Here is a 97,995-nt window from a genome sequence, read left to right as displayed (position 1 = left end):
CAACAGCAACAGCAACAGCAACAGCAACAGCAACAGCAACAGCAACAGCAACAGCAACAGCAACAGCAACAGCAACAGCAACAGCAACAGCAACAGCAACAGCAACAGTTCGATAGTGCACCAGAACCACAGCAAATGCTTGAGCAGGTGGTAAATGAACAGCCACCAGTAGAAGAGTCGCCTCAGCCAAGCTTTGAGCAAAACTTTAATAACGAAGCCGAAGCAATCGCGAAAATTTTAGCGCGTCGCAATGTGTCGGGCTCGGGTTCACTTATTCAACCGGACGGTAGCGAAACGTCAATAAAAAAGACTGAGCCCCAGCAAAGGGGCGAAAACTTTGCAAAACCAAAGCAAAGCCCACTTGAAAAATACCGCGGAGAAACTCAGCATGTGGCACCTGAGTTAATTGAACAATTAGCGCCAGAGCCAAAGCAAGAGGAAGCTCCTGCCCCAGAGCCGCAAGTTATTGAAGGCTTTGAAAGCCCAATTTCACAAGAGCGTTTTGCTCATCAGCAAGATGACTGGGCAAATAAAATTGAAACCATGGGACTTGGTGGTCGCGTGCGTCAATTTGCTCTGCACAGTATTTATCAGCAAAATGGGGCAGAAGTGAGCTTACTGGTTGACAGTGAACAGCGACACCTCGACTCACCTATGCTGCGTGAACAGTTGCAACAAGCACTGTCAAATTTACTAAATACGCACGTTGAATTAATTATTAATTTTAACGATGTGGTAGAACAAACACCGTTTAAAATTCAGCAAAAGATTGATGCATTTCGTCATCAACAAGCGGTGCACACCATTAAAAACGACCCAATTATCACTCAGCTCATGACACACTTTGACGCAGAGCTAGATGAAGGTACAATAAAGGCATTATAATTCTGTTGGTAGCCTAGCTGCCATGCATTAAAAGAGAGAAAATTATGTTTAAAGGCGGAATGGGTAACATGATGAAGCAAGCGCAGCAAATGCAAGAGCGCATGCAAAAAGCCCAAGAAGAAATTAAAAATATGGAAGTAGTTGGCGAAGCAGGCGCAGGCCTTGTGAAAGTAACTATGCTAGGTAGCCACAATGTTCGTCGCATCGACATTGATGAGTCATTAATGGAAGATGACAAAGAAATGATCGAAGATCTAGTTGCAGCAGCAATCAACGATGCAGTTCGCCGCGTTGAAGAAGGCTCAGCTGAGAAAATGGCTTCTGTGACTGGCGGTATGCAAATGCCTCCAGGCTTCAAAATGCCGTTTTAGTTGTAACTGATTAAAATATATAGATTTTTCTAATGGCTTGTCTAATTTAGACAAATATTAGACAAATTAAGAAGAAAGCTCAGGTTTTTAGGCCTGAGCTTTTTACTTCTATTAGGTTAAAACGCTTACTCGTCGTCTAAGAACTTATTCGAATCGTTAACAAATATAGTTAACATGTCATGCTCATGAGATGCTATTTGAGTTTCTGTCCATTCAGCAGCGGTACTCATTAACTTAATCATTTCATACAACTTTAGTGTATCAATGCTTTTATCAGCAATTGCTGCTTTAAAATGGTCACGCTTAGCGGTTGGTTGTAAGTTACTTAATTTTGAATTTTTGCTGTGACTGATCAAACACAAATTACCAAACCTATGTAAGTCTGTATCGGCTAGTACTCTATGCCCATCAAGTGGGTGTTGAGGATAAAAGTGTTCAACAGAGCTTCGGAAGGTAAATTCAAACTGCGTAATGACATCGTCTTTTCTGTTTTGAATACCATCACACCACAGTAAATAATCGAGATAGTTAAACACTAAGTTATTTTCAATCGCGCCATAGTGCAGCCTCACCATAGTTTGCTGATTGTTTAGGTCTAACACTGAATAATGAGAGTTTTGGTAAATCATTTGGTAATAATCAGAAGGCGATTCGCTTAAAAAGCGTCCATATACAAATTGGCGAGCTAAGTTTTCGAGTTTTTGTAAATACAGGCGAGGAGTCACTCCATCCATATTGAATAAGTGGAACAACGCACCATTTAGCCAGTGCTTATAAACCAATGTAGGTGTGGAAACATGCAAAGCACTTAACAACATTAAAAGTTGGCGGTTTATCCCTTCAAAGCCATCTTCATCATCCTGTTCTTTGCTGTCATCGAAAGTATTAATGTAGCTCTGGCTTTTAGCGTTATAAAAATGTAGCTTCTTCAAGCTCCACTTATCTTTTCCATCACTAAATTCACGTTTAATGATGTACTGGTCGAAAAGGTATTTGCACTTAAGTAATGCAAATACAAAGTCTTTTACAGCACTAATTTTGTCACTGCTGTTGCCTTTTAAATAGGCATCAAATTGTTCTAGCAAACGCTTATCGTCTAATGCGATATCCTGCTTTGTTAACACTCTCAATACATGTAGTAAGAAGTTAGAAAAATTAATCACGCTATTAAAGCGCTCTGGTGTTAGCGTGATATCTGCGCTAGAAGAGGACTGAGGTGGCTTTGCTAATATCTCATTGAGCGTCAGCGATATGGTTTGAGTGCATTCGTTCTTTTGAGTGGTTGCCTCGCCAATACTAGCAGCTAAATCAGCGTAGCACTTTGGTGTAAATTGCCCCCAGTCGTCTTTACCAAAAATAAGGTGCCTTTCTTCTGGGCTAAAACCATATTGAACGTAACGCTCCATATTCGCTGTTGCGTCCCATACTTTATCGAGTAGCTGTATACTCTGTTCGCGATCATCGGGGTCAGTAATTTCATTTAATACCGACATTAGTCTTGCTTTGACTACTTCGTGCTTCTCTAGCTGCTCACCACGATTATTCATTACCTCAAAATAATGATTTAAGTCAGTATCCTTAGGTACTGATACACGCGCTATTTCTACTTTTTTGAACAAGTATTCGCAGAAACCTTCTAGCTTATCACCTAGAGCCAATAAACCTTTTATAAGTAACGAGAATCCATTCACCACATCTAGGTTATAGTCGTCAGTTTTTAAGTGTTCTAATGCAACACCTTGGATAAGGCTGGCAAAGGTGTCAGATGATTTTTGTCGGCTTTCAAAATTAAGGTTGGGTGCATTGTACCAGCCCATATCAACCGTCGAGTTGTTTGCAGCAGATAAGCGTTTAAGAGCAAAAGCTAATAACGTGAGCGTGGTAAAACGTTGCTGCCCATCAATCACTTCAAAGCTGCCATCTTTACGCTCAAAAACTACTAGTGTGCCAATATAGTAAGTTTGATTAGATTTGCTGTGCTGATAGTCCAATACGTCCTGAATTAACTGGTTGATTTCACCTTCCCCCCACGCATAGTTACGTTGGTACATAGGAACTAAATAACGGCTTGTATCACAAAGCAATTCTTTAACGCTAAAGCTGGTGATTGCTTTACTTGCAGCTCCATCATTGTATTGCAGGTACGGTGTTTGTGTATTACTCATAGTACTTCATGTCCTCAAACAGCTTTGTGATCTCACTCAGCCTGGTTCCCTTGCAATCAGACGCTTTCAATGTGCCTAATGGCCAATTTAAAACATCACTAGGTTGCACTGCTTGTTTTATACGCTCAAATACATTGTGTGTAAGAGCGTGTTTATCCATGCGCTCTATACCCACGACTTGCATTTGTAGTCTGCAGCTATATGCCCAAATAAATAGCTTCTCTATCGCTTGCGAAAGCTGATGTGCGCCAAACTTATCAAGATAAAAAATCACTGCACAATCAAATAGCGTACGTACATACCCATCTCCTGTCCGAGTGCGGGATGGATAAGTGTTTAATGTATGCAGAATCTCACTGGCTAATGGCTCTAGCTCGTGATCCAAAATGCGAATACTCTGACTTTTTACTTCACCACCCTTGGCCTTTTGTTTGCCTCCTCGCTCATCGCTGACAATCTCATTGATCTTATGTTGATAATGGCTGGTCATTTCAAAAAAACGTCTCCCATTTATGATCATCTGATCTAAATGGAAAGGAAAACGCATAAGTTGGTGATCAATATGGCGCTGATACTGCCCGTTATAGTCATCAACAAAATGGTGCGCAATACGAAGTGGCTCTACATAGGGGTAAAGTCCAACTTGATCAAGATTCACGCCTTTAAATAAACCTACTTTTGATTTATTAAAATATTTTGCCGACTTACCTTGTGCCCAGTTGCGAATACGGAACAAGTAATTGGCAAATAGTCGTGCTAATTGTTCGCTTTCTAAGCTTTCCCAATGTCTTACCGAGTCAGCTTTAAGTTGACTTTCACTTTGTGAAAACTCACGTAAATGAAACGCTTTTAATAAATCATGGGGGTCTAAATCTCGGCCTCTGGCATTCTGCGAATCAAAAAACTGAAATGCTTCTGACACATCATCGAGCACAAAAGTAACGACCTCACAGCGGTTTAATAAAAAATCAATATCGGCTTCAGTAAACTCACTGCGAGCAACAGCACGCTTTGCCGCCATATAGTTTTGGTGCAAATTACGATGCGAGATATCACTATTAAAGGTTTGTCGCGCTAGAAATGCATTGATAGGCTCTATAAGTGAGCAGAGTGTATCTTTTACATCTTGCCGCTTTAAGCCATCCAAGCGCTCTTCTAATAAAGCTCTTACTAAAAGCACTAAGGTTAGTGTCCGCTGTTGTCCATCAACGATATCAAGTGCTATTTTGTCTCTATCTACGTGCTTATGAAATACCACTGATCCCAAGCGGTATGCTGATTTCTCTCGATATACCTTTAAATCACTTAGCAAATCAGCCAAGTTTGTTTGAGACCATTTATAAGGGCGCTGATAGGCTGGAATAGTGAGGTTAGGTAAAGACACTAGCTTCTTTACTTCTATAATTTGTTTATCAATACTGTCCATAGCCTAGATTTCCGAACTCAATAAGAGTGCAATAATTTAACATGAAGCATCAAAATTAACTCACTCCTTTAATAAATTAATTTCAACGATAGAAAAACTGATGCCAGTTTTTTTAAGACTCAAAGTCGAGCTCCAGGTAAATGTTAATTACTACCTGCGAGAGAGCCAGGATTTACATACCAACGGCACCCCTTAAGCTTTAATTTTTCTCGCTCTAGGGCTCTGTAGAGAGCGCGTTCGACTCGCTTTGTATCATCGACACCTAATATACCAGCGACATCTTCTGTTGTAGGTGGATATCCATCAACACAACGCAGACTATCTACCGTACCAACAATGAGTTTGTCAGTTAATCTAATTGGGAGCATGCGTTAGATAATTCCTTTGTAAAGATTTGGGGAGTTTGCTTAAGAAACTCCCGCTTCGTTATTATTGATTAGTACTGTTGGCCTAAACTCTTGGCTAGGTTTTCCATGAAATCAGGTTCGTCTTCTTGGAGCCATTTACCATAAATTTTGGCTATCATATTGGTATCAGCGTGACCCATTTGTTTAGCTAGCCAAGTTGCCGGCACACGTTTCATAAGCATACGGCTCGCATAAGTATGCCTTAGCTGGTAGGCGGGGCGGTGTTCTAGTTCCGCTTCAATTAGCCATTTTTCCCATTGTTTGGGAACCGTAGTGAGTTCAGGTCGTTTATAAGGTTCGTTATCTCTACTCAAGAAAACTCTGCGGCGCTGGACCGTAACTGACTTTTGATTGTTACCAAAAATCACTTCATTTCTTTGGGGTAGGTTATAACTTTTTTCTTTTTGCTTAATCAGAACCTCCAATGCTGCCGGCAACAATTCAACCGTTCGAACACCAGCTTCGGTTTTAACTAGTTTCATATTTCCTTTTCTAGTTAGATTGTAACGAACATAAATCCTTCGATTTTCGAGATCAACATCCTCCCATGCTAATGCTTTTAATTCTCCATGACGTAATCCTGTCCACGCCAAAAAAGTGACCATATCCTTAACTTGTGGAACATGTATTACGTCTAGCAGTCGAGAAAGTTCTTTTTGGCTAAATGGATTGATATTGCTCACTTGCTTTAAAAGCTTAATGGTGTCTTTAGCAAGTTTCTTGAGTTCTTTAGCTGGATTGAACTTGATGTAACGACGCTCATTAGCAAACTCTAGCACTTGATTAATCGCTTTCGTGTATTCTGTGACAGTTGATGCTGCACACCCTGAAAAGAAAATAGGATGAGCTTTGTTGTAGCTTCGTTCCAACTTACTTAATTGTGTTGCCGTGAATGATTTTATTGCCTGCTTGCCGTAATCATTTTTTAGCTCTTCGTAAAACGCATTACGTCTTGACTCAATAAGTTCTTCTTTTGTTCCTTTAACAGTCGCTTGACGCACTAGATTTAATTGCTCAGTAGTTATTTGGGCAACATCTTTTGTGCCTAACTCGTAATGCAATGCCCAGCTAAGTGCGGATGCCAATTTATCTCTTTTGGAGTCCGATAGGTAGTTGGTATGTGCGTTTGTATATTCGGTGAAGCACTGCTCAATTCCAATTCCTGATTTTAAATGTGCCGTATCCATAGGGAAATGCTTTTGCCAGAACGCGTCAGAGTCGTTTTTATAGGTGCCATTAGCAATATCGATCTTTATGTTTCCTAGTGTCTGCTCTGCTAGTTTTATGTTGTCCAAGGTTACTGGATAGCCTAACGACTTCTTTTGGGCTGTAGTTCTATCTGGTACTTTAAACTGGAGGTATAGAGTTTTCCCGATACGGAATACTCCTTTGGCAGCTTTTAGAGCTGCCTCTTGCTCTTTAGTAGGTTTGAACGTATTTTTACTTTTCTGAGCCATTACGCATATTTCCTGTAGTTTCCAAGGTGAATTTGTATCTCGTGGCCTTTTGCTTCTTGACGCCACACAACGCCTTCTGGCATCGGCTTTTTGGGATTTTTAATTCTTTGTCTCAGTGCAGAAACAGTCTTACCTGGTATGTGCTCTGAGGCTTCAGCTAGGGACATCCAACCGTTATGCGTTAATTTACGAAGTTCAGTCTCCAAGGTGATGATCTTTTGCTCTAGCCAACGAACTTGCTCAGCAAGTGTCATTGCGCTTTCCAATGCATCGGTCAGTGGTTGCAGATTGCTCATTGGGAACGCTCCTAAAGTTTTTGGTCGTGCATTTATGCTCGTTGACGATAAGGTTTTGTCAAAAATGTTGTTAGTATTGACTTCAGATTTGGACTTCAACTTCATACTCCTGTTGTCACTCTTTTCTAACCAAGCTCCTTCGTCGCGACGAGACAAAAAGTACATGAGTTAGATAGTCGAGTGAGACGATTCTTGGTTCGAAGTTATTAAAGCGAACATGAAGCTGAACCTCTAGGAGTTCCTGTTTGTACTTACTTATTTGCGAATTTGACTAAGTAATTCGGCTAAATGCGTCATGCAGTCTATTAGTTTTGTTACCGATAATTTTTTAGCGTTTAGTCAAACAAGAAAGAGAAAGATCTTTCTTTTTCTCTTAAATCTTTTTCTTTTAAGGAAAATTTGAGCTCTGATTTATCTTATTTTTTTGCAAATTACGGTTACAAATCTAGTGAGGTTCGGCAACAAATCCTATGCGATTTGAGGTGTTTCGAGATACAAATCTAATAGATTCGGCAACAAATTCTATGCGATCACCCTATTAGAAAAGTAATTTGTTGCCGAACAACAAAAATAGTCGATTAGATTTGTAACCCAACAGAACTAATAGATTCGAGTTACAGATCTAATAGATTCCCGCCGTGATCGACTATATGTTGTGCTGATTGGCGGTTAATTGAGCTTGCTTTGCTCGCTTTTTACCATATTAGATTTGTAGCCGTGCTAGTAAGAGGGGAGAGTCGATTAGGAGGCAGTGGCGGTAAAATTACACCACTGGTCACACCTGCACCACACAAAAAAATCCTCGATTGCAGCATACAAAAGGTTGGTATTCAATTAATGTAACCAATGTTTTTTTACTTTATCTTGGTTGAGTCAGATATTTAAAAACCAATCGTGTTGAACCGTTACCTTCTCCACCAGCTCAGTTTTGATCCCTAGGGAGAGTTCTTTAAGCTTGTCTGCAAGTTGGTCACCGTCAACGAGATCAATCGGTGCTGCGCCATCTCTGTTAGCCTCTTCAATGGCCGCTTTCGTGAAACTTCCCGTGGTAATAAACATACCTCGGTCGGCACGCCCGACAGTCGCGCCACGAAAATCTCTGATCTCCGGAGCTCCAACCGACCCTTTGTATTTTTTGCATTGGAAAGCGATATGAAAACTCATTAACCCGTTAATACGAGCAATACCTTTGCCGTCGATCCCGCCATCACCTGTGCGACCGGTAACTTCAACGTGAATAAAGCCTGATTCTCTCAGTAGTCGTTGTGTGAGACGCTCAAACGCGTCGGGGCTCATCTCCTCAATCAGTATATGGTGAAGCTTCTCTCTCCATGCCAACGTCTCTTCTGGTGAATCAGAGACGCTACTCGCAGGATCTGATGGATCCACTGTTTCTTGATTCTCTTTTTTATCAAGCGAGCGAACAAAATTGACAATCTCTCGGCTATCAATGTTGGGAGAACGCTTGGTTTTATCTGTTAGTGCCCAAACACCTCTAGACGAGTTCTCCAAGTAACCCGCTTTTTTGAGGTACGTTATTGCCCATGCTAGGCGATAACCAACTTCTGTCTGACTACTCTTTTCTGGGTTATGTAACACCGCCAGAGTATTCTCGTCGAACTTTTCGAGCTCGACGACTTCCTCGTAAATTTCGTCGATGCTACCTGACTCTCCTAAATTTGCTAAGGCTTGAATCAGTGGCTGCATGAGTTGGTCATATGTGATCATCATTATCTTCCCATCGCTTGGACATAGCTTCATAGAAACCAGAAGGTCCATCTTCTTTTATAAACCCAGTGGAGCTTGGCCTGAATAGCGTTTGTAATATGAGTTGTCGCTCGTCATCTTTTGGTCCACTACCTTCACGAAGTAAAGCTAAATAAGTTTGAATCATTGTTACTCTTTCATCAGCGTCAGTGCGCAAATGGAGGTTAGATATGAAAATTTTGCCAGACAAACGCGTTAACCATACACCAAAAGAAGATATCGCAAGCATGACACCGAGCTTCCATAATGGAACCTGTGTAACCGTTTCTTTTAATAGCCCGAATGCAGCCCAAACGAATCCGCCACCTGTCAAAGCTGCAAAAATGCCGTAGCACCAGCTAACCACCACATCACTTTTTGGTGGTGAATACGTTTATCGCTCCAATACTGAACCGAAGACTGCAGCGCCAATTTCTCATCGTAGGTATTTTCAATATCTGCAAGCTTGTCTTGTATTTCTTTAAGAGTGTTATTGAACTCGGTTACTTGTTTATTTTTGGTGTTATTAACGTCTTCTACCAATGAATCAAACTGGTTTTTAAGGCTTGTTATTTCCTGAATATATTGGTCGTTGCTTTCTCTCAACTCTTTATGTTGTTTACCAAACCTGACTGCCCAGCCATGTTTAGCCGATTCTAGAGCCTTTTGATGAGCTTCAACGGTTTCTTGAGAGCCCTGTTTATATTGCATTGCCCAATAGGCACCTTGAAAAGCTGCAGGAGTTGTAAAGTTAACATTATTGCTGTTTAAAAAAGCTAGTGCGTATGCGGCAATCTGTGAGCCTTTACTATCTTTCAAATTGAACACGAACTGTGCTTCTGGAGATTGAGTTAATCTAAAGCCTTGTGAGTTAGCCGTATTCGTTTGGTTTTTAAGAGTGTTCGCTAAATTGATTAGGTGACTTTCATTATTTTGATGGTGTTGTGATTGTTGGACAAACTGCTCCAATTGGCCAAACAAACCATTAAAAGGGCTCCAAATTTGACCAAGATTTCCGTCCTGCCTGCTGGCTTGTTCTAGCCAAGCCCATTCAGCTTTTTCTTGCTGCCAGAATTCTCGAACTTCATCTAATGTCAGAAACTCCACTTCGGTTCCTGAAAAGTCTAAGGTGATAAGTGCTTTAATGTTGAACTTTCGCTCATTTTGTATCACTCCATCCCGATGTCATCAACTCACTAAAGTCTCTTCTAGATAAAACCTCTGAGCAATCCCGCCAATCTTTATCTGATGGTTCCATAGTGGATGTGTAACGCAAATCGAATCCATTTGCAGTCTTCTGCGCGTCTATATATTCATCCATCTTTTCACCCATGGTTTCAATATCTTCAATCCATTCGTCTTTGATGGTGTCAGGTAGTGAGCCAAATAGGTTATACCGGTCTTGCATGCGCTCTGATAGCTTGTCGTAGACTTTTTCGTCCACCGTTTGCTCATTTACCAAATTCAGCATATCGACCTTTTCACGCACTTGTCCAAAGCGTTTAATTCGACCAATTCGTTGTTCTAGTCGAGTTGGGTTCCACGGTAGGTCAATATTCATTAAAGTACCGAGTGTTTGAAGATTTAAGCCCTCACAAGCTGCATCTGTTGCAATCATTATTTCTAGTTGATGTTCGGCAACCATCCGCTTAAGTGTTTCTCGTTCAATATTTACGCTGTCGCCTTTTTGGTATAGGCGGCTACGCCCGGCGCCCGCGTACAAACCGACAGCTTGATCGGGATAACGTGCTGCTAAAGAGTCTGCAACCCACTTGGCCGTATCATAATACTGACTGAATATGATTACGCCGTGTTTAAGCCATTGCTCTTTTTCTAAGTAGTGCAACACTGCCTGGAGTTTTGGGTCTTCCTCGATACGTTCCAGGCGAGCAATCATTCTTTCAAGTACTGCAATTTCATCAGGGCTTTCTGCTTTTAGCTCGATATTTTGCTCGTCACTTTCTTCTTGAATTGTTCTACCTTCAAGCAACATTCTTGCAGTGTTTAGGCCTGCTGCGATACTTGAACAAATCCTTTGTTCCATGAGATTTTTCATAAAGCCACTGCCTTTGCCACTCTGGGATAAAGCTTTGCCAAAGTTTCTAGCCTCGGCATAAGCCTGTCTAAAATCCTCACTGGTTCTTAGTGCTTTCCCTTCAAACAGACTATTAAATTTATGCTCTTCTTTAGCCAGATTTCGGTCAGGGTGAACGTCAACGCCAATTCTCGGTAGTAGGTTAGCGTCTTCTAACGTGACTCGTTTTCGAAGAACAATATGGCGTATAAATGGATTTTCCCGCTGAAAGAAACTTGCGCCAGCAATGTCACGATCTAATTCATCTTCAAGGTAATCTCTGGAGTCTTCGGATAAATCAGTGAGTAGGTTTTTAACGTCCCACTTCCTATCATTTATGAGTTCGAGATCTTCTCTGATAGACCGAAACAACTTTCTTGAATGCTGCTCGTTTGTTGAGTCTACCATGGGCAATGGCGAACGCAGTAGCTCCCATGCAAAGCTAGATTCCTTAACAAGCTGTTCGCCCGATAATATTGGCAACACCTCTTTGGGACGATGCCATTTGGCGAGATCATTACCTAAAACGAAGTTCCCGATACCTTGATGAAGGATGCCCATTAGGTCCCATAAATCTTCTGGTCTTGTTTGAATGGGGGTGGCAGTTCCCAATAAAACATGGTCTGAACGGGCAGCGACTTCGCGCATGAAGGCGAGCAAGTTATTGTGAGAGCCAGCCTCTTTACCAAAGCCTTGTCTGCTTCTTGCCTTATGCGCCTCATCTAATATGGTGAGTCCAAAACGTAAACCAAGAAGGTAGTCTTTCTCTAGTGACTCCTGCATCATTAAGCCAGTAGATACAATTCCTATTCTAAGCGGGCAATTGGCAATAAACGATTGCCCAACAGGAGAAATAATTCTTCCGTCTGGATCTAACCAAGCCTTCTTTTGAGTTTGCCATCTTGCGCAAGGAATACCGAGCTTGTCTATCATTTCTGTTTGCCATTGCTCACAAAGGGTGGCCGGTGCAAAAATGATAACGGGCTTTCTCTTTTTATTTTCCTTGTCACTAAGCAAGCACAGACTCAGTGCCGCTGTACCCATCGATAAGGTTTTGCCTAAACCGACTTCATCTGCAATCAGTAGACGAACGATACCATGATTGTGGTAGTGGCGAACGCATTCACTTACAAAGCCTTGCTGCCAAGGCTGAAGAGAAAAGCCCTGGCGATATAGAGGTGATTCAATAAGAGCCGCTGGTGCCAGATCTTCATCATCGTCTATCTCGTCAAAAACTATTTCACGACGATATCCTCGACGTTTTACCTCCCGAATGACAGCGTCTGGTAGTTGACGAGCAGCGTTCCACAGATATTCAAATTCTTCTTCAATCCATGCAACGCCTTCTGGAGAGTCATCTTCCCATAAAATCTCATAGTGGCGTTGCCAGCCGCTACTGGTTTCATTCATTGAGCCCATGAACCCCAGTTTACGACCATCAGCGCACTCAATCACACCAGCCTTGCCGTGGAGAAAACCACAAATGCTATCAGGTGCAACGCGAATAACTTGGCCATGCTTTGCTAAGAAACTATCAAGCCTGCGGTAGCGGTCACGGTTGAGCAGTGCTTCTGTTTCGATATCTTGCTCGTTCCAGCGCCCAATCATTTTTGATTCACGCAGTTTTGCAACCTTAAGATCGTCTGGGTGTATGTCGACGTTACAGACGATTTTTACTTCCGGGATGGCTTCAATCAGTTCATTTGCTACCTCAAACAAGGAGCTAGTGAAGTAGCCTGCGATACGTTTATAGCTACGAGCACCTTTTAAATGCTCGAGCAAAAAACTACTGTCCAGTTTATGAGTGCGAGATGAAAATCGTCTTATAGTCATTGTTTCGTTACTCCCTTAATTCAACCTTTGATCTTCAGCCTAGTTACCTAGCGCTCTCATATTTTTCAAACGTGCTCCAAGTATTTCAGCCACATCTCGAGCTTCTTTTTCTGGTGCTTTGTTTTCGATGAACAACAGCATGTCAATTAATAGAGTTCGAATTTCCATAAAGTCCGGCAAATCAGCTTGTAACTGACTAATGACAGACTGCGGCTCTGCCTCTGCCAGTAATTGTTGCAGACTAATAATTAGATGGCCTAGCCAAGTTGAGCCAATCTCGTTGCTTTCGGTTAAGTCACGCGAGACGAACTCAGTAATACGTTTTAGTTGGGCTTTGTTTGCAGCCATGCTACCCATAACTCTTGAGTAGTCTTCAACACGGAAGGCCTTGGCGAAATTTTGGTAATTATCGAGTTTGGCTGCGCCAGTGGTTTCAATATCCATCATACGCAGATAAAAGCGTTGGATACCACTTAGTTTCTGCCAGGTATTCGTACTTAAACCATCGGGAACTAACAGACCATTGGCAGCTTCGGCAGCTTGTTGAACGATCTCATCTACAACAGTAACTTCACCTTTACTGCGAGGACGCAGGGCAAACGTTGTGACATCTTCTCCGCTAATGTGAGTGTATGATGTGAGAACTTTAAGTGCTGCAGCGTAACCCGCCATTTGCAAGTCAGAGTCATTAAACACTGGCTCGCCCATCTTATCTTTCACCTCGTCATTAAGGTGCATCATGGTTTCGATTTGTTTTTTTACTTCAGCACGTACAGCAGGCATTAGACGCTGCTTAAAGCCGGCTCTTTCTCCTGGCGGACGTTTACGCAACATCAGGATAACTGTGCCCTGAACATAGCCACCTTTTTTAAGTTCAGAGGTTGTTTCAGTCGCGATATACCACGCACCGACAACTTGTAATCCAGCAGCCCAGAATATACCAATCATATCGGACCATACACCAGTATCTTGGTGGGTAAACATTACGCATTGCATACCGTTATCAGGCATATTCGTGGCCATGGCTGAGTATGCCTCAGCCATATTCTTTCGGAATTCATCGCCGATACCCTTGATAGCAAGTGCTCTTCTAGAGTCCCAAGTCCACTCATTAAAAGGTGAGGGCGGATTTTTACGCAGCCATGCTATGAAGAACTCAGTGATTTCGTGATAATTTACTGCGTCAGCGTATGGCGGATCCGTTATCCAAAGATCACATTCTTGTTGAGGTTGATTGGCTGTTGCAGAAACTATTGATTTATGAATATCTGCATGGATAGGGCTTTCTGCCACCTTGAAGGAACTTGAGCCATACCCAGCCCAAGAGCGAGTTGCATAATTGTAAAAAGTGTTTAAAGCTTGATTGGAAAAAACTCCTTTAGGTCCCCCTAGACCGCCACCCTGTGATATAGCCCAACGGCAAAGCCTAGAATTGAAATCTGCCATTTTCGCGATGTTTATCATCCCTAAGTGTGGCTCCTGAGATCTTAACCACTCAGATTTTGCTATTACTTTTAGTAAAAGTTGTCGGGCGTTGTAAAGGTGGTGCCAATGTGTCCATCCGCGAGTGCGTATAGGTTCATCTGTTTTTTCGCCGGGGTCTATTTCCATGTCTGGAATCAGACCTTCTAACTGCCATTGCTCAAGATTTTCACGAACAATGTTCTCAACTTTTTTCTCCCGCTCAATATCTTCGACTGTGACTCCCTTAAAATAAGTAATTTGTCTAGACTCTTCGAGGGAGTCTGCAGTAATCCACTGAATGGCGTATAAACGCTCTTGAAAAATGTCTTCAGGAAGTGGCGCAAAATCTGTTTTACTCCATTTACGAAGCTGATTAGAGGTCTTGCCAGATTCTGTACGAAAGTCACCACGAAGGGTTTTGATAGGTGTCCTGTAGGTTTTTTCCGCTAATGAATAAACCATATCCCCATTTTGGACTGTTCCGTTTTCTGCCGCTTTTAACTCGCTATTTGAAACTCCGCTTTCTACTTGAATATCAAAGCACTTTTTTTCAGGGTTTGGAACAAGCTTTGCGATCGCCTTTAATTTAGGTGAAATGACCCAGCTTGGAGAAAGTGGAACTATCCAGCCAGTCTCTGGACATTTAGTTTCGACGCAATACAAGAAAGCCTTGGCTCTATTGCCTGACGAATCATGTTCAATTTTGAGATCTGTAATCCTCTTATCTATTGAATCGCTTACTTGAATTTGTAGTTGCTCAATTCTTTTTCTTTCGCTACTCGGGGCTCCGATTAAGTTGAAGCCTCCCCATGTTAGCATACAGGCAATTGGGTTTAGATCCGAAGCATAGGAGTCACATCCAGATCTTGCGGCCTCAAATGGAATTGAGCCGCCGCCACTAAACGTATCTCCGACTCTTGGACGGTGGTTGTAGCGCAGAAGACCTAGCTGCTCGATAAGATCTTGTATAGAAGTAGTTTTAATGCCGTAGCTTTTTAGGTGAGCATTTACCCTTGGCCAGATATGTGAATTTAGCCAATCCTGATTTACTTCCTCAGGTCTTTTACACAAGCAAGCTTTTTCTTCATAACCTTCTATCATCTCAAGATATTGACGGTATATTATTAGCTTTTCATCTTCTTCAAGGTCGCGCCTCCATCGCAGTTTCAAACCGAGCGTATTACTATCAATAGGAAATTCTAGGTTATTGATGTTATTAAATTCGGCGTCTGTATTTTTTACGTTATGGCTGAAGTAATCCCATGGATTACGGAGTTTCAGTTTGGCTGCAAAATCAACAGGCTTGATGACATTCTGCTTTAAAGCTCGCTTTGCTAGGCTTTCTATATCGAATCCCATTAGCATTTCGAATACTTCAAGGTCGCTCTCAGTGTCTTCGGTTTGAGGTAATAGGCATCCTAAAATTATAGATCTCACCAAAATCAGTGGTTTCCTGCCTTTCCAGTATGATCCAAGTCCAGTGAGCGTTTGTGCAGCAACAGCTTTTCGTTCAGCTTGAGCTTCATACGATATTTTTTGAGCGGGATATGCGGCTTCAATTAATGCTGGTGCATCTTTCAGCGCAAAAGGTGTTAGTTCTGCCATTTGTGTTTTATCTCCATACAGACCGATAGTATGTCCCTTTCAATCTGTAAAATTTCTTATAATGTTCTCTGGTTATTTTTTGCCATATCCAAGTTCTTTAAGGCTGCGCCCTTTCATGTCACGCCATGCATCCATACCACTCCTTGGGTTACCAGCGATCACACATGCAGCCGCACTTGGGCTTTTAAAGGTGTATTCCTGAGTAAAAGAGTACACTTCACCGTCTTCAATCAATATTCCGCTTTTGACAAGTTCCTGTCGCAACTCTTTTATAGCCGGGCGCAATGACTTAGCCTGCTGAATATTCGCAGTAGAGCCTTTGCTGACAAGAAATTCCGGTTTATGCATATCACCTACAGGGGTTCCAGCAGCTTTGGCTTGTTTTACTTCGAATAAAAACAGTGCATCTGATGGCGGCTGACTCTCGTTGGTTTCGGTTGTGCGGGAATGAATTGTTTGAACATTCAACTCTTTTGAGTCAATGGGCGGTGTCGAAGGTGCATCAAAGTTGTTCTCATTGCTGCGGTCTATGTTAGTTGATTTAGAGCTGCCCTCTTGCGTGTTTGGCTTGTCCCACGAGTCTTTTTCTTGGTTTACTTTGGGTTCTGGCAAACTGGTTTGTACAATGTCACCTAACGCGTGCTTTAAGGCGATACGCCAACCTACATCTTTGTCATCTTTGGTTCCTGTACTAACAGCAGTCATTCCGAACAACCACCAGCGCTCTTCAGGTCTTAATGCTAACCAATTTCGAATAGCGACAGGCACATTGTCAGTTTCCATACTTTCAATTGCCCAAGCTAAAACACATAGCTCTTTACCCAATAATCGGTCGACTAGGTTTTCTCCAACTTGCCATGTACTCGTTTTTAATCCGTGACTCTTTAATCGAACATTAAAAGCGCGTTGTACTTCTGCGCGAATAGCTGTCCACAACGGTCGATCTATAACGACTCTGTCGATCACCGATAACTCTTCATTTTGAGCTTGCATACCTAGGTATTCTTGAATTTCGACCTTACCTGTATTTGCTTTCGGTATAAGCACTTTAAAGTGATGAGGGTCGCTGGACGCGGGCACACCAAAGCCCAGCGTCTTATACTTTACTGCTGTAGCGTTAGATTTCGGTGTGGTAGTTGCCATTAAAATTTCCTCTTGAGCATCAAAATTAGTACCTATTTTCATAGAAATTATTCATCTTGGGATATATCTCCAGGCTTCAACTCTATGCCGACTATCTTTGCAAACTCTTTTGCTTCGAATCCACTCTCGAAATCCACGCCATCCTTAATGGCTAATGTGACTTGTGCGTCGGCTTCTTGCAGCACGTCACGTAAGCTATTCACTGTTTTTTCAATCATGGCTGCGGTTAGCTGTCGTTCACCAAAACGAATTCCTACAGTATTCTCACCTTCTCCAATCTCAATGCGCACGCCTTTAAATCGGGTAGAAGCTTGATCCCTAAAGCGATTAATTACACCAAATACTTTGTCTGTACTATCAAGAGGTACGCGTTTTGTACTATTCAAGCGAGCCGGTTTTGTATCGTTAATCTGGACTGTTTTGTCGCCACTGTGTGGGATTTGAAAGTCCGCTTGTTTGCTAGCCTCTCCTGACTTAGCATGAACTAAAAGGCGTGCTGCATCGGAGTCAATTTCAAATGGTCCATCGTACGTTATACCATCCTTTGGATTGGAACCATCAAGCGTATACCACATTTCCGCTTTTGGCGTGCATTGAAGAGTGACTTTTCTCTTATCTGCTAAAGACTCGACTTGATGTCTAATTTTTAAATCCGCTACCCAACGAGTAACTGTGCCTGTCTCATATTTACCACTAGGATCTCGAACTGAGAAATACAGCGTACCTTCAGTCGTAGTGAAGCTCTCTAAATCTTCAACTTGCGGATCTTCTTCTGTTACATCAGGTTTAGTCGAGTAATAAATTATTGGGCTTTCGCCTGCATTTCTGGGGGTTAGGCTAACAATCGACTCACCCGTTTCAGGGTGTGTACTAACTAGCGAGACATTGACACTGGTTTTTTCTTTGGGAAATGGTCCTTTTTCTATATAGCCATCTTCACCTAAGCGCCAACGGCCTTGCTTAAGAGCCTCAGCTTTTAATGTATCTATACCGCTATTACCGGGCATCCAAGGCCAACCAGGATTGCATTTTGAACGGCTGACTACATCCTTCCATGGTGTGCGGCGGTTGCTCTCACCTGATGGCCAGAGATCCGCTTCAGCCATAGCGAAGTATTGACCAAAATCATCTTTTAAATCGGCCGCTAATTTATAGTTGGCTCGTGGGCTTGCCATCAGCTTTTCAATTTGCGCTTCGGCTGACTGGTCGCCTTCGCCGACGTTCAGGCCGTTATCGATAGTTACCTTGAGTAATCGTTCAGAGCCATCCATCTCGTCTTCACCAGGAAACAAAATGGTGTTGTAAGCGGCAGATAATGCTTTGGTAAAACGTTGTTCAGAATCCTCTAAACGGTCTCTGGCGTCTTCATATAATGTGTCTCCATCTTTTAAGCGTTCGTAGATTTTTTCAATGGCGTATAGTTCGCGGAGCCGATCCTCTACATCATTGGCTAATATGCTATCTTGTCCGGTCAGTACCAATAAATTGTTCTTTTCTTGCTGGAACTCGAAGAAATTTATGAGTTCGCTTGGCGGAACTTTACCGTCTGGTTTTATGACAATGAGTACGCGTGGGCCGCCTAATTTTAGCTCATCTATACGCGGCAGGATCTGAACATCTTGGTAGACATTTCGAGTGTTGGGCTGAAGTATACCTTTTAAACGATTTATCAGAGACTGATCAATCTTTGGTTGCGGAATTTCCTTAGCGTTTCTTTCAATTTGGCGTGAAAGGTTTTCCGTTTCTTTAATGAAGAAGCGCTGGTCTTCGCGATGCAAATACCAAGCATGCTCACGTAACTTTTGTATTGCGTCGAGAAATTCATCGGCTTTTCTGTTTGGTGCCGCTAAAAACTCTATGATTTCGCTTTCAGAGAGGCCAATGCGACCACCGACGGCTCGCGACAGTGACGATGCCAATAAAAGTGTCATGAGTTGAGTTGCAGCATCGTTACTTTGCTCGGCGTCAATGGTTTCAGCGATGGCATCGCCTTTATCTGCGATGTCGCGAGTAACAGCGGGAACAAGTTTTGGAGAGATTCGTTCGATTTCATCTTTTACTTGTTCATCATTTAAATCGAGGTGTTGCGTACCTATCAAAAACACATCGTCAGATTCGCGTTGGTCGACACTTTTAAGTAGTCTTGCGGTGAATTGCATCAAACCACGAGTCTGGCGGAAACCTTCGTTTTCCTTAAACAGCGCAACCAAATGTTTAAACGACGGATGGAATGGGTATGTCTCTCTAACTTGTTCAGCAATTTGTTCTATGCTTGAAGCAATGATGTAGCCACCATCTTCGGCTTTCTTAATTTGCTGTGCATATTCCTCAGCTATATCATTGATGGTTTGTTCATCTGGTAATTCATCAACTAGGCGCTTTTTTAGAATTTCGTAAATTTCGTTACCTGCAAGTTGAACCGGAGTTATAGTCATCGACTGGCGTCTGGTCTCTTGTTGAAGATTAGAAATTGAGTCTGCCAGCGCTTTGGTTTGTGCTTTGTAACTACCGGATAGGTTAGCAATAACGATACAACAGTTTGGAAGCTCTAACGCTGCACTCATTAACGCACTTAAGCTGTACACAACCATATTTGCTAAAGTGCCTGAGCCGTATACTTGGGTACTAGCATTATCTAGGTAAGGAGGAAGCTCATCTATCATGATCAGCGTAGGGGTGTCTCCTATAATGTCTTTCCACTTTTGTTGGTCGACTGACTTTGGTCCGTTAATCCAGTGCTCTTTTATTTCTTCGGCAGCACCGAGCTGAGTAGCAATTTCGCCCCAAATGTAGTTGTCTGGATTGTTTCTACCGTTAAATGCCGCGATTTTTGCATTGCCAAAGTCCAGGCGACTATTTAAATCTGTTGGTAAAACCTCAGGTCTCAAATGAGCGTGTTTTGCGAGCAAACCCAGAGCGATCATCATGTGTGTTTTACCGCCACCCATAGCTTGAGTGAGTTCGAACACTGCTTGGTCTGATTTTCCAGAAAGCCTTAACATGCCCTCACGAAATAATTGTTCCATACCATGAGTAACAAAGTTTCTAGAAAAGAATTCATGACCATCTCCCTCACCACTAATGAGTTCAGCAAGGTTTTCAATACCCGCACTCATCCTGTAATCTTTAATAATCGGATTAAAACGGCAAGCTTGTTTAACAGTTTTGATCATTTCTATAACTCCCTATGATGATCTTTTATTTGGTTCTGTGATTTCAATACCCTGATCTTCGCAGTGCCTTTTTATTAGCACTTCGATTAAGTTAGCCACAGATCTTTGCTCTTGCTCAGCAGCTTTCTTTAGAGCGACCTTTAAAGCTGGCTCCAATCTTATAGTCAGGGTTGCAGTTTTATTGCCTATCATCATTGAACCTTTTATTAATGCAATTGTACTGCAAATTACATTACATTGATATCAGTCGGAATGGAATTCTTATTTTTGAATTAGGTGGGCCTGTTATTCAATTCAAATGTTCGGCGACGAACATTTTGTAGCTGCATCGATATCAGCGATAACTCGTAGACATTCGCGTAAAAAAATAAATTAGCTCTAGCTGAGTAACTTGGACAGGAAGTGTTGTAGATGAGAATGATTCGGCGAGCACTCGCAGAAAATGTTTTATGCGTCGCTCTAGAGGCGACTGTGTTGGTGATGCCGGGAGTGCTCTACTTGAACTAGTTCCTGCGATATCATTGCAGGGTGATGTGTTTGAGATTAAGTGTTTCTTATCGCAGGAAGTATGTTTTTCTGCGAGGAATAATACGCAGTATTAGCTTAATGGTTTATCGGTTGTAATAGGCTAAATTAACTTGTCTTTTGAAGCTTTGGGTCAGGACTGGCGAGGTACATTTTCTCTGATATATAAATAAGGGGAAATGATTATGTCACATTACAATAAAACACAACGAACACTCTTCGGAGCACTTGTTTTAACTGGTGCAGTTAAAGCCGACGAACTTGAAGTCTTCGGGCTAACAGAAAAACAGGCCAACTGGTATGCCTATTGTGTTTCGTATTTACTTAAAACGAGAAAAGATGAGGCAAAACTTAGTGGTAAAAAACTAGAGATATCGCTGGAAGGGTATCAGCTAGTTGGTGAGTTAGGTGAAGACCCAAAGGACGTAAACTTACTTTGAGTTTTGATGATCGTAAAATAATTGGGTTTCCCTAATGAGAGAGCAGCAAACTAAGTTTGCTGCTTTTTTATTGTGAATTTAGTGAAGTAGCCCCGCATTCTGCTTTTCATAGGCTTTAGCTATTGCCATATGCCAACAGTCTACTAATTCCGTCACTCGTTGCATAACGTCTTTGTCTTTGCGCTGTTCGCAAAATCGATGAATAGGGTGCTCATTAAGAAGGTAGTGAGCAGCTCGCATTACTGGCTCCATTGTTGTTCTTGCATCAAGCTTTTCAAGGGTAGCTCTTGCAATGCGCTCAACTTCTTCATTGATAATATTAATGGCTGTTTCCGCTTCAAATACCAGAGCATCATAGTTGGCCACGTTATGCTCTTTCATTTGTTCTACACAGTTGTCAATCAGAGCATACGCAAAAAGAGCTTGCACTCCTGAATCGACAATATTGAGTTTTGTCATAAGCACTTTGAAATCATCAGTCGTCATTATGTCGTCCTGCACATTTTGAGTGAGGGCTTGTTGGTGGACTTCGATAGTCGAGGGTAAGTAGCTTTGTTTAAATTGCATGATAGTTTTTCCTTTTAAATTAAAGTCAAATCATCGTTACTTAAGCTTTTAGCTTGTCAAAAAAAAGGGCATTTTCTAGGATAAAATATAAAACCTAACGTCTAGGTTTTTGGTCAATTTAGGTAAAGATGTGCAAGAAAGTACAAAACCCATAGGATGGAGTACAAATGTACTCGATTGTTATTTGGCTGGTGATTCATAGAATAATCACCAGTTTTTAAAGCTATTAATAAACTTGGATTGTGAGGGAAGCATACTCTGCTATTTTTTGACGTCAGTCGCTTAGTTGGTACGATATGGCAAACTGATTGAATTTTGAGTAGGAAATATGACTGATAAAGCGAAGCAAGCTAGGGAAAAGCGGATAATCCGCCTGAGAAAAAAGTATGGTGATACACTTAAACATGTCTCAGATAACTGTAGGCAACAGGCTATTGCTTGGAGCAAAGAGAAAGTACCTCGCGCAGTCTAACCTTTTTAACATCTTTGTAAGTTCCCAAGGTTTGCCAAATGCTATGAGCTTTAGTTGTTCATAAATCGTGCTTTTAAGTCTACAGTTTTGACATGTTTAAGTGTTATTTTTGACAACTAGGCGGTGTTATGAAAAAGACTGAAGCAATCAAAAAACTTTTGGATTATGACAAGCGTGGTCGCTACGTCTTTACCAATTCAGATTTGGCCAAAATTTTCCATCAAGATAATGCACGAACATTGCGAGCAGGAATCAAGCGCTTAGTTGATGACGAGTTTCTCACGCGCATAATTAATGGTGTGTATGTATATAGTTTAGCACAGTCAAAAGGCAGTGATACTTTGGAGCATATTGCAAAAACGATCCGTCGCGGAGAATACAATTACGTTAGCCTGGAATCTGCATTGGCTGAATTTGGTGCAATTTCGCAAACTCCGATTGATCGCTTAACAATTATGACAACAGGGCGATCAGCAGAATACAAAACACCATTTGGCACTATTGAGTTTACTCATACCAAACGATCGCCAATAGATATCCTAGAAAATACACTGCAAGTAGGGCGAACACTTCGTTTAGCAACCAAAGAAGCAGCATTGAGAGACCTGAAGCGTGTTTGCCGCAATACTCATTTAGTGAACGGGGACGCACTTTAAGAGAATGAATAGCAAAGCCACCTCCCAACACTATTTGATCAAAGCTGGTTTAATTGATAGCTATAAGTTTTTTGCACCTATTTACTCTCTTCCAACAATCAATATTGGCGTTACCCTATAAAATTGCTACTATAGTATCAATAATAGGTTTTAATTTGTTTTTTTTGCTACTATTGTAGCTGTTTGAGGTGCCATGTTAGAGCTTCATACTCCCTATGATTTACAGTTAGAGTTGAGTCAATTCATTCGTAAGATGCGAAAGCAAAAAAAATTAAGTGTGAAAGCTTTGGTCGACAAGTCTGGTGTGCCAGATAGTACTATCCGAAAGTTTGAAGCAACTGGCGAAATATCCCTAAGGCAGTTTCTCATGCTCTATGCGGCTGTTAGCCAACTCAAAAAGATCAAGGTGCTCATGGAATCAGAAGAATCACCGAATAGCATCGACGAGGTATTAAAATCACATGCTAAATCATAAACTTGTTGTAAAACGACGCTTGTCTGATGGTAGCTCCGTGAGCGTTGGAGAGTTGGCTGAGAATGCTCAAGGGATCTTTTTTCAATATCACGATACCTATCTTGAACGATTCAATGCGTCTATAGCACCTTACACCGTTGAATTTAATAATAGTCTTCAGAAAGCACCACTAACTCCGCACAAAAAGTTACATGGTGTGTTCGCTGATAGCTTGCCTGATGGTTGGGGTTTGTATTTGATGGATCGTATTTTTCGTAAGAATGATATTAATCCCCAAATGATTTCTCAGTTGGAGCGATTGTCATACATTGGCGATAATTGCTTAGGTGCTCTCTACTATGAGCCTGAACTAAATTTGACAGAGGATGAATCTCCTCAAAGCTACACGATACAGGTGCTGGGGCAGCAAGCGGTAGAAGAATTTGAAGGTGCAGAAACTGAATTTATAGAGCACTTGATGAATGCTGGTGGCTCTGGTGGTGCAAGACCTAAAATCAACGCAACAGTGCTTGCCAATGGAACCTACACCACAAAAAGAGCTGCACCAGGTAAACAATGTATTATTAAGCTAACTTCAGATAAGTTCGATTTGAAGCATGAGGAAAGTTTGGTTGAGTTTTGCTGCATGGAATTGGCTAATACTTGTGGTATTGATACCCCCAAATTTGAATTATTCGATGCCGGTAATGGCCGTCACTGGCTAAAGCAAGAACGATTCGATTGTGTAGGCGAGAGCGGTCGATTGCACATGGTATCAGCAAGTGGTTTGTTGGATGCTTCATTTAGGGAACCTTCACTCGACTATGTTGATTTGGTGAAAGCGACTCAAGTTATGTGTGGCGCTAGCGAAGCTCAAAAGCTCATTAAGCGTGCGCTATTTAATTACTTCATTAGTAACCAAGACGATCACGCAAAGAACTTTGCATTCTTATGTTCGGACGATGATAAGTGGTCTCTTTCACCATTTTATGACGTGATCTATTCTCCGTCTCCATACGGACAGCACATGACCTCGTTTGGTGGTAACGGTAAAGTACCTTCAAAGAAAAGCTTGGATGTCATGGCAAGACATGCCGGTATCAAGCTGAAGGCCGTAAATGATATGGCTGACGAGATAATTGAGTCGCTATCCCATGCTCAGGAAGTTTTCTCTAACGTTGGGGTATCGAAGTCGACAACAAATGAAATATTAAAGGTGTTTACTCTGCGAAGAGAGCAATTTAATTTTTAAGCATCAAACGACACAGTTTAACTGGACTTTACACCTTAGGTTATACATTATATTAGCTATAATTATTTACAACACTTGATACGCTGTAAGTCAATAAATACAAGACTGTAGCTTACATTGTCTTACTAAATTTAGGTTAGACAAATATTGGACAAATCGAGAGTTATTATGAGTATTTATCAGTTATGGGTAAAATCAAGAAGCCAGTAAAAATACGGCCTTAGAAGATTTCATAACATATCATAATACTCGTTTCACTTGGCTTCAAAATGCCGTTCTAATTTAGAAAGCATTTTATGTTTTGAAAAATAGCGCCTTTTGGCGCTATTTTTATGTGTATTAGAATTTAAAATTACTTTTGATACAGAGTAACTACCACAGCGCCACCTAGGCCTACATTATGCTGTAACGCAAGCCTTGCACCTTCAACTTGTCTTTTTCCTGCTTGGCCTCGTAAATGCCAGCTTAATTCAACACATTGCGCTATGCCTGTTGCACCAATAGGGTGACCTTTTGACATCAATCCACCGGATGGTCCAATCACAAACTTACCTCCGTAAGTATTGTCGCCGTCTGAAATCAGCTTTATTGCTTCGCCTTCTTCACATAGCCCAAGCGCTTCATAATTAATTACTTCATTGGTGGTAAAGCAATCATGTAATTCAATTACATCAACATCTTGAGGTGAAACACCCGCTAGGTTAAAGGCTTTATTGGCAGCGCGTTTAGTCATATCAGCGCCAACCGAAAGAATAGGATCTTGCCATGACTCTTCAGTGTCGGTTGCCATGGCTTGGCCAATAATTTTCACCCCATGTTTAATATTATGCTTTTTAGCGAAAGCATCACTACACAGAATAGCAGCTGCAGCCCCACAGGTAGGCGGGCACACCATAGTGCGCGTCATGTAATCATCAAAAATAATTTTGTCGTTAAGCACACTTTCTACGCTAAGTGGTGTTGAAAACAATGAATAAGGGTTATGTATGGCATGACTTCGTGATTTTACGGCCACTTTTGCATAAAGCTCGCTAGTGACATTATATTTTTCCATATAATGCTTACCCGCTGCACCAAATGCACGAAGAGCAATAGGTGCTTTTGCAATACCAAATTTATCATACACCGCATTAGCTCTATCAAATGGGTTTTCCCTGTCAGACCAATGTGAACCCAGCGCGCCAGGTTGCATTTCCTCAAAGCCAAAAGCCACAACACACTCAACCTCACCAGACAATATAGCTTGCCTTGCAGCATAGAGCGCTGTTGAACCACTTGAGCAATTATTATTAACATTAATGATAGGAATACCGGTTTGCGCAACGTCATAAAACGCATGTTGCCCACAGGTGCTATCGCCATAAATATAAGCTGCATAGCCTTGTTCGATGCGGCTTACATTAACGCCTGCGTCAGTAAGTGCTAATCTAATAGCGTTTGCAGCCATTACGCGATAAGGCTCTTGTTGGCCAGGTTTACAAAACTGTGTCATACCGACGCCAGCTACGATTACATTCTTCATTTTCAGCCTATTGTTTTTATTATCTGAATTTCACTTTTACATTAAATACCAAGTATTAAGTGATTTAAAGATTAACCAAATACCTTACTTTTTAACACTTTGTTTGTGTTATGGAACGTATAAACCGTAAAAATAACGCTAAAAAGCACTTCTTTAGTAGTTCGGAATTTTAACTACGAAAGCCTTTATATTATTTAAGCCAAACTGCAGATGATATGTTTTGGCACATTCCTTGACATATTATTAGATAGTTTATTAAAACGTTCAAAGGATGCATTAATATGGTGCAAACACTCTCTACCAAGTTCCTGACTAAATTTTTAGAAAAACATGCGCTTTCTCAGGAAGTTAAAAAAACAATAAAAACTTGGTACGCGCCAATCGCAGAACAAATCGCACTGCACCAAAATAGAACAAAACAGCCATTGGTGATTGGTATAAATGGCTGCCAAGGGTCGGGTAAAAGCACACTAACGGATTTTTTAAACCAATATCTACGCATGTACTTTGGTTTAAATGTGGTGTCGATTTCGCTCGATGATTATTACTTATCTGCATCTGAGCGCGAAGAACTTGCCAAAAATATTCACCCATTACTTGGTACACGCGGTGTACCGGGTACCCACAAAATTGATCAGCTGGATCACGACTTAGCAGCGCTTACGCGTAAAACGTTAAAGCGCCCTTTGTTTATTCGCCGTTTTAATAAAGCCACAGACAATCCGTTTCCATCAGATAAATGGACCAAAGTTACATCAGCGCCCGATGTGATTATTCTAGAGGGGTGGTGCGTAGGGCTTAACGCAGAGCCACAAGATGTTCTAACCACCCCCATAAATGCGCTTGAAGCAATAGAGGACCAAAATGGTACATGGCGTGAATACGTAAATAACCAGCTGAAGGGTGCTTACCAAAATGTGTTCGAGCGAGTTGACCGTTGGATTATGCTAAAAGCACCTAGTTTTGATGTAGTAGCACAGTGGCGCAAAGAGCAAGAAGCCAAGCTGCGCTTGCAACAAGATAAACTAACAGCCAATAAAATAATGAGCGAACAACAAATAGAGCGCTTTGTACTGTTTTTTGAAAGGCTCACCCGAGTTGGTTTAGTTGATTTTAGCCAAACCACCGATATCACCTTACACCTAAATGAAACACGCAAAATTGTTAACGTAACAGGGCGTTTGAAACAGTTATGCTTTCCTGAAAAACTCGCGGTATTTACCGATCTGGACGGCACCTTATTAGATCATTACAGCTACGAGTTTCAGCCTGCAAAAGTGAGTGTATTTTTATGCTACGAACTGGGCTTTCCCATTATTCCGTGTACCAGTAAAACCTTTAAAGAAATTATCGCTATTCGCACACAGTTAGGACTAGGTACTCCGTTTATTGTGGAAAATGGCGCTGCCGTATTTTTACCCAAAAAGTGGTTGAAAGAATATTTAATTGATCCCGTTGGCTTAATTGAATTCGGTGAGTTTTACATAAAAGAGTTTGGCCAGCCGCGCAGCTTTTGGTTAAACCAACTAAAACAATACGCCAATGATTTTGCCCATCTATACAAAGGCTTTGCGCAAATGACTAATAGCGAATTGGCAGAGCTTACAGGCCTAAGTGAAAAAGACGCTGAAAAAGCCAAATTACGTCACTACTCAGAGCCGCTGCATTGGTTAGGTGACGCCTGTCAAAAAAAGGCATTTATAAAACGTATGCGTGAAAATGGTGCAACCATTATTGAAGGTGGGCGCTTTTTGCATGTGTGTGGCGACGAAAGTAAAGGCGTTGCATTGAATTGGTTGTTTAACCTAATCAAGCACGAATTGCCCGGAGATTGGCTGAGTGTGGCACTAGGCGATAGCGAAAACGACAGCGCCATGTTAGAGCAAGCCGATATTGCAGTACAAATCAAATCAATGACTCATCCGTTTATTACACTTGAGCGTTCAAAAGGCGTTATGCGCTCAACTATGCCTGGGCCAACTGGCTGGCACGAAGTGATGATGCAACTAATCAGTGAGCTTGATAACCATCATATTGAGCGTATCAAATCGATTATTAACCACCCTCTAAAGGAGAAACACTATGGCTGATTTTTACCAAAACGGCATTGTAACCACTCTACATAACTTAACTAATCGAGGTGTGGAAGAGTTAGAAAACGAGCTTATTGAGTTTTCTAAAACACGGCCAATGGGCTTAATTTTACCGTCGCTGTACAGCGAACTTGAAGGCGAAGCGCTGCCAAAAATTGTTGAGCATATCAGCGAGGTGCCGTACTTATCGCAAGTGATTATTGGCCTAGACAGAGCCACCGAAGATGAGTTTTGTAAAGCCATTGAGTTTTTTAAATATTTAGGGCAACCGCATCAAATTTTATGGAATGATGGCCCACGATTAAAACAGCTCGACGCTGAATTACAAGCACTTGGTGTGGCACCCACCGAAATGGGTAAAGGCCGCAACGTGTGGTATTGCATGGGGTATGCGCTTGCTACCAAAGAGGCCGAATCTATCGCACTGCACGATTGCGATATTTTAACCTACGATCGCAGCCTACTTGCTCGCTTAATTTACCCTGTGGCGCACCCACAATTTAACTACGAGTTTTGCAAAGGGTATTACGCCCGATATTCCGATGGCAAACTTAATGGTCGCGTAGCGCGTTTGCTTGTTACGCCACTATTAAAAGCGCTTAAACGCGTGATAGGTCATAACGACTACCTAGATTATATGGATAGCTACCGTTATTCGCTATCGGGTGAGTTTTCATTTAGACAAGATGTGCTTAACGATATTCGTATTCCTAGCGACTGGGGGTTAGAGATTGGCGTACTGTCAGAAATGCAGCGAAACTACGCATCAAACCGTTTGTGCCAAGTGGATATTGCCAACGTGTACGACCACAAGCATCAAGACTTATCGCTACACAATAGCGAAGGTGGCTTATCTAAAATGTCGATAGACATAACCAAAGCATTTTTTCGAAAGCTTGCTACTCAAGGCTACACCCTTAACACCGAAACCATGCGCACCATAAAAGCTACTTATTACCGCATCGCGCTCGACTACATTGAAACCTATAAAAACGATGCGATTATTAATGGCCTAAAAGTGGATATTCACACTGAAGAAAAATCAGTAGAAATGTTTGCTAAAAACATTATGGCGGCAGGGCAGTCGTTTTTAGAAAAACCCATGGAAACTCCGTTTATTCCATCGTGGAACCGCGTAATTAGCGCCATGCCCGATGTGCTTTCGCGCTTAGAAGTGGCGGTAGAAGAAGATTACCTTGAATTTTCAGCAAAACTGCGCAAAAAGGTAAGCTGATGACCTACCCATTAAAAGAAAAACTGCTTAAGCAACTGCAAGTGATTTATGAAGGGGTCGCAATAAAAGATTCAGTTGATGCCATTGCCGATAAGCTTTTAGCCCAAATGGCGTTAAGTGATGATGCGCAAGGGCCGACGCCTTTTTTAAACCGCTGGAATGAATCGGATATTGTGATGATCACCTATGGTGACAGCATAGTATGCGACAGTGAAAAGCCGCTGGTAACTTTAAAACAATTTATTGATACACATTTAAGTAATGAGCTAAGCGGCGTACATATTTTGCCGTTTTTCCCGTACAGCTCAGACGATGGTTTTTCAGTGCTTGATTATTCCAGCGTGAATGAGTCACTGGGTGATTGGCAAGACATTAGCGCCATAAGCAAAAGCTACAAGTTAATGGCCGATTTAGTAATTAACCACTGCTCAGCGCGCTCCATTTGGTTTGAAAACTTTATAAAAGGCGAGGGCACAGGCCACAATTACTTTTTTACTGCATCGCCAAGCGACCCGCTTGATAAAGTGGTTAGGCCGCGTACATCGCCCTTGTTAAAACCAGTAACCACCAAACAAGGCGAGCAGTTTGTGTGGTGTACCTTTAGTCATGATCAAGTAGATTTAGACTTTTCAAACCCAGAGGTGCTTATTGCCTTTGTGGGTATTATTAAGCAATACCTAGATGCAGGCGTGTTGATATTTCGTTTAGATGCCATCGCCTTTTTATGGAAAGAAATGGGCACAAGTTGCATTAACTTGCCGCAAACGCATGAGGTAGTAAGGCTATTACGCACGCTGATTGAATGCGCCAATGAAAACGCCATAATAATTACCGAAACCAACATACCGAATATTCAAAACCTGGCGTATTTTGGTAATGCCAACGAAGCCCATGCCATTTATAACTTTTCGCTGCCGCCGCTACTAATTTACAGCTTAATTTCAGGCGATTGCCAAGCGCTAAAACACTGGTTAATGCGCATGCCTCCGGCGCAAAATGGCACCTGTTATTTTAACTTTATTGCATCGCATGATGGCATTGGCTTAAGGCCTGCAGAAGGATTACTGAGCGAAAGCGAAATTGCAACCATGGTTAACACCATACAAAACTTTGGTGGGCTAATTTCGTGGCGAACTGGGGAAGATGGCAGCCAAAAACCTTACGAAATGAACATTGCCTTGTATGATGCGCTTAAAGGCACAATCGATGGGCCCGATAAGCATCAGTACCAGCGCTTTATTTGCGCCCATAGCATTATGATGAGTCTAGAAGGCATTCCCGGTATTTATATCCATAGTTTGCTTGGCACCGAAAACGACTATGAAAAATACAATAACACCCATCACAACCGTGCGATTAACCGCCATCGCTGGCAAAGCGAATTGTTAAATGAGCAACTTGCCAATCCGTACAGCCATCACAGCAAAGTATTAAGCGGCCTAAAAACCCTGCTAGCAATAAGAAAACAGCAAAATGCTTTTCACCCCAATGCCACCCAATTTGTGTTGCAATTGGGCCCAGAACTGTTTGGCGTGTGGCGACAATGTATGAATCGCAGTCAAAGTATCTTTTGTATTGCTAATATTACTAATAAGCCAGTCTCGCTTCGTTTAAACGAGCTTAATTTAATTGAAACAGAACACTGGTACGACTTACTCACAGATCTGCAAATTAACGATTTAAACAGCGAGTTTACGCTGTTGCCATATCAAACAATTTGGCTAACCAATATACGTAAGGGAGTATAATAATGAAAAAAGTAACCAAAGCGGTGATCCCCGTTGCAGGCCTTGGCACACGCATGCTGCCAGCAACCAAAGCCATCCCAAAAGAAATGCTTACACTGGTAGATAAACCACTTATTCAATATGTGGTAGAAGAAGCGGCTGCCGCTGGCATTAAGGAAATTGTGTTAGTTACTCATGCCAGTAAAAACTCTATCGAAAACCACTTTGATACCAGTTTTGAGCTAGAAGCGCAGCTAGAGTCGCGTGTTAAGCGCTCGCTCTTACAAGAAGTTAAAAGCATTAACCCCAAAGGCATTACCATGATTTCAGTGCGCCAAGCTGAGGCAAAAGGGCTAGGACATGCCATTTTATGTGCGCGTTCGGTAATTGGCGAAGAGCCATTTGCGGTCATTTTGCCCGATGTCATTATTGATAAATACCACTCAGACTTAGGCGTAGAAAACCTCGCAAAAATGGTAAGCAACTACAACGAAACAGGTGTTAACCAAATAATGGTAAACCCAGTAGATATGGCACAGGTGCAAAGCTATGGCGTGGTTGATTTAGACAACCAAACTCTGTGTGCGGGCGAAACTGCAAAAATTATCGGCATGGTAGAAAAACCACCACGCGAAGAAGCGCCTTCAAACCTTGCCATTACGGGCCGTTATGTACTTTCTGAGAGCATTTGGCCAATTTTAGCCAAAACCCCACCGGGTGCAGGCGATGAAATTCAGCTAACCGATGCGCTTTATACGCTATTAGACCAAACAGGGTTAGAGGCGTACCAGCTGGTGGGTAAAACCCACGATTGCGGCAATAAACTGGGCTTTATTAAAGCTAACATAGAATACGCTATTCAACGTGCTGAGTTTAAAGGCGAGCTGAGCAATTATATTGAAACCATATTGGCGGAGAACAAACACTAAACAAAAACTTAGCCTAAAAGCCTCAGCAAAGAGGCTTTTACTACCTCACTTCCTTTCATACGAGTAGTACCGCTCTCCATATATCTACTTTTATATTCTTGGTAATAACACGTAATACCTAAATTCCAATCAATCCTGATCATTTGGGAGATAGTAATAAATTAGCGAAAACGCGTTTCCATAATGAAAACATACAATTAAATTAAAGAGTTACTTAAATAAAAACTTGTTTTTCATCAAGGGTTTTTGTTACATTTTTGACTATTGTAACCATGGAGCGGTAAGCATTTGAGCCCATCAATGACAGACGTCAATTCTCAATACTACAACACACATGCAACTGAATATTTCCTATCAACCGTAGATGTTGATATGCAGCCTGTTTATGACAAATTTCTAAGTAAAGTAATCACTCATGGGCATATTCTAGATGCTGGCTGCGGTAGTGGTCGCGATAGCAAAGTATTTAAATCATTGGGCTTCCAAGTGACCGCAATGGATGCGAGTGAAAAGTTGGCATTACTCGCTACAGAACATACTGGCATTCCAGTGCTGCATAAAACGTTTCAAGAAATTGATGAAGTAGATTGTTATGACGCAATTTGGTGTTGTGCGAGTTTATTACATGTTCCTTTTGACGAATTAAACAGCGTATTTTCACGTTTGGCAGTTGCGCTTAAATCAAGCGGTGTGTTGTATATCTCGTTCAAATATGGCGAACCATCAATTGTACAAAGAGAAGAAAATGGCAGACGATTCACCGACCTTAACGAAACAATATTAAGCAAAATAGTAAAAGACATTCCTAGCCTGACAATTTCATCAATCTGGAACAGCAAAGACAGGCGCTCAACGACACAAAGTACCACTTGGTTGAATGCATTAATAATCAAAGGTGCAGTGTGAATAGTCCTACTGCAAATACTACTAACTACCAGACGTCAAACCTGCAATTACAGTTAGGCTTTATTAACTACATACAACGCCTTCTTGTTGAGGGCGACTTTAGTGCAACATACAAGTATGCGTTATTACACGCATTAGCGGATTGTGCAGTTGAATATCCGCTAGACGATGAACGAGCGAGCCTTTGTATCAAGTTTGATAGCTTAGTTGATAAGTTTATAGAACTGTATTGGCACCATGCCACGCCCTTTGCAGGCACAACTGGAACGAATGATTTATTGCTGCAAAACGCGGGTAAGCAATCTAAGGTGATCAGCGAACTAAACTATTGCCAATCTAAAAATATTCGTACGCTAAATGCATTAAAACAAAGTCAATATTGGCACTCTATACAAAAAGCCACGCTGCAAACTTTAAAAGAGGGCCCTTTATGGCGGTTACAAAAACTATCGAAAGTGGATGAATGCTTTTTATATCCGCATGTGAAAGGCAAAACGTTTATTACACTCAACCCTGGAATTGCGCATTGCTTTAGGCGTTTTTATGATTTAGTGGTTCATCTTGCCAGAAATGCATGGTTGTTAAAAATTCAAAGTATAAAGCAAAATCAACATATTATTGGTGCGCAAAGCCAGTTGTATGATTTTTTATTTGGTTGTGATCGCCAAAATTTAGCCAAGGCTGTGCCAGTTCTTTTTGAAATACAAAAGGGCAACTGTTTTTACTGTAATAAGCCACTTGGTAATAGCAAACAAGTTGACCATTTTATACCTTTTGCCCGCTATGCGCACGATCTAGGACACAACTTTGTGTTAGCCCATGGAAAATGTAATAACGCAAAGCGTGATTTACTTGCCGCACCAAAGTTTAAAGATGAGTGGATTAATCAAAACCTCGTGATTCATGAAAAAGAGATTACCAAAGCATTAGAGAGTTACTTTTATTGTGATGCAGCGAAGTCTCTTGCTGTTTCTGATTGGGTTTATGATACGGTTGCCAGTAGTAAGGGACATTTTTGGCATGGACTGATGCCGGCAATAAATAGTGCTCGAACTGATTATCGATAACAGTTACAACAAAATAATGAAAAATGGATTTTACAGTGATATTACGAATTTTATGCTTGCTTTTATTAGTTACTAATTTATCCGTATTTGCTGCAGTACAGTACAGCGACGGAACGTGTATTTTATTACAAAATCAAGTTAAAGAGTTTAGCTTTAATAAGCAATCTCAGCGTTACAAAACGGCAAAACGCTCTGTTGACAGACACTGTATTAACCCCGTCAAATCATCTAAGGGTGATCAAACAAGTAGCACCAAAAGTTCCGAAAAGGTTACGCCAATTTATACAACTAAAAAGTTACACTCTCAAAACTTGACGGAGCCATCAAATCAAGCCGTTGTAACGAAACCACATCAAGCTAAAACATCAGTTCCCGCCAACACTATGCAGAGCTTAGTGCTTAAGATAGGTGTGTGGGTGTTAGTCATTATGTTTGTTTTAGCTTTTCTCAAAGCAATCATTGTACTATTTGCCAAACGCGCTGCTAAATCACTACTTAAAAAAGTAACAGGTCGTATTGAACCCGTTGTAAGTAACCTGCCTGTAAGAAAAGCTGAAGACATTAACCCTAAAACTACTGCAAACGTTTCAGATAAATCTTGCTCTGTACTAAAAAATACCATAGCCGAAATTGTTGCTAATGATGCAGGCAACTCAAGTGGCCAGCAAGGAGAGGTTGTTGTAAATAATTTAATTAAAAAGGTTATTAACAACAAAGTGTTATCTGCGGCGAGTAATGTGAGTCATTATACAAGTGTGCTGCTAACGAACGATAATGATGAGCTTACTGAAATTGATCATTTAATTGTTTCACCAGTTGGCGTGTTTGTAATTGAGAGCAAAAATTACAGTGGTTATATATTCGGTAGTCAGCACCAAGCGAAATGGACGCAGACTTTAACAGGGCGTAAAACCCAATTTATGAACCCGCTTAGGCAAAATTATAAACATTGCTTAGCAGTCAGCCGATTACTTGGCGTTGTTGATGGCGTTGAATCCTTAGTGCTGTTTCATGATAAAGCGAGTTTTAAAACAAAATTTCCACCGAATGTACGTTATGTTAGTGAGCTGGAAGCATTTTTATCTGGCTTTACCCATGTTAAATTTACCGATAGCCAGCTTGAAGAATTTAACACACGACTCGCTAAAGTGATTTCGGTTACGACACGTGAAGATTTTAAGCAGCACATTAGCGAAGTAAAGGCAAAGCAATGCGATATTTAGAAATTTGCACTGCAACATCTTAGTCAATTCGTTTTACCTAACCCATATCTCGAGTAACTATTTCATTTTGTGTAGTTGAAAATTAAGCAGCTGACTTTCAAAAATAGTAAAAATCTCACCTTTTAAAATACTTAACTTGCATAGAATGCATCATTTTTGTGCAATTTGTCCCTACTTTTATTACAGGTATTAGTCAAAACGTTTACTTAATTGTGAAAATTCGTAAATGCGCTAGAACATAAAGGCATAGCTTAAATTAGTTTGGTTATAAGCAAGCAGTAGCGGCTCTTGAGGGGGTATAACTTAAGTTTACTTATATTTTACAAATGTACCTAATAGGGGTTCCTAATGATTGTGTCCTAGTTTATTTTTCCTAGTAATAAGGTGTTTGTTTTTATTTAACCTGTTGTTTTAATTTGTTTAATCTTGTTTTTGTTTTCTCGGAGTAGTGTTATTGCTCCAATTTCACTAATTGTTAATCATGTGTTAGTCATAAATAGTCGAAAGACGTTAGCTAAATTCCATTAGGGGGAAGTATGAGTAACAAATTAGTAGGCAAGCGTTTATTTAAAATGAGCGTGTTGTCGTTAGCTGTAACTGGGTGGGCAGCCCATGCAGCAGTGGACTGTACAAACATTGCCGAATGGCAATCAGGTGTGGCTTACACCGGCGGGCAGCAAGTGCAAAAAGCCAATATTGCTTATGAGGCGAAGTGGTGGACACAAGCCGATCCGGTAACCCATTCAGGGCAATATCAAGAGTGGAAAAACTTAGGTGCGTGTAGTGACGGTCAAGTAAACGAATCACCTATCGCAGAGGTTTTATCACCTATGAGCGGTAGTTCTTTTACCGAAGGTGACAGCGTTGTCATTGAGGCGCAAGCATCAGATTCTGACGGCACCGTTGTGAAACTAGAGGTACTGGTTGATGGTTTGGCGATTGCAACATTAAGCTCTGCGCCATATTCAACAACTTGGCTTGCAGTGACAGGGCAGCATCAAATTTCGGTACGCGCTACCGATGATAAAGGTGCTGAAACAACATCCCCTGCAAATAGTGTTACTGTGGCTGAAGTAGTGCCAGATAATTATGCACCAACGGCAAGCCTTACTAGTAATGCGAGTTCAAATACCTTGAACTTAAATGACAGCGTTGTCTTAAATTTGAGCGGTAGCGATCAAGATGGCACAGTAACAAGTCTTGAATTGTTTCAAGATGGCGCGTCTATAGCGCAAATTTCTGGAGCAACAGGCAGTTTTAATTTTACCGCAACAAGCGCAGGTAATACGCAATTTAGTCTTGTTGCAACCGACGATAAAGGCGCAACATCTGATGCGCAAACATTGGGTTTCCGTATTGTTGATGGCACTACACAACCGGGTGACCGCGATGCCTGTAAGCCGGAAGGTTTGTACCAAACACCGGGTGTAAATACGCCGTATTGTACTATTTACGATGCCGATGGTCGTGAAGATATGGGTGCCGATCACCCACGTCGTGTCATTGGTTATTTCACCAGTTGGCGCAACGGTGCCAATGGCCAACCGTCTTACCTAGTAGATGATATTCCTTGGGATAAAATCACCCATATTAACTACGCGTTTGCCCATGTTGATGCCAATAACAAGGTTTCAATTGGCGATCCAAGTGCGGCGGGTAACCCTGCTACCAATATGGAATGGCCAGGTGTAGCAGGTGCTGAAATGGACCCAACACTGCCGTACAAAGGTCATTTCAACTTACTGAATAAATATAAAAAACTCCATCCAGACGTTAAAACACTGATCTCTGTAGGTGGTTGGGCAGAAACGGGTGGTTACTTTGACGCAAACGGTAACCGTGTTGCAAGCGGTGGTTTCTACACTATGACAACCAATGCTGATGGCTCAGTAAACACTGCGGGCATTAATGCGTTTGCAAAAAGTGCGGTTGAGTTTATTGAAACGTACGGTTTCGATGGGGTTGATATTGATTACGAATACCCATCATCAATGAATGATTCGGGTCACCCTGATGATTTCCCAATTTCAAATGCACGCCGAGCAGGGCTAAATGCCTCTTACCAAGTGTTAATGAAAACCCTACGTGAAGAGCTTGATAAAGCGGGTGAATTAGCTGGTAAACACTACATGCTTACCATCGCATCGCCATCATCAGGTTACTTATTACGCGGTATGGAAACCTTCCAAACAACTAAGTACCTAGATTACGTAAACATTATGTCTTACGACTTGCACGGTGCTTGGAACGATCACGTTGGTCACAACGCAGCGCTTTACGATACAGGGCTAGACTCAGAGCTTGCGCAGTGGAATGTGTATGGCACCAAAGAGTTTGAAGGCGTTGGCTATTTAAATACCGACTGGGCAGTGACGTATTTCCGCGGTGGTTTAAGTGCAGGCCGCATTAACATTGGTGTGCCTTACTATACCCGTGGCTTTAAAGATGTATCGGGTGGCGAAAACGGTTTGTGGGGGCGTGCTGCGTTACCTAACCAAGCTGATTGTGCCAAAGGTACTGGTGTAGGTGAGAAAAACAAATGTGGTAACGGCGCAGTTGGTATCGACAACATGTGGCATGACCTTGACGAAAACGGTAATGAAATGCCAGCAGGTAGTAACCCATTATGGCATGTTAAAAACCTACAAAACGGCATTTTACCAAGTTACCTTGCAGCTTACGGCTTAGATCCAGCTAATGATCCAACTGATAAGCTAGTGGGCACTTACACTCGTCATTATGATTCTGTGGCAGTAGCGCCTTGGCTTTGGAATGCTGATAAAAACGTGTTCTTGTCGATTGAAGATGAAGAATCAATGGGCACTAAGCTTGATTACGTAATCAACAAAGGCCTTGGCGGTATTATGTTCTGGGAGCTGGCAGGCGACTTTGACTACGACAGCGCGAAGAAAGAGTACTTTATGGGTTCTACTATGACCTCGCTTGCTTACAATAAGTTTGCACAAGCGGGTTCTAAGTACGACATCAACAAAGGTGAAAAAACACACCAAGTACCAGCAGAAGCTGTAGACGTAAGCTTTGAAGTGAAAGACTTCCCAATTGGTGACGACAACTACCCAATTGCGCCAACCTTTAGCTTTACTAACAACTCAAACATTGATTTGAGCGGTGCAAAAGTATCGTTTGATGTACCAGTGGCTACGTCAGCAATTTTCAAATCAAACTGGAATGCGCAAGAAAAACTCGGCATGGCAGTTGACGTAAATCGTTCAAACGCAGCGGGTAACAACATTGGTGGCTTTGAAAACGAGTTCCACCGTTTCTCAATTACCTTTGTTAACGAGTGGGGCGGCGCTGCTAAGTCGTTCGCGCCGGGCGAAACCATTAATGCGCAAGTAATGTATTACATGCCAATTACTGGCCCAGTAAACCTTGTATTTGAAAAAGACGGTAAGCAATACGCCGCTAAATTTGAATACCCACATCTACCAGATGCAACAGCCGGTAACGGTGGTGGCAATGATGGCGGCGGCAACACCGACACATGTGAAGGTGTTGCAGTAGCTGATATTCCAGTTTATCCAAACTTTCCACAAACAGATTGGGCAGGCAACCCGTCACACGCTGCAGGCGGTGACTTAATGGTTGATGGCGCATCTACTGCGGTTTACAAAGCGAAGTGGTGGACATCAACTGAGCCTGGCACATCTGCCGATTGGGATAGTGTGTGTACTTTATAACGCAACCTATGTGAGGCCGTGCGCCTCACTGTTTGGAGAAGATTATGAATACCAAATTTAACATCAGTGTGCTCTCTGGTTCAGTGCTATTAGCATGTATTGCAGTGCCGTTTAATGCCAGCGCACATGGTTACATGGATAGTCCTAAATCACGACAAGCATTTTGCCAAGCGCAAGGCGGGTATTGGTGGCCAGAAGACGGCAGCAATATTCCAAACTTGGCATGTCGCGCCGCATTTTTAGAATCGGGCCATGTGCAGTTTATTCAAGAACATGAGTTTGCAGTTAATACGCCCGATTACTTAAATCAAGCTGCGGTTGAAGCAAATGTGCCCGACGGTACTTTGTGCGCTGCGGGTAGTCACGAAAAGCGCGGTATGAATTTACCGTCAGCGCATTGGCAAAAAACTGTGGTTACGCCAAACGCTAATGGTGAAATTCAAGTGCGTTATCGCGCAACCACACCGCACAACCCAAGCTTTTGGCAGTTTTATTTAACCAAGCCGGGTTTTAACCCTGCAACCGATACACTGACTTGGAAAAATATTGAGCTTATTCAAAGCCACGACAATATTGAGTTTGTAAAAGACCTAGATGGTAAGCGTTACTATGAAATGAGCGTAGCCATTCCTGCAGAGCGCGCCGGTGAAGCGGTGCTTTATAGCCGCTGGCAGCGCGTTGATGTGGTGGGTGAAGGCTTTTATAACTGTAGCGATATTATTATTGAGCGCGACACAGTCACACCGGTTGACTGGTTCCCGCTCGGTTATTTTGTACGTCAAGGTCAAAACGCAAATGCTGGCGACACAGTTCAAGTGCGTTTGTTTGACGCAACGGGTCTTGAAGTGGTTAATCAGTTGTTCGCGGTAAACGCTAGTAATCAAGCAACTTGGCAAAGTGAACTTGCAGCTAAGCTTAATTTAGATTACGCATCTGAATTGCAAATTGGTGTTAAAAACGCCAGTGGCGATATCGTGTTTGACGAGGCTAATTTGGCGTCAAATCAGGTATATGCAACTTCTAGTGATCACAGTTTTGCGCTGTCGGTGATTGCTGCATCAGAAAATACCGCACCGAATGTTAACCCTGTGGCAGATGTGGTAATGGATGAAGGTTCACAAACATTGGTGCACGTGCATGCTTTCGATGATGAAAACGACCCGCTTAGTTACCAATTCACTGTGCCTAATGAGTTCACCTACAGTGTAGACGGACCAAACCTTACTCTTAATGCACCTGAGGTTTCAGCGAACGCTAACTTCACGATTCAGGTGTCAGTATCTGATGGCAAGTTAAGCACACCAACAAGCTTTACGGTAACGGTTAACGATACCGCAACGAACCCTGATGTACCTGCGTGGAATGCCAGCAAAGCTTACAACGCCGGCGATAAAGTTAGCTACTTAGGTACGGTTTATAAAGCCAAATGGTGGGTGCAAGGCGAAAAACCAAATAGCAGCGATGCGTGGCAATCGCTTTCACAGTCAACTGACGATGCGTGGTTAAGCTCAAAAGCGTATTCGGCGGGCGATATTGTTAGCCATAACTCGCAAAAATACCAAGCACGCTGGTGGACCAAAGGAGAAGAGCCTGGTACTGCCTCAGTGTGGCAAACCCTTTAATTTAATCGGCTAAAGCGAGCAATAAGTTTGCTTTAGCTACTTTAGTTACCCCTTGCCGCAACGGCGGCTTGGTTTGCGACGTTGCGGGTTTTTAAAATTTAAAGAGAAACATTATGATTAAAAAATTATCTCTAGCAGTGGCAGTTGCACTTTGCTCTGGGCATGTAATTGCAGCGCCTTCTGCACCTAGCTTAAGTTGGGAAGACCAAAAATATTCATTTGTTGATGTAAATATTGACGGTCAAGGTTCGTATAAGTCATTAGTTACACGTAAAGATGTGGTTGATATTGCTATCAAATGGAATGCGTGGAGCGGTGAAGGTGGCGATAGCTACAAAGTAAAATTTGACGGTGTAGTAGTAAACGAAGGTACGCTTGCTGCTGGCACTAAGTCGGGCACAATTACCTTTCCATACACGCAATCGGGCCGTCATCAGTTAACGGTTGAGCTTTGCCAAGGCACAGTATGTGCGGCAAGTGCGCCAAAACCAATTGTAATCGCTGATACAGACGGTGGTCACCTTGATCCATTACCAATGAATGTAGATCCAAATAACGGTAACTACGGCACCTCGCCAGACACCGTTGTAGGTGCTTATTTTGTTGAGTGGGGCATTTATGGCCGTGACTTTGATGTAACAAAAGTGCCGGGCCAAAACTTAACGCATATCTTGTACGGTTTTATTCCAATTTGTGGCGCGAACGAGTCATTGAAAGAAATTGAAAACGGTAACAGCTGGCGCGCATTACAAAAAGCGTGTGGCGACTCACAAGATTATGAAGTAGTGATTCACGACCCGTGGGCAGCGATTCAAAAGTCACTGCCGGGCGTAGATGCAAAAGACCCAATTCGTGGTACTTACTCGCAGTTAATGGCGCTTAAGCAGCGTTACCCTGATTTAAAAATCTTACCATCGGTAGGTGGTTGGACACTGTCAGACCCATTCCATGGCTTTACTGAAAAAGCGAATCGCGATGTATTTGTGGCGTCGATGAAAGACTTCTTAAAAACTTGGAAATTCTACGATGGTGTCGATATTGACTGGGAATTCCCAGGTGGCGGCGGTCCAAATCCAAATCTTGGTGACCCAGCAAAAGACGGTCAAGCTTATATTGATCTAATGCGTGAACTACGCGCTATGCTAGATGAATTAGAAGCGGAAATTGGTAAACCGTACCAACTTACCTCTGCTATTGGCATGGGTTATGACAAAATTGAAGACGTAAACTATCCGCAAGCAGCGCAATATATGGATTACATCTTCGCCATGACCTATGACTTCTACGGCGGTTGGAACAATGTTACCGGTCACCAAACAGCGCTTTACTGTGGTAGCCATATGAGCACAGATGAGTGTAATGGTACTGGTCTTGATGATAAAGGCGAGCCGCGTAAAGGCCCTGCGTACACCACAAATAACGGTATTCAATTGTTGCTACAACAAGGTTTAGATCCGGCGAAAATTGTATTAGGTACGGCGATGTATGGTCGTGGTTGGGAAGGTGTATACCCTGCAAATACAACAGACGGCGTAAACCCAATGACAGCACCGGGTAACGGTAAACTTACCGGCACTACTGCGCAAGGTGTGTGGGAAGCAGGCGTAATTGATTACAAAGGCATTAAAGCCCATATGATTGGCGCGGCAGAAACTGGTATTAACGGTTTTGAGGTTGGCTATGATGAAGTGGCTGAAGGTGCCTATGTTTGGAATAAATCAAACGGCAAATTAATCACATACGATAGCCCGCGCTCAGTAAAAGCGAAGGGTCAGTATGTTCGCAACTTAGGCCTTGCCGGTCTATTTGCATGGGAAATTGATGCAGACAACGGCGATATTTTAAATGCAATGCACGAAGGCCTAGGCGTTGTAGGTGGTAACACTAAACCTGTGGTATCAGTACCGGGTGTAACTACGGTTAAATCAGGTGAAAGTGTTGTACTTTCAGCAACTGCCAGTGATCGCGATAACGACCCATTAACATACAGCTGGACAGGCGATGCAGCGTTAACGCTTTCAGGTGTAACCACAGATACGGTATCAATTACTGCGCCAACGGTAACGCAAGATACTGATTACACAGTAACCGTTGCTGTATCAGACGGCACAGACACTGTAACTAAATCGGCGATTATTCGCGTGGTATCAGATTCGGTAGTGATTAACGAACCGCCAGTAGTATCACCAATTGCTAATGTTAGTGTGGAAGAAGGTAAATCAGCTTCTGTCAGCGTAACTGCATCAGATGCTGATGGCGATACACTAAGCTATAGCTGGAATGTACCTGCGGGCTTAACACTTTCTGGCAGCGGCGCAAGTGTGACGCTTACAGCAGGCGAAGTTGCAGCAGATACAAACTTGAGCGTATCAGTAACGGTATCAGACGGTACTGATGCTGTAACAGAAAGCTTCACAGTAACAGTAACTAATGTAGATGGCGGTGGCAGCACAACGTGGAATGCCGATGCAATTTACACAGGTGGCGATACTGTGCTTTACAATGGTGTTGAGTACAAAGCGAAGTGGTGGACACAAGGCGACCGTCCAGATCTTGGCGGCCCGTGGGAAGAAGTTATTCCAAACGATGGCCAAGTTCGCGCATGGCGTGCTGACCTTGTTTACAACACAGGTGACAAGGTGACCCACAATAACAACACTTACACAGCAAAATGGTGGACTAAAGGCGAAGAGCCGGGCGTTGCCGATGTGTGGGCGAAATAAGTTTTCATTCTAGTTCAAAAGGCAGCTTCCGCTGCCTTTTTTTGTACTTGTACTTTGCTGTATTGGTAATAGTGCAGCTCTTTGTGCAATCGCAATGCCCAATCAATATAAAAGAGCAGGGGTTACCTTTTCTGAATAAAAGTTAATTGTTCATGAAAATCTCGTCAAAAATCAACAGGTCTTAATATTTAACGTCTATTATTGTGTTAATAACTAAAAGTCTTTTGAAAGTGACATGACCCCAAAAATATCGTTATTTGTAATCTGGCTTGCAATGACATTATTTGCATTTACTGCGAGTAATGCGTTGGCTAATGGGCAATCGTCGTCGCTGATCAACGAGTATGCGATTAAAAAACTGGGCACTGAAGATGGTTTTGTTTCTTCCGAAATTTATTCAATTGTTCAAGATAATCAAGGGTTTTTATGGTTTGGTACCGCTGAAAATGGGGTGATGCGATTTGATGGTCGCAAGGTTGTATTGTTTGAATTTAATAAAATGAATGAAAACGGCTTATCACATAATGACGCGGGCAATTTAATGCTTGATAACGACGGCAGGATTTGGATTGGCACGTGGGGCGGCGGCGCTAATCTTTACGACCCTAAAATTGGACGATTTGAAAACTTCCTACACAGTGCATCGCAAGAAAGCTCGGTATCTTCTAATCGCATTCAATCATTATTACATGACCAAACGGGCATTATTTGGCTTGGCAGCTACGATGGTGGACTAAATAAATATCTTGGCAATGGTCAATTTGAACACATTACAAAAACCGGTGACTCAGAGCCAAGCTTATCTCACAACCGTATTTGGGATATTGCAGACAAAGACGATAATTTTCTGTGGGTAGCGACCAGCTATGGCTTAAATCTATTTAACAAAAACACTCGGCAGTTTAAGCACTTCTTTCCAAACCCAAATAATAAAACCCCAACTGGGGCCAACGAAATTAGAAGTATGTTAATTACCAAAAGCGGAACATTTTATGTCGCCACGCAACAAGGTCCGTTTTTGTTTGAGCCAAATAGCGGTAGCTTCACCGCTATTTTAAATGTAGATCAGCAAGCACTTGGTCAAGTAAATTCGATGATTGAAGACCAAGACGGATTTGTTTGGTTTGTTACAGCAACGGGCATTTATCGCTATGCCAACGACATTGAGCAAATTGAACGGCTAGATTTAGGTTACAACAATGGTTTTCGCATTATTTTTGAGGATTCTTTTGGTGTTATTTGGATCACAAATGAAGTGCACGGCATTTTTAAACTGACACCACAGCGTAAATTTAAATCGATTAATAGCTCGCAACTAAGTGCGCCAAATGGCATAACAGTTGATGAAAACGGCGATGTGCTTATTGCTGCTTCCTCTTCCGCCTTGTTTAAATGGCAAGTACGGGCGAAAAGCTTAGAACCTATTTCGGGCCCGCTTTTCACTAAAGAAAACGGTTTGGCGAATAGTGGCGCTGTAGAAAAACCCATTATATTAAAACAAGGCACCAATTTACTTTGGGTTGCACAAGATCAAGGGCTTGCTAAATACAATTTGGCAACTGGGCAAATTGAAATCATCCGCTACCCTAAAACCGCTGAAAATTACCAAGAATTTAGAGAGTTACGGGCGTTAGCGCTCGATGAACAAGGCAACTTATGGATTGGTACATACAAAAATGGTGTATACGTATACAACACAACGCATAAAACCTTTACACATTTAGACGAAAACAACGGCTTATCGCACCCTGAAGTGCTAAAAATAATGCGCGATAACGACAACAACATGTGGGTTGGCACCGGCAATGGCGTAAACCTGTGGTTGGCTGATAAACAGCGTTTTCGCGTTTACAAAATGGATGAAGCCGATGAGCAAACCTTATTGGGTAGTATCGTACAAGATATTTACCAAGCCAAAAATGGTGCGATTTGGATAGCAACGCAAAAAGGTCTCAACTTATATCAACCCAATAGCCAAACCTTTAAGCATTACAGCGTGTTAAATGGCCTCGCTACATCGTTAATTCGCGCTGTGGTAGATGATCAAAACGGCAACTTATGGCTCACCACTAACAAGGGTATTTCTACCTTAAACCCAAGTACCGATGAAGTTGTTAACTATGATGGCAGTGAAGGGATTTTAGGCGCAAATTATTACGCAAATAGTTTAGTTGTGGCTGCCAACAACACCTTATTTACGAGTAGCCAACGTGGGGTTGAATACTTTAATACTGATCTTGAAGAAAACGAAGTTAAATCACCTAATGTGGTACTGACTGGGTTTAGCAAAATGGGCGAGCAGAAAAAGCTCGATAAACCGTATGCTTATGTGAAAGAAATCGACCTGTCGTATCAAGATTACTTTATTTCATTTGAGTTTTCGGTGTTAGATTTTACTGCGCCTAGCAAAAATCAGTATGCCTATCGCCTTGAGGGGTACGATAACAACTGGATAGAGTTAGGTAACAATAATATTGCGTCATTTACTAATCTGGATGGCGGCAGCTACACCTTGCAAGTTAAAGCAACTAACAGTGCAGGCAAATGGAGTAATGAACTGCTTTCAATCGATTTAAATGTGGCGCCTTCGCCTTTTAAAAGCTGGTGGGCTTATACGCTTTACACTTTATTTGCCGGGGCATTGATTTTTTTAATGATATATCTGCGCACTCGCTTACAACAAAGCGAGATAACTCGACAAAAGCAATTTGTAGTGGCATTAGAAGAGCAAGTTGCTGAAAAAACGGCGTCGCTTGAGCAACAAGCCAAAGAACTCAAACTTGCCTTACAAAAAGCAGAAACCGCAACTAAGTTAAAGTCTGAATTTTTAGCCAATATGAGTCATGAAATCCGCACACCAATGAATGGCGTGATTGGTATGCTGCAACTGTTAAAAGACAGCAGGCTTTCGGATGAACAAGCACACCGCGTGAGCATTGCCAGTTCAAGTGCAAAGTCGTTACTGACGCTGATTAACGATATTCTGGATTTTTCAAAAATAGAAGCAGATCGCATTGAACTTGAATACATTGATTTTGATCTACGTAACTTACTTGAAAAACTCGCAGAATCTGTGGCCCTTGATGCACAGTTAAAAGATGTTGAGGTTATTTTAGATATCAATGCCATTTCGGTCAGTCATGTGAATTCCGATCCTGGGCGAATTCGTCAAATACTCACCAATATTTTAAGTAATGCTGTTAAGTTTACCGAGTCGGGTCAAATTGTGATCCGTGCAGAGCTTTGTGACTCTGAAAAAATAGGGTTCAGCCAGTTAAACTGCGAAATTCAAGATACCGGCATCGGCATTGCCAAAGATAAAGTAACCTCGCTATTTGATGCATTTAGTCAAGGTGATGCATCGACCACACGAAAATACGGCGGCACTGGGCTTGGCCTAAGTATTACACGAAAACTGTGTAATCTACTGCAAGGGGATGTAACGGTTACCAGCAAATTAGGCGAGGGCAGTTGTTTTAATGTCACCTGTTTAGTGAAAAACATCGCGCAGCCAACAAAGGTAAACGATGGCCCACTATTTGCGTTTTTAACGATGTTGATTGCTGACGCTAATGACACTAATTGCCAAGTGATAAAACAGCTTTTAGAGGGCGAGTCAGCAAACGCAATCGTTGCCAATTCTGCTGAGCAGGTAATGGCACATTTAAGTAGTGATTTAGCAACTATCGACTTGGTATTAATGGATGCAAAGTTGTATGAAAATGACTTATTACAACAGCAATTAACGCGCTTAACGCAAACTAATAAAACACAGCTAGTTATAATGGCGCCAATTAATAAACAATTCGATAATGATACGTGTGAAGCGGGTAATATTAGCGCGATTTTAGCAAAACCCGTAACACCAAAAGGCCTGATTAAAGTAATTAAAAGTACGTTGCAAAAATCATCTGAACACACTGATGATGCAAGTGAGCAGCCGACTAGTTTAAATGATACAGACACCACAATTTTTAATGACGTACATGTATTGTTAGTTGAAGATAATCCAGTAAATCAGATGGTCGCGTTGAGTGTTTTGAAAAACTTAGGAGTCACTGCCGATGTTGCCTCAAACGGTCACGATGCGTTAGCAGCACTTAAAGCGATGGATAAACCAAGCGACTATGCGGCAATTATTATGGACTGCCAAATGCCAGAAATGGACGGTTATGAGACCACATCTAAGATTAAATCGGGCGAGGCAGGGAAAAGTGCAGCAAACATTCCCATAATTGCGATGACTGCTAATGCAATGCAAGGTGATGAGCAGAAATGTTTGGCAGCTGGTATGGATGACTACATGACAAAACCGATTGAGAAGGAAACGGTATATCGTAAGTTAAAGCACTGGGTTGGTATAACAAAATTAATATAAAGTAGGGTGTATTCTGAACAATAATCACTTTTTGATATGCCACAATAGCAATGTATCAGATGTTTAATTAGGCTCGTTTGCCGTGAATCTTATTAGCATATTTGGTTCGGGCTAAGAAGCAGATGGATACATACGTTTAAGCACTTTCATCTGCTTAAATCAACCACAGATTCTAATTAGTTACGTTTATTGCGAACTTATTTTTAGCAAATTAGCAGACCCTTAAGCTCATTCAGTTAAGGGATGCGAAGCGTAAATTTACGATGGCTTTATACATTAAAAAATCGTATGAAGTCGTTTTTAAAAATCTAGTTCTACACTTAATAAAAAAGGCCGCATGTGCGGCCTTTTGTTGTCTTCAGAGAGTTTTCTAAGGTCTGTATTGTGCGTCTACGGTTACGCCAGAGTATGCTCTGTATCCATATGCGCCAATGTGCCATGTACCTGCACCTGGGTTGTTAATAGTACAGGTTTCTGTGTTGCCATCGTTCCATGAACGACAGTCGTATGATGACGTGCTTGGCTGGCTACCGTTGCGAATATAAAGATCTGCATCACCTGTACCACCTGAAAGCGTTACTGTGAACGTTGACATACCTGCTGGTACGTCAATTGTGTAACGGCTCCAAGCGCCACGACTTGCTGATACGTTATCAACTGAACCGCCGCCACCATTCGTGCCTCCTGTTGTTGATGATGTGATATTGCCTGTTAGTGACGCACCAGAGAAGGCTTCGTATGCATTTAGCATTACGTGATAAGTACCTGCTGTTGGGTTATCAATAGAACAAGTTTCACCGTTACCTGAGTTCCATGAACGGCACTCATAGCTTGAGGTCGTTGGCTTGCTGCCAGCACGCACATAAAGGTCTGCATCACCCGAGCCACCTGCTAACGTGAAAGTTACGTTAGTTGCGCCAGATGGTACTTCCATGGTGAAGAACGACTGTGCGTTTTTAGCGCCAGAAAGACCAGTTTTAGCAACCTTATCTTCTAACACGTTATCGCCTGTTGGTGGTGTAGTAGTGTCGCCAGACGCCGCATTTACAGCAGCAAGTGCATCAACAATACCGGTACCACAGTTGTTACATGTAGCAGGGAATGAACGCGTTGTTGATTTTAGGATTTGTTCAATTTCATCAGGTGTAGCAGATGGTTTTGCTTGTTTGATTAACGCAGCAACACCGGCAACATGTGGCGCTGCCATTGATGTACCTTGCGAGTATGCATAACTGTCGCTACCTGGGCCTGTTGAACCTGAGTTGTAAGTTGAAAGAACGCCTTCAGGATCGTTTGCAAAGCTCTGTGCGCCACCTGGTGCTGCAACATCAATATTTGCACCATAGTTTGAATAGTATGCACGGCCACCGTTACGGCCAACTGAAGCGACGTTTACAACGCCTGAACAGTTACCTGGGTTGTAGTTTGCAGAGTTATCGTTATCGTTACCTGCTGCAATTACAACTACTGCGCCATTTGCACGGGCAGTGTTAATTGCTGCTTGTGTGGTCGCGCTACACGCACCTGAACCACCTAAGCTCATATTAATAACAGATGCAGGGTTAGCATTCGCTGTGGTGCCAGAAACTGAGCCACCAGATGCCCAAATAATACCGTCAGCGATATCTGACGTTAAACCACCACATTTACCAAGTACACGCACTGGCACAACTTTCGCGTCGTATGCTACACCTGCAACACCTTCGCCGTTATTCGCCACTGCTGCAACCGTACCTGCTACGTGAGTACCGTGCCAGCTTGAACTTTGATCTGAGCGTGGTACTGGTTGACCTGAGCTATCTGTACCACATTCACCCGTTGTAGTTGCATCACCTGGATCGCGTGCATCGTTATCACGACCGCCGCCATCGTTTGCTACGAAAGTATTTGAAATCATATCGTAACCAGGTAATAGGTTTGCATTTAAATCTGCGTGTGGACGGTAACCTGTATCAAGTACCGCAACAGTTACGCCAGCACCTGTTGCTTTATCCCATGCGCTCGGTAAGTTAAGGCCACCGTTTGCTTCATAGTAGTGCCACTGATCTGAATATTGCGGATCATTAGGCGTAGCAAATGGTTGTAACATTTGGTCGATTTCAATGTATTCAATATCACCAGATGCAATCATGTCTTGCATATATTGCTGTGTTTCTTGTGCAGATAGCTTGCCGTCTACTTTAACTACGTGAAGGCCTTGCATAGCCATAGGTCGTACGTAGCGAGATTGCTTTTTAAGCTTCGATTTGAAGTTTGATACAAACGATTGTGCTGAAGCGCGCGGTGCAAAAGATTGCGTATCTGCAGTATGTGCAAATTCTGCAGCGGTTTGCGTTTTGTATTTAATAATGAATTGTGTCGAAAGCTGAGCTTGACCCACTAATTTAGCTTGTACTTCAGCAAGTTGTGAAGGTTCGCTTAATGTATTTGCGTTAGCGCTGATTGCGAGCGGTACTAGCGTGGCTAATAAGCTCTTTTTTAATAATTTATTATTATTCATAGTATTCCCTAGAATTATTGTGATGTTGCCATTTTGGACCCAAATGAGGATCTATTGTTAATTTAATGTGAAACAAAAACTAATAAATTACTAAAAAGCTATAAGTTAATAGTAAATGGTTATAAGCAAGGTGATTGCTTGTCTGCCACCTGGGTTAGCTATGTAAATGGATGTTAATAGCTATATTTCAATAGCTTAGAATTTTCATGACAGGACATTTGTCTGGTTTTTATGAAATTAATACAAAACCATGAGATCAAAAGTGTGATTTAGATTTGTTAATTTTTGCCCTAAATGCAATAGTAGTTGAATTTTACGAAAATAGTCGTAGTTATAGTGGGTGATAACCAAACCAATCTGGTTTGATTGCTTGGCGCTTGCCTGAATAGCTTAATTTGATATAAAAACCATCAATTAAGTTCACAGATAATAAATCATCCACCGCCATTAAACGGTCTTTATGTGGTTTCGATAAATTGTTCGGCACACGCGAAAGCGCGATTTGTTTTGCTTGTTCGGGTGATTGCGCCACGATTAATTCAAAACTGTGTTGCTCCATAATGTGATCAGGGTAATACGCACCTAAATTAACAAAAAACAGGGTGTGTTGACTTGGCTCTGGGTGCTCTGAGAGCGAAATTTCAAAGCCGTCAATGTGTTTTATTTCACAGTAACTGTCCATATGCACCTTGGCTTTATCGCCACACCATTGCTGTTTCAGCGCATTAAACGTTTGCTCTATGGTTTCACCTACGACAAAACGAATATCATGCATTTCGATATTGCAGCCGCTTACTTTACCGCCTAAACACACCATAAATAGTCGTTTCACAGTTGACCCTTTTGTTAGTTTTTAAAGGTTTTAGTCACGCATAAAGGATACGCGTTTAATTAAACCGTCTTCAATTTGGTAGCTCGCAATCACCACGACATCGGTATCAATAATATTTGGGTCTTGTGATGCGCTACAGGCACGCTCTTTATCGACCAGAAAATTGTCATTTACAATACGGTTTAACGATGTAGCATTTAAATACACTAGCGACGCAAACTTAGCACCATACCGTTTGATTAATTCGTCTTTGCCCTGATACTGCAATCCGCCAGGAAATGCATGAATTTCTACGTCATCGTGGTAGGTTGCAGCAAACGCATCAATATCGCGGTTATTGTAGGCATCAAGTTGCTTATCAACGATGGCAATGGTTTGTTGTTCTATCTCTGAATAGGTCATTGTAAATTGCTTGTATTAGCTCAAAGAGCGCGATTGTAGTAAAGTTTTACCTTTCGCAACATGATTTTGCGATAAACTTGTAGTTGCCAGCCTATTATTATTTTTCAGTGAGCCCAAATGAATCAAACACAGTTACAGCAAGCGCTAAAACACCATTTTAACTTTGATGTTTTTCGTGAAGGACAAGGACAAACCATTTCGCAGCTTTTAGCAGGCCATTCAAGCCTTGCTGTATTTCCTACCGGCTCAGGTAAGTCTTTGTGTTACCAACTTACCGCGCTGTTGTTACCGCATTTAACCTTAGTGGTGTCACCCTTGCTCGCACTGATGAAAGATCAGGTGGATTTTCTTAATAGCAAAGGCATTGCAGCCGCGAGTTTAGATTCGAGCCTTGATAAAGATAGTTACTTTGATGTGGTTAATCGTGTAAGGCAAGGCGAAATAAAAATTCTTATGGTGTCGGTAGAGCGCTTTAAAAACGAACGGTTTAGGCAGTTTATTAACTCGGTTGCGATTTCTATGCTGGTGGTTGATGAAGCCCACTGTATTTCGGAATGGGGTCACAACTTTAGGCCTGATTATCTAAAATTGCCGCAGTACCGTGAAGAGCTGAATATTCCGCTGGTATTACTGTTAACGGCGACCGCAACAAAAAAAGTTAAACAGGATATGGCGGCTAAATTTCAAATCCAGCAACAGCATATAGTGCAAACGGGTTTTTATCGTCATAATCTCGATTTATCGGTGATCCCAGCGGTTGCGGGGCAAAAAACACAGCAACTAGTTGATGTTGTAAAGTCACAACAGGGTTGTGGCATTGTGTATGTGACGTTGCAGCAAACTGCAGAATCTGTCGCAACCATACTTGCTGATCAGGGAATTAATGCAGTCGCGTATCATGCTGGTCTTGGCGCTGAGCAACGTCAAATGATTCAAAATCAATTTATGCAAAGCGACAATCAAGTGGTTGTTGCAACCATCGCCTTTGGCATGGGTATTGATAAAAGCGATATTCGCTTTGTGGTGCATTATGATTTACCGAAATCAATCGAAAACTATTCGCAAGAAATTGGCCGAGCGGGGCGTGATGGCAACCCATCTAATTGCTTTGTATTGGGTAATCTCGATGATGTAACTACGCTTGAAAACTTTGTCTACGGTGATACGCCTGAAGCAACGAGTTTGCAGCGGTTTTTTAACGACATACGCGAGCAAAGCCAAGATAATTTATGGCAGTGCCAAATTTATTCACTGTCACAGACAACAAACATTCGCCAGTTAACGTTAAAAACGGTACTCGTACAATGTGAGCTGTTAGGTTTATTAACCGGCAAGTACAGTTATTTTGCTGAGTATCGCTATTTTTTCAAATCGGATAAAGCAAGCGTCTTAGCTAAATTTAATCCCGAGCGACAAGCATTTTTAAACCAGTTATTTGATGCAACTGACTTTAAGAAAAAGTGGGGCAGTATCGATGTTAGTGAGTTTGCCATGCAATCTGGGCTTGACCGTTCGCGAGTATTGTCGGCACTTGAGTATTTACACGAGCAGGGCGATATTGAGCTTGAAAGCAAACAGCTTGTAGATGTTTATGCCGTTAATTCTAGCTTATTAGATAATAATGAGCTGCTTAGTCAGCTAACAGATTATTTTGCGAGTAATGAAAAAAGCGAAGTGGCGCGTATCAACACCATGTTGCGCTATTTTCAGCTAGACACGTGTTTAAGTTACAATTTGGCGCGCTATTTTGATGATCAAGGTGCGCCACAGCAGTGTGGTCATTGCAGTGTGTGCCGTGGGCAAGTTGCTAAGTTGCAATATATTGATACGCAAAAACAGCTCATAGAAAATCAAATCAATGGTTATTTAACACCATTAGATATTGCATTAAATGGGCAAGGGTTTGAATTAAGCGATACGCTAGCCGCGCGATTTTTAACAGGCTTAACACAACCTGTGTTCACAAAAGTAAAAGCGTCAAAAATGGCAGGGTATGCGGTATACGATACCGTGCCATTTGAATTGGTGAAGAGCGCAGTAGCGCGAAACCGCTAGCCTATTTTTTCAATGTATTCTAGCGCCGTCATTTGGTGGTAAGTGACATCGCTGTGTAATACATGAGCCGGATTGGGGTCAACTATCTCAATTGGAATAGCATTTTGACGTGCCACTTCGAGCGCCATTTGTGTAATGTTGACACTAAACGATGTGCCGATGAATACCATTTTATCGGCGTTATACATGCGGTTTTGCGCCTCAGTGATTTGGTACAAATCGGTATAAAATTCATCAAACAGTAAAACATAAGGTTTTAGTGACACATTGAGCTCTGGCCCGTGTTTTGAAATCTTAAAAATATCGAGCAATGATGTTTTAAGGTTTTGCTCGTCAACGTCCTGCCATGGCGCGTTAAAACGTTCAACAACCGGCCCTTGTTCATGATAAAGCGTAACGTGATCAATACGGCCATGAATTGAAATGTAATGTTGATTGCCCGCTTTGCCATCAAGGCCATCTATATTTTGTGTAATGAGGTTTTTGTCGGCTAGCCAATAGTGTGCCTTGTTGGGGCCGTGGTTGCGGTAAGTTACAAAACGCGTGTAATACCAAGCCAAAAACTCCGCCGGATTATGTTGATACATGGCACGGGTTGCCATCTCTTGTGGCGTGTAATTATTGCTGCCAATGGTCCAAAAACCGTCTTCGCCACGAAAGGTCGGTATACCACTGGCACTACTTACACCTGCTCCAGTGATATATAAAGTATTAGTCATATCGCAATGCACTTCTTTTTTTGCTTTTAAGTAGTTTATCGCCAAATTGAAATAAACCAAGACCAGTGACAATAATCACCGCGCCAATAATTAGTGAGGGTGACAGAGGTTCATTGTTTAACAGTGTACCCAATGCAATGGCAAACCCTGGTGTAATCAGTGTGATCAAGGCAACCGTGCTGGCTTCTAACTTTTGTAACACATGAAAATACGCCAAAAAGCCAAGTAGCGAACCAAATACACCTAAATATAAAATTGAGGCGATGGCTCGATGACTCCAACCGCTCGGCGCAAAGGTACCATCCACCAGTAACCAAGTGATAAAAAATAGAGGCGTTGCAATAATGAGTGCGCCAAAGGTGGTTGCCATTGGATGAATAGCCAGCTTTACGGTTTTAACCATCACACCGCTTAAGCTAAAGAAACACACCGCAGCGAGTACACACAAAAGACCCACATCAAACACCGAACCGCCAGCGAGTTGATCTTTACACACTAGCGCTAAACCGCACACCGAGAGCATTAAGGCAATCACTTTTACTTTGCTAAATTTGGCTTCATTTAAAATACGCTGTGCTAGCAAGCCCGATAAAATTGGTGCAAGGCCAAAAACCAGTGAAATAACGCCAGAAGGCACGGACTGCGCTGCAAAGTAACTGAGCATCATGCCGCCATAAATGCCAAGCGCTGAATAGGCGTATAACTTTATCGCTCTGCCATGCCAAGGTAAGCGAATATTCGCAATCGCCATTACAAATGCGCCAAGCACTAGGGCGATTAACATGCGCAAAAATACCGACATGGTTGGCGGAATAGAATCACTGCTCCATACAATGCCAAGCGGCGTGGTTGACCAAATTAGCACGACAAAAAAATACGATACCTTAACAGGCATAATAGCGTTCCTAAATTTGGCAGATAAAAGAAGTGAGAGGGAGTGACTAACCGCTTTTACCTGCGGTTAAATCATTTAACCGCGTTAAGTACGACGTAGCAGGGCATTGACCGTGTTGGCCTGCCATGTATTCCATACTAGATGCGAGTTAAAGAGTGTCATTTATTTTCAATGTAAGTATTCGTTTAAGAAGTTATAGATTCGTTTGGAATGGGAATGAAGTCAAGCAGAAAAAAGGGTAATTAAATTACCCTTCATAAAACAAATGTAACAAGCTATGTTAGCGTGAAACGAAAACTTAGTTAATTGGCGCTAATAACGTTGGGTTGGTTACTAACTGACGCACGCCATGCGCGTGATCTTCTTTAAAAACGTTCGCTTCACACCATTTACCAATAGTATTGATGTTTAGCTTTGCACACTGTGGACGTACATTCCATGTAACTTGAAGTGGTGAACATGATTTTTCGCTAAAGCTTGGGCCTGTAGTTGAACCTAAAAACTCAACTGGCGCACCCGTGTTATTTGGAATATGTTTAGCTTGGTGATAACCGTTTACGACATTGCCGTCGTAGCTTAAGTCGTTAAAATCCAGTGCATCGTCATCATTTACTAAGGTAAATACTTGAGTTTCTACGCGTAGGTCTGGATTTGCACATTTTTCACTTAAGCATGAACCTAAACCTTTACCCGGTTTAACATCACATGAGGTGTGTACCCAATGCACTTCAATGGTGTCCCCCGGTTTTAAGCCTTTACAAATTTTACCTTTTGGCGCTTTTAATTCAGCGGCACTAAGTGACTCAGAGATATTACATTGGTAACCGCCATATTTACCGTCACCTGCAAATAAAGAAAAATCTTTCGCTTTGTGTTCGGCATTTTTATGGAAGTGGATATTACATAAGTTAAGCTGTTCTTTGGCCGGTGCTTTGCTGAAAACTACTTTATTCTCGCCAACTAGGTTATCAATATCGCGCGGTGTTTGCGGGCCAAAGCCCTCACAGGTATCGGCAAGTGTTGTCGTGGCAAAGCTCAATGCGATGGCTGAAAAAAGTGCTTTTTTTATCATTATGGTTTCCCTTAAAAAGTTGTCTCGGCATACGCAACGCACTTATACCGCTGCAAAAGCATTGGCTTTTGGCAAATAGGCGGCGGTGGCAACGTATGGTTCTTTTTCAGGGGAGCGCGAGTGTAGCACGGCGTTTATGGCTTTTTCTGAATTTAATGATTTTTTTAATTGTTTTTTATTTAACATTATCGCAACAATAAAAGCTTGATAAGAGGTTGCTTATTGACTTATGGAAGCTTATAATCCTCACCATATTTTTAGTCGTGCACTGCGTGACTAACTAAGTAGTCATTGGCGCGGGATGGAGCAGCCTGGTAGCTCGTCGGGCTCATAACCCGAAGGTCGTCGGTTCAAATCCGGCTCCCGCAACCAACTACCTGTTACTTTTGTAACTTGCGCGCATTACTTAATGCGCGTTTTGCGTTTAGGCAAAGAGTATTTGCCTAATTTGGTTTTCGACCCGCACCAAGCTTGGCCAACGGCCACACAGATTAGTTTTTGATGTGACGCCCCGCTTGGTTCGGGGCGTTGTTGTATCTGAAACGCTAGAAGTTGGGGCATATGCCCTTTTTTTGTTTGTACGGAGAGATGTTGTGACTAAACTCGAACAAGATTTAATAGCGATGTTTGAGCCTACCATTGAAGATATGGGCTTTGAATTATTGGGCTTAGAGTTGGCGCAAGCGGGCCGCAATTCGACGCTGCGCGTGTATATCGATCATGAAAACGGCGTAAATGTAGATAACTGTGCCGATGTCAGCAGGCAAATTAGCGCTATCTTAGACGTTGAAGATCCGATAACGAATGAATTTAACTTGGAAGTATCTTCGCCAGGCATTGACAGACCATTATTTAAACCAGAACACTTTGTTAAAGCCACAGGTGAAGAAGTGCGTTTACGCACTAAGCTTCCACAAGACGGTCGCCGCAATTTTAAAGGCGACTTAACCCAGGTTAATGGCGATATGATTACGCTTAACATCGACGGTACGGATTGTATGATCATGCTATCGAATGTTGAAAAAGCGAACATCATCGCTAAGTTTTAATCGTGCGAAAGGAATAGGGCAAGCGAGGCAAGAAGATGGCAAAAGAAATACTTTTGGTGGCAGAAGCTGTTTCGAATGAAAAAGCAGTACCACGAGATAAAATTTTTGAAGCACTAGAGTTCGCACTAGCGACAGCGACAAAGAAAAAGCACGAAGGTGATATTGACGTACGTGTAAGTATCGACCAAAAAACAGGTGAATACGATACGTTCCGTCGTTGGATGGTGGTAGAGCCACAAGAAGACGGTAGTTTAGAGCATCCTTTCCGCGAGATTACGTTTGAAGCTGCGCAGGTTGATGAACCTGAAATCCAGCTTGGCGATTTTGTTGAAGAACAAATTGAATCAGTTAAGTTTGACCGTATTACAACACAAACTGCGAAGCAAGTAATCGTGCAGAAAGTACGTGAAGCTGAGCGCGCATTGGTTGTTGAAGCGTACAAAGATCAAGAAGGTGAGATGATCACCGGTGTTGTTAAAAAAGCAACGCGTGACGCAATCGTACTTGATTTAGGTAACAATGCAGAAGCGGTTATTTACCGTGATGATATGTTACCACGTGAAAACCACCGTCCGGGCGACCGTGTACGTGGTTTACTTTATGCAGTTAAGCCAGAAGCGCGCGGCGCACAATTATTTGTAACGCGTTCTAAGCCTGACATGCTAATTGAACTTTTCCGCATCGAAGTGCCAGAAATTGGCGAAGAGATGATTGAAATTAAATCTGCAGCGCGTGATCCAGGATCACGTGCCAAGATTGCGGTTAAGTCAAACGACAAGCGTATTGATCCAGTAGGTGCGTGTGTAGGTATGCGTGGTGCACGTGTACAAGCCGTATCAACTGAGCTATCAAACGAACGTATTGATATCGTGCTTTATGATGATAACCCAGCGCAATACGTAATTAACGCAATGGCACCTGCCGAGGTAGCGTCGATTGTTGTTGATGAAGATTCGCGTTCAATGGATATCGCAGTAGAAGCCGATAATCTAGCGCAAGCGATTGGCCGTAATGGTCAAAACGTACGTTTAGCAAGTCAATTAACTGGCTGGGAACTAAACGTAATGACAGTGGAAGATATGCAGAAGAAGAATGAAGAAGAGTCAGATAAGCTGGTTTCTTTATTCACTGAAGGTCTGGATATCGACGACGATTTTGCAGAGTTCTTAATTCAAGAAGGCTTCTCTTCACTTGAAGAAGTAGCTTATGTACCTGTAGCTGAATTCCTTGAAATTCAAGGCTTAGATGAAGCAACAGTAGAAGAGCTTCGCGAGCGCGCAAAGGCTGCGTTAACTACGCAAGCACTTAAAACAGAAGAGTCTCTAGAGGGCGCAGAGCCTGCAGCAGACTTATTAGGCCTAGAAGGTCTAGATCGTCACCTCGCATTCGTAATGGCGAGCAAAGGTGTAGTTACCCTTGAAGATCTTGCAGAGCAAGGTGTGGACGAACTTGTAGACATTACTGAACTAAGCGAAGAACAAGCGGGTGAGCTAATCATGGCTGCACGTAATATTTGCTGGTTTGGCGACGAATAATTATTGACGGAGGTAAAGTAAATAATGGCAGAAGTAAGTATTGATAAACTCGCCAGCGACATAGGTACAACTGTTGATAAACTAGTGCAACAGTTCAAAGACGCTGGAATTGAGAAATCTCCGTCAGATCAAGTTACTGAAGATGAAAAAGCGCAGTTACTTGATCATTTAAGCCGCGCACATGGTGGTGAAGGTACAAGTGCACCAACGCGCATGACGTTACAGCGTAAGAGCAAAAGCACATTAAGTGTGCCAAGTGGCTCAGGCAAAGCAAAGTCAGTGCAAGTAGAAGTACGTAAAAAGCGCACTTATGTTAAGAAAAGTGCACTAGAAGAGCAGGCGGCTGAGCAAGCAGCAGAGCAGGCACGTATCGAAGCTGAGCAACAAGCACAGCAAGAAGCAGAGTTAAAAGCAAAGCAAGAGGCTGAATTGAAAGCGAAGCAAGAAGCAGAACGCAAAGCAAAAGAAGAAGCTGAACGTAAAGCAAAAGCAAATGCTGAGCCAAAAGCAAAGGCACCTGAAGCACCTAAGATGACCGCTGAAGAAAAAGCGGAAGAAGAACGTCTTCAACGCGAAGCTGAAGAAGCGGCTAAGCGTAAAGTTGAAGAAGAAGCAAAGCGTGCTGAAGAAGAAGCGAAGCGTTTAGCTGAAGAAAACGAAGCGCGTTGGAAAGCGGAAGAAGAAGAGCGTAAACGTCGTGAAGAAACGGCGGATTACCACAGCACTTCATCTGAAGCAGCGCGTCTTGCTGAAGACGAGTCTGACATGAAAGAAGAACAGTCAGCCCGTCGTTCAGGCAAGAAGAAAAAGAAAAAAGAAGATGCACCTGCACCACGCGGTAAAGGTAAAGCAGGTAAAAAGGGCAAGCTTAAAGCGCCTCAGTCACTGCAACACGGTTTCCAAAAACCAACTCAAGAAGTAACGCGTGACGTTCGCATCAGCGAAACAATCACAGTAGCTGAACTTGCTTCTCGTATGGCGGTTAAAGGTACTGAAGTTATCAAGACCATGATGAAAATGGGCGAAATGGTAACAATTAACCAAGTACTAGACCAAGAAACAGCATCACTTGTTGCTGAAGAAATGGGTCACAAAGTTGTATTGGTTAAAGAAAACGAGCTGGAAGAGAAAGTACTTTCAGATCGTGGTGCAGACGGTGAGCAAGCGCCACGTGCACCAGTTGTTACTGTTATGGGTCACGTTGACCATGGTAAAACATCAACACTTGACTACATCCGTTCTAAGAACGTAGTAGACGGTGAAGCCGGTGGTATTACGCAGCACATTGGTGCATACCACGTTGAAACAGACAACGGCATGATCACTTTCCTAGATACTCCGGGTCACGCAGCGTTTACCTCAATGCGTGCACGTGGTGCGAAAGCAACGGATATCGTAGTACTTGTAGTTGCAGCAGACGATGGCGTAATGCCACAAACAATCGAAGCAGTACAGCACGCGAAAGCAGCTGAAGTACCACTGATTGTTGCAGTGAACAAAATCGATAAAGAAGGCGCAGATCCAGATCGCGTTAAGAACGAGCTTTCACAGCACGACGTAATCCCTGAAGATTGGGGTGGTGACGTACAGTTTGTTCATATCTCTGCGAAAGTAGGTACTGGTGTTGATGATTTATTAGAAGCAATTCTAATGCAGTCAGAGCTACTTGAACTAACAGCTGTTCATGAAGGCATGGCATCTGGTGTGGTTATCGAATCACGTCTAGATAAAGGTCGCGGTCCTGTTGCTTCTGTACTTGTTCAATCAGGTACGCTTAAGCAAGGCGATATCGTACTGTGTGGTCTAGAGTACGGCCGTGTTCGTGCGATGCGCGACGAAGATGGTAAAGAAATTAAAGAAGCGGGCCCGTCAATCCCTGTTGAGATTCTAGGTCTTTCAGGTGTGCCTGCGGCTGGTGATGAAGCAACAGTTGTTAAAGACGAGCGTAAAGCACGTGAAGTTGCACTTTATCGTCAAGGTAAATTCCGTGATGTGAAACTTGCACGTCAGCAGAAAGCGAAGCTTGAGAACATGTTCTCTAACATGACCGAAGGTGATGTGTCTGAAGTGAACGTAGTACTTAAAGCAGACGTACAAGGTTCAGTAGAAGCAATCTCTGATGCACTTGTTAAGCTTTCTACAGATGAAGTTAAAGTTAAGATTGTTGGTACTGGTGTTGGCGGTATCACTGAAACTGATGCAACACTTGCAGCAGCGTCAAATGCAATCGTTGTTGGCTTTAACGTGCGTGCCGACGTATCAGCACGTAAAGTAATCGATAGCGAAAACCTAGACTTACGTTACTACAGCGTAATCTACGACCTTATCGATGAAGTTAAGCAAGCAATGTCAGGTATGCTTGCACCAGAATTCAAGCAAGAGATCATTGGTCTTGCAGAAGTACGTGACGTGTTTAAGTCACCGAAAATTGGTGCAATCGCTGGTTGTATGGTTACTGAAGGTCTTGTTAAGCGCAATAACCCAATTCGTGTTCTACGTGATAACGTTGTTATCTACGAAGGTGAACTTGAATCACTACGCCGCTTTAAAGACGACGTTCAAGAAGTTCGTAACGGTATGGAATGTGGTATCGGTGTTAAGAACTACAACGACGTTAAAGTTGGTGACCAAATCGAAGTATTTGAAGTTGTTGAAGTTCAGCGTAGCCTGTAACTTTCACTTCAATAATTAGATAATTCTTTGGGGGCTTTATGCCCCCTTTATGCTATTTTCTCAAATAGTATTTAAGAGGAATAAGAAAAGTTTATGAGAGAATTTTCTCGTACAGATAGAGTGGGTCAACAGATCCAAAAAGAAGTGGCACTTATTTTACAACGTGAAATTAAAGATCCACGTCTTGGTATGATCACTGTGAGCGCAGTAGAAGTATCACGTGATTTATCGTACGCCAAAGTGTTTGTTACAACGCTTAATGATCACGACGAAGAAAAGTCAAAACTGATCATGAAAATTTTAGGCGAAGCACAGGGCTTTGTACGTTCATTACTTGGTAAACGTATTCGCGCACGTATTGTGCCTGAAATTAAGTTCGTAATGGATACTTCATTATTAGAAGGTATGCGCATTTCGAATTTAGTTGATCAAGTAATTCGCGACGACAACGAAAAGCGTGGCGATGAGCCACAAGAAGGTCAAGAAGACTAATGGGGCGTAGGCAAAAAGGTCGTGCAATTGACGGCATTTTACTGTTAAACAAACCAACTGGCATCTCATCAAGTAAAGCACTGCAAATTGCTAAGGGCATTTACTTTGCGCAAAAAGCAGGACATACCGGTGCACTTGATCCACTGGCAACAGGCATGTTGCCAATTTGTTTTGGTGAAGCGACCAAGTTTTCGCAGTTTTTGTTAGATACTGATAAAACCTATGTGGTGCGTGCTAAGTTGGGCGAACGCACTGACACCTCAGATTCAGATGGCGAAATTGTTGAAACTAAGCCAGTTAATATCACTAAGCAGCAGTTAGTTGATGCAGTGAAATCATTTGAAGGCGAATCGGACCAATACCCATCGATGTACTCGGCGCTGAAATATGAAGGCAAACCTTTATATTACTATGCAAGACAAGGCATCGAAGTGCCACGTAAGTGCCGTAAAATCAATGTGTTTAGTTTAACCCTAGACGAAGTTGATTTTGACAATAACGAAATTCAAATGACCGCGCATGTGAGTAAAGGCACTTACATTCGCACTATTGTTGACGATTTAGGTGAAAAGCTAGGCTGTGGCGCACACGTTATTATGCTGCATCGCAGTGCAGTGGGTCATTATCCGGCTGAACAAATGATGACGCTTGACGAATTACAAGCGATTCTTGATGACGCAAAAGCAAACGACATCACACCGAGCGAAAAGCTTGATCCATTATTATTGCCAATGGATACCGCATTATATGGTATGACAGAAGTGTTGGTAACCGATGGGCAGGCGAAAGCGTTTAGTCATGGTCAGGCGGCAACTATGCCAAACCTACCCGACGGTGAGTTTAAAGTTATCCGTCAAAGCGATAACCGCTTTATGGGCATTGGTGAGCGCAATAGTGACGGCCAACTTAAATCTAAGCGTGGATTATCTAACGCTTAGCAATAAAGTATTTACTGCTACTTGTAGTAATTTTAAATGCTGGTAGAATACGCCAGCTTAAACGCTTTGGCTGAATTAGTGATCGGCTAAAGTAAATTCAATTAACTCACTAAATTTTGGAGTCTAACAATGCTAAGCATTCAAGAAAAAGCTGAAATCGTTGCTAAATTTGCACGTGCTGAAGGCGATACTGGTTCACCAGAAGTACAAGTTGCACTTTTAACTTTCGATATCAACAAGCTTCAAGGTCACTTCGCTGATCACAAGCACGATTTCCACTCACGTCGTGGTCTTCTTCGCAAAGTAAGTCAACGTCGTAACCTTCTTGACTACCTAAAGCGTAAAGACGTTGAGCGTTATTCAGCGCTAATCAAAGAGCTTGGCCTACGTCGCTAATCACTTTGATGCCAAAAAAGCAGCCTCGGCTGCTTTTTTTGTGTCTGAAATTCGCGTTTATACGTTTTAAAATAAAGCTTCATTCAAAGAAGTAAGAGTAGTGCTTGTAAGTCAACGTACTTTCATAAACCCGCTTCTTGACACCCTAAAGCGTAAAGACGCCCGGCGTTATTCAGCGCTAATCAAAGAGCTTGGCCTACGTCGCTAATCACTTTGATGCCAAAAAAAGCAGCTTCGGCTGCTTTTTTTGTGTCTGAAATTTAACAATATATAAGATTAACACCTTGCCATTTGGCATAAAAAAACATGACATAGGCTGCTTTTTTACGCTGCGACACTACCATCTTTCGCGCTATGCAGTATACTAGCGCACAAGTGAAATGCTTGGTGCTAAACAACGCTAAATCATTCACTTAATAAACTGATGCCAATTGTAGTAGTTAATCGATTTTGCTCGCTTAATTTATCGTCAAATACGATTAACTACTGTAATTGGTGTTATTCAAATAGCTATACAAAATAAAGGATTTTTTAATGCAACCAATTATTAAAAAATTTCAGTTTGGTCAACATGAAGTGACTTTAGAGACGGGCGCAGTTGCTCGTCAAGCAGATGCAGCAGTTATCGCGAGCATCGGTGATACAGCAGTACTTGTATCAGTAGTAGGTAAGCGCGAAGCGGCACCTGGTCAAGATTTCTTCCCACTCACAGTTAACTACCAAGAGCGTATGTACGCTGCTGGTCGTATCCCAGGTGGTTTCCTTAAGCGTGAAGGTCGTCCAAGCGATGGCGAAACACTTACAGCACGTCTAATCGACCGTCCAATCCGTCCACTTTTCCCAGACGGTTTCGTAAACGAAGTACAAGTAATTGCAACAGTTGTTTCAATTGACCCAGAAATCAAGCCTGACATCGTAACGTTAATCGGTACTTCTGCGGCACTTGCTATTTCTGGTATTCCATTTAATGGTCCACTTGGTGCAGCGCGCGTTGGTTATATCAATGACCAGTATGTACTTAACCCATCAGCAACTGAGCTAGTTGAAAGTAAACTAGACCTAGTTGTTGCAGGTACTGAAAACGCAGTACTTATGGTTGAATCAGAAGCTGAAGTGCTTTCTGAAGACGTGATGCTTGGTGCGGTTGTATACGGCCACGAGCAATCACAAGCAGCGATTAAAGCAATCAATGAATTCCAAGCTGAAGCGGGTAAGCCAGCATGGGATTGGACTGCTCCAGAGAAGAACGTAACACTTGCTGACAAGATTGCAGCGATTGCAGAAGAGAAAGTAGGCGCAGCTTACTTAATCACTGACAAAGTAGCACGTAAAGAAGCCATTTCTGCTGCAAAAGCTGAAGTTGTTGAAAAACTAACAGCAGAACTAGCAGAAGACGAATCACTAGACGAGCAAGAAGTAGGTAAATTATTCGGTTCTCTAGAGAAGAAAATCGTACGTGGCCGCATCATTGCTGGCGAAAAGCGTATCGACGGTCGTGAACCAGACATGGTTCGTGCACTAGACGTAATGACGGGTGTACTTCCACGTACTCACGGTTCAGCTATCTTCACTCGTGGTGAAACGCAAGCACTTGTAACTGCAACACTTGGTACAGAACGTGATGCTCAGATGATCGACGACCTAACAGGTACTAAGACTGATCGTTTCATGCTTCACTATAACTTCCCTCCATACTGTGTTGGTGAAACTGGTTTTGTAGGTTCACCTAAGCGTCGTGAAATCGGTCACGGTAACCTAGCGAAGCGTGGTATTGCTGCAGTAATGCCAAGCCTTGAAGAGTTCCCGTACTCAGTTCGTGTGGTTTCAGAAATCACTGAATCAAATGGTTCTTCTTCAATGGCATCAGTGTGTGGTACTTCACTTGCGCTTATGAATGCAGGTGTACCAACTAAAGCGTCTGTTGCTGGTATAGCAATGGGTCTAGTGAAAGAAGGCGACGACTTCGTTGTTCTTTCTGACATCTTAGGTGATGAAGATCACTTAGGTGATATGGACTTTAAAGTAGCAGGTTCATCAGAAGGTGTAACTGCACTTCAAATGGATATCAAGATTGAAGGTATCAACAAAGAAATCATGCAAATCGCGCTTAACCAAGCAAAAGCGGCTCGTATGCACATTCTTTCAGTAATGGACCAAGCAATCGACAAGCCAAGCGAAGAGCTTTCTGAGTTTGCACCGCGTATCTATGTTGTTAACATTCCACCTAAGAAAATTGCTGATGTTATCGGTAAAGGTGGCGCAACAATCCGTGCACTTACTGAAGAAACGGGTACAACAATCGAAATCGAAGATGACGGTACAGTTAAAATTGCTGCAACTAACGGCGAAAGCGCACGCGCTGCAATCGCACGTGTTGAGCAATTAACTGCTGAATTAGAAGTAGGTACTATCTACTCTGGTAAAGTTGTTCGTATCGTAGACTTCGGTGCATTTGTTAACGTACTACCAGGTAAAGATGGCCTAGTCCACATTTCACAAATCAGTGAAGAGCGTGTAAACAACGTAGCTGATCACCTAAAAGTAGGCGACGAAGTACAAGTTAAAGTACTTGAAGTTGACCGCCAAGGCCGTGTACGTCTAAGCATCAAAGAAGCGCTTAAGAAAGACGACGCACCAGCTGAAGCAAACGCTGAAGAAAAAGCATCAGAAGAATAAGTCGACTAAATAAGACTTAGCGATAAAAAAGGGGCTGAATAGCCCCTTTTTTTATGCTCTAATAGCAGAGCAGTTAATTTTAAGGATAGATTTTAGTGAATAAATTGAAACGGCTTCTTGCAACTTTAGCGATAGGCGCGAGCCTAGTCGGCTGTCAGGCGACAAATGATGTTGAACAGGGCGACCACCCGGTTGTTAATGTGCCTTTTGCGGGTCCATTACAACACGACTTCCGTAAAGAGTTGGAAATTGCACGTATTAATCAAGCGCTAAATAGTCCTGAAATTACCACCGAGCAACGTGCCGCACTACACCATAAACGCGGTGCACTATACGATAGCGTTGGTTTATCAACACTCGCTCGCCTTGATTTTAACTATGCGTTAAAGCTAAAGCCTGATTTTGCTGAAGTGTATAATTTTACTGGAATTTACTACACCTTAGCGATGCAGTATGAACAAGCCTATGAAAGCTTTGATGCGGTAATCGAGCTATTACCAGAACATCAGTATGCTTATTTAAACCGTGGTATTGCACTTTATTACGGATCGCGTCCTGATTTAGCAGAGCGCGACTTAAAAAAATTCTTAAATGCTGACGATAGCGATTCATATCGTGCTGTATGGGTTTATTTAGCAACGCGAGAAGTAGATGCAACGCGCGCGCTAACCGAGTTACAGCAACATGCTGAAAAACTCGATAAATCACGTTGGTCGTATCAGCTTGTACAATACTTTTTAGGTGAGCTAAGCGAGCGCGATTTATTACTTAATGTGCAAAAAGACTTAACCAGCCACCGTGAGTACTTAGAGCGTTTATGTGAAGCGTATTTCTACCTGGCAAAAGATGCCGTAGCTGATAATAAGCCGCTTAAAGCAGAAGATTATTTTAATTTGGCAATGGCAACTAACGTGTATGAATTTGTTGAATATAAATATGCTCGCTTAGAGCTACGTTTACTATACAGTGACGAGCAAACACCTGACGAAATACAGTGAAGTGGTTAACTGTCCTCTTTTTAAGTAGCTTTCTTACTTCAAGTTACTGTTATAACGAAAAACGCCTGTTACAGGCGTTTTCTGCTTTTCCAAACCTGTATTATGCAACTTTGGCAGAGCGCGCAATATTGCCAAATGTGCAAACTTATCACCATTCAATCGCCCATTTACGTGTCTATGCCAATAATCAAAACGCCGATGCGATGGCGCTGCTTGCCAATGAGTTTTCAAATAACCAACATTTGTACCAATCCACGTTAATCAGCGCGGCAAAGCAGGGCTCACTGATTGCAAGAGAACAGTTAGCTGCCCATTATGAAGAAGCAAAGCAGTGGCAAGCGCTGCATGATTTCCCTTGGCCGCTAACACACAAACAACAGACTCGCGTTGCAATGGCACTTGGTTTACCGCTTGCGGCAACAGCGCATCAATTAGTGCCGATTTATAAAAACGAGCAATGCACGCAAAAGATAATGCTAGCGGTAACTGATTTTAAGGCTTACAACCAGGTCACTCAGCTAAAGCAGCGTTTTGAAAAAGCGTTTTCGCTGCCCGTGTGTTTAAGTCAGCCTGTTTACTTTGATCGTTCTAAATTACGATGTAGTGGTGCAGCCGGAAGGCGCATACGCTGCGAAATACTTGATAAAAAAGCGTTTTCACAGCTTTCGCACGATAAAATCGCATTTTTTAGCGAAATGGGTATTGCTAACGCGTCGGGTAATTATGTTTTTATGCGTTCTCAACAATCAGAGCGTGTATTACTGCATGAACTAATGCACTTGTACGGTTTTATTGATGAGTATCCACTTAAAAAACAACTGGCAAAGCGACTGTGCAATGTGACAAAACCAACTCGCATCGCTAAAAACTTAATTGTTGTGCCAAAGAAAAAAGAAGTTACCCGCACGCTGAAGGTTGACGGGCACACTTGGTATTTGACCAACACCTGTAATCAGGCAGAGGGGCGGGCGTACAAGCCGGTTAAATCAACCTCAAATCTAGAGCTGCTTGATCTGCCACTACCCAATTTATATGAAACTTGGCTAAAACAGGCTATGAGCGAATTTAACAGCTTGTAGTTAAAAGATTTACATCCTTTTTCAATAGTCTTTATTTAGTATTTACACTATATTTATTAAAACTGCGAAATGGCTTGTTTTGTGTTCAATTACATACGCTTAATCTAGACATGACAGGCGTTTTTAACGTATAAATATAAAAATGTATGCATAGCGCAATCACGCGCGGCTACGCAACTTACTTGCTAGCATAACTCACGCTTTAACCTTGTTGTAAAAATAGGGAAAAGCCAAAGGATAAAACTATGTCATTAATGTGGATACCTGTGTTATCCCTATTAGGCAGCTTATTTGCAGCGACGACGAATAAACTTTCGCGTACCTACGCTGCATTATCAATTGCAATATTTCCGGTTGTAGCGCTTGCCATTGTTCTTTATCACACATCAGCTGTGCTTGATGGCAATGTGCTAAGAGAAAGTGTGCAATGGATCCCGCTGCTTGGAATTAATCTCAGTTTTCGACTTGATGGATTAGCGCTTCTTTTCTGCCTAATGATTTTAGGCATAGGTTTGCTAATTATTTTGTATGCGCGCTACTACCTCAGTAGTAAAGACAATATGGCGCGTTTCTATACTTTTTTAATGCTGTTTATGACAGCAATGCTTGGCATTGTGTTGTCTAACAACGTCATTCAAATGTGGGTGTTCTGGGAGCTTACCAGTATTAGCTCATTTTTATTAATCAGCTATTGGTGGCATACATCCGAAGCACGTCAAGGCGCGCGCATGGCACTTACCATTACCGGCGGCGGTGGTTTAGCCTTGCTTGCAGGTCTGATTTTAGTCGGTAACATTGTTGGCAGTTACAATCTTGATGATATTTTAAATAACGGCCACATAATTAAAGAACACGCGCTTTATCCTGTTACATTAATTTTGATTCTTCTAGGCGCCTTTACCAAGTCGGCTCAGTTCCCATTCCACTTTTGGTTGCCACATGCGATGGCCGCACCGACTCCGGTAAGTGCGTATTTACACTCGGCGACTATGGTAAAAGCAGGTATCTTTTTACTTGCGCGTTTTTATCCAGCGCTATCAGGTACTGAGCTGTGGTTTGCTATTGTCACTTTGACCGGTCTGGCAACCTTAATTGTCGGTGCTTACGTTGCGTTATTTAAACATGACTTAAAAGGTTTATTGGCGTATTCAACGATTTCGCACTTAGGTTTAATTACCTTATTACTCGGTTTAGATACTGAAATGGCAGCAGTTGCTGCGATTTTTCATATTATTAACCACGCGACATTTAAAGCGTCACTGTTTATGGCAACCGGTATTATTGACCATGAAACCGGCTCTCGCGATATGCGTAAGCTTAATGGCTTATGGAAGTATTTACCGTATACCGCAACGCTTGCTATGGTTGCAGCCGCTTCAATGGCAGGTGTGCCGCTGCTAAATGGTTTCTTATCAAAAGAGATGTTCTTTGCTGAAACCTTACATCAGCACGTGCTTGGCTCAATGTCTTGGCTTATTCCGGTACTCGCAACCCTAGCAGGTGCGTTCTCGGTGGCGTATTCAATGCGCTTTATTCACGATGTATTCTTTAACGGTGAGCCAGTTGGTATCAGCAAAGAAATTCATGAACCGCCACGCTATATGCGCGTGCCGGTAGAAGTACTTGTGGCACTGTGTATTATCGTTGGTATGTTCCCGAATTTTGTTGTTGATTCGCTTCTGGCGAGTGCATCGCTAGCGGTGATTGGCGATGGTAGTTTGCCACAATACAGCTTAGCAATTTGGCATGGTTTGAATTTACCACTGCTTATGAGTTTTCTTGCCGTAACCATTGGTTTATTAATTTACTGGCAGCGCAAGTATTTATTCCAATTTAACGCGTCATTACCCGATGTGGACCCTAAATCAGCGTTTTTAAATGCGTTAGATAGCATTGCGACAGTGTCTGAAAAGATAATGTACCGCATGGAAACAGGTTCACTACAGCGTTACATTGCTTGGTTGTTGGTGACTGTTTTGGTGTTTGCAGGTATTCCACTGTTTGATATGTTGGAACTGGCAGGTGACCAAACGCCGCAACCAATCGATCCGCATAATGTGATTGGCGCAGGCTTACTTATTGTTGGTGCAGTTGCGACTGTAATTTGCCACCGTTCACGTATGACATCGTTATTAATGATTTCGATTGTAGGTTTAATGGTATCGGTAGCGTTTACACGTTTTTCTGCGCCTGATTTAGCACTGACGCAGTTAACAGTAGAAGTAGTGACAATTGTACTGCTGATGTTGGCACTGTTTTTCTTGCCACATCGCACACCAAAAGAGTCAACGTCGCTGCGTCTTGTTCGTGATGTGGGTATTGCATCGGCGGTAGGTGTGATTATTGGTTCTATCTGTTATGCAATTATGACTCGTCCGCTTAATTCAATTTCACAGTTCTTCGTTGAAAACGCGAAAACTGGTGGCGGTGGTACTAACGTTGTAAACGTGATTCTGGTTGATTTCCGTGGTTTTGATACCTTAGGCGAAATTACCGTATTAGGTATTGCGGCGTTGGGTATCTACAAATTGTTACTTAACTTACCGCTCTTTATGCCAGCAAGTGATGGTGAAGGGCGTCCGTGGGCTATTGAACGTTACCCAATGCTACTTGCCAGTATTTCTCAAGCATTATTGCCATTAGCACTTATGGTAAGTGTGTATATTTTCTTGCGCGGTCATAACTTACCAGGTGGTGGTTTTATCGCTGGCTTGATTACCGCGATAGCCATGATTTTACAATACATTGCACGTGGTTCAGATTGGATCTATGAGCGACTGGATATTAATTACCGTAAGATTATTGCATTCGGTATTGCGATTGCTTTTGTAACGGGTATCGGTAGCTGGTTCTTCGACAGACCATTCCTGACGTCTTGGTTCGAATACTTTGATATTCCGTTTATCGGTAAAATTGAACTAGCAAGTGCGATTGCATTTGATTTAGGTGTTTATTTAACGGTAGTGGGTGCAACCTTAATGATTCTAGCAAGCCTAGGTAAACTCACATTAGCTAGCCAACCGAAGGAGGCAAAATAATGGAAGTACTCTATGCAACATGCGTTGGGGTGTTATTTGCCTGCGGTGTATTTTTAATTTTACGTGGCAGAACCTTTCCAGTGGTGTTAGGGCTTACTATGATGTCGTACGGGGTTAACCTGTTTCTTTTTGCATCAGGTCGAATTCACAGTAACAAGGCTGCAGTATTAGGTGAATCAGCACAATATGCTGATCCTCTGCCACAAGCGCTGGTACTAACGGCCATTGTAATTGGCTTTGCGATGACGGCATTTGTGGTGATTCTTGCCATACGTGCACGCGCAGATTTAGGGCATGACCATGTACATGCGCGTTTCCCGAAGATTAAAGGCAAGGAGTAGTATACGTGCCACATTTTGTATCTTTGCCCGTTTTAGTGCCGATGTTGGCTGGTATTTTATTATTACTACCACCATCGGGGAAAAACTTACAAGCGCGACGCATTGTTTCAAGCATCATGGCATTGCTTACTCTTGTAGTAAGCGGCTATATGCTAAACAATGCGCTGTCTGGTGAAATATTTGTTTATGCTATCGGTAATTGGCAGGCACCTTTTGGCATTGTATTAGTAGCCGACGTAATGTCATCACTGTTAGTGACACTGACATCTTTTCTTGCGCTGATTTGTGTACTTTATTCACTGTGTGGTGATGATGAAGCCGGTAGCTTCTTCCACCCACTATTACATTTCTTATTGTTAGGTGTGAACGGTGCATTTTTAACGGGCGACTTATTTAACCTCTTTGTATTCTTTGAAGTCTTACTGATTTCATCGTATGCATTATTGATGCACAGCTCTGATAAACACAAAACGCAATCTGCGTTGCATTACGTGGTTTTAAACTTGGTAGGCTCAAGTGTGTTCTTGGTTGCACTCGGTATTTTATACGGCGTGTTAGGTACCTTAAATATTGCAGACATGGCGGCAAAAGCGGCGCAGTTATCGGGCGATGACCGAGCACTATTAAATATCGGTGGCATGCTGTTACTTATCGTGTTTGCACTTAAAGCAGCAGTGATCCCATTGCAATTTTGGCTGCCGGCAACTTATGCATCGGCACTGCCAGTGGTTGCCGCGTTATTTGCGATTATGACCAAAGTTGGTATTTACGCGATTATTCGTGTTTACCCAACAATTTTTGTTGACCCAAATGATACAAGCACCCATATCGCACAAGTGTGGTTATGGCCTGCAGCAATTATCACATTAGTTATCGGTATGTTGGGCGTACTTGCCAGTAAAGATCTTCGTATGATTGTGGCAAATCTTGTTATTGTATCGATAGGGACGTTAATCGCTGCTGTGGCATTTAATACGCCAGGCGCAATTGCGGCAGCGCTGTATTATTTAGTGCATTCAACATTGGTGACAGCGGGCTTATTTTTACTAGCAGATGTGATTGGTAAACAGCGAGGCAAAGTAGGTGTACGTCTTGTGCCAGCCAAACCAATTGGGCAACCTATTTTATTGGGTACCAGCTTTATTGTGTTTGTGCTTGCTGTGGTTGGTATGCCTCCGTTCTCAGGGTTTATTGGTAAAGTTTGGTTATTACAAGAAGCCCTCAACGTTGATAAAGCAGCTTGGTTCTGGGCAGTTTATTTGGTTGTATCTTTACTTGTATTGGTAACGCTTACACGCGCAGGTTCGCAGCTGTTTTGGCGTCATAACGGGCAAGAGCCGTCAGAGACAAAGGCAACGAGTTGTCAGTTAGTGGGCGTAATCAGCTTGCTGCTTTGTTCGCCACTATTAAGTATTTTCGCAGGACCGATCAGCGAAATTACCACGCTTGCCGCAACACAAGTATTTGATACCCTTGGCTTGCAACAAGCTGTATTAGGAGGCAAGTAAGATGCGTTTTGAAGCTCGCTTTAGTCTTTTTCCAACACCATTTCGAAGCATTTTATTGTTTTTCGTCTGGTTACTGCTAAATAACAGCTATTCGCTCGGGCATATCGTGTTAGGAGCTATTCTAGCTACAGTGATCCCACTTGCAACGCTACGCTTTCGTGAGCCTCAGCCGCTGATTATGCGAAAGTGGCTTGCGTTTAAGCACTTTTTATTGGTGTTATACGATATTGTTACCGCCAATGTGCAAGTAGCGTTTCTGATTTTAGGGCCAATTAAAAAATTGCGTCCGGCGTTTGTAAAAGTACCGCTTGATTTAACTCATGAAATGCCAATCACCATACTAGCGAGCACAGTTTCCTTAACACCGGGTACTGTGAGTGCAGAGGTGTATCCGTTTCCTGAGTCGTTAGACGAGGGCGAAGAAGTGACGCAGCGTTATTTGCTTATTCATGTTCTTGACTTAGATGACGAAGCAGAACTAATTGCGACGATTAAAAGCCGTTATGAAGCACCGCTTAAGGAGATTTTTCAATGTTAAGCACCGTTATACTAATTGTATCGGCAATGATTGGCGTATCACTGTTACTTAATTTATGGCGCCTAATTCTCGGACCATCTGTGCCAGATCGCATCTTAGCGCTTGATACCATGTATATAAACAGTATTGCGCTTATTGTATTGTACGGAATTAAAGTGGCGTCAGAGCTTTATTTTGAAGCAGCATTGTTGATTGCCATGCTCGGGTTTGTCAGTACGGTGGCAATTTGTAAGTTTCTTTTACGCGGCGATATTATAGAGTAATTATTATGGCAGAGATTATTGTTTCACTACTGTTGTTGTTAGGCGGCGTGTTTATTCTAATCGGTTCAATTGGTATGAACCGTATGCCGGACTTCTTTATGCGTTTACATGGTCCAACTAAGGCAACTACGTTAGGCATGGCGGGTGTGCTGATTGCTTCTATTGTTTATTTTAGTGCAATCGTTAATGAGCCAAGCGCGAAAGAAATTTTGATATCGATCTTTTTACTGATCACGGCACCAATCAGTGGCTATATGCTAATTAAAACGGCAATTCATCACAAATTAAAAGCTCACAAAGGCACTAAAGGTGTAGAAAACATCGAAGAAGATTAGCGGGTTATGCTCTTTGTTGTCACTTTTTGGTTTAGCCAACTAGGCCTGCAAAGCGACGCCGCGATCAAAACGGTTTGGATATGAACAGAATTTAAACCATAAAGGTCAACACGCTCGAACACCTTTGCATAAAAGGCATTAAAAAAGACGCAATATGCGTCTTTTTTATTGGGCAGATTAAACGTGAATAACCCACGTTTTAATTGTTTGAGTTTCAGCAGCAGGTTATTCGCAGTGTAACGCTTATTTTATGCTGCTAAAAATCACTAAGTTTGCCTAAATTAAACAAACTCAATTTATGCATCTGGGTTGCATAAATATCTAAGTTCTAAAATGCTACTTAAATGATTAAGGGGGAAAACTATAATTTGGTTGGCAGTTTTTCCTCTCGGAGTAAATAATAACCAAGTTGTTTGCCTTTTAAAAACGATGATTTATAATGCGTTCAGATAAAAAAAACTAATGAATACGTCATCAGGTTGTCATGTCGAGAAGATTGCCCCCGCTAAACTCACTCAAAGCGTTTGAAGCAGCCGCCCGTAATTTAAGCTTTACCAAAGCAGCAGACGAGCTGTTTGTTACACAAGCCGCTGTTAGTCATCAAATTAAAACCTTAGAAGAACACTTAGGCTTAAAACTATTTTTAAGGCGAAATCGTTCACTGTTACTAACAGAAGAAGGGCAGGCGTATTTTCTCGATATTAAAGAAATATTCACCCAATTGGTTGATGCAACAGAAAAGTTATTAGCACGCGGTGCAAAAGGTTCGGTAGCAGTAAGTTTAACCCCGAGTTTTGCAATTCAATGGTTGGTACCACGCTTGCAAGCGTTTAACGAGTTGCATCCGGAGATTGATATTCGTATTAAAGCGCAAGATTTAGACGAAAACTCGTTAACTGATGATGTTGATGTGGCGATTTATTATGGTCGCGGTCATTGGAGTGGCGTACAAAGTCACAAACTTCATACCGAATACTTAGTGCCCTTATGCAGTCCGTTATTGTTAAACGGGCCCAAGCCGCTGGCAGAGCCAAACGACTTACAGCACCATACATTGCTGCATGATATGACACGTAAACCTTGGAAAAGTTGGTTCAAAACGTTGGGCGTTGCTAATTCGCGGGTAAATCAGGGGCCTATTTTTAGTCACTCTTCAATGGTATTGCAAGCCGCGGTGCATGGGCAAGGTATAGCACTGGTAAACAGTGTTTTAGCCAAGCCAGAAATCGATTCTGGGCGATTAATAGTGCCATTTAGCCATCACTTAGAAAGTAAAAATGCCTTTTATTTAGTGCTGAGAGAATCGCAGTCTGAATTAGGTAAAATCGTGGCATTTAAAGAGTGGATGCTCAGCATGGTAGAAAAAGAACAGATTGAGGCAGGTTTTAATGATTAATTGGGTAAATGCAGATAAACCCATTGCGCAATTGATTTTGGCGCACGGTGCTGGTGCAGGCATGGATTCAGAGTTTATGGTCACCATGGCCAACAATTTAGCGAAATTAGGCGTCACAGTTGGCTTATTTGATTTTGAGTATATGCAGCAAGCCAAATTAGAGGGCAAAAAACGCCCGCCTCAACGAGCACCAAAACTATTAGCCTATTTTGAAAGCATACTTTCAGAGGTTGATGCTAACTTACCTTTATTTATTGGCGGTAAATCAATGGGCGGACGAATGGCATCAATGTTGGCGTGTGAACAAAGCGTCAAGGGCGTTGTTGCTTTTGGTTACCCATTTCATCCACCTGGCAAGCCAGAAAAGCTTCGAATCGAACATTTTCCTGATCTCAACGCGCCACTTGCAATAATTCAAGGTGAGCGTGATACCTTTGGTAAAAAAGATGAGGTAGAAAGTTATCCAGTATGCGATAATGTGCACACTTTTTGGATCCCTGATGGGGATCATTCATTAGTACCACGAAAAGCGAGTGGTTTAACCCAACTGCAAAATTGGCAAACAGCAGCCGAAATTGCATCTCAGTTTATCGCAAAACAACTATGAACAGGTTTAGCTTAGCAGCAGGTGGCATTTTTTGTGCCCTCGCCGTGATGTTAGGTGCGTTTGCAGCACATGGATTAAAATCAATAATCAGCCCAGCAATGATAGCGGTGTTTCAAACCGGTGTTGATTATCAGTTTATTCACGGTTTAGCGTTAATCTTGTTTGGATTACTGGGAAACAGCGGGTACAAATTAAAGTGGGCCAGTATTTTTGCCATTGTAGGCATTGTGTTTTTTAGTGGCAGTCTATACTTGTTGGCAACAACGGGTATAAAGATTTTTGGCCCAATAACGCCACTTGGTGGCGTGTGTTTTATTGTGAGTTGGTTACTGTTTACCGTTTCGGTTATTAACCATAAACCAGCTCAAGTTAAGTAAGTGAGAAAAATGTCTGCGATTGTAATTTATTGTCGTCCGGGTTTTGAAAACGATTGTGCCGCCGAAATAAGCCACCATGCAGCACTGCGTGAAATTGGTGGATTTGTAAAAGCAAAAGATAACAGCGGTTATATCACCTTTAACTGCTACGACCCGTTAGAAGCCGAAGTCGTTGTGCGTAAGTTGCCATTTAAAGAAATGGTTTTTGCACGTCAATGGTTTGTTGGGCAACTGGTTGATAAAATGCCGATTGAAGACCGCGTTTCAGCTATTAGCGAGGCGGTTAGCGAGTTTCCATTGTGTGGTGAGCTACGGGTAGAAACACCAGACACCAATGACGGAAAAGAGCTGCAAAAGTTTTGTAAAAAGCTATCCGTTCCACTACGTAAATCGTTAGTGGCGCAAGAAACCTTACTTGCTAATGAAGTGAAAAACCGTCCTGTTTTACACGTAATGTTTTTATCAAATAGCGCTGCATACGTTGGTTTTTCTTACAGCTACAACAATTCTCCATTTTATATGGGTATTCCGCGTCTGCGTATGCCAAAAGATGCGCCAAGCCGCTCGACGCTGAAACTTGATGAAGCGTTTCATGTTTTTGTACCAAAAGACGAGCATGAGTCACGTTTGCAACCGGGTATGCGTGGTGTTGATTTAGGTGCGTGCCCAGGTGGATGGACGTATCAGTTAGTGCGCCGTGGCATGATGGTACAAGCAATTGATAACGGCCCTATGGCTGATTCATTAATGGAAACAGGCCAAGTTAAACATAAGCGTGAAGATGGCTTTAAATTCCGTCCGGACAAACGCAATATTGATTGGCTAGTATGCGATATGGTTGAAAAACCAATTAAGGTCGCTAATTTAATGATTGATTGGGCGGTAAACGGCTTTGTAAAAGAGCAAATTTTTAACTTAAAGCTGCCTATGAAAAAACGTTTTGACGCGGTTTATCAGTGTTTAAACTTAATTCATGAAGAATTGACTAAGTACAACATCAAGTATGAACTGCAAGCAAAGCAGCTGTACCATGACCGTGAAGAAATCACAGTACATATTCAAATCTTAAAAGTACCGCAAAACGTTTATAGTTAATCGCTATGGGTACTTAAATCAAAAAAGGCTGCAATTGCAGCCTTTTTAGTGAGCGCTATATGCTAAGCGCGGTAATTGATGCGATAGTTTTCAACAAACAAACGCGTTGCACCACATACGGCTACCGGCATTACAATTAAGTTAACGATTGGCACCATACTAAAAATTAATACAGCACTGCCAAAACCGTAACTTAAGCCCTGTTTTTGCTTTAAGTGCTGACGCGCTTCAGCAAACGGGATTTTGTGATTATCAAACGGGTAATCAATGTATTGTACGGCAAACATCCACGCGCTAAATAAAAACCACATCACTTGACCAAACACCGGAATAAACAACAGTAAAATTAAAAATAACAAAGCTTTTGGTAAGTAGTACATCAGTTTTGCCAATTCACGGCCAAGCATACGTGGTACGTCTTTTAGTAAATCAGCTAACCCATCGTCGTTAACGCGTTGCCCTGTTAAATACAGCTCGACCTTTTCACTTAATAAGCCGTTAAATGGTGCAGCGATAAAGTTAGTGATAACCGTAAACACCATGGAGTAGATAAACAACACCAGCAACAATGCAATAGGCCATATAATAAATTCTAACCAAGATAAAAAGTCAGGCAGGTAGCCATTGACGTAGTTAACGCCTTGTTCAATCCAACCAATAATAAAAAACAACGAGCTACCAAATAGCACCAAGTTAATTAGTAATGGGATCAGCACAAAGCGTTTTAACCCTTTTTGGCTGATTAAACTAAAGCCCGATAAAAAGTATTCGAACCCTTTTCCTAATTGCATGGAAAACTCCAATAAAACAACAACTCACCATAACGATTATAATAAGCCGTAGACTCCCTTTAAACCAGATTTTGTTGTTAAGCGTTACAAGTTGTTTCATTTAGGGTAAATCTGATAAAGTTGGCCTTTAATTTTCTTACTATTTAGACAATCAAATAAGAATAAAATGCGTCTAGCCTCAATTAAGCTCGCGGGTTTCAAATCGTTTGTAGAGCCAAGTAAAATTCCATTTCCCGATCAAATGACCTGTGTTGTTGGTCCAAATGGCTGTGGTAAATCAAACGTCATCGATGCTGTGCGCTGGGTACTAGGTGAAAGCTCGGCTAAAAACCTGCGCGGCGACGCCATGACAGACGTCATTTTTAATGGCTCAACAGAGCGCAAACCAGTTTCACAAGCGTCTGTTGAATTATTATTTGATAATACTGAAGGACGTTTACCGGGCACGCTTGCGTCACGTAACCAAATAGCGATTAAACGCTTAGTTACCCGTGAAGGCGTATCACAATACTATTTAAATGGTGAGAAATGCCGTAAACGTGATATCACAGATATTTTCCTAGGCACCGGACTTGGCCCACGCAGTTATGCGATTATCGAACAGGGCATGATCTCGCGTTTAATTGAAAGTAAGCCACAGGATTTACGGATTTTCCTCGAGGAAGCGGCTGGCGTTTCAAAATACAAAGAAAGACGACGCGAAACACAAACGCGCTTAAACAGCACGCGCGACAATCTAGAGCGTTTGCTTGATTTACGCACCGAACTTGAAAATCAACTCAATGTGCTAACAGAGCAGGCAGAAAAAGCGCGCACTTACACCACGGCTAAAGCCAAAGAACGTACCTTAAAAGCGCAAATATGCGTGCTTAAATGGCAAGCACTGCAACAAAAACTACTCGAAAGCGAAGAAAAACTGGCGCAAATTAATGAGCAAATCGCATTTCTTAGCGAAGCGCACAGCGGTCATGATGATGTGATTTCGGCATTAAAATTGGCAATCGAACAAGCTAATGACATGGTGAATGATGCGCAGCACCAAGAATATCAGTTGCGCAACAAGTTGGCGCGTGACGAACAAGATAAAGTGCATAAGCAAAGCCAAAAAACACAGCTCAGCCAACGCATTGCGCAGTTACAAACACAGTATCAGCAAATCCAGCAAGAGCAGCAGCAAACAAAGCAACAGTTTGATGACATTAGCGAACAAGTTGCGTTTTCAAACGAAGCGCTTGAAAGTACCGCAGAACAGTTAGAAATCAGCTTACACAAATACGAAGAACAAAAAGTACAGCAAGAAACCTGTTATAGCGCTTATCAAGCATCCTTGTTGGAAAACCAAACGATTATAAAAGCGCAAACTGAGCAGCAAAAAGCACTGTCTGCATTAAATGTTAAATACGCGCAACTGTCAGAGCAACAAAGCGCTTGCCAGCAGCGCCAAAGCCAACTGAAATCAGAGCGTGAAACACTTGTTCAGCAACTGGAAGCTATTGATTTAACACAAGCAAAAACCCTCGTACAACAAGCCGAAGCTGAATGTGAAAGCGCAAATATTCAGCTCCAACAAGCGCAAGATGTGCTTGCTCAAAAACATACAGCAGCGAGGAAAAGCGAGCAAACCTGTAATGATTTAGCGGCAAAACAAGCGGCGCTTTTAACGGTTGTAGGTGAAAATACACAGAGCCAGTCAGGCTCACCAACGCTTGTCTCTAAGCTTAGTGTCGATAAATCTTGGCAAGTGGCAGTTGAAGCAAGTTTGTTTAATTTAAGCCATGCGCATGTTAGCGCGCAGTTCGATGGCGAATGCAAAACCCCCAGTATTTGGCCGCAAACACACCATTGCGCAAATGGGTCATTGGCTGAGAAAATCACTACAGGGCCCATCCCACAATACTTTAATGCGATTGCTGCTGTTGAAAATATCGATACGTTAGAAGATGATTTTTGGTCAGGGCCATTTTTATTTGCGGTGGATCAGCGCGGCGATTTACGCGGCGCTAACTGGTGTATTCCCTGTGAGTTTGACAGTGAAAGTTCACACATCGTAAAACACCAGTTATTAAAAGACATAGAGAAAGCGATACCCGCTGCACAAAGCGAACTCGAAAGTGCGCAAAAAGCGCTTACTGCAGAGCAAAAAAAGGTTGATGAGTTGCGTGTTGTTTCAACACAAAAGCAACACGCGTTATCATCATTAATGCAATCGCTCACACAAAAACAAGCAGAACATAATTTTGCTAGCGAACGTTTAGCGGCTATTGCGAAGCAATGTGACGAAACACAAAATGAGCTAGCGGCACTGATTACTCAACTTGACGCTGTAGGCAACGAACAAGCGCCGTTGACTGCGCAATTAACTAAAGCCGAAACACGCCTCAGTGATTTAAAACAGCAGCAAGAATCCTTAGAAGCGGATTACCATAATGCCAAACTGGTTACTAGGCAGCTTCAAAATGCCTATGAAAATGAGAAAAATCAGCACCATAAACAACAATTACATTTAGAGAGTGTAAAAAACCAAGCAGCCTTATGTGAGTCCAAATTAGGCCAGTTTTCATCACGCTTTAGTGAGCTTAACGAGCAACTTGAAGAAGCAAAGTTTACACTTGAAGACATTCAACTGCCGCTGGTTGAACTTGACGAGGCGATTGCGGAACAGCACCTAATGCTTGAAACGCTTATCGAGCAAAAATCGCAAAAGCAGCGCAATCTAGATGATGCGAAAGAGAAATTAAAGCAAGCCGAGTCGGGCATAGGTACTGAGCAGCTAAAGCTCGACAACCTGAAACAACAAAAACAAAACATTATACTTGAACAACAAGGGTTTCAGCTGAAATCGGAAGCGGCACTGTCACCGCTTGCAGAATTAAACACACAGTTAAAAGACGTGATTGCAACGCTTCCTGAAGATGCCAAACTTAATAGTTTACAAAGCCAATTGAACAAAGTCTCGAGCGATATTGCTGGATTAGGTGCAATTAACCTAGCGGCGATAGAAGAGTTTGATAAAGCATTTGAGCGTAAAAATTACCTTGACCAACAATACGATGATTTAATCAGCGCGCTTGATACATTAGAAACGGCAATCGTTAAAATAGACCGAGAAACCAAACAGCGCTTTAAAGCCACATTTGACCAAGTGAACAATGGCTTGCAGAACTTGTTTCCAAAAGTATTTGGTGGTGGTTCAGCGTATTTAGAGCTGACATCAGACGATTTACTTGAAACGGGGGTGGCAATCATGGCACGCCCTCCGGGTAAGAAAAATGCGACGATTCATTTACTCAGTGGTGGTGAAAAAGCACTGACGGCGTTGTCGTTGGTTTTTTCTATTTTCCAGTTAAATCCCGCGCCATTTTGTATGTTAGATGAGGTGGATGCGCCGCTCGATGATGCCAACGTTGGGCGTTTTTGTCGTTTAGTGGAAGAAATGTCACAAGACGTGCAATTTGTGTATATTAGTCACAATAAAATCGCCATGGAAATGGCCGCGCGCTTAACCGGTGTCACCATGGCTGAGCCAGGTGTTTCACGTGTGGTTGCGGTGGATATTGAAAAAGCGTTAGAAATGTCAGAATCCGCTTAGCTTTCGGTATAAATTATCAGCAACTAGTCTTATCTGTGCACTTTGCATAAGATAAGCGGTTGAAATTAAGTGCCGCTTGCTTAATAATTTTGAAAATCGGAAAAAAATATAAATTTAAGGGTACTTGAATGAGTGACGAACTAAGGTGGGTGTTAATTATTGGTGGTGCGTTAGTAATTGGCGGCGTACTGCTTCATGGCCTTTGGTCAATCCGTAAAAATGACAGCCGCACACTTGTTCAAGAACCAAGTGCCGCTCCAGACAAAAAAGAAGCAGCACCTGAAAGTGAAAAACCATCTGTGGTTGAACCACAAATGAGCGCAAAATTAAATGTGAACGATGAACCAGAACTAGGCGATTTATCGATTAGCATTGATGACGATGAGCGAAGCACACAAGTTAGTGACGAGCCAGAACAAGCGCCTGAAGGTAAGACAGCAGTTCAAGACTACATCATCATTCATATTCAAACCGAAGAAGGTTTGCCGATGCAAGGCTCTTCGCTACTGCCGTTATTACTTACATTAGGTTTTAAGTATTCAGAGGATGGCTTCTTTAATCGTCATGAAGATGCATCAGGCCAGGGCCCAGTGCTATTTCGTTTAGCAAATATGTTTAACCCAGGCACGTTCGATATTGATAATATGGAACAACTTCAAACTGAAGGCGTAAGCTTGTTTATGACACTGCCTTGTGCAGGTGACAGTTTACCGTCGTTTAATATGCTTCACAGCGCGGCTAAGAAAATTGCCGATGAGTTTAGCGCGACAGTTCTCGACCATAACCGCGAAGAGCTGGATGTTGCCACTGTTAGGCAATATGTTGAAAAAATCAGAGAATTTGACGAACTGTAACGTCACAACCAGATTTAAACAAAAGCCACCCTTGCGGTGGCTTTTTTAACGAATATAGAGGAAGTCTCCGTGAGCGCGGCTGAACAAATAAACCAACTTAAAGCACAAATTGAAAATTACAATTATCAATACTATGTGCTAGATAATCCGACGGTACCGGACGCTGAGTATGACCGTTTAATGCGTGAGCTGATTGCGTTAGAAGAGGCAAATCCAGCGCTTAAATCAGCAGATTCGCCAAGTCAGAAAGTCGGCGGTATGGCGCTTGCTGCATTTGAAAAAGTAAACCACGAAGTACCGATGTTGTCGCTTGATAATGCGTTTGATGAAAGTGAGTTTTACGCATTTGATAAACGTATGAAAGACAGACTAAAAGATGCTAGTGATTTAGCGTTTTGCTGTGAGCCAAAGCTCGATGGTTTAGCCGTGTCTATCTTGTATGAAAACGGTGTATTAGTGCGCGCTGCAACGCGTGGTGATGGTCAGGTAGGTGAGAACATTACCGAAAATGTAAAAACTATTCGCAACGTGCCGCTACGTTTGCGTGGTGATTCAATTCCAGCGCGTTTAGAAGTACGCGGAGAAGTGTTTATTGACGATAAAGGGTTTGCCAAACTTAACCAAACGCAACAAGAAAAAGGGGATAAAACCTTTGCTAACCCGCGTAATGCAGCTGCAGGTAGTTTACGTCAATTAGACCCTAAAATTACTGCATCTCGCCCACTGATGCTTTACGCCTACAGCACAGGCGTAGTTGAAGGGTTTGAGCTGGCAGCAACCCATTATGAGCAATTAATGCAGCTAAAAGAGTGGGGCTTACCAGTATGCCCTGAGATTCGCACTGCAGACAATGCCAAAGACGCCTTTGCCTATTATTCAGATATTCTTGCTCGTCGTGCCGCGCTAGGCTACGAAATTGACGGCGTAGTAATCAAAGTTAACGATAAAGCGATTCAGCAAACTTTAGGTTTTGTCGCCCGCGCACCGCGTTGGGCAATAGCTTGTAAGTTTCCTGCACAGGAAGAATTAACCACCTTATTAGATGTTGAGTTTCAAGTAGGCCGCACCGGCGCAATTACGCCGGTTGCACGCTTGGAGCCAGTTTATGTTGGCGGTGTAACAGTATCTAACGCCACCTTACATAATGCCGATGAAATTGAACGCCTAGGCGTACACATTGGTGATACTGTGATTATTCGCCGCGCAGGAGATGTGATCCCGCAAGTCGCAAGTGTCGTGCTTGATCGCCGCCCAGAAAATAGTAAAGAAATTGTATTTCCGATAGCGTGTCCTGTATGTGAATCGCACGTTGAACGTATTGATGGCGAAGCGGTTGCCCGTTGTAGCGGTGGCTTGGTGTGTGAAGCGCAGCGCAAAGAGGCGATTAAGCACTTTGCTTCACGTAAAGCGCTCGATGTAGATGGTTTAGGTGATAAAGTAGTGGAGCAGTTAGTTGATCGTAAACTGATCCAAACTCCAGCTGACTTATTTAGTTTAAGCCAAGGCCATATTGAGTCGCTTGAGCGTATGGGACCAAAGTCGGCCGAGAATTTAGTTGCGGCACTTGAAAAAGCCAAGCAAACCACACTTGCTAAGTTTTTATATTCACTGGGTATTCGTGAAGTAGGTGAGGCGACAGCGCAAAATTTAGCGAATCATTACAAAACCCTTGATGCATTACAAAACGCCTCAATAGAGGGCTTACAGGACGTTTCTGACGTAGGTGAGATTGTTGCTAAGCACGTTTATTACTTCTTTAAAGAAGAACATAACCAAGAGGTGATTGACGCATTAATAGCTGCTGGCTTGCAGTGGCCAGATATCGAAGAAAAGTCACAAGATGAAATGCCGTTGGATGGTTTAACTTATGTGCTAACAGGTACACTAAATCAAATGGGGCGCAGCGAAGCAAAAGCTAAACTTCAAGCACTCGGTGCAAAAGTGTCGGGCAGTGTCTCCGCTAAAACACACGCTTTAGTCGCTGGTGAAAAAGCAGGCTCTAAGCTCACTAAAGCACAAGACTTAGGTGTTGATGTGTTGACGGAAGATGACATGCTAGTCCTTTTTGCGAAGTACGAGTAACCAATGTCAGAAGTTGTGAGCTTTTTTTCATCATTAAATAGCCAAGTTGCGACTTGGCTTTCACCTTATCTAAGCCAGATTGTATTAATTGCCTTAATTTGCTTAACCGCGATATATGGTGCGAGTCTTAACAAGGCAGTAAAACGTTTAATCGGTCAGCGTAACTTCTTTGCGCGGACTTTGGTTTTTATTCTTGTTACGGGCATAGGGGTTGGTAGCTTAATTGTTTTTGTAAGCCCTTATTTAGTGCGATTGTTTCAACAAATCGAGCGAGGCTTTTTGCCACTTTTAGTCTTTTCACTTTTTGTTGTTCTTGGTGTGCTGGCTGATAGGAAAAATCAAGTATGAGCCGGTTTGGACCTGAATATTGGGATAAAAACGGCTTTTTTCGTGCCCCATTAGGTTTTATCTTGGTGCTGGTGCTACTGCTAAGACCCTATATTTTGTGGTTATTTGCAGCAGCATCGCGACGTGAAGATTTAAACTTGATGGCGATTTTCTACCCGCAAAAACAACAGTTTTTTGTTGCCCTTGCTATCGCTGCCATAAGTATTTTGGTGACTTTTTGTTATTTATTTAGGCGCCCAAATGCAATGCAATGGCCTAAGTCTATTTGGCGGTATGCGCGCTGGTTGTTACTTGCTAATGTGGTGATGGATTTAACCTGGTCATTGTTGCAGGCAAAAAGCCAATATTATAGCTTTTCAATAGGCTTGGCCGTGCAATTGGTATTACTCAGTTGGGCAGGGCTATACCTACTTAAAAGTCGTTATTTAAGTGTATATTTTAACGAGTGGCCTGAGCCAGAACTCGACGAAGATAAAAGTGACGACTATTCATAGCGCTGTATTAATCATGCTGTTTGTGTTTTTCAGCACGCTTTATTTTTCGCTTTTTTAAAAGTAAATAGTAGGGTTAGAACAGATTCTTTTGTGATTTTCAAAAGTTGTTAGAATGTTTTCTAGACGCTGTTTTGATATAAATAGGGAGGTTGATGGGTTTTTAGCAGTATGCTAAATACAAAACTTTGCCCGTCGTTATCCTTTACTTGACTATCAAAAATTGAACTTTTTTGGAATCAAAATCGTGAATTTAAAGGAGCTATTAACTCTTTACGATTGAAATGGTAGATTTAGCATTTCAATATCAGCTGCCTATTTAGAACAATAACCGAAGGCATCTAATAGAATTAGCAAGTGCTAAATGTGCAAGTATTATTTAAGGGAAAACATGAGTATAAAAACAAGATTGTTGGCTTTGGCATTCATTGTATTAGGAGGATGCGGTGGAGGGTCGGGCGAAGTCCCTGAAGCTGACAAAGATATAGTTCCTCCGCTTATTAGCCTAAATGGTGAAGCACACATCACAATTGAAGGGGGAGCTGATTATCATGAGCAAGGAGCAACAGCAACCGATGGTGTTGATGGTGATGTTTATGTTGAGATATCTGGTACCGTAGACACTAAGAAAGTTGGAGAATACACCATAACTTACAGCGCAAGAGATGAAGCTAATAATAAATCAAGTATTTCGCGAATTGTTGAGGTTGTTGACACAACACCACCCAGTATCATCCTAAACGGTGAATCAATCCTGTATGTAGAATTTGAGAATGAATACCAAGAACTAGGTGTTACGGCATCGGACAATATTGACGAGGATATAAGCGTAACAATATTCGGCATTGTTGATACAAGTAAGCTTGGAGAGTATGTCCTAACTTACAGTGCAAAAGATAGACAAAATAATACAGCTAAAAGCGTAAAACGAATTGTTCACGTTATTGACACAACTCCGCCTAATATTGTTTTAAATGGTGAAGCAACTCTCACTATAGAATTAGAGAGGGAATACGAAGAACATGGAGCTGTAGCAAAAGATAACGTTGACAGTGATGTAAATGTCATAATATCAGGCAGCGTAAACACCAGTAAAGTTGGCGAGTATATCGTTACTTACAGTGCGAGTGACAAATCGAATAATATAGCTAGCATTACTCGAACTGTTCAAGTTGTAGATCTAACACCTCCAAATCTTGTCTTAAACGGTGAATCAATAATCGAAATTATCGTTAATCGAGGGGAATATAAAGAGCTGGGCGCAACTGCTACAGACAACGTGACTGATGAAGTGATTGTTACTATTACAGGTGAGGTGGACGTAAGTAAAGTGGGTGAGTACATCATTACTTATACTGGTATAGATGAAGCGAACAACACATCCCAAGTGCAACGCACCGTTATAGTTAGAAAGCCTAAACCATTTAAAACGCGTTGGGAAATTACTTACGATCATGGCTTAGATATCACTTTATATGCCAATACTGATTATGACTATAATTATACAGTGGACTGGGGTGATGGAACAGTTAATGAAAATGTAATGAATACAATAACTCATACATATGAAGAACCTGGTGAATATATAATTTCTATACATGGGAAGTTCCCTCATTTCTCTCGCAAACCCACTAATGCTAATCCGGTGGCTGAGCATAGATTAACGTCTGTGGTCCAATGGGGGGAAACTGAATGGCAAAGTATGCTGTACTCGTTTGCATACACACCTAACCTTACTCAAATAACCCCTAGTCTACCCGATCTAAGTCAAGTTGATTCCTTAGGCTATATGTTTTACAAAAGTTCATTTAATGGCGATATTTCGCAGTGGGATATTAGTAATGTAAAAAGTATGGAAAAAATGTTTTATGACAGCTCATTCGCTGGTGATATTTCCAAATGGGATGTGAGTAATGTTTCAAATTTGGAAGGGTTGTTTGAGAACAGTTTATTTAATAGTGATATTTCCCAATGGGATGTGGGTAACGTCACAAATATGAGAAATATTTTCTCTAGAACCCCATTTAATGGTGATATTTCCAAATGGGACGTAAGTAATGTAACCAACATGGCTGGTATGTTTTTTGAAACTCCATTTAATGGTGACATTTCTCAATGGAATGTGAAAAATTCAACAGATATGGGCTATATGTTCTATAAAACACCTTTCAATGGTGATATTTCTGAATGGAATGTGAGTAATGTTACTAATATGATTGGTATGTTTTCGTTTTCGAGCTTTAATGGAGATATATCGCTATGGAATGTGAGTAATGTCACAGTAATGGCTGAAATTTTTATGTCTAGTCAGTTTAATGGTGACATATCTTTGTGGGATGTCAGTAATGTGACGGATATGTCAAAAATGTTTCGATATAGTCATTTTAATGGTGACATTAATAGATGGAATGTGGGTAAAGTGACTTCGATGAAATGGATGTTTCACGAGAGCCACTTTAATGGCGATATTTCTAAATGGGATGTGAGCAATGTTCAAGATATGTGGCTTATGCTTTCTAATGACACGTTCTCACAGGAAAATTACGATAAATTACTAAAGGAATGGTCCCAGTTAAACTTAAGGGTTGGTGTTCGACTAGATGCAAATCAATTTTTCTCTCTTGAAAGCTATAGGAGTAGAGAGGTGTTGATCCACACATTCAATTGGACTATTAACGATAAAGGTCTTAGGTGATTGGATTTGATGGTATTTATCAAATTTTATTGATTGTGGTTAATATTAGAAGAGCCTTATTAAGGCTCTTCTACTTTTTATTATTCAATATAGTGTAATTAGTGTAATTGCATTACTGATAGAACCCTTTAAGCAAAAAATTGAACCCTATTTGCACTTTTTCTACTCTGGGTTTGCTTGCGGAAGTCATATCAATAAGACTACTAATTGTTGCGAGCAATGCCTTTTTATGTACGTGTTTTGGTATCCCATTAAAGCAGACGATAAAACCTAAAACTCTACAAGCAGTTTTATTTTTCACTTTTAAAATAGCCTACCGTTTGGGTTAGAAGTATCGTTTTAGTTCAAAAGTTCATTTTAGCAATTAGAGGAATTAATGGACAAAGGGGTATTGACCCAAATTTTCAAGTTGAATCGACTTATATTTAAAGCTCTTAAAGTAATTTTGCCACTGAATTTAAATAACCATCGAGGAATAAGCCCGTTCACACTCATTATTTATAAAATGTATATATAGGTTGTTCTTTAATTTTATTGAATATCTTAAAAGTATGCGCATTTGCAAAGATAAAATAGCTAACTAATCAAAATATGATTTTACTTCTAATTAAAAAGATTTATTAATTCTTGCTTAACCTTGCCCATAAAATTCAACTTATTGATTAATTGTTAGATTTTTAAAGCTCTTTAGTATTTAATAGGTCGTAACTGAGGTCTCGCTTTCTTTCTAGAAATGTATACATCAACGCCTTTAAATTTTTTATTAATATTAATCAATTGTTTGTTGTTGTTTTTATCAAAATTTTAGTGATGTCTGAAAGTTACATATCCGGGATTCTCGATAATAAGCGTTAAATGCCAAGTAGTACTCTGCACATGGAATCTAAGATAAACCTCAATAAATACACCTTAGAAAAGCTTTATGAGTCTGCAAAATCAATTGAACGTTACGCTACCCTCTACAGAGCCAAAGAAATAGATGGCATTATAGCTAAGCGTGAAAATGAACTACCACCAAAGGGCCTTAAAGATAACACTTAATATAAAATTGTAGAAAAAACAACTAGTTGAATAGCCCATAAAGCTCCTTTCCCGACGCGGTAATTCATATGGGAGCTGCGATGCGTCTGTTTAGGTATTTCGGAACGGAAGCGTTTACAGATTCTAGTGTTTACCTTATAAGTATCGCATTCATGGGTTATCCATGACTCTAATTTTGCGAGGCTACTATTGTTTAATTATGGGCAAATTATTGGTAAATAAATCATTATTACTCGAATTGAAAACCTTGATGGTACGAAACCCAATTTCAAAAAAATATTGTAACTTAGAATCTTTTCAATGAGTCGATGTTCGATTATACCAAGTGACGGTTAATATATTGCTGGCTTTATAAACCCGATATTTATGTTCGGTAAAGAAAGCTGGTGTTTACGAGCTTATATTACTAAGACAAAAGTTAGTTATTTGGGCACTTAACAAGCAACTCAACACGTATTTGGTTTACGGTCTCACGTTTTGCAAATAAAGAAAAAACCAAGTATGAGCCGGTTTGGACCTGAATATTGGGATAAAAACGGCTTTTTTCGTGCGCCTTTAGGTTTTATCTTAGTGCTGGTGCTACTACTAAGGCCCTATATTTTGTGGTTATTTGCAGCAGCATCGCGACGTGAAGATTTAAATTTGATGGCGATTTTCTACCCACAAAAACAACAGTTTTTTGTTGCCCTTGCAATAGCTGCTATAAGTATTTTGGTGACTTTTTGTTATTTATTTAGGCGTCCAAATGCAATGCAGTGGCCTAAGTCTATTTGGCGATATGCGCGCTGGTTGTTACTGGCCAATGTGGTGATGGACTTAAGCTGGTCATTGTTGCAGGCAAAAAGCCAATATTATACTTTCTCAATAGGTTTGGCCGTGCAATTGGTATTGCTCAGTTGGGCAGGGCTATACCTACTTAAAAGTCGTTATTTAAGTGTATATTTTAATGAATGGCCTGAGCCAGAAACAAAGAACGAAGCGAAATAGTAGGACTAAATTTAGCCTACTATTTCTCGTGATTTAATACTATTAAGGTGTTTGTAAGGGTATTGAAAGATCAAGTTGACTAACTGACGGCTTATTTATCATGGCTCTTGATGGTGTGACCTCAAGAGAAATTAGATTATCTATTCTCATCTCAGCGGTGTTTCCAAATAAAACTTCAAGTTTTGGTGTTGCAACAACTTCTCCATTTATAGACATGTAAAAATCAATTAATGCGGTTTGTTTTAAATCTGTAATTGTATATTTAAAGCTTGTATTCAATTCATCATTTACATCAAGTGAAACTTGTTTATCAAAATCTGATAGCACATCTGTTGCTTGTGTAAAAATACTATCTTCCTCAGCTTGAAAAGTTGTTTTAATTTTTAAAGCAACGCCTTGTCTTGGCAACTGAACATTTCCTGTTTGAGCAACTTGAGCAAGTACTAGAGTTGATGTAATCATGCTGCTTATTAACGTTATTATCGCGATGATTGATCTTTGTAGTTTAGTTAACATTTTATTCTCCTTTAAATAGATTAATCGAATGATCCCTTGGTTTTTTGAATTAAATAAAGTTGTGTTGAAAGCAAAAGATTCAGGCTTTTGATAGTGCTTAATAAGTTGTGCTAAACCCATCAAGTATTCATTAGTGCCTAACTTCAATGCTGTTTTTTCATCACAGCGTTGTTCAATCGTGAGCTTCGTCTGTTGAACTAATTTTCTAACAAGTGGGTTCCAGAAAAATAAATAAGAAATTAAGCCACTAGTGAAAACAAGAATATGGTCACGGTATGCAATATGAGTTAACTCATGATTGATAGTGACCGAAAGTAAATCACGTTCATTTAAATCTTTATCAATTAATATGATGGGATTTAAAAACCCTACTAGTAAGCCTGGATTCTGTTGTGCAGTGCGATAAATAGGGTGTCTAAAATTTTCAGAAAGTACTTCATCTTTTACACATATTGAACGAATAGAATTACTCCAAAGAATAAACTTTAATGCTTTATAGGCTGCTGTTAGTGAGCCAATAACTAACAAGAAATAAAGATAATCACTCAGAGATAGGCTGTGATCGTATATATAACTATTAGCGCTGGCTATTGTTTTACTAGTTTGAGTACTTAGTATCATAAATGAGTTGTTGGCATTTAAATTACTAATCCAATTAACTAGCAAATCATAGGGTATACACCATGAAATTAACACAGCAAACAGAAGCGGAACCGCGACTTTTGCTGATAAGTTACAATATCGATGTATCAGTAAAGTTGAAATAGAGAACAGTAGATTAATCAATATATAATTAATCATCATTAAGTTCCTTTTTACGTTTGGCTAAAATGCTTTCCAAATATTCAATTTCTTGCTTATTTAATGTTTCTTGTTCAACTATGTGCGCTGCTAATTCAGACGGCTTACCACCAAAAATACGGTCGATAAGTGACTTTACAATAGGCTTTTTCGTTACTTTTGGTTCAGCAACCGCTGTATAAAAAACAGTTCTTCCTTCCTTGCTAGTGCGTCTTAGCGCTCCTTTTTGTTCTAAACGGTCAATGAGTGTCTTGACTGTTGAATAAGAGACAGGTCGTATTTTTTCAATTACTTTATGAATTTGAGGTGCTGAATTTACTCCATTTTGCCAAAAAATTTGGAGAACTTGTGACTCTGAGTCAGATAATTTCATTTTCAATCTCTACATTTGTAGTTTTCTCATCTACAAATGTAGAGATTGATGCTGAGTTTGTCAATAATGTGAAACTTAAAAATAAATTAGAAGTGCTAAGTGTAGTTAAATAACGCTGTTTATCATCGGTTTTAATTTATCGAGCCTAGCCTGTTGCTCCGCGTCGAGTTTGGCGTTGTTTATGGTGTCCATACAGCGAGAAATCATAGCTTTATTAAGACTTTGGCTACCAGGGTGTTTCGTATCTAACATCACCTGTAACAAGTTTAATGCGATGTTGGCGTTTTTTGGCATAATGCGAAACGCTTGAGTAAAGTAATTAAGCGCTTCTTCGTATTTGCCTTTTTCGTAGCTATGTACTGCATTATTGTTTAATTCTTTTGGTGAATGGCGAATTTCATCACGTTCTTGTTGCTCTTGTTTTAGATAGGCGTTTAGAGGTGCGTTATCGCTTTGGTATTTGCCACAATGCTCGGTTAACTTGGCAAACAATTGATTCGCTTTGTGGTGCATGCCTAACTCATGAAACGCTTTGGCTTTATCGAGGGTATCATCTACTGAGCGGATGATAGGCTGGTCTTCAAGTTGTTCAACAAGCGCAATGGCTTTTGAGCGTTCATCTTTTAAATAGTGAATACGCGCATTGATCACATCTATTTGTTCTTGTGCTTTGCTGTCGGGGAACTGTTTGCGTAATTCAGATAAACACTCGTTACTTTGTCGGGTGAGGCGATTTACGATATCGGCTTGGTCGAGCGTGAGGGCGTAATCAATACCTGCGCGGGCCAAATTAAGGTATATGTCAGGCTTATCGTGCATTGAGTGCTTAGCGTATTTCACAAGCTCTTTATTAACGCGGAAATGCTTTTCATGATCGTGATTGTATTTGCTTAAAATAATCAGATCTTCTTGGCGTTCAATATTGCGCGGCGCTAGCTTAGAGGCCAGCGACAAATAATGTTGCGCCTGTTGATAGTTCTCTAAAAACAGCTCTAACTTACCCAGTAAATGATAACCTACTAAGCGGGTTTCTGGCTTGGTTAGCATAACCTCTAAAATATTTTTGGCCTGGGTAAACTCACTGTTTTGAATGTAGGCTTCAACTAAACCAACACGTGCCCACGTAAATTTTTGAATATTCAGCACAGATTTAAAGAAGTCGATGGCTTCTGCGGTGCGTTTTAAACGCAGTAATAGTTCACCACGCAACTTTAAAAGAATAGGGGATAGGTGATTTTTACTACTGTCTGCCAGCATTTCATTAACGTAGCGTAGCGCTTTTGAGTCATTGCCAACATCAATAAAATCGTAAATTTGCGCCAATGCCTGTTTGCGCTTTAATAGCTTAATAATGCGCTCACCAAATACTTTCAATGAAAAAGGCTTTGCTAAAAAGTCATCGGGTTGAAGCTCAATCACACTGTGTACTAGGCTAGTGTCGGTTTCTGCACTAATAAAAATGAAGCCACAAATGTTTTTAATTAAACGCTTGGTTTTTAGTTCTTCGTATAGTTGGTAGCCGTCTTTGAGTTTACCAAGGTTAAATGAGCATAAAACCAAATTAAAGGTATGCTCTTGGCAAAGACCCAACGCCATTTTTGCATTTTCAGCAATTGAGATATCACTAAAGCCTAAGCTTTCAAGCGATTGTTTCATATAGCTTAATGCCAATGGTTGATCGTCTATAAGTAAGATACTGGATTCGTATAAGCGTTTATTTTTCATCGCATTTCTATCTGCGCGGTCATAGTTAAACTATATAAAACAGTGGCAATAGTAGCAATAAATTAACGCTGAAATAGTGAATAAGTTTTGATTTTAAAGGATTTTTTAATAAGAGGTAGGTTCAATATGGTGGGTCGTACTGGACTTGAACCAGTGACCCTCGCCTTGTAAGGGCGATGCTCTCCCAACTGAGCTAACGACCCATATTGATATTCTATAATGGTGGGTCGTACTGGACTTGAACCAGTGACCCTCGCCTTGTAAGGGCGATGCTCTCCCAACTGAGCTAACGACCCATTATAGATTTTAATTTAGTGGTGGGTCGTACTGGACTTGAACCAGTGACCCTCGCCTTGTAAGGGCGATGCTCTCCCAACTGAGCTAACGACCCGCTAAATTAACGTGTTTTGCAATGGTGGGTCGTACTGGACTTGAACCAGTGACCCTCGCCTTGTAAGGGCGATGCTCTCCCAACTGAGCTAACGACCCATGCAAAACTTTGACTAAATGGTGGGTCGTACTGGACTTGAACCAGTGACCCTCGCCTTGTAAGGGCGATGCTCTCCCAACTGAGCTAACGACCCCAAATAGTCATTTCTAAAGTGGTGGGTCGTACTGGACTTGAACCAGTGACCCTCGCCTTGTAAGGGCGATGCTCTCCCAACTGAGCTAACGACCCGCTTTAGAATCACAACACATTGCTGCGTTGTTGTGGGGCGCTATTATAGATTTAGTTCAACTATAGTCAATACTTGTTTTCACAAAAATGTGTTAAGTGGCCTTAAAATGAACAACTTGGATAAATGTCAAACGCCTTGAGTGCTTTTAGAGCAAGTGTTAACGCTTAAATTTCGTTTTTGGGCTGTTTTTTGTGCGCCTAACACTTGAAATTGTATTGGCAGTCGACAAAAAAGAGAGTTTTTATTGCAACCGCGATGAATTTATTAGTTTAGCTGCGCTTTGGTAGCCTTCTTTTTCAAGATATTGCTCGATTTCTGTTATTGATTCTGCAGCAGTTGAGTAATGGGCAATTAAGTAATCATAGATTTTGGTGACTTCTTGGTCATTATTATTTATTGCGAAATAGGCGAGCAAGCGAATAAGGTCATCTTTGCTGGGTAATACTTGAAAGCCGAACTCCTTTTGCAGCGCACTATAGTGTGCGAGTAACGGCGCTAATCCAGCAATTTTTGTTTCATAATTGGCTTGCCAGTGTGAAAAGCGTGTTTGAAATGCGTTAACTAGTGCAATTACCTTACTTGATTGGTGACTATATTGAGCATACTTTTCATTTGTGAGCGATAGAGATAGATGTTTTTCTAACATAGTAACCAACGAATTAAATGGTTGTTGCATATGTTCACCTTCATTTGCAATGCTCAAAAACAGGTGCGCTTTTAATTCTGTTACCGATTGAGCAAGTGAAACAATATAACCATCATCAAGTGAAGGGCTAAAGATAAAGTAATCGTTAAACAATGGGCTTTTTGTTAAAAACTGTTTCATCGCAAAGCGCCCCGCATTTGAATGACCAATTAATATTGAATAATCTGCGGTGCGGTAATTGTTCTTTATATACGGAATAAGCTCAGACGTGAAGTGTTGCCTAAATAAGCGTGCATTTTCATTTATGTTAGTGTCATTAGGTTGCAATTGCTCACCTTTGCCAATGACTTGCACAATTATAAACTCGGGTATTTCATTTTTTAATGTATCGCTGATGGATTGAACAAGCGTAAAATCCCATTGCCCATGCAATACGTAAATTACTGGGTAAGACTGGTTCAGGCGTGTGCCATATGATTTGGGAACAATTACCTTGAAAGTAACCTGTGTATTTAGTGCCCTTGAGGTGAAAGATTCGTTATTCACTTCTGCAAAAGTGCTTATGCTTAAAAGCAATAGGAAACAATAAAGCGCAGTTTTCATTGGATTGTCCTTGTGTGTTAAAGTCGAACAACTTTGTCAGTTGAACAAAAAAACACAAGGATTCAGGCCTTTAGAATAGCTTAAGTTTTACTTAGGGCAGGGCAGCACCGTATTATGCACGATTCTCAGCAGTATAGTTACCATACCTTTCAGTTTGATTTTTCTCGCTGTGAGGTTGTTACAACAAGCGGAACAAGTGAACTCGAACCTAAAGTAATGGCAGTGCTTGAGTTGCTTTATCATAACCAAGGTAAAGTAATAAGCAGCGAGGATATTTTTAACCAGGTATGGCCGGGGCGAGTTTTTAACGCTAGCTTGATACAAAGAGCGATTGCACTTATTCGCAAAGCCCTTAATGAACAAGCGGCAACTGCGAACTATTTAGTTACCTATCCTAAAAAAGGCTATTGCTTAAAAGAAGAGGCCGCAAAATTTAGTGGGAATCGGATAAAACTATTTCTTTTGGCGATAAGTGTTTTAGTGTTTTTTGTTGTGGGGGTTGTCGCTCATGTATATAAAAAGCAACATTTAGTACCTATGCACTTCACATCATTATCACCACTGACACACAAACAACAGAATGCGTTTGCGTTTTCACAAAATAGAAATGCCAATGAAATGCTATTTGTTAAAGAGGGCGACTTAGGATCAGCGTTATGGTTAAAAAATGGCGTGAACGAAAGTGAAATTTTTAATACGCCGCAAAAAATAACTCATACATTTTGGTTTAAAGGTCAACCTGCATTTACAGCGCGCAACAATCATCAAGGTACTGATGTCTTTGTGTTAAATCATTTGGGACAAGCAAACCAGTTATTTAGTGTTGAGTATTTAATGAATGTAGCGCCTAAAAGTGTTGGGCAGCGCATTTATATTGCTCATTTGAATCAAATAACCGTATTTGATGATAAAGCTGCTAAGTTGCACATATTTTCGGTATTTGAAAATGCGAAAGGTGTGATTAGTTTTTCAGTCTCGCAAGATCTAGAAAAGGTTGCGGTACTGACCGATGAAGGGCAAATGCGCAAAGCGGTTTCAATTATCAATATTAAAACCAAAAACAAAGAGCGTATTTTTCAAGATGTGGGTAATTACACATCACTTGATTGGCATGCAAGTGGCTTACAACTATTACTAGCCAAGAATACCCAACTTATGCTTTTGGATGTTGAACGTGGCAAAACTGAAGTATTGCCATATGCGACGAACAAAACGATTACCCAAGCGCAGTTTGATAAACACGTTGACGCAATCTTAATTGAACACACACATTTAAATGTAGTGCTTGCGCTTAAATCAGTTAACGAAAACCCTACTACGTTTAAAAGAATTGATTTGGCTGGTGCGAATTTAATGCCAATATCAAATAGCAGTGGGGATATACTTTTTTCATCAGACTTCTCTGGTGAGCAGGCGCTGTATCGATCTCGTAATAATGAATTGACGGTTCTAGCCGAGCTGAATAAAGGGCAGCATTTAAATGGTTTTGCCTGGTTGTCTGATAACGCATTTATCTACTCGTTGGGCAAGCAGTTAGTTATTAATGACGGTAACTCGGTAAAACAAATACACTCGCTTTCGCATTCAGTATTTATTAGGCAATTTTTACCTCAACAAAATACACTATTAGTTCACCAGTTGATTAATGGCAAAACGTACCCAAGTACACTTTCATTAGATTCGTTTGAAGTTACTCAGTTGGGCAACGAGCAAGCGAGTTGTGTAACAGGTGATGATAATGGAAATATTTATTTTGTTGAAAATAACAACACCATTAAGCAACGAAATAAAAAAGGGCAAATCAATACACTGTTAACGATTCCTGATAATAGGGTGGATGATCTTTTGAGTGATGGTGAAGATTTGTTTGCCAGTATTAAAAAAGCAGAAGGCTACATGGTAATTCGCATAAACCCACGCACAGCAGAATTTGAAACAATATTGGTAGATGAAAATGCGATATTGGCAGGTGTAGAAAAACAAGGGAAATTTTGGTTTTATCAGGATATCGCCGTTAAATCTTCCTTGATGCGACTATATTAGCGTCAATTATTTGTATAAATATTGATAGCTAGGCTGTTGAAACAGGTCGAAAAATCACAACCTTGGTGAACAAGTGTGCATCTTGATTAAAAATGGTGCGAACAATGCACTATGCTTAAAAAAATGTTGACTTTGTTTTGCTAGCTCCATAAAATGCGCCCCGTCTTCAGCGATACACGAGTTATCTCTTGAAGATGCAGTTTGGGGCTATAGCTCAGCTGGGAGAGCGCCTCGCTGGCAGCGAGGAGGTCTGCGGTTCGATCCCGCATAGCTCCACCAATAACTCTTATGGTTTGAGTATAAATAACCAGTCCTAGTGACAACACCATGTTGTCCCCTTCGTCTAGAGGCCTAGGACACCGCCCTTTCACGGCGGTAACAGGGG

73 protein-coding genes and 8 tRNA genes are annotated in these 97,995 nt (G+C 41.6%); 49 read left to right on the top strand and 32 right to left on the bottom strand.

Translation table 11 applies throughout. The features are described from left to right. The coding region (locus ACHSBP_RS07525; RefSeq protein ID WP_395388471.1) for a DNA polymerase III subunit gamma/tau C-terminal domain-containing protein at positions 1-885 on the top strand (885 nt) is incomplete at its 5' end. A 44-nt stretch (positions 886-929) separates the two neighbouring features. Continuing rightward, complete coding sequence (locus tag ACHSBP_RS07520; protein WP_054980044.1) at positions 930-1,256, top strand: YbaB/EbfC family nucleoid-associated protein; 327 nt, start codon at positions 930-932, stop codon at positions 1,254-1,256. A 125-nt stretch (positions 1,257-1,381) separates the two neighbouring features. Here ACHSBP_RS07520 and ACHSBP_RS07515 read toward each other — a convergent pair whose 3' ends face one another. The 7 genes from ACHSBP_RS07515 to ACHSBP_RS07485 all read right to left on the bottom strand — a co-directional run bounded on the left by ACHSBP_RS07515 (position 1,382) and on the right by ACHSBP_RS07485 (position 9,003). Further along, entirely contained in the window at positions 1,382-3,421 is a 2,040-nt protein-coding gene (locus ACHSBP_RS07515; RefSeq protein WP_395388470.1) for a DUF262 domain-containing protein, read from the bottom strand. Continuing rightward, positions 3,414-4,847 carry a DUF262 domain-containing protein gene (locus ACHSBP_RS07510; RefSeq protein ID WP_395388469.1) on the bottom strand — a complete coding sequence of 478 codons (1,434 nt, stop codon included), beginning with the start codon at positions 4,845-4,847 and terminating at the stop codon, positions 3,414-3,416. The genes ACHSBP_RS07515 and ACHSBP_RS07510 overlap by 8 nt, the downstream gene beginning before the upstream one ends. Positions 4,848-4,990: 143 nt before the next feature. After that, entirely contained in the window at positions 4,991-5,215 is a 225-nt protein-coding gene (locus ACHSBP_RS07505) for a hypothetical protein (RefSeq protein ID WP_395388468.1), read from the bottom strand. A gap of 68 nt (positions 5,216-5,283) precedes the next feature. Continuing rightward, positions 5,284-6,711, bottom strand: a complete 1,428-nt coding sequence (locus tag ACHSBP_RS07500; protein ID WP_395388466.1) for a tyrosine-type recombinase/integrase — start codon at positions 6,709-6,711, stop codon at positions 5,284-5,286. Then, positions 6,711-7,007, bottom strand: coding sequence for a hypothetical protein (locus ACHSBP_RS07495; RefSeq protein WP_395388465.1), 297 nt, complete (start codon positions 7,005-7,007; stop codon positions 6,711-6,713). Before ACHSBP_RS07495 ends, ACHSBP_RS07500 begins: the two co-directional genes overlap by 1 nt. An 873-nt stretch (positions 7,008-7,880) precedes the next feature. Then, positions 7,881-8,738: a restriction endonuclease gene (locus ACHSBP_RS07490; RefSeq protein ID WP_395388464.1), complete on the bottom strand. Its 858-nt coding sequence runs from the start codon at positions 8,736-8,738 to the stop codon at positions 7,881-7,883. Further along, complete coding sequence (locus ACHSBP_RS07485) at positions 8,722-9,003, bottom strand: DUF6161 domain-containing protein (RefSeq protein ID WP_395388472.1); 282 nt, start codon at positions 9,001-9,003, stop codon at positions 8,722-8,724. Before ACHSBP_RS07485 ends, ACHSBP_RS07490 begins: the two co-directional genes overlap by 17 nt. On the opposite strand from ACHSBP_RS07485, the gene ACHSBP_RS07480 reads away from it, so the two are divergent. Further along, positions 8,945-9,106: a hypothetical protein gene (locus ACHSBP_RS07480; protein WP_395388473.1), complete on the top strand. Its 162-nt coding sequence runs from the start codon at positions 8,945-8,947 to the stop codon at positions 9,104-9,106. The two genes, ACHSBP_RS07485 and ACHSBP_RS07480, sit on opposite strands and share 59 nt — an antisense overlap. On the opposite strand, the gene ACHSBP_RS07475 is transcribed toward ACHSBP_RS07480, so the two are convergent. From ACHSBP_RS07475 to ACHSBP_RS07455, 5 genes are all read right to left on the bottom strand, one after another. Next, positions 9,084-9,926: a DUF6161 domain-containing protein gene (locus ACHSBP_RS07475; protein WP_395388463.1), complete on the bottom strand. Its 843-nt coding sequence runs from the start codon at positions 9,924-9,926 to the stop codon at positions 9,084-9,086. The genes ACHSBP_RS07480 and ACHSBP_RS07475 overlap by 23 nt on opposite strands. Further along, entirely contained in the window at positions 9,913-12,660 is a 2,748-nt protein-coding gene (locus ACHSBP_RS07470; RefSeq protein ID WP_395388462.1) for a phospholipase D-like domain-containing anti-phage protein, read from the bottom strand. The genes ACHSBP_RS07475 and ACHSBP_RS07470 overlap by 14 nt, the downstream gene beginning before the upstream one ends. 39 nt (positions 12,661-12,699) lie before the next feature. Beyond that, positions 12,700-15,729 carry an anti-phage-associated DUF1156 domain-containing protein gene (locus ACHSBP_RS07465; protein ID WP_395388461.1) on the bottom strand — a complete coding sequence of 1,010 codons (3,030 nt, stop codon included), beginning with the start codon at positions 15,727-15,729 and terminating at the stop codon, positions 12,700-12,702. 72 nt (positions 15,730-15,801) lie between these two features. Further along, positions 15,802-16,872 (bottom strand): anti-phage-associated DUF3780 domain-containing protein, encoded by a 1,071-nt coding sequence (locus ACHSBP_RS07460; RefSeq protein ID WP_395388460.1) that lies wholly within the window; start codon positions 16,870-16,872, stop codon positions 15,802-15,804. Between the two features lie 47 nt (positions 16,873-16,919). Next, positions 16,920-20,045 carry an anti-phage-associated DUF499 domain-containing protein gene (locus ACHSBP_RS07455; RefSeq protein WP_395388459.1) on the bottom strand — a complete coding sequence of 1,042 codons (3,126 nt, stop codon included), beginning with the start codon at positions 20,043-20,045 and terminating at the stop codon, positions 16,920-16,922. A gap of 710 nt (positions 20,046-20,755) precedes the next feature. Between ACHSBP_RS07455 and ACHSBP_RS07450 the strand changes: the two genes are divergently transcribed. Further along, positions 20,756-21,010: a hypothetical protein gene (locus ACHSBP_RS07450; protein WP_395388458.1), complete on the top strand. Its 255-nt coding sequence runs from the start codon at positions 20,756-20,758 to the stop codon at positions 21,008-21,010. A gap of 78 nt (positions 21,011-21,088) precedes the next feature. On the opposite strand, the gene ACHSBP_RS07445 is transcribed toward ACHSBP_RS07450, so the two are convergent. Then, entirely contained in the window at positions 21,089-21,577 is a 489-nt protein-coding gene (locus ACHSBP_RS07445; protein WP_395388457.1) for a hypothetical protein, read from the bottom strand. Between the two features lie 600 nt (positions 21,578-22,177). Here ACHSBP_RS07445 and abiEi point away from each other — a divergent pair. The 3 genes from abiEi to ACHSBP_RS07430 all read left to right on the top strand — a co-directional run bounded on the left by abiEi (position 22,178) and on the right by ACHSBP_RS07430 (position 24,411). Beyond that, positions 22,178-22,705, top strand: a complete 528-nt coding sequence (gene abiEi / locus ACHSBP_RS07440; protein ID WP_395388456.1) for a type IV toxin-antitoxin system AbiEi family antitoxin — start codon at positions 22,178-22,180, stop codon at positions 22,703-22,705. 193 nt (positions 22,706-22,898) lie between these two features. Beyond that, entirely contained in the window at positions 22,899-23,180 is a 282-nt protein-coding gene (locus ACHSBP_RS07435) for a helix-turn-helix domain-containing protein (protein WP_395388455.1), read from the top strand. Continuing rightward, positions 23,167-24,411, top strand: a complete 1,245-nt coding sequence (locus tag ACHSBP_RS07430) for a type II toxin-antitoxin system HipA family toxin (RefSeq protein WP_395388454.1) — start codon at positions 23,167-23,169, stop codon at positions 24,409-24,411. Before ACHSBP_RS07435 ends, ACHSBP_RS07430 begins: the two co-directional genes overlap by 14 nt. A gap of 352 nt (positions 24,412-24,763) precedes the next feature. Here ACHSBP_RS07430 and ACHSBP_RS07425 read toward each other — a convergent pair whose 3' ends face one another. Further along, positions 24,764-25,933: a lipid-transfer protein gene (locus ACHSBP_RS07425; RefSeq protein ID WP_395388453.1), complete on the bottom strand. Its 1,170-nt coding sequence runs from the start codon at positions 25,931-25,933 to the stop codon at positions 24,764-24,766. A gap of 281 nt (positions 25,934-26,214) precedes the next feature. Between ACHSBP_RS07425 and ACHSBP_RS07420 the strand changes: the two genes are divergently transcribed. The 11 genes from ACHSBP_RS07420 to ACHSBP_RS07370 all read left to right on the top strand — a co-directional run bounded on the left by ACHSBP_RS07420 (position 26,215) and on the right by ACHSBP_RS07370 (position 47,536). Beyond that, positions 26,215-28,023 carry an HAD-IIB family hydrolase gene (locus ACHSBP_RS07420; RefSeq protein ID WP_395388452.1) on the top strand — a complete coding sequence of 603 codons (1,809 nt, stop codon included), beginning with the start codon at positions 26,215-26,217 and terminating at the stop codon, positions 28,021-28,023. Further along, entirely contained in the window at positions 28,016-29,260 is a 1,245-nt protein-coding gene (locus ACHSBP_RS07415; protein ID WP_395388451.1) for a glycosyl transferase, read from the top strand. The genes ACHSBP_RS07420 and ACHSBP_RS07415 overlap by 8 nt, the downstream gene beginning before the upstream one ends. After that, a complete protein-coding gene (locus ACHSBP_RS07410) occupies positions 29,260-31,008 on the top strand; it encodes a sugar phosphorylase (protein WP_395388450.1) in 1,749 nt (582 codons plus the stop codon). The genes ACHSBP_RS07415 and ACHSBP_RS07410 overlap by 1 nt, the downstream gene beginning before the upstream one ends. A 2-nt stretch (positions 31,009-31,010) precedes the next feature. Next, positions 31,011-31,916: a UTP--glucose-1-phosphate uridylyltransferase GalU gene (gene galU / locus ACHSBP_RS07405; protein WP_395388449.1), complete on the top strand. Its 906-nt coding sequence runs from the start codon at positions 31,011-31,013 to the stop codon at positions 31,914-31,916. A 300-nt stretch (positions 31,917-32,216) separates the two neighbouring features. Beyond that, complete coding sequence (locus ACHSBP_RS07400) at positions 32,217-32,822, top strand: bifunctional 2-polyprenyl-6-hydroxyphenol methylase/3-demethylubiquinol 3-O-methyltransferase UbiG (protein WP_010559772.1); 606 nt, start codon at positions 32,217-32,219, stop codon at positions 32,820-32,822. Further along, the gene (locus ACHSBP_RS07395) at positions 32,819-33,889 is read left to right on the top strand and encodes an HNH endonuclease (protein ID WP_395388448.1); all 1,071 of its coding nucleotides are present in this window, start codon (positions 32,819-32,821) and stop codon (positions 33,887-33,889) included. The genes ACHSBP_RS07400 and ACHSBP_RS07395 overlap by 4 nt, the downstream gene beginning before the upstream one ends. Positions 33,890-33,924: 35 nt before the next feature. Then, complete coding sequence (locus tag ACHSBP_RS07390) at positions 33,925-35,112, top strand: nuclease-related domain-containing protein (RefSeq protein ID WP_158523441.1); 1,188 nt, start codon at positions 33,925-33,927, stop codon at positions 35,110-35,112. 536 nt (positions 35,113-35,648) lie between these two features. Beyond that, a complete protein-coding gene (locus tag ACHSBP_RS07385; RefSeq protein WP_395388447.1) occupies positions 35,649-38,813 on the top strand; it encodes a glycosyl hydrolase family 18 protein in 3,165 nt (1,054 codons plus the stop codon). 44 nt (positions 38,814-38,857) lie between these two features. After that, positions 38,858-40,435: a lytic polysaccharide monooxygenase gene (locus tag ACHSBP_RS07380; RefSeq protein ID WP_395388446.1), complete on the top strand. Its 1,578-nt coding sequence runs from the start codon at positions 38,858-38,860 to the stop codon at positions 40,433-40,435. A gap of 113 nt (positions 40,436-40,548) precedes the next feature. Then, the gene (locus ACHSBP_RS07375) at positions 40,549-43,158 is read left to right on the top strand and encodes a glycosyl hydrolase family 18 protein (protein WP_395388445.1); all 2,610 of its coding nucleotides are present in this window, start codon (positions 40,549-40,551) and stop codon (positions 43,156-43,158) included. A gap of 235 nt (positions 43,159-43,393) precedes the next feature. Continuing rightward, entirely contained in the window at positions 43,394-47,536 is a 4,143-nt protein-coding gene (locus tag ACHSBP_RS07370) for a hybrid sensor histidine kinase/response regulator (RefSeq protein ID WP_010559778.1), read from the top strand. A 370-nt stretch (positions 47,537-47,906) separates the two neighbouring features. Here the strand turns inward: ACHSBP_RS07370 and ACHSBP_RS07365 are convergent, their stop codons facing one another. The 3 genes from ACHSBP_RS07365 to ACHSBP_RS07355 form a co-directional block, all read right to left on the bottom strand. Next, entirely contained in the window at positions 47,907-50,036 is a 2,130-nt protein-coding gene (locus ACHSBP_RS07365; protein ID WP_010559779.1) for a S8 family peptidase, read from the bottom strand. Positions 50,037-50,367: 331 nt separating this feature from the next. Further along, positions 50,368-50,853 (bottom strand): DUF1543 domain-containing protein, encoded by a 486-nt coding sequence (locus ACHSBP_RS07360; protein ID WP_010559780.1) that lies wholly within the window; start codon positions 50,851-50,853, stop codon positions 50,368-50,370. A 45-nt stretch (positions 50,854-50,898) separates the two neighbouring features. Continuing rightward, entirely contained in the window at positions 50,899-51,270 is a 372-nt protein-coding gene (locus ACHSBP_RS07355) for a nuclear transport factor 2 family protein (RefSeq protein WP_010559781.1), read from the bottom strand. A gap of 117 nt (positions 51,271-51,387) precedes the next feature. Here ACHSBP_RS07355 and ACHSBP_RS07350 point away from each other — a divergent pair, with 117 nt between their 5' ends. After that, entirely contained in the window at positions 51,388-53,325 is a 1,938-nt protein-coding gene (locus ACHSBP_RS07350; RefSeq protein WP_010559782.1) for an ATP-dependent DNA helicase RecQ, read from the top strand. On the opposite strand, the gene ACHSBP_RS07345 is transcribed toward ACHSBP_RS07350, so the two are convergent. From ACHSBP_RS07345 to ACHSBP_RS07330, 4 genes are all read right to left on the bottom strand, one after another. Then, positions 53,322-54,044, bottom strand: coding sequence for a Sir2 family NAD-dependent protein deacetylase (locus ACHSBP_RS07345; protein WP_010559783.1), 723 nt, complete (start codon positions 54,042-54,044; stop codon positions 53,322-53,324). The two genes, ACHSBP_RS07350 and ACHSBP_RS07345, sit on opposite strands and share 4 nt — an antisense overlap. Next, on the bottom strand, positions 54,037-54,939 hold the full coding sequence (locus ACHSBP_RS07340) for a DMT family transporter (RefSeq protein ID WP_010559784.1): 903 nt from the start codon (positions 54,937-54,939) through the stop codon (positions 54,037-54,039). Before ACHSBP_RS07340 ends, ACHSBP_RS07345 begins: the two co-directional genes overlap by 8 nt. 298 nt (positions 54,940-55,237) lie before the next feature. Continuing rightward, positions 55,238-56,011, bottom strand: coding sequence for a delta-class carbonic anhydrase (locus ACHSBP_RS07335; protein ID WP_010559785.1), 774 nt, complete (start codon positions 56,009-56,011; stop codon positions 55,238-55,240). A 42-nt stretch (positions 56,012-56,053) separates the two neighbouring features. Beyond that, complete coding sequence (locus tag ACHSBP_RS07330) at positions 56,054-56,197, bottom strand: hypothetical protein (RefSeq protein WP_395388444.1); 144 nt, start codon at positions 56,195-56,197, stop codon at positions 56,054-56,056. A gap of 109 nt (positions 56,198-56,306) precedes the next feature. On the opposite strand from ACHSBP_RS07330, the gene ACHSBP_RS07325 reads away from it, so the two are divergent. From ACHSBP_RS07325 to rlmM, 20 genes are all read left to right on the top strand, one after another. After that, a tRNA-Met gene (locus tag ACHSBP_RS07325) sits at positions 56,307-56,383 on the top strand. 221 nt (positions 56,384-56,604) lie between these two features. After that, positions 56,605-57,060 carry a ribosome maturation factor RimP gene (gene rimP / locus ACHSBP_RS07320; RefSeq protein ID WP_010559786.1) on the top strand — a complete coding sequence of 152 codons (456 nt, stop codon included), beginning with the start codon at positions 56,605-56,607 and terminating at the stop codon, positions 57,058-57,060. Positions 57,061-57,095: 35 nt separating this feature from the next. Continuing rightward, on the top strand, positions 57,096-58,595 hold the full coding sequence (gene nusA / locus ACHSBP_RS07315; RefSeq protein ID WP_010559787.1) for a transcription termination factor NusA: 1,500 nt from the start codon (positions 57,096-57,098) through the stop codon (positions 58,593-58,595). A gap of 24 nt (positions 58,596-58,619) precedes the next feature. Beyond that, on the top strand, positions 58,620-61,268 hold the full coding sequence (gene infB, locus ACHSBP_RS07310) for a translation initiation factor IF-2 (protein ID WP_010559788.1): 2,649 nt from the start codon (positions 58,620-58,622) through the stop codon (positions 61,266-61,268). Positions 61,269-61,361: 93 nt separating this feature from the next. Next, positions 61,362-61,760, top strand: a complete 399-nt coding sequence (gene rbfA / locus ACHSBP_RS07305) for a 30S ribosome-binding factor RbfA (RefSeq protein ID WP_010559789.1) — start codon at positions 61,362-61,364, stop codon at positions 61,758-61,760. Beyond that, complete coding sequence (gene truB / locus ACHSBP_RS07300; RefSeq protein WP_010559790.1) at positions 61,760-62,698, top strand: tRNA pseudouridine(55) synthase TruB; 939 nt, start codon at positions 61,760-61,762, stop codon at positions 62,696-62,698. The genes rbfA and truB overlap by 1 nt, the downstream gene beginning before the upstream one ends. Before the next feature lie 129 nt (positions 62,699-62,827). Next, positions 62,828-63,094, top strand: a complete 267-nt coding sequence (gene rpsO / locus ACHSBP_RS07295; protein WP_010559791.1) for a 30S ribosomal protein S15 — start codon at positions 62,828-62,830, stop codon at positions 63,092-63,094. A 534-nt stretch (positions 63,095-63,628) separates the two neighbouring features. Next, positions 63,629-65,770 carry a polyribonucleotide nucleotidyltransferase gene (gene pnp, locus ACHSBP_RS07290; protein WP_010559792.1) on the top strand — a complete coding sequence of 714 codons (2,142 nt, stop codon included), beginning with the start codon at positions 63,629-63,631 and terminating at the stop codon, positions 65,768-65,770. 95 nt (positions 65,771-65,865) lie between these two features. Then, positions 65,866-66,768, top strand: coding sequence for a lipoprotein NlpI (gene nlpI, locus ACHSBP_RS07285; RefSeq protein WP_010559793.1), 903 nt, complete (start codon positions 65,866-65,868; stop codon positions 66,766-66,768). After that, positions 66,765-67,847, top strand: a complete 1,083-nt coding sequence (locus tag ACHSBP_RS07280; RefSeq protein WP_395388443.1) for a hypothetical protein — start codon at positions 66,765-66,767, stop codon at positions 67,845-67,847. Before nlpI ends, ACHSBP_RS07280 begins: the two co-directional genes overlap by 4 nt. 245 nt (positions 67,848-68,092) lie before the next feature. Next, positions 68,093-70,885 (top strand): monovalent cation/H+ antiporter subunit A, encoded by a 2,793-nt coding sequence (locus ACHSBP_RS07275; protein WP_010559795.1) that lies wholly within the window; start codon positions 68,093-68,095, stop codon positions 70,883-70,885. After that, a complete protein-coding gene (locus ACHSBP_RS07270; RefSeq protein ID WP_010559796.1) occupies positions 70,885-71,226 on the top strand; it encodes a Na+/H+ antiporter subunit C in 342 nt (113 codons plus the stop codon). The genes ACHSBP_RS07275 and ACHSBP_RS07270 overlap by 1 nt, the downstream gene beginning before the upstream one ends. Before the next feature lie 5 nt (positions 71,227-71,231). Next, a complete protein-coding gene (locus ACHSBP_RS07265) occupies positions 71,232-72,734 on the top strand; it encodes a monovalent cation/H+ antiporter subunit D (RefSeq protein ID WP_010559797.1) in 1,503 nt (500 codons plus the stop codon). 1 nt (position 72,735) lies between these two features. Beyond that, positions 72,736-73,272, top strand: coding sequence for a Na+/H+ antiporter subunit E (locus ACHSBP_RS07260; RefSeq protein ID WP_010559798.1), 537 nt, complete (start codon positions 72,736-72,738; stop codon positions 73,270-73,272). Beyond that, a complete protein-coding gene (locus ACHSBP_RS07255) occupies positions 73,266-73,535 on the top strand; it encodes a K+/H+ antiporter subunit F (RefSeq protein ID WP_010559799.1) in 270 nt (89 codons plus the stop codon). Before ACHSBP_RS07260 ends, ACHSBP_RS07255 begins: the two co-directional genes overlap by 7 nt. 5 nt (positions 73,536-73,540) lie before the next feature. Next, complete coding sequence (locus ACHSBP_RS07250) at positions 73,541-73,870, top strand: Na+/H+ antiporter subunit G (RefSeq protein WP_010559800.1); 330 nt, start codon at positions 73,541-73,543, stop codon at positions 73,868-73,870. A gap of 484 nt (positions 73,871-74,354) precedes the next feature. Further along, positions 74,355-75,266 carry a transcriptional regulator GcvA gene (locus ACHSBP_RS07245; RefSeq protein WP_010559801.1) on the top strand — a complete coding sequence of 304 codons (912 nt, stop codon included), beginning with the start codon at positions 74,355-74,357 and terminating at the stop codon, positions 75,264-75,266. Then, positions 75,259-75,873 carry an alpha/beta family hydrolase gene (locus ACHSBP_RS07240; RefSeq protein WP_010559802.1) on the top strand — a complete coding sequence of 205 codons (615 nt, stop codon included), beginning with the start codon at positions 75,259-75,261 and terminating at the stop codon, positions 75,871-75,873. Before ACHSBP_RS07245 ends, ACHSBP_RS07240 begins: the two co-directional genes overlap by 8 nt. Next, positions 75,870-76,250: a DUF423 domain-containing protein gene (locus ACHSBP_RS07235; RefSeq protein ID WP_010559803.1), complete on the top strand. Its 381-nt coding sequence runs from the start codon at positions 75,870-75,872 to the stop codon at positions 76,248-76,250. The genes ACHSBP_RS07240 and ACHSBP_RS07235 overlap by 4 nt, the downstream gene beginning before the upstream one ends. Before the next feature lie 9 nt (positions 76,251-76,259). Further along, positions 76,260-77,345 carry a 23S rRNA (cytidine(2498)-2'-O)-methyltransferase RlmM gene (gene rlmM, locus ACHSBP_RS07230; protein WP_010559804.1) on the top strand — a complete coding sequence of 362 codons (1,086 nt, stop codon included), beginning with the start codon at positions 76,260-76,262 and terminating at the stop codon, positions 77,343-77,345. Positions 77,346-77,407: 62 nt separating this feature from the next. Here the strand turns inward: rlmM and cysZ are convergent, their stop codons facing one another. Next, complete coding sequence (cysZ, locus tag ACHSBP_RS07225; RefSeq protein ID WP_054980081.1) at positions 77,408-78,136, bottom strand: sulfate transporter CysZ; 729 nt, start codon at positions 78,134-78,136, stop codon at positions 77,408-77,410. A gap of 166 nt (positions 78,137-78,302) precedes the next feature. Here cysZ and ACHSBP_RS07220 point away from each other — a divergent pair, with 166 nt between their 5' ends. The 8 genes from ACHSBP_RS07220 to ACHSBP_RS07185 all read left to right on the top strand — a co-directional run bounded on the left by ACHSBP_RS07220 (position 78,303) and on the right by ACHSBP_RS07185 (position 90,223). After that, complete coding sequence (locus tag ACHSBP_RS07220) at positions 78,303-81,725, top strand: AAA family ATPase (protein ID WP_010559806.1); 3,423 nt, start codon at positions 78,303-78,305, stop codon at positions 81,723-81,725. 128 nt (positions 81,726-81,853) lie between these two features. Next, positions 81,854-82,579 (top strand): cell division protein ZipA, encoded by a 726-nt coding sequence (gene zipA / locus ACHSBP_RS07215; protein ID WP_395388442.1) that lies wholly within the window; start codon positions 81,854-81,856, stop codon positions 82,577-82,579. Between the two features lie 69 nt (positions 82,580-82,648). After that, on the top strand, positions 82,649-84,661 hold the full coding sequence (gene ligA, locus ACHSBP_RS07210; RefSeq protein WP_010559808.1) for an NAD-dependent DNA ligase LigA: 2,013 nt from the start codon (positions 82,649-82,651) through the stop codon (positions 84,659-84,661). 3 nt (positions 84,662-84,664) lie between these two features. Beyond that, positions 84,665-85,009 (top strand): DUF3392 family protein, encoded by a 345-nt coding sequence (locus ACHSBP_RS07205; RefSeq protein ID WP_010559809.1) that lies wholly within the window; start codon positions 84,665-84,667, stop codon positions 85,007-85,009. Beyond that, positions 85,006-85,503 (top strand): DUF2919 domain-containing protein, encoded by a 498-nt coding sequence (locus tag ACHSBP_RS07200; RefSeq protein ID WP_010559810.1) that lies wholly within the window; start codon positions 85,006-85,008, stop codon positions 85,501-85,503. The genes ACHSBP_RS07205 and ACHSBP_RS07200 overlap by 4 nt, the downstream gene beginning before the upstream one ends. Positions 85,504-85,891: 388 nt before the next feature. Beyond that, a complete protein-coding gene (locus ACHSBP_RS07195) occupies positions 85,892-88,195 on the top strand; it encodes a BspA family leucine-rich repeat surface protein (RefSeq protein WP_010559811.1) in 2,304 nt (767 codons plus the stop codon). 876 nt (positions 88,196-89,071) lie between these two features. Beyond that, positions 89,072-89,236 (top strand): hypothetical protein, encoded by a 165-nt coding sequence (locus tag ACHSBP_RS07190; protein WP_395388441.1) that lies wholly within the window; start codon positions 89,072-89,074, stop codon positions 89,234-89,236. A 501-nt stretch (positions 89,237-89,737) separates the two neighbouring features. Continuing rightward, positions 89,738-90,223: a DUF2919 domain-containing protein gene (locus ACHSBP_RS07185; protein WP_395388440.1), complete on the top strand. Its 486-nt coding sequence runs from the start codon at positions 89,738-89,740 to the stop codon at positions 90,221-90,223. Positions 90,224-90,265: 42 nt separating this feature from the next. Here the strand turns inward: ACHSBP_RS07185 and ACHSBP_RS07180 are convergent, their stop codons facing one another. The 10 genes from ACHSBP_RS07180 to ACHSBP_RS07135 all read right to left on the bottom strand — a co-directional run bounded on the left by ACHSBP_RS07180 (position 90,266) and on the right by ACHSBP_RS07135 (position 95,567). Then, positions 90,266-91,543: a M56 family metallopeptidase gene (locus tag ACHSBP_RS07180; protein WP_395388439.1), complete on the bottom strand. Its 1,278-nt coding sequence runs from the start codon at positions 91,541-91,543 to the stop codon at positions 90,266-90,268. Then, on the bottom strand, positions 91,533-91,913 hold the full coding sequence (locus tag ACHSBP_RS07175) for a BlaI/MecI/CopY family transcriptional regulator (RefSeq protein ID WP_010559815.1): 381 nt from the start codon (positions 91,911-91,913) through the stop codon (positions 91,533-91,535). The genes ACHSBP_RS07180 and ACHSBP_RS07175 overlap by 11 nt, the downstream gene beginning before the upstream one ends. 105 nt (positions 91,914-92,018) lie before the next feature. Continuing rightward, positions 92,019-93,638, bottom strand: a complete 1,620-nt coding sequence (locus ACHSBP_RS07170) for a response regulator (RefSeq protein WP_010559816.1) — start codon at positions 93,636-93,638, stop codon at positions 92,019-92,021. 127 nt (positions 93,639-93,765) lie between these two features. After that, positions 93,766-93,841, bottom strand: a tRNA-Val gene (locus ACHSBP_RS07165). A 17-nt stretch (positions 93,842-93,858) separates the two neighbouring features. After that, positions 93,859-93,934: transfer RNA gene (locus ACHSBP_RS07160), tRNA-Val, on the bottom strand. Between the two features lie 19 nt (positions 93,935-93,953). Further along, positions 93,954-94,029 (bottom strand) — tRNA-Val (locus ACHSBP_RS07155). Positions 94,030-94,051: 22 nt separating this feature from the next. Further along, positions 94,052-94,127 (bottom strand) — tRNA-Val (locus tag ACHSBP_RS07150). A 19-nt stretch (positions 94,128-94,146) separates the two neighbouring features. Next, positions 94,147-94,222, bottom strand: a tRNA-Val gene (locus ACHSBP_RS07145). 19 nt (positions 94,223-94,241) lie between these two features. Then, positions 94,242-94,317: transfer RNA gene (locus tag ACHSBP_RS07140), tRNA-Val, on the bottom strand. A gap of 242 nt (positions 94,318-94,559) precedes the next feature. After that, positions 94,560-95,567 (bottom strand): alpha/beta hydrolase, encoded by a 1,008-nt coding sequence (locus tag ACHSBP_RS07135; RefSeq protein ID WP_395388438.1) that lies wholly within the window; start codon positions 95,565-95,567, stop codon positions 94,560-94,562. Positions 95,568-95,681: 114 nt separating this feature from the next. Here ACHSBP_RS07135 and ACHSBP_RS07130 point away from each other — a divergent pair, with 114 nt between their 5' ends. Together ACHSBP_RS07130 and ACHSBP_RS07125 are read left to right on the top strand one after the other, a co-directional pair. Further along, complete coding sequence (locus tag ACHSBP_RS07130; protein WP_395388437.1) at positions 95,682-97,610, top strand: transcriptional regulator; 1,929 nt, start codon at positions 95,682-95,684, stop codon at positions 97,608-97,610. 203 nt (positions 97,611-97,813) lie between these two features. Next, positions 97,814-97,889, top strand: a tRNA-Ala gene (locus tag ACHSBP_RS07125). The last annotated feature ends 106 nt before the right edge of the window (positions 97,890-97,995 follow it).

Source organism: Pseudoalteromonas sp. XMcav1-K (genome assembly GCF_044005875.1).
In the GTDB taxonomy this organism is placed as follows: Bacteria; Pseudomonadota; Gammaproteobacteria; order Enterobacterales; family Alteromonadaceae; genus Pseudoalteromonas; species Pseudoalteromonas spongiae.
Note: the sequence above shows the minus strand (reverse complement) of the source record. Positions and strands in the feature narration are given on the sequence as shown.

What these genes read in the sequence shown, in the direction of transcription:
- ACHSBP_RS07520 (WP_054980044.1), top strand. Translation starts at nt 930, where the DNA reads ATGTTTAAAGGCGGAATGGGTAACATGATGAAGCAAGCGCAGCAAATG.
- ACHSBP_RS07515 (WP_395388470.1), bottom strand. Translation starts at nt 3,421, where the DNA reads ATGAGTAATACACAAACACCGTACCTGCAATACAATGATGGAGCTGCA.
- ACHSBP_RS07510 (WP_395388469.1), bottom strand. Translation starts at nt 4,847, where the DNA reads ATGGACAGTATTGATAAACAAATTATAGAAGTAAAGAAGCTAGTGTCT.
- ACHSBP_RS07505 (WP_395388468.1), bottom strand. Translation starts at nt 5,215, where the DNA reads ATGCTCCCAATTAGATTAACTGACAAACTCATTGTTGGTACGGTAGAT.
- ACHSBP_RS07500 (WP_395388466.1), bottom strand. Translation starts at nt 6,711, where the DNA reads ATGGCTCAGAAAAGTAAAAATACGTTCAAACCTACTAAAGAGCAAGAG.
- ACHSBP_RS07495 (WP_395388465.1), bottom strand. Translation starts at nt 7,007, where the DNA reads ATGAGCAATCTGCAACCACTGACCGATGCATTGGAAAGCGCAATGACA.
- ACHSBP_RS07490 (WP_395388464.1), bottom strand. Translation starts at nt 8,738, where the DNA reads ATGATGATCACATATGACCAACTCATGCAGCCACTGATTCAAGCCTTA.
- ACHSBP_RS07480 (WP_395388473.1), top strand. Translation starts at nt 8,945, where the DNA reads ATGAAAATTTTGCCAGACAAACGCGTTAACCATACACCAAAAGAAGAT.
- ACHSBP_RS07485 (WP_395388472.1), bottom strand. Translation starts at nt 9,003, where the DNA reads ATGCTTGCGATATCTTCTTTTGGTGTATGGTTAACGCGTTTGTCTGGC.
- ACHSBP_RS07470 (WP_395388462.1), bottom strand. Translation starts at nt 12,660, where the DNA reads ATGACTATAAGACGATTTTCATCTCGCACTCATAAACTGGACAGTAGT.
- ACHSBP_RS07465 (WP_395388461.1), bottom strand. Translation starts at nt 15,729, where the DNA reads ATGGCAGAACTAACACCTTTTGCGCTGAAAGATGCACCAGCATTAATT.
- ACHSBP_RS07460 (WP_395388460.1), bottom strand. Translation starts at nt 16,872, where the DNA reads ATGGCAACTACCACACCGAAATCTAACGCTACAGCAGTAAAGTATAAG.
- ACHSBP_RS07455 (WP_395388459.1), bottom strand. Translation starts at nt 20,045, where the DNA reads ATGATCAAAACTGTTAAACAAGCTTGCCGTTTTAATCCGATTATTAAA.
- ACHSBP_RS07450 (WP_395388458.1), top strand. Translation starts at nt 20,756, where the DNA reads ATGTCACATTACAATAAAACACAACGAACACTCTTCGGAGCACTTGTT.
- ACHSBP_RS07445 (WP_395388457.1), bottom strand. Translation starts at nt 21,577, where the DNA reads ATGCAATTTAAACAAAGCTACTTACCCTCGACTATCGAAGTCCACCAA.
- abiEi (WP_395388456.1), top strand. Translation starts at nt 22,178, where the DNA reads ATGAAAAAGACTGAAGCAATCAAAAAACTTTTGGATTATGACAAGCGT.
- ACHSBP_RS07435 (WP_395388455.1), top strand. Translation starts at nt 22,899, where the DNA reads ATGTTAGAGCTTCATACTCCCTATGATTTACAGTTAGAGTTGAGTCAA.
- ACHSBP_RS07430 (WP_395388454.1), top strand. Translation starts at nt 23,167, where the DNA reads ATGCTAAATCATAAACTTGTTGTAAAACGACGCTTGTCTGATGGTAGC.
- ACHSBP_RS07425 (WP_395388453.1), bottom strand. Translation starts at nt 25,933, where the DNA reads ATGAAGAATGTAATCGTAGCTGGCGTCGGTATGACACAGTTTTGTAAA.
- ACHSBP_RS07420 (WP_395388452.1), top strand. Translation starts at nt 26,215, where the DNA reads ATGGTGCAAACACTCTCTACCAAGTTCCTGACTAAATTTTTAGAAAAA.
- ACHSBP_RS07415 (WP_395388451.1), top strand. Translation starts at nt 28,016, where the DNA reads ATGGCTGATTTTTACCAAAACGGCATTGTAACCACTCTACATAACTTA.
- ACHSBP_RS07410 (WP_395388450.1), top strand. Translation starts at nt 29,260, where the DNA reads ATGACCTACCCATTAAAAGAAAAACTGCTTAAGCAACTGCAAGTGATT.
- galU (WP_395388449.1), top strand. Translation starts at nt 31,011, where the DNA reads ATGAAAAAAGTAACCAAAGCGGTGATCCCCGTTGCAGGCCTTGGCACA.
- ACHSBP_RS07400 (WP_010559772.1), top strand. Translation starts at nt 32,217, where the DNA reads ATGACAGACGTCAATTCTCAATACTACAACACACATGCAACTGAATAT.
- ACHSBP_RS07385 (WP_395388447.1), top strand. Translation starts at nt 35,649, where the DNA reads ATGAGTAACAAATTAGTAGGCAAGCGTTTATTTAAAATGAGCGTGTTG.
- ACHSBP_RS07380 (WP_395388446.1), top strand. Translation starts at nt 38,858, where the DNA reads ATGAATACCAAATTTAACATCAGTGTGCTCTCTGGTTCAGTGCTATTA.
- ACHSBP_RS07375 (WP_395388445.1), top strand. Translation starts at nt 40,549, where the DNA reads ATGATTAAAAAATTATCTCTAGCAGTGGCAGTTGCACTTTGCTCTGGG.
- ACHSBP_RS07370 (WP_010559778.1), top strand. Translation starts at nt 43,394, where the DNA reads ATGACCCCAAAAATATCGTTATTTGTAATCTGGCTTGCAATGACATTA.
- ACHSBP_RS07365 (WP_010559779.1), bottom strand. Translation starts at nt 50,036, where the DNA reads ATGAATAATAATAAATTATTAAAAAAGAGCTTATTAGCCACGCTAGTA.
- ACHSBP_RS07360 (WP_010559780.1), bottom strand. Translation starts at nt 50,853, where the DNA reads ATGGTGTGTTTAGGCGGTAAAGTAAGCGGCTGCAATATCGAAATGCAT.
- ACHSBP_RS07355 (WP_010559781.1), bottom strand. Translation starts at nt 51,270, where the DNA reads ATGACCTATTCAGAGATAGAACAACAAACCATTGCCATCGTTGATAAG.
- ACHSBP_RS07350 (WP_010559782.1), top strand. Translation starts at nt 51,388, where the DNA reads ATGAATCAAACACAGTTACAGCAAGCGCTAAAACACCATTTTAACTTT.
- ACHSBP_RS07345 (WP_010559783.1), bottom strand. Translation starts at nt 54,044, where the DNA reads ATGACTAATACTTTATATATCACTGGAGCAGGTGTAAGTAGTGCCAGT.
- ACHSBP_RS07340 (WP_010559784.1), bottom strand. Translation starts at nt 54,939, where the DNA reads ATGCCTGTTAAGGTATCGTATTTTTTTGTCGTGCTAATTTGGTCAACC.
- ACHSBP_RS07335 (WP_010559785.1), bottom strand. Translation starts at nt 56,011, where the DNA reads ATGATAAAAAAAGCACTTTTTTCAGCCATCGCATTGAGCTTTGCCACG.
- ACHSBP_RS07330 (WP_395388444.1), bottom strand. Translation starts at nt 56,197, where the DNA reads ATGTTAAATAAAAAACAATTAAAAAAATCATTAAATTCAGAAAAAGCC.
- nusA (WP_010559787.1), top strand. Translation starts at nt 57,096, where the DNA reads ATGGCAAAAGAAATACTTTTGGTGGCAGAAGCTGTTTCGAATGAAAAA.
- infB (WP_010559788.1), top strand. Translation starts at nt 58,620, where the DNA reads ATGGCAGAAGTAAGTATTGATAAACTCGCCAGCGACATAGGTACAACT.
- rbfA (WP_010559789.1), top strand. Translation starts at nt 61,362, where the DNA reads ATGAGAGAATTTTCTCGTACAGATAGAGTGGGTCAACAGATCCAAAAA.
- truB (WP_010559790.1), top strand. Translation starts at nt 61,760, where the DNA reads ATGGGGCGTAGGCAAAAAGGTCGTGCAATTGACGGCATTTTACTGTTA.
- rpsO (WP_010559791.1), top strand. Translation starts at nt 62,828, where the DNA reads ATGCTAAGCATTCAAGAAAAAGCTGAAATCGTTGCTAAATTTGCACGT.
- pnp (WP_010559792.1), top strand. Translation starts at nt 63,629, where the DNA reads ATGCAACCAATTATTAAAAAATTTCAGTTTGGTCAACATGAAGTGACT.
- ACHSBP_RS07275 (WP_010559795.1), top strand. Translation starts at nt 68,093, where the DNA reads ATGTCATTAATGTGGATACCTGTGTTATCCCTATTAGGCAGCTTATTT.
- ACHSBP_RS07270 (WP_010559796.1), top strand. Translation starts at nt 70,885, where the DNA reads ATGGAAGTACTCTATGCAACATGCGTTGGGGTGTTATTTGCCTGCGGT.
- ACHSBP_RS07260 (WP_010559798.1), top strand. Translation starts at nt 72,736, where the DNA reads ATGCGTTTTGAAGCTCGCTTTAGTCTTTTTCCAACACCATTTCGAAGC.
- ACHSBP_RS07255 (WP_010559799.1), top strand. Translation starts at nt 73,266, where the DNA reads ATGTTAAGCACCGTTATACTAATTGTATCGGCAATGATTGGCGTATCA.
- ACHSBP_RS07250 (WP_010559800.1), top strand. Translation starts at nt 73,541, where the DNA reads ATGGCAGAGATTATTGTTTCACTACTGTTGTTGTTAGGCGGCGTGTTT.
- ACHSBP_RS07245 (WP_010559801.1), top strand. Translation starts at nt 74,355, where the DNA reads ATGTCGAGAAGATTGCCCCCGCTAAACTCACTCAAAGCGTTTGAAGCA.
- ACHSBP_RS07240 (WP_010559802.1), top strand. Translation starts at nt 75,259, where the DNA reads ATGATTAATTGGGTAAATGCAGATAAACCCATTGCGCAATTGATTTTG.
- ACHSBP_RS07235 (WP_010559803.1), top strand. Translation starts at nt 75,870, where the DNA reads ATGAACAGGTTTAGCTTAGCAGCAGGTGGCATTTTTTGTGCCCTCGCC.
- rlmM (WP_010559804.1), top strand. Translation starts at nt 76,260, where the DNA reads ATGTCTGCGATTGTAATTTATTGTCGTCCGGGTTTTGAAAACGATTGT.
- cysZ (WP_054980081.1), bottom strand. Translation starts at nt 78,136, where the DNA reads ATGCAATTAGGAAAAGGGTTCGAATACTTTTTATCGGGCTTTAGTTTA.
- ACHSBP_RS07220 (WP_010559806.1), top strand. Translation starts at nt 78,303, where the DNA reads ATGCGTCTAGCCTCAATTAAGCTCGCGGGTTTCAAATCGTTTGTAGAG.
- zipA (WP_395388442.1), top strand. Translation starts at nt 81,854, where the DNA reads ATGAGTGACGAACTAAGGTGGGTGTTAATTATTGGTGGTGCGTTAGTA.
- ACHSBP_RS07205 (WP_010559809.1), top strand. Translation starts at nt 84,665, where the DNA reads ATGTCAGAAGTTGTGAGCTTTTTTTCATCATTAAATAGCCAAGTTGCG.
- ACHSBP_RS07200 (WP_010559810.1), top strand. Translation starts at nt 85,006, where the DNA reads ATGAGCCGGTTTGGACCTGAATATTGGGATAAAAACGGCTTTTTTCGT.
- ACHSBP_RS07195 (WP_010559811.1), top strand. Translation starts at nt 85,892, where the DNA reads ATGAGTATAAAAACAAGATTGTTGGCTTTGGCATTCATTGTATTAGGA.
- ACHSBP_RS07190 (WP_395388441.1), top strand. Translation starts at nt 89,072, where the DNA reads ATGGAATCTAAGATAAACCTCAATAAATACACCTTAGAAAAGCTTTAT.
- ACHSBP_RS07185 (WP_395388440.1), top strand. Translation starts at nt 89,738, where the DNA reads ATGAGCCGGTTTGGACCTGAATATTGGGATAAAAACGGCTTTTTTCGT.
- ACHSBP_RS07180 (WP_395388439.1), bottom strand. Translation starts at nt 91,543, where the DNA reads ATGATGATTAATTATATATTGATTAATCTACTGTTCTCTATTTCAACT.
- ACHSBP_RS07175 (WP_010559815.1), bottom strand. Translation starts at nt 91,913, where the DNA reads ATGAAATTATCTGACTCAGAGTCACAAGTTCTCCAAATTTTTTGGCAA.
- ACHSBP_RS07170 (WP_010559816.1), bottom strand. Translation starts at nt 93,638, where the DNA reads ATGAAAAATAAACGCTTATACGAATCCAGTATCTTACTTATAGACGAT.
- ACHSBP_RS07135 (WP_395388438.1), bottom strand. Translation starts at nt 95,567, where the DNA reads ATGAAAACTGCGCTTTATTGTTTCCTATTGCTTTTAAGCATAAGCACT.
- ACHSBP_RS07130 (WP_395388437.1), top strand. Translation starts at nt 95,682, where the DNA reads ATGCACGATTCTCAGCAGTATAGTTACCATACCTTTCAGTTTGATTTT.